This window comes from Azospirillum lipoferum, assembly GCF_024170005.1.
Classification (GTDB): domain Bacteria; phylum Pseudomonadota; class Alphaproteobacteria; order Azospirillales; family Azospirillaceae; genus Azospirillum; species Azospirillum lipoferum.
The window spans coordinates 1-115,343 of record NZ_JALJXJ010000012.1 but is presented as its reverse complement, the minus strand read 5'-3'; the positions used below and the strand labels follow the sequence as shown (position 1 = coordinate 115,343).

Annotated in this window: 93 protein-coding genes and 1 pseudogene (1 of these 94 running past the window's edge); 50 read left to right on the top strand and 44 right to left on the bottom strand. The window is 67.9% G+C overall.

The genetic code is table 11. The features are described from left to right. From J2848_RS25405 to J2848_RS25370, 8 genes are all read right to left on the bottom strand, one after another. Window positions 1-666 carry the 5' end (the start) of a TAT-variant-translocated molybdopterin oxidoreductase gene (locus J2848_RS25405; RefSeq protein ID WP_149235173.1) on the bottom strand. The gene continues 2,304 nt to the left of window position 1, outside the view, so 666 of the gene's 2,970 nt are visible here — the first part of the coding sequence; the start codon lies at window positions 664-666; the stop codon falls past the left edge of the window. Beyond that, window positions 663-1,316, bottom strand: a complete 654-nt coding sequence (locus tag J2848_RS25400) for a cytochrome c3 family protein (RefSeq protein ID WP_149235174.1) — start codon at window positions 1,314-1,316, stop codon at window positions 663-665. Before J2848_RS25400 ends, J2848_RS25405 begins: the two co-directional genes overlap by 4 nt. A gap of 230 nt (window positions 1,317-1,546) precedes the next feature. Next, window positions 1,547-2,467: a UbiA family prenyltransferase gene (locus tag J2848_RS25395; protein ID WP_149235175.1), complete on the bottom strand. Its 921-nt coding sequence runs from the start codon at window positions 2,465-2,467 to the stop codon at window positions 1,547-1,549. After that, window positions 2,443-3,624, bottom strand: coding sequence for a metabolite traffic protein EboE (gene eboE / locus J2848_RS25390; protein ID WP_149235176.1), 1,182 nt, complete (start codon window positions 3,622-3,624; stop codon window positions 2,443-2,445). Before eboE ends, J2848_RS25395 begins: the two co-directional genes overlap by 25 nt. After that, window positions 3,624-4,817: a 3-dehydroquinate synthase gene (locus tag J2848_RS25385; protein WP_149235177.1), complete on the bottom strand. Its 1,194-nt coding sequence runs from the start codon at window positions 4,815-4,817 to the stop codon at window positions 3,624-3,626. Before J2848_RS25385 ends, eboE begins: the two co-directional genes overlap by 1 nt. Then, entirely contained in the window at window positions 4,814-6,196 is a 1,383-nt protein-coding gene (locus J2848_RS25380; protein WP_149235178.1) for an alkaline phosphatase family protein, read from the bottom strand. The genes J2848_RS25385 and J2848_RS25380 overlap by 4 nt, the downstream gene beginning before the upstream one ends. Window positions 6,197-6,201: 5 nt before the next feature. Then, window positions 6,202-7,137, bottom strand: a complete 936-nt coding sequence (locus J2848_RS25375) for a TatD family hydrolase (RefSeq protein ID WP_149235179.1) — start codon at window positions 7,135-7,137, stop codon at window positions 6,202-6,204. Between the two features lie 4 nt (window positions 7,138-7,141). Beyond that, window positions 7,142-7,828, bottom strand: coding sequence for an EboA domain-containing protein (locus J2848_RS25370; protein ID WP_149235180.1), 687 nt, complete (start codon window positions 7,826-7,828; stop codon window positions 7,142-7,144). A 254-nt stretch (window positions 7,829-8,082) separates the two neighbouring features. Here J2848_RS25370 and tcuA point away from each other — a divergent pair, with 254 nt between their 5' ends. Both tcuA and tcuB read left to right on the top strand, forming a co-directional pair. Next, on the top strand, window positions 8,083-9,441 hold the full coding sequence (gene tcuA / locus J2848_RS25365; RefSeq protein WP_149235181.1) for an FAD-dependent tricarballylate dehydrogenase TcuA: 1,359 nt from the start codon (window positions 8,083-8,085) through the stop codon (window positions 9,439-9,441). Further along, complete coding sequence (gene tcuB, locus J2848_RS25360; RefSeq protein WP_149235182.1) at window positions 9,428-10,564, top strand: tricarballylate utilization 4Fe-4S protein TcuB; 1,137 nt, start codon at window positions 9,428-9,430, stop codon at window positions 10,562-10,564. Before tcuA ends, tcuB begins: the two co-directional genes overlap by 14 nt. Before the next feature lie 22 nt (window positions 10,565-10,586). Here the strand turns inward: tcuB and J2848_RS25355 are convergent, their stop codons facing one another. Then, window positions 10,587-12,167 (bottom strand): aldehyde dehydrogenase (NADP(+)), encoded by a 1,581-nt coding sequence (locus tag J2848_RS25355; RefSeq protein WP_253568740.1) that lies wholly within the window; start codon window positions 12,165-12,167, stop codon window positions 10,587-10,589. A 262-nt stretch (window positions 12,168-12,429) separates the two neighbouring features. Between J2848_RS25355 and J2848_RS25350 the strand changes: the two genes are divergently transcribed. From J2848_RS25350 to J2848_RS25320, 7 genes are all read left to right on the top strand, one after another. Next, window positions 12,430-13,161 carry a FadR/GntR family transcriptional regulator gene (locus J2848_RS25350; RefSeq protein WP_170307258.1) on the top strand — a complete coding sequence of 244 codons (732 nt, stop codon included), beginning with the start codon at window positions 12,430-12,432 and terminating at the stop codon, window positions 13,159-13,161. 308 nt (window positions 13,162-13,469) lie between these two features. Beyond that, window positions 13,470-14,381, top strand: coding sequence for a 5-dehydro-4-deoxyglucarate dehydratase (kdgD, locus tag J2848_RS25345; RefSeq protein ID WP_149234953.1), 912 nt, complete (start codon window positions 13,470-13,472; stop codon window positions 14,379-14,381). A 160-nt stretch (window positions 14,382-14,541) separates the two neighbouring features. Next, window positions 14,542-15,927 carry an MFS transporter gene (locus tag J2848_RS25340; protein WP_149234952.1) on the top strand — a complete coding sequence of 462 codons (1,386 nt, stop codon included), beginning with the start codon at window positions 14,542-14,544 and terminating at the stop codon, window positions 15,925-15,927. Window positions 15,928-16,006: 79 nt separating this feature from the next. Then, the gene (locus J2848_RS25335; RefSeq protein WP_149234951.1) at window positions 16,007-17,095 is read left to right on the top strand and encodes a mannonate dehydratase; all 1,089 of its coding nucleotides are present in this window, start codon (window positions 16,007-16,009) and stop codon (window positions 17,093-17,095) included. Between the two features lie 40 nt (window positions 17,096-17,135). Then, window positions 17,136-18,473 carry a glucarate dehydratase gene (gene gudD, locus J2848_RS25330; protein ID WP_149234950.1) on the top strand — a complete coding sequence of 446 codons (1,338 nt, stop codon included), beginning with the start codon at window positions 17,136-17,138 and terminating at the stop codon, window positions 18,471-18,473. An 84-nt stretch (window positions 18,474-18,557) separates the two neighbouring features. Continuing rightward, window positions 18,558-20,081, top strand: a complete 1,524-nt coding sequence (garD, locus tag J2848_RS25325; protein ID WP_149234949.1) for a galactarate dehydratase — start codon at window positions 18,558-18,560, stop codon at window positions 20,079-20,081. A 95-nt stretch (window positions 20,082-20,176) separates the two neighbouring features. Beyond that, window positions 20,177-21,277 (top strand): lactonase family protein, encoded by a 1,101-nt coding sequence (locus J2848_RS25320; RefSeq protein WP_149234948.1) that lies wholly within the window; start codon window positions 20,177-20,179, stop codon window positions 21,275-21,277. Window positions 21,278-21,293: 16 nt separating this feature from the next. On the opposite strand, the gene J2848_RS25315 is transcribed toward J2848_RS25320, so the two are convergent. The 4 genes from J2848_RS25315 to J2848_RS25300 form a co-directional block, all read right to left on the bottom strand. Further along, complete coding sequence (locus tag J2848_RS25315; RefSeq protein WP_149234947.1) at window positions 21,294-24,893, bottom strand: molybdopterin cofactor-binding domain-containing protein; 3,600 nt, start codon at window positions 24,891-24,893, stop codon at window positions 21,294-21,296. Next, window positions 24,802-25,374, bottom strand: a complete 573-nt coding sequence (locus tag J2848_RS25310) for a (2Fe-2S)-binding protein (protein WP_149234946.1) — start codon at window positions 25,372-25,374, stop codon at window positions 24,802-24,804. The genes J2848_RS25315 and J2848_RS25310 overlap by 92 nt, the downstream gene beginning before the upstream one ends. Window positions 25,375-25,456: 82 nt before the next feature. Next, window positions 25,457-25,939: a MarR family winged helix-turn-helix transcriptional regulator gene (locus J2848_RS25305; protein WP_246194388.1), complete on the bottom strand. Its 483-nt coding sequence runs from the start codon at window positions 25,937-25,939 to the stop codon at window positions 25,457-25,459. A gap of 107 nt (window positions 25,940-26,046) precedes the next feature. Next, on the bottom strand, window positions 26,047-27,096 hold the full coding sequence (locus J2848_RS25300) for a 2,5-dihydroxypyridine 5,6-dioxygenase (RefSeq protein WP_149234944.1): 1,050 nt from the start codon (window positions 27,094-27,096) through the stop codon (window positions 26,047-26,049). A gap of 468 nt (window positions 27,097-27,564) precedes the next feature. Here J2848_RS25300 and J2848_RS25295 point away from each other — a divergent pair, with 468 nt between their 5' ends. The 6 genes from J2848_RS25295 to J2848_RS25270 all read left to right on the top strand — a co-directional run bounded on the left by J2848_RS25295 (window position 27,565) and on the right by J2848_RS25270 (window position 34,291). Continuing rightward, on the top strand, window positions 27,565-28,713 hold the full coding sequence (locus tag J2848_RS25295) for an FAD-dependent monooxygenase (RefSeq protein WP_149234943.1): 1,149 nt from the start codon (window positions 27,565-27,567) through the stop codon (window positions 28,711-28,713). Continuing rightward, complete coding sequence (locus J2848_RS25290; RefSeq protein WP_149234942.1) at window positions 28,710-29,537, top strand: alpha/beta fold hydrolase; 828 nt, start codon at window positions 28,710-28,712, stop codon at window positions 29,535-29,537. The genes J2848_RS25295 and J2848_RS25290 overlap by 4 nt, the downstream gene beginning before the upstream one ends. Before the next feature lie 18 nt (window positions 29,538-29,555). Then, window positions 29,556-30,308: a maleate cis-trans isomerase family protein gene (locus J2848_RS25285; protein WP_149234941.1), complete on the top strand. Its 753-nt coding sequence runs from the start codon at window positions 29,556-29,558 to the stop codon at window positions 30,306-30,308. A gap of 11 nt (window positions 30,309-30,319) precedes the next feature. Next, a complete protein-coding gene (locus tag J2848_RS25280; protein ID WP_149234940.1) occupies window positions 30,320-30,961 on the top strand; it encodes an N-carbamoylsarcosine amidohydrolase in 642 nt (213 codons plus the stop codon). A gap of 134 nt (window positions 30,962-31,095) precedes the next feature. Beyond that, window positions 31,096-32,433 carry an MFS transporter gene (locus J2848_RS25275; protein WP_149234939.1) on the top strand — a complete coding sequence of 446 codons (1,338 nt, stop codon included), beginning with the start codon at window positions 31,096-31,098 and terminating at the stop codon, window positions 32,431-32,433. Between the two features lie 175 nt (window positions 32,434-32,608). Further along, the gene (locus tag J2848_RS25270) at window positions 32,609-34,291 is read left to right on the top strand and encodes a methyl-accepting chemotaxis protein (protein ID WP_149234938.1); all 1,683 of its coding nucleotides are present in this window, start codon (window positions 32,609-32,611) and stop codon (window positions 34,289-34,291) included. 23 nt (window positions 34,292-34,314) lie between these two features. On the opposite strand, the gene J2848_RS25265 is transcribed toward J2848_RS25270, so the two are convergent. After that, window positions 34,315-36,009 carry a methyl-accepting chemotaxis protein gene (locus tag J2848_RS25265; protein ID WP_149234937.1) on the bottom strand — a complete coding sequence of 565 codons (1,695 nt, stop codon included), beginning with the start codon at window positions 36,007-36,009 and terminating at the stop codon, window positions 34,315-34,317. Window positions 36,010-36,139: 130 nt separating this feature from the next. Further along, a complete protein-coding gene (locus tag J2848_RS25260; protein WP_149234936.1) occupies window positions 36,140-37,072 on the bottom strand; it encodes a LysR family transcriptional regulator in 933 nt (310 codons plus the stop codon). 322 nt (window positions 37,073-37,394) lie between these two features. Between J2848_RS25260 and J2848_RS25255 the strand changes: the two genes are divergently transcribed. From J2848_RS25255 to J2848_RS25245, 3 genes are read left to right on the top strand one after another with little or no spacing between them, the layout of a single operon-like run. After that, a complete protein-coding gene (locus J2848_RS25255) occupies window positions 37,395-38,747 on the top strand; it encodes a CitMHS family transporter (RefSeq protein WP_149234935.1) in 1,353 nt (450 codons plus the stop codon). Window positions 38,748-38,783: 36 nt separating this feature from the next. Then, window positions 38,784-40,127, top strand: a complete 1,344-nt coding sequence (locus tag J2848_RS25250; RefSeq protein ID WP_149234934.1) for an acyclic terpene utilization AtuA family protein — start codon at window positions 38,784-38,786, stop codon at window positions 40,125-40,127. Window position 40,128: 1 nt separating this feature from the next. After that, window positions 40,129-40,470 carry an AtuA-related protein gene (locus tag J2848_RS25245; RefSeq protein WP_149234933.1) on the top strand — a complete coding sequence of 114 codons (342 nt, stop codon included), beginning with the start codon at window positions 40,129-40,131 and terminating at the stop codon, window positions 40,468-40,470. An 11-nt stretch (window positions 40,471-40,481) separates the two neighbouring features. Here the strand turns inward: J2848_RS25245 and J2848_RS25240 are convergent, their stop codons facing one another. Beyond that, a complete protein-coding gene (locus tag J2848_RS25240; RefSeq protein WP_211103323.1) occupies window positions 40,482-41,372 on the bottom strand; it encodes an EamA family transporter in 891 nt (296 codons plus the stop codon). Window positions 41,373-41,481: 109 nt separating this feature from the next. Between J2848_RS25240 and J2848_RS25235 the strand changes: the two genes are divergently transcribed. Then, entirely contained in the window at window positions 41,482-41,967 is a 486-nt protein-coding gene (locus tag J2848_RS25235; protein ID WP_149234932.1) for an Lrp/AsnC family transcriptional regulator, read from the top strand. A 13-nt stretch (window positions 41,968-41,980) separates the two neighbouring features. Here J2848_RS25235 and J2848_RS25230 read toward each other — a convergent pair whose 3' ends face one another. After that, a complete protein-coding gene (locus J2848_RS25230) occupies window positions 41,981-43,009 on the bottom strand; it encodes a hypothetical protein (RefSeq protein WP_149234931.1) in 1,029 nt (342 codons plus the stop codon). A 245-nt stretch (window positions 43,010-43,254) separates the two neighbouring features. Here J2848_RS25230 and J2848_RS25225 point away from each other — a divergent pair, with 245 nt between their 5' ends. Beyond that, on the top strand, window positions 43,255-44,241 hold the full coding sequence (locus tag J2848_RS25225) for an aldo/keto reductase (RefSeq protein ID WP_149234930.1): 987 nt from the start codon (window positions 43,255-43,257) through the stop codon (window positions 44,239-44,241). A gap of 17 nt (window positions 44,242-44,258) precedes the next feature. Here J2848_RS25225 and J2848_RS25220 read toward each other — a convergent pair whose 3' ends face one another. Beyond that, on the bottom strand, window positions 44,259-45,233 hold the full coding sequence (locus J2848_RS25220; RefSeq protein ID WP_149234929.1) for an MBL fold metallo-hydrolase: 975 nt from the start codon (window positions 45,231-45,233) through the stop codon (window positions 44,259-44,261). Between the two features lie 129 nt (window positions 45,234-45,362). Between J2848_RS25220 and J2848_RS25215 the strand changes: the two genes are divergently transcribed. The 5 genes from J2848_RS25215 (at window position 45,363) to J2848_RS25195 (ending at window position 50,248) form a co-directional block, all read left to right on the top strand. Further along, the gene (locus J2848_RS25215) at window positions 45,363-46,565 is read left to right on the top strand and encodes an ATP-dependent DNA helicase (RefSeq protein WP_149234928.1); all 1,203 of its coding nucleotides are present in this window, start codon (window positions 45,363-45,365) and stop codon (window positions 46,563-46,565) included. Window positions 46,566-46,691: 126 nt separating this feature from the next. Continuing rightward, window positions 46,692-47,792 carry a YeiH family protein gene (locus tag J2848_RS25210; protein WP_149234927.1) on the top strand — a complete coding sequence of 367 codons (1,101 nt, stop codon included), beginning with the start codon at window positions 46,692-46,694 and terminating at the stop codon, window positions 47,790-47,792. A gap of 213 nt (window positions 47,793-48,005) precedes the next feature. Beyond that, entirely contained in the window at window positions 48,006-48,368 is a 363-nt protein-coding gene (locus J2848_RS25205) for an HPF/RaiA family ribosome-associated protein (RefSeq protein ID WP_149234926.1), read from the top strand. Between the two features lie 261 nt (window positions 48,369-48,629). Then, window positions 48,630-49,250, top strand: coding sequence for a helix-turn-helix domain-containing protein (locus J2848_RS25200; RefSeq protein WP_149234925.1), 621 nt, complete (start codon window positions 48,630-48,632; stop codon window positions 49,248-49,250). 17 nt (window positions 49,251-49,267) lie between these two features. Then, window positions 49,268-50,248 carry an alpha/beta hydrolase gene (locus tag J2848_RS25195; protein ID WP_149234924.1) on the top strand — a complete coding sequence of 327 codons (981 nt, stop codon included), beginning with the start codon at window positions 49,268-49,270 and terminating at the stop codon, window positions 50,246-50,248. A gap of 14 nt (window positions 50,249-50,262) precedes the next feature. On the opposite strand, the gene J2848_RS25190 is transcribed toward J2848_RS25195, so the two are convergent. The 3 genes from J2848_RS25190 to J2848_RS25180 all read right to left on the bottom strand — a co-directional run bounded on the left by J2848_RS25190 (window position 50,263) and on the right by J2848_RS25180 (window position 54,382). Then, window positions 50,263-51,471 carry an MFS transporter gene (locus tag J2848_RS25190; protein WP_149234923.1) on the bottom strand — a complete coding sequence of 403 codons (1,209 nt, stop codon included), beginning with the start codon at window positions 51,469-51,471 and terminating at the stop codon, window positions 50,263-50,265. Window positions 51,472-51,641: 170 nt separating this feature from the next. Further along, a complete protein-coding gene (locus J2848_RS25185) occupies window positions 51,642-53,921 on the bottom strand; it encodes a xanthine dehydrogenase family protein molybdopterin-binding subunit (RefSeq protein ID WP_149234922.1) in 2,280 nt (759 codons plus the stop codon). 14 nt (window positions 53,922-53,935) lie between these two features. Continuing rightward, the gene (locus J2848_RS25180; RefSeq protein WP_149234921.1) at window positions 53,936-54,382 is read right to left on the bottom strand and encodes a (2Fe-2S)-binding protein; all 447 of its coding nucleotides are present in this window, start codon (window positions 54,380-54,382) and stop codon (window positions 53,936-53,938) included. A gap of 239 nt (window positions 54,383-54,621) precedes the next feature. On the opposite strand from J2848_RS25180, the gene J2848_RS25175 reads away from it, so the two are divergent. Continuing rightward, window positions 54,622-55,830, top strand: a complete 1,209-nt coding sequence (locus tag J2848_RS25175; RefSeq protein WP_149234920.1) for a sensor histidine kinase — start codon at window positions 54,622-54,624, stop codon at window positions 55,828-55,830. On the opposite strand, the gene J2848_RS25170 is transcribed toward J2848_RS25175, so the two are convergent. From J2848_RS25170 to J2848_RS25160, 3 genes are all read right to left on the bottom strand, one after another. Further along, window positions 55,812-56,477 (bottom strand): response regulator transcription factor, encoded by a 666-nt coding sequence (locus tag J2848_RS25170; RefSeq protein WP_149234919.1) that lies wholly within the window; start codon window positions 56,475-56,477, stop codon window positions 55,812-55,814. The two genes, J2848_RS25175 and J2848_RS25170, sit on opposite strands and share 19 nt — an antisense overlap. A gap of 134 nt (window positions 56,478-56,611) precedes the next feature. Continuing rightward, window positions 56,612-56,995 (bottom strand): response regulator transcription factor, encoded by a 384-nt coding sequence (locus J2848_RS25165; protein WP_149234918.1) that lies wholly within the window; start codon window positions 56,993-56,995, stop codon window positions 56,612-56,614. 147 nt (window positions 56,996-57,142) lie between these two features. Beyond that, window positions 57,143-58,177: an alpha/beta fold hydrolase gene (locus J2848_RS25160; RefSeq protein WP_425458716.1), complete on the bottom strand. Its 1,035-nt coding sequence runs from the start codon at window positions 58,175-58,177 to the stop codon at window positions 57,143-57,145. A gap of 330 nt (window positions 58,178-58,507) precedes the next feature. Between J2848_RS25160 and J2848_RS25155 the strand changes: the two genes are divergently transcribed. Beyond that, complete coding sequence (locus J2848_RS25155) at window positions 58,508-59,824, top strand: MFS transporter (protein WP_149234917.1); 1,317 nt, start codon at window positions 58,508-58,510, stop codon at window positions 59,822-59,824. 365 nt (window positions 59,825-60,189) lie between these two features. After that, entirely contained in the window at window positions 60,190-61,086 is an 897-nt protein-coding gene (locus tag J2848_RS25150; protein WP_149234916.1) for a LysR substrate-binding domain-containing protein, read from the top strand. 15 nt (window positions 61,087-61,101) lie between these two features. On the opposite strand, the gene J2848_RS25145 is transcribed toward J2848_RS25150, so the two are convergent. Further along, window positions 61,102-62,427 carry an NAD(P)/FAD-dependent oxidoreductase gene (locus J2848_RS25145; RefSeq protein WP_149234915.1) on the bottom strand — a complete coding sequence of 442 codons (1,326 nt, stop codon included), beginning with the start codon at window positions 62,425-62,427 and terminating at the stop codon, window positions 61,102-61,104. 246 nt (window positions 62,428-62,673) lie between these two features. Between J2848_RS25145 and J2848_RS25140 the strand changes: the two genes are divergently transcribed. Next, on the top strand, window positions 62,674-63,150 hold the full coding sequence (locus J2848_RS25140) for an Lrp/AsnC family transcriptional regulator (RefSeq protein ID WP_098734844.1): 477 nt from the start codon (window positions 62,674-62,676) through the stop codon (window positions 63,148-63,150). 46 nt (window positions 63,151-63,196) lie between these two features. Here the strand turns inward: J2848_RS25140 and J2848_RS25135 are convergent, their stop codons facing one another. The 7 genes from J2848_RS25135 to J2848_RS25105 all read right to left on the bottom strand — a co-directional run bounded on the left by J2848_RS25135 (window position 63,197) and on the right by J2848_RS25105 (window position 71,666). After that, on the bottom strand, window positions 63,197-64,846 hold the full coding sequence (locus J2848_RS25135; protein WP_149234914.1) for an ABC transporter ATP-binding protein: 1,650 nt from the start codon (window positions 64,844-64,846) through the stop codon (window positions 63,197-63,199). After that, window positions 64,846-65,700 (bottom strand): ABC transporter permease, encoded by an 855-nt coding sequence (locus J2848_RS25130; RefSeq protein ID WP_149234913.1) that lies wholly within the window; start codon window positions 65,698-65,700, stop codon window positions 64,846-64,848. The genes J2848_RS25135 and J2848_RS25130 overlap by 1 nt, the downstream gene beginning before the upstream one ends. Beyond that, a complete protein-coding gene (locus J2848_RS25125) occupies window positions 65,697-66,647 on the bottom strand; it encodes an ABC transporter permease (protein WP_149234912.1) in 951 nt (316 codons plus the stop codon). The genes J2848_RS25130 and J2848_RS25125 overlap by 4 nt, the downstream gene beginning before the upstream one ends. Before the next feature lie 106 nt (window positions 66,648-66,753). Continuing rightward, window positions 66,754-68,361, bottom strand: coding sequence for an ABC transporter substrate-binding protein (locus tag J2848_RS25120; protein WP_149234911.1), 1,608 nt, complete (start codon window positions 68,359-68,361; stop codon window positions 66,754-66,756). 64 nt (window positions 68,362-68,425) lie between these two features. Next, complete coding sequence (locus J2848_RS25115; protein WP_149234910.1) at window positions 68,426-69,157, bottom strand: HAD-IA family hydrolase; 732 nt, start codon at window positions 69,155-69,157, stop codon at window positions 68,426-68,428. A 234-nt stretch (window positions 69,158-69,391) separates the two neighbouring features. Continuing rightward, window positions 69,392-70,768, bottom strand: coding sequence for an aspartate aminotransferase family protein (locus tag J2848_RS25110; RefSeq protein ID WP_149234909.1), 1,377 nt, complete (start codon window positions 70,766-70,768; stop codon window positions 69,392-69,394). Between the two features lie 13 nt (window positions 70,769-70,781). Then, the gene (locus J2848_RS25105; protein ID WP_149234908.1) at window positions 70,782-71,666 is read right to left on the bottom strand and encodes a GNAT family N-acetyltransferase; all 885 of its coding nucleotides are present in this window, start codon (window positions 71,664-71,666) and stop codon (window positions 70,782-70,784) included. A gap of 352 nt (window positions 71,667-72,018) precedes the next feature. Between J2848_RS25105 and J2848_RS25100 the strand changes: the two genes are divergently transcribed. Continuing rightward, a complete protein-coding gene (locus J2848_RS25100; protein WP_149234907.1) occupies window positions 72,019-72,687 on the top strand; it encodes a haloacid dehalogenase type II in 669 nt (222 codons plus the stop codon). A 45-nt stretch (window positions 72,688-72,732) separates the two neighbouring features. Further along, on the top strand, window positions 72,733-74,007 hold the full coding sequence (locus tag J2848_RS25095) for an NAD(P)/FAD-dependent oxidoreductase (protein WP_149234906.1): 1,275 nt from the start codon (window positions 72,733-72,735) through the stop codon (window positions 74,005-74,007). A 20-nt stretch (window positions 74,008-74,027) separates the two neighbouring features. On the opposite strand, the pseudogene J2848_RS25090 reads toward J2848_RS25095, so the two are convergent. Then, window positions 74,028-74,752: pseudogene (locus tag J2848_RS25090) on the bottom strand (hypothetical protein). Between the two features lie 238 nt (window positions 74,753-74,990). Here J2848_RS25090 and J2848_RS25085 point away from each other — a divergent pair. The 13 genes from J2848_RS25085 to J2848_RS25025 all read left to right on the top strand — a co-directional run bounded on the left by J2848_RS25085 (window position 74,991) and on the right by J2848_RS25025 (window position 93,434). Next, window positions 74,991-76,790 carry a thiamine pyrophosphate-requiring protein gene (locus J2848_RS25085; RefSeq protein WP_149234905.1) on the top strand — a complete coding sequence of 600 codons (1,800 nt, stop codon included), beginning with the start codon at window positions 74,991-74,993 and terminating at the stop codon, window positions 76,788-76,790. 511 nt (window positions 76,791-77,301) lie between these two features. Then, on the top strand, window positions 77,302-77,688 hold the full coding sequence (locus J2848_RS25080; protein WP_149234904.1) for a response regulator: 387 nt from the start codon (window positions 77,302-77,304) through the stop codon (window positions 77,686-77,688). Window positions 77,689-77,781: 93 nt separating this feature from the next. Further along, entirely contained in the window at window positions 77,782-78,723 is a 942-nt protein-coding gene (locus J2848_RS25075) for an NAD-dependent epimerase/dehydratase family protein (protein WP_149234903.1), read from the top strand. A gap of 59 nt (window positions 78,724-78,782) precedes the next feature. Next, complete coding sequence (locus J2848_RS25070) at window positions 78,783-79,679, top strand: glycoside hydrolase family 191 protein (protein ID WP_149234902.1); 897 nt, start codon at window positions 78,783-78,785, stop codon at window positions 79,677-79,679. Window positions 79,680-79,849: 170 nt separating this feature from the next. Continuing rightward, complete coding sequence (locus tag J2848_RS25065) at window positions 79,850-82,108, top strand: polysaccharide deacetylase family protein (protein ID WP_149234901.1); 2,259 nt, start codon at window positions 79,850-79,852, stop codon at window positions 82,106-82,108. A gap of 7 nt (window positions 82,109-82,115) precedes the next feature. Further along, a complete protein-coding gene (locus J2848_RS25060) occupies window positions 82,116-85,121 on the top strand; it encodes a tetratricopeptide repeat protein (protein ID WP_149234900.1) in 3,006 nt (1,001 codons plus the stop codon). Continuing rightward, window positions 85,102-86,733, top strand: coding sequence for a tetratricopeptide repeat protein (locus J2848_RS25055; protein WP_246194384.1), 1,632 nt, complete (start codon window positions 85,102-85,104; stop codon window positions 86,731-86,733). The genes J2848_RS25060 and J2848_RS25055 overlap by 20 nt, the downstream gene beginning before the upstream one ends. A gap of 86 nt (window positions 86,734-86,819) precedes the next feature. Then, entirely contained in the window at window positions 86,820-87,479 is a 660-nt protein-coding gene (locus J2848_RS25050) for a hypothetical protein (protein ID WP_211103322.1), read from the top strand. Beyond that, window positions 87,476-88,897: a GAF domain-containing protein gene (locus tag J2848_RS25045; RefSeq protein WP_149234899.1), complete on the top strand. Its 1,422-nt coding sequence runs from the start codon at window positions 87,476-87,478 to the stop codon at window positions 88,895-88,897. Before J2848_RS25050 ends, J2848_RS25045 begins: the two co-directional genes overlap by 4 nt. After that, complete coding sequence (locus J2848_RS25040) at window positions 88,894-90,033, top strand: hypothetical protein (RefSeq protein ID WP_149234898.1); 1,140 nt, start codon at window positions 88,894-88,896, stop codon at window positions 90,031-90,033. Before J2848_RS25045 ends, J2848_RS25040 begins: the two co-directional genes overlap by 4 nt. After that, complete coding sequence (gene pelF / locus J2848_RS25035; protein WP_149234897.1) at window positions 90,030-91,598, top strand: GT4 family glycosyltransferase PelF; 1,569 nt, start codon at window positions 90,030-90,032, stop codon at window positions 91,596-91,598. The genes J2848_RS25040 and pelF overlap by 4 nt, the downstream gene beginning before the upstream one ends. A 1-nt stretch (window position 91,599) precedes the next feature. Continuing rightward, entirely contained in the window at window positions 91,600-92,979 is a 1,380-nt protein-coding gene (gene pelG / locus J2848_RS25030) for an exopolysaccharide Pel transporter PelG (RefSeq protein WP_149234896.1), read from the top strand. Next, window positions 92,976-93,434, top strand: a complete 459-nt coding sequence (locus J2848_RS25025) for a hypothetical protein (RefSeq protein WP_149234895.1) — start codon at window positions 92,976-92,978, stop codon at window positions 93,432-93,434. The genes pelG and J2848_RS25025 overlap by 4 nt, the downstream gene beginning before the upstream one ends. Before the next feature lie 69 nt (window positions 93,435-93,503). Here J2848_RS25025 and J2848_RS25020 read toward each other — a convergent pair whose 3' ends face one another. Next, window positions 93,504-94,619 carry a hypothetical protein gene (locus tag J2848_RS25020; RefSeq protein ID WP_149234894.1) on the bottom strand — a complete coding sequence of 372 codons (1,116 nt, stop codon included), beginning with the start codon at window positions 94,617-94,619 and terminating at the stop codon, window positions 93,504-93,506. A 530-nt stretch (window positions 94,620-95,149) separates the two neighbouring features. Here J2848_RS25020 and J2848_RS25015 point away from each other — a divergent pair. Both J2848_RS25015 and J2848_RS25010 read left to right on the top strand, forming a co-directional pair. Continuing rightward, a complete protein-coding gene (locus J2848_RS25015) occupies window positions 95,150-96,532 on the top strand; it encodes a YcjX family GTP-binding protein (RefSeq protein WP_149234893.1) in 1,383 nt (460 codons plus the stop codon). Then, window positions 96,529-97,545 (top strand): TIGR01620 family protein, encoded by a 1,017-nt coding sequence (locus tag J2848_RS25010; protein WP_149234892.1) that lies wholly within the window; start codon window positions 96,529-96,531, stop codon window positions 97,543-97,545. The genes J2848_RS25015 and J2848_RS25010 overlap by 4 nt, the downstream gene beginning before the upstream one ends. A 7-nt stretch (window positions 97,546-97,552) precedes the next feature. On the opposite strand, the gene J2848_RS25005 is transcribed toward J2848_RS25010, so the two are convergent. The 8 genes from J2848_RS25005 to J2848_RS24970 all read right to left on the bottom strand — a co-directional run bounded on the left by J2848_RS25005 (window position 97,553) and on the right by J2848_RS24970 (window position 107,929). After that, entirely contained in the window at window positions 97,553-98,083 is a 531-nt protein-coding gene (locus J2848_RS25005) for an arsenate reductase ArsC (protein ID WP_149234891.1), read from the bottom strand. 129 nt (window positions 98,084-98,212) lie between these two features. Further along, on the bottom strand, window positions 98,213-98,911 hold the full coding sequence (locus tag J2848_RS25000; RefSeq protein WP_149234890.1) for a pirin family protein: 699 nt from the start codon (window positions 98,909-98,911) through the stop codon (window positions 98,213-98,215). A 117-nt stretch (window positions 98,912-99,028) separates the two neighbouring features. Next, the gene (locus J2848_RS24995; protein WP_149234889.1) at window positions 99,029-100,477 is read right to left on the bottom strand and encodes an ATP-binding protein; all 1,449 of its coding nucleotides are present in this window, start codon (window positions 100,475-100,477) and stop codon (window positions 99,029-99,031) included. Between the two features lie 93 nt (window positions 100,478-100,570). Beyond that, window positions 100,571-101,251: an RluA family pseudouridine synthase gene (locus J2848_RS24990; RefSeq protein WP_149234888.1), complete on the bottom strand. Its 681-nt coding sequence runs from the start codon at window positions 101,249-101,251 to the stop codon at window positions 100,571-100,573. A 7-nt stretch (window positions 101,252-101,258) separates the two neighbouring features. After that, window positions 101,259-101,576, bottom strand: coding sequence for a CcdB family protein (locus J2848_RS24985; RefSeq protein WP_149234887.1), 318 nt, complete (start codon window positions 101,574-101,576; stop codon window positions 101,259-101,261). Beyond that, entirely contained in the window at window positions 101,576-101,815 is a 240-nt protein-coding gene (locus J2848_RS24980; RefSeq protein WP_149234886.1) for a type II toxin-antitoxin system CcdA family antitoxin, read from the bottom strand. The genes J2848_RS24985 and J2848_RS24980 overlap by 1 nt, the downstream gene beginning before the upstream one ends. A gap of 127 nt (window positions 101,816-101,942) precedes the next feature. Next, window positions 101,943-103,568: a fumarate hydratase gene (locus J2848_RS24975; RefSeq protein WP_149234885.1), complete on the bottom strand. Its 1,626-nt coding sequence runs from the start codon at window positions 103,566-103,568 to the stop codon at window positions 101,943-101,945. 254 nt (window positions 103,569-103,822) lie between these two features. Beyond that, window positions 103,823-107,929 (bottom strand): Pls/PosA family non-ribosomal peptide synthetase, encoded by a 4,107-nt coding sequence (locus J2848_RS24970; protein WP_149234884.1) that lies wholly within the window; start codon window positions 107,927-107,929, stop codon window positions 103,823-103,825. A gap of 721 nt (window positions 107,930-108,650) precedes the next feature. Here J2848_RS24970 and J2848_RS24965 point away from each other — a divergent pair. Both J2848_RS24965 and J2848_RS24960 read left to right on the top strand, forming a co-directional pair. After that, window positions 108,651-109,430, top strand: coding sequence for an SDR family NAD(P)-dependent oxidoreductase (locus J2848_RS24965; protein ID WP_246194382.1), 780 nt, complete (start codon window positions 108,651-108,653; stop codon window positions 109,428-109,430). A 39-nt stretch (window positions 109,431-109,469) separates the two neighbouring features. Then, window positions 109,470-110,747, top strand: coding sequence for an MFS transporter (locus tag J2848_RS24960; RefSeq protein WP_149234883.1), 1,278 nt, complete (start codon window positions 109,470-109,472; stop codon window positions 110,745-110,747). A gap of 7 nt (window positions 110,748-110,754) precedes the next feature. On the opposite strand, the gene J2848_RS24955 is transcribed toward J2848_RS24960, so the two are convergent. Continuing rightward, window positions 110,755-111,237, bottom strand: a complete 483-nt coding sequence (locus J2848_RS24955) for an Lrp/AsnC family transcriptional regulator (protein WP_149234882.1) — start codon at window positions 111,235-111,237, stop codon at window positions 110,755-110,757. A 134-nt stretch (window positions 111,238-111,371) separates the two neighbouring features. Here J2848_RS24955 and J2848_RS24950 point away from each other — a divergent pair, with 134 nt between their 5' ends. Together J2848_RS24950 and J2848_RS24945 are read left to right on the top strand one after the other, a co-directional pair. After that, window positions 111,372-113,783 (top strand): thiamine pyrophosphate-binding protein, encoded by a 2,412-nt coding sequence (locus J2848_RS24950; protein ID WP_149234881.1) that lies wholly within the window; start codon window positions 111,372-111,374, stop codon window positions 113,781-113,783. 280 nt (window positions 113,784-114,063) lie between these two features. After that, a complete protein-coding gene (locus J2848_RS24945; protein WP_149234880.1) occupies window positions 114,064-114,336 on the top strand; it encodes a hypothetical protein in 273 nt (90 codons plus the stop codon). A 14-nt stretch (window positions 114,337-114,350) separates the two neighbouring features. Here J2848_RS24945 and J2848_RS24940 read toward each other — a convergent pair whose 3' ends face one another. Further along, window positions 114,351-115,115 (bottom strand): FadR/GntR family transcriptional regulator, encoded by a 765-nt coding sequence (locus tag J2848_RS24940; RefSeq protein ID WP_149234879.1) that lies wholly within the window; start codon window positions 115,113-115,115, stop codon window positions 114,351-114,353. Window positions 115,116-115,343: the final 228 nt, after the last annotated feature.

Below are 115,343 nucleotides of genomic sequence, written 5' to 3'. Positions count from 1 at the left end.
ACGGTGCCACTGCATCGCCGGAAAGTGCTGCTTCAGCGCGGCGATCTGCCGGGCCAGAGTGGGGGAGGTGACGGTCCCGGTCAGCAGCCGCAGCCCGTCGCCACCGCGCGCGGCCAGGGCGGGCAGGCGGTCGACCAGCGCCTTGACCATCCCGTTGGTGCTCGACGCCCGGCCGGCGTGCAGCACGGTGCGCGAGCGGTCGGGGTCGTAGAGGTCGAGGATGCTGGCCTGGATGATCGGGTCGAGCGCGCCCAGGCTGGCGGGATGGTCGGGATTGCCCTCCAGCTGCACCGGGCGTCCCATCTGGTGGATCGCCAGCACGCCGTCGGCATAGCCGCCGCGGGTGACGGCGGTGGCGAAATGGCGGGCGACGCCGGGGACCAGTCCGGACGGCATGGTGACATAGGGAATGGCTTTGTCCACCTCCTCTCCCGGACCGCAGCCCGACAACCCGGCCAGTGCGAAGGAGGCGCCCATCAGTTCCAGCAGCCGGCGGCGGCCGACACGCGCGTCTGCGAGGTCCGGCATGCCGGGAAACTCGGCGCGCAGTATCTCCAGCACGGCCGGCTCGCGCGACAGTTCATCCAGGCTGCGCCACAGCGCCCGGCCGCTCTGGCCGGCCAATCCGCCCTGGATCCGCCACCCCAACTCCTCCGGCCCCGTCATCGGTGACACACCGAGCAGTCGGACAGGGTTCCGGGATGGATGTGATAGCTGGCCATCAGTTGTTCGCCGGAGGGCGTCGTCGCGGTCCGTTTCCAGCCGGTGTCGAAGACCGCCTCTTTCGGGCGCAGGTTCGGGGCGGGATCGCGATGACAGTCCAGGCACCAGCTCATCCGCAGGCTCGCTCCCTTCCAGGTCAGGGGCATGCTGTCCACCGGCCCATGGCAGGTGGTGCAGCCGACGCCCTTGGCGACATGGATGCTGTGATTGAAGAAGACATAGTCGGGCAGCGTGTTGACCCGGTTCCAGCGGATCGGCGTTCCGGTGGCGAGGCTCTGGCGCACCGGGGCCAGCAACTCCGCATTGGTCCAGATCTGCGAATGGCAGGTCATGCAGGTGTGGGTCGGTGGCAGGCCGGCATTGGCCGACACCTCCACCGACGTGTGGCAATAGCGGCAGTCCAGCCCCAGCCCGCCGACATGGTGTTCGTGGCTGAAGGGAACCGGCTGCGGCTGTGCGACGCCGACCCGGGTCGCGTAGGTGGTGTTGGGAAAGAACCACGCGCCGCCGGCCAGCGTGATCAGTCCCGCCAGCAGCGTGTAGAGCACCAGTTTGGTCAGAATGTTGGCGATGGGGCTGAAAACACCCGGCACGGCTCTGGATCCCCGTCGCGCCGCCGGGGCGGCCGTTTGGTGGGGTCGGCGTCTGCACGCGACCTCACCGCTTCAAGCCCCCATTCGCCGTCAGGTTCCCTGCCGTGGTCGGGCTAGCCCGACTGCCCCGGCCCCGCTGCGCCAATCGGACAGCGTCCCGAATCGCCATGGACAGTGCGGGATGACGTCACTTTGGTACAGAGAGGATGGGGCTTGGCCGCCGGACCGGATCAGGTTCCCGGAATGACCCTCTGGAGCGCCAGGGTCAGCGGGAAGCACAGCGCGGCGGCAAGGGTGAGCGGGGCTGCGGCTCCCGATCCTGCGGCGGCGATCAACACCGCGTCGTACAGCGCGATCGCGGCGATCAGCACCGCCACCGCGCGCGGAACGTCACCGGGCGCCCGGCGGAACAGCCGCTGCACGGCCCAGCCCGTCGCCGCCGCCAGGGCGGCCCACAGCCCGAACGCCAGCGGACTGCCGAGCGAGACCCACAACGCCCCGGTCAGCGGAACCGCCAGGACGCCGAGCGGCCAGGCGTTGTCCAGCCGGTCGTAGGCCTCCTGCCGGGCGGCGAAGGTCAGCCCGACGACATGGCAGAACAGCCCGCCGGCGCCCAGCAGCATCCAGGGCGCCAGCGCCCCCCCACCGGCCTCTCCACCGACGGCTGCCGCTGCGGTGGCATAGGACAGCAGCCGGCACAGCCCCATGATCGCCGGGGCCGCCGCCGTGCGCTTGTGCAGAATGTCATAGAGCAGGATCGCCCCGGCCAGCAGGCCGCCGCACAGACCGGCCTCCAGTCCCGACACTGCCGCCAGGGCAAGACCCAGTCCGATCAGGGCGAAGCCGGCGGCGAACACCGTGCCGCGGGTGGCGTCGCCCCGGGGGATGGGGCGGGCCGGTCGCTCCCGCGCGTCGATCTCCGCATCGAAGGCGTCGTTCAGGTACATGCCGCCGACATAGAACAGCGCCAGCACGATGGCCGCGCGGGCGACTCCACCGACAAGCTCCCCACCGGCCATGCCGTCCAGCGCCCCGGCACCAGCCAGCGCAATGCCGGCCATGGCGTTGCTCAGCACCGTCGGCAGGTTCGAAACACGACCAAGGATCAGGGCCGCGCGCGGGCGGATCAGGACAGCCGTTCCAACACCCATCGCAATTCCCTTTCAATTCCGTCGACGACGCTGATGCCCCCCGCCCCGCAGGCTTCGGCGGGCAGGACGTCCCAGGTGTAGGTTTCGACCTCCAGATGCGGCGCTATTGGCCGGTCGCGGTGGATCGCCAGCAGCCGTTCCAGTGCGCCGCGGGTGGAGTCGAGCGGCGGTTCCGGCTGGGCGAAGACCGGTACGTGAAAATGGACCCGCCATTCCTCATCCTGGCCGCCGTCACTTTCCAGCGCCTGCGGCAGATCGACGAGGCGCCGTACCGTTCCGTCCGCCGCGCGGGCGACGGTCTGGTGGAGATAGACGGCATCGCGGAAGGCGGCGATGCGCTCCCGCGCCGCGTCATCCACCCGCGCGATCCGGAGGGCTGCGCTGAGCTGCACCTTGTGGATCGGAATGCCGGCGGCGGCCAGGGCGGTCAGCGACTCCGCCGGTTCCTCGAAATTGACCGCCATGTGACAGACGTCCAGGCAGAGGCCGAGATGGCGGGGCAGTGCCACTGCCGCCTCGTCGGCCGTCAGTCCGGCGAGGACGCCGAGCCGCCTTGCCGCCGCCTCGCTGAACAGGTATCCGCCAAAGAAGGCGACGGCATCGGCGGTGCTTTCCAGCAGGCACCAGGGTTCCGGCTCCAGTGCCAGCGCGACGGTGCGGCCGGTCGCCCGCTCCAACCGGACCAGCCCGGCGACGGCCTGCAACAACCTGTCGGCCACCACCGCTTCGCGCCCGATCACGCGCGGGGCGTAGCCACCAGGCACCGTGCTGATGGTTGCGAAGCCACCCGGCGGGACCAGGGCTGCCATGGTCCCGGCCAGGGAGAGGCTGTAGGCGACCCGCTCCTTCGTCGTCCAGTCCGGCTCGTAGACGGCCTCCTTGACCGGCGCCCCGTGGAAGCGGCCATAGGGGAAGCCGTTCATGGTGAAGGGCTCGAACCCCTCGCCTTCGAAGATCGCCGCAAGCTCCGCCGCCACTCCCACTTCCGCTGCGGCCTCTGCCGACAGGCGCAGCCCGACGCCGAAGGGGCGGTCGGGGCAAAGCCGGCGCCTGATCTCCCGCACCGGTCCCAGCAGGGCCGTCCGCACCTCGGCGAAGCTTTGCGTCGGGTGGACGTTCAGGCAGTAGCCGAGCGTGCCGCCGCCGGGCAGGCGCATCAGGCGGCCTCCCGTGCCGACAGCCAGCCGATGGCGCTTTCGACCAGTCCGGCGTCCATCGCGTTGACCTCGATCCCCCGGCCGATCCCGGCCAGCAGGGTGATGGTCAGCCGGCCGCCGAGATGTTCGCGGAATTCCTCCAGCCCGGCCAGCACCAGCGGCCGGCCGGCGGCATCGACGCGGGCCAGCGCCGGGTGCCACAGGCGGAAGCCCAGATGCTCCAGCAGGACGGCGACGCGCAGGTCCTCGCCCTCCGGCAGCAGGCCGGCCAGCACCGAATAGCGGGTGTCGAGGGCGATGCCGACGGCCACCGCCTCGCCATGGCGCAGGTGGTTGCGGCTCAAGGTTTCCAGCTTGTGCGCCGCCCAGTGGCCGAAATCGAGCGGACGGGCGCTGCCCTGCTCGAACGGATCGCCGCCCCCGGTGATCTGGCGCATATGCAGCTCGGCGCAGCGGCGGATCAGGTGGGCGACGGCCTCGGGCTCGAACAGGGTCAGGGCATCGGCCGACCGTTCCAGCCATTCGAAGAAGGCGCCGTCGCGGATCAGGGCCACCTTCACCGCCTCCGCCATGCCGGCGATGCGGTCGCGCTGCGGCAGGCTGTCGAGGAAGGCGGCGTCGTTGACCACCGCCCAGGGCGGGGCGAAAGTGCCGATCTGGTTCTTGGCGCCGTTCAGGTTGATGGCGCTCTTCACCCCGACTCCGGAATCGTTCTGCGCCAGTACCGTGGTCGGCATGCGCACCAGCCGCACGCCGCGATGGGCGGTGGAGGCGGCAAGCCCGACCGCGTCCAGAAAGGCGCCGCCGCCGACCGCCAGCACATAGGAATGCCGGTCGATGCCGTGCCCGAGGATGGCGTCGTGCATCTGGCCGATCAGCGCCGGGTCGTTCTTCACCGCCTCCCCGCCCGGCAGCAGCCGCGGCGGGACCACCAGCGTGGGCAGGTCGTCGCGTGCGGCGAAGTGGGCGGCGATGGCCTCCGGCAATGCCGGATGCCCAGCCAGTACGCCCATGTCGACGAAGGCGAGGCAGCGCGGGCGTGGATCGGCCCCGGCTGTCCCCATGGCGTCGGCCAACGTGGAATTGGCCGGGTCGAAGGCGTCGCGGGTGAAGGCGACGGCATACTCGAAGGTGACGGCGAAGCGCTGGCGGATAATGGGGGAACGGATGTCCGGATGGAGCGTAGAGGTCATGAGCCGGTCACCTCATCGAAGACATGGGCGAGCAGGAGGGATTTGACCGCCTCTGCCGGCACCGGGCCGTCGGGCAGCAGTCCGGGTTCGGAGGAGATCAGCAGCGGTCCGGCCTCCACCCGGTCGGTCGGGCGCCCGTGGGATCCCTTCACCAGCGCGGCGTCGAGCGGGATCACGTCCATCAATGTCCGGAAGCCCAGCGCCTTCTTCGCCAGCCGCCAGGTGATGGATGCCTTGGGCCAGCGCAGGGCGGGGTCGAGGAACAGCTCTGCCGGGTCGTAGCCGGGCTTGCGGTGGATTTCCACGGTCCGGGCGAAGTCCGGCGCCCGGTCGTCGTCCAGCCAGTAGGGATAGCTGAACCAGCGGTCGGCGCAGGCGACCGCGACAAGCTCGCCGGCGCGTGGGTGGCGGATGCCGGCGGCGCGTTGCGTATCGGCGTCCAGTACCCGCTCGACCCCGTCCAACCGCAGAAGCAGATCGCGCACTGCCGTCACCTGTTCGGGCCGGCGGACATAGACATGGGCCAGCTGATGGTCGGCGACGGCGAAGGCGGCCGACGCGCCGGGGTCGAGCAGTTCGCCGCCCTGTTCCTCGCGCACCGCGATCAGCCCGGCCTGACGCAGGGCATGGTTGATGGCGACGGGGCCGGAGACGCCGGTGATGCCGTATTCCGACAGCACGAGGACCCGCGTGCCCTCGCGCTCCGCCGCCTCGATCAGCGGGGCAGCCAGGGAGTCGATGGCGGCGACCTGGGCGGGGATGCGTGGATCGTCGGGTCCGAGCCGTTGCAGGTCGTAGTCGAGATGCGGCAGATAGACCAGGGACAGGGTCGGGCGGAAGCGGTGCTCCACCTCCGCCGCGCAATCAGCGATCCAGCGGCTCGACACGATGTCTGCGCCGGGACCCCAGAAGCGGAAGAGCGGGAACGGCCCCAGCGCCTGCGCCAGTTCTCCGCGAAGGGTGTCGGGATGGGTGTAGATGTCCGGCAGCTTGCGGCCGTCGGCGGCATAGATCGGGCGCGGCGTGACGCTGATGTCCGCCCCGGAATACATGTTGTACCACCAGAACAGCTTCGCCCCGACAAAGGCCGGGTCGCGCCGTTTGGCCTCGTCCCACAGCGTCTCGCCGGTGACCAGCCGGTTGCTCTGCTTCCAGAACAGGATCTCCGACAGGTCGCGGTCGTACCAGCCGTTGGCGACGCAGCCATGGCCGGCGGGGGGGAGGCCCGTCAGCATGCTGGCCTGCATCGTACAGGTGACCGCCGGCAGCACGGGCACCAGCGGACGCATGCCGCGTGCCGCCAGCCGTGAAATGGCCGGGGCGTGGGGCAGGAGGTCGGCGGTCAGCCCGACAACGTTCAGGACCAGCGTGCGCCTCATCGCCGTCAGTCGTCCGCTTCCACAACCGCCCTCTCGACGGTCGGGGTCTCGACCGTCGGTGTCTCGACCATCGGTGTCTGGCCGCGCAGGACGGTGTTGCCTTCGAACAGCAGGCGCTGGTCGACCGGCAGCGGGATTTCCAGCTCGGCCGGATCGAGCCGTCCGCTCTGGGCGTAGAAGGCGATGGGGTTGCGCCAGACGATGGTTTCGATGGCCTCGTCCGTGATCCCGGCGTCACGCATCGCCTGCGCGGTCTTCGGCACCTTCAGCGGGTCGCTGATCCCCCAGTCGGCGGAGCTGTTGACCATGATCCGCTCCGGTCCGAAGGCCTGGACCAGCCCGACCATGCGCGGTTCGTCCATCTTGCTGCCGGGATAGATGGTGTGGCCGGCCCAGCAGCCGCTCTCCAGCACCATTTCCAGCGTCTGTTCGTTGTTGTGGTCGATCAGCACGAGGTGCGGCGGCATGCCGGCCTCGCGCAGCAGATCCAGCGTGCGGCGGGTGCCGGCCTTCTTGTCGCGGTGCGGCGTGTGGATCATCACCGGCAGGCCGTGGCTCTTCGCCATTTCGACCTGCCGGGCGAGGATATCGTCCTCCGCCCGGCTCATGTCGTCATAGCCGATCTCGCCCACCGCGACGACGCCTTCCTTCTCCAGATAGAGGTCCACCAGATCCAGCACGCCGCCGACGATGTCGGGGGTGTTGGCCTCCTTCGGATTCAGGCCCAGCGTGCAGAAATGGCGGATGCCGAACTGGCTGGCGCGGAAGCGCTCCCAGCCGATCAGCGACAGGAAGTAATCCTCGAAACTGCCGACGTGGGTGCGCGGCTGGCCGAGCCAGAAGGCAGGCTCGGTCACCGCGACGATGCCGGCCCGGCGCATGGCGGCATAATCGTCGGTGGTGCGCGACGTCATGTGGATGTGGGGATCGAACAATCTCATAGCGTCAGCTTCCCGGGTCGAGGAGGAAATCGAGGTCGGCCGGCACCGGACGGCCGGATGCCCGCCGTTCGTCGCGGAAATCGGCGGCCATGCGGCGAAGCCCGGCGCTGGCCCGCTCCGCCAGCCCGGCGACGCGGGCCAGCGGTGCGCCGGTGAACACCGCCTTCAGCACCATCTGGTTGAAGACCGGTTCGGCGAAATGGGTGGCGGGAAAGCGGTTGTCGCAGGCAATCGCCTCGAACACCGGCTGCACGCTGGACCGGCAGGCATCGGCGGCAAGATCGGCAAAGCGGGCAGGATCGGGCAGCAGCATCAAGGACTGGAGGATCGCCGCCCGTTCGGCATTGTCGGACCGGCGGAAGGCGGTGACCAGCCGGGCCGGCGCCTCCGCCCCCGCCGCACGGACCGATGTGGCGAGCAGGGCTGCGCGCGCAATTCGGGAGGGCGGCCAGCCTCGTGGCGCCGTGCCGCCCAGCTTGCGGCCGGCAATGGCGAACAGGCGCATGAACTCCGGTGTGCCGGGCAGGGGCGGGGCGGCGACCGCCGTGGTGAGCCAGACCGCGGCCTCGGGGTCAATCCCCGCGATCAGGGCGGCCAGGATGCTTGGCACCGCTTCGGGGCTGACCGCCGGCAGCATCGTCGGATCGCAGCCCTCTTCGCCTGCCGCTGCTCCATACGCCACGACCACCATGGTTGCCGGCTCCTGTATTGCGACGTTGCGTCGACTCGATGCGCAAGCGCAGGTGCGAACGCTGCCTCAGCACAACCCTTATGGGATGCAAGAAACAACAGTATGTCAACCGGTGATGCATACTGCGACGGGCGCTGCGCTGTGTCGCAGGTACCGGCTCTTCCCTGACCATGCCGTCTGGCGCTAAAGCCATGGCTTTCCAGGCTTCGTCCGGCAGACCGGGGGGACGGACCGTCTTCCGCTGCGACAGATCGATGACCCGTGTTTCCTGCGACTGCGACGTCTTGGTGGTGGGTGGCGGCAATGCCGCACTCTGCGCTGCCATTGCGGCCCGAAGGGCGGGGGCATCCGTTCTGCTGCTGGAGGCCGCAACCAAGGCGCTGCGCGGCGGGAACGCCCGCCACTCCCGCAACATGCGGGTCATGCATGACGCACCGACTCCGTGGATACGGGGGCGCTATCCGGCTGACGATTACCGTTCGGACCTGCGGCGCGTGGCCGGGGCCGCCGATGACGGGCTGACGGCCCTGTTCGTCGATGCCAGCGCCGACATCGTCGATTGGCTGGCCGGCAACGGTGTACGGTTCCACAGCGGCACCGACGAGGTTCTGCCCCATTCCCGCAAGACGGCCTTCTTCCTGGGCGGGGGAAAAGCGCTGGTGAATGCGCTCTACGACACCGCCGGGCGGTTGGGCGTCATCATCCGCTATGACAGCACCGTCCGTGCCCTGCATCTGCGGGACGGGGCGCCAGCCGTCACCGTCGGCGAGCCGAACCTCACGATCCGGACGCGGGCGCTCGTCGTCGCCTCGGGCGGATTCCAGGCCAATCCCGGCTGGATGCGGCAGCAGTGGGGCGGGGGCGCCGACGGCTTCACGATCCGTGGCACCCCACACGCGACCGGCATCCCGCTGAAGGCGCTGCTTGGGGACGGGGCGGAGCCGGTGGGTGCCGCCAACCGCTGCCATATGGTTGCGGTCGACGGACGGGCGCCTCAGTTTGACGGCGGCATCGTCACCCGGCTGGACGGCATCGTCCAGGGCATCGTCGTGGACCGCGTCGGCCGGCGTTTCGCCGACGAAGGGGCGGTAGTCGGCTCCAAGCGTTACACGGCCTGGGGAGAACTGGTCGCCCGCTGTCCCGGCGCCATCGCCTTTTCGATCTTCGATGCGGTGATCGGGGAGCGGTTCCGGCCCTCCATCTTCCCGGCGATCCGGGCGGATGGCGTCGGCGAACTGGCATCGGTGTTGGGCATCGCTTCGCCGGCATTGGAGGCCACGGTGACCGCCTTCAATGCCGCGATCACCGGCGGGGATGCGACGGCGGGGATCCATCCGCCGAAGACGCAACTCGCCGTGCCGATCGCGGTTCCGCCCTTCGGCGCCTATCCGGTTCGGGTCGGCGTCACCTCCACCTGCCTGGGGGTGCGGATCGATGGACGGGCGCGGGTGCTGCGGCGGGACGGCAGTGCCTTCGATGGGGTCTATGCCGCGGGAGTCGTCATGGCGCCCAACATCCTGGGTTCGGGCTATCTGGCCGGTAGTGCGATGGCCATCGGCGCGGTGTTCGGACGCATCGCCGGCCTGGAGGCGGCGGCCCATGCCCTGCACTGACGATACACAGCAGAGCGCAGCGGACGCGCGCCGGGCGCTGGACATCTGCAATGCCTGCCAGTTCTGCGACGGCTATTGCACGGTTTTCCGGGCGCTGAAGATGCGACGGCTGATTTCGGTGGCGGATCTCACCTTCCTGTCCAATCTCTGCCACAACTGCCGGTCCTGCTACCATGCGTGCCAGTATGCACCGCCGCACGCTTTCGACCTGAACCTGCCGAAAAGCCTCAGTCTGGTCAGGCAGCAGACCTACCGCGACCATGTCTGGCCGCCGCCGTTCAGGGGACGATTGCCTTATGCCGGGTGGCCTGCGGTTGCCGTCGTGGCTGCCGTCGCCCTGTCGGCGGTAATGCTCGTGGGAATGCCGGCCCTGATCTGGATCCCGCCGGATGTGCTGTTCGGACGGCATTCGGGGCCGGGTGCGTTCTACCGGCTGGTGCCGTGGGGGGCCATCGCCGGGGTGGCCGGCGCCGTGATGCTGTGGTCGCTGCTCGCCGTCGGCTTCAGCGTCGCATCCTTCTGGCGTGGCATGGGACCGGTGCCGGCCGGCGTGGCCTTCCTGCCGGCTCTGCGCGATGCCCTGTGCGACGCCGCCACCCTGCGCAATCTCGGCGGGGGAGGAGCCGGCTGCAACGACCGGGACGAACGCTTCTCCCAGGCGCGACGTCGCTTCCACCACGCCCTGTTCTATGGGGTGGTGCTCTGCTTCGCCTCTACCGGCGCGGCGACCATCTACCACCACCGGCTTGGCTGGCAGGCGCCCTATCCGCTGCTGAGCCTGCCGGTCCTGCTCGGTGGCATAGGGGGAGCCGGAATGCTGATAGGCGCCGCCGGGCTGGCCCTGCTGAAGCTGCGCGCTGATCCCGGACCGGTGGCACGGAGCCTGACCGGTGCCGATTGCTCTTTGCTGGCGCTGCTCTTCCTGGTGGCGGCCAGCGGTCTGGGGCTGCTGGCCCTGCGCGAGACGGCGGCGATGGGACCACTGCTTCTGGTCCATCTTGGCCTCGTCCTCGGCTGGTTCGCGACGCTGCCCTACAGCAAGTTCCTGCATGCGCCCTTCCGCTTCGCCGCCCTGCTGCGGGCGGCGATGGAACGGCAGTGCAAGGAGTGGGGCAGGGGCTGAGGCTCCCCGCCCCACCAATGGATCAGCTGCGCCCCAGCTCCCCATCGACCCGGCGCCACAGCCCGAGCGGGTTGCCGTCGCGCAGGGCTTCCGGCAGCAGCTCGGCAGGCAGATCCTGATAGCAGACCGGGCGTAGGAAGCGGCGGATCGCCAGCGTGCCGACCGAGGTGCTGCGCGGGTCCGACGTCGCCGGGAACGGGCCGCCATGCACCATCGCGTGGCAGACCTCCACCCCCGTCGGCCAGCCGTTCGCCAGGATGCGGCCGGCCTTGCGCTCCAGCGTCGGGATCAGACCCGCCACCGCCTCCTTGTCCGCCGCATCCATCTGCAAGGTCGCCGTCAGCTGCCCTTCCAGACGCTCGGCCACCGCCACCATCGCCGCCACGTCCGGGCAGCGGATCAGCAGCGAGGCGGCGCCGAACACCTCCTCCTGCAACTCCGTATCGGCCAGGAAGGCCTCCGCCGTCGCGGTGAAGAAGGCCGCCTGCGCCTGGTTCGGCCCGCTGCAGGCCAGACCGCGCGCCAGCGTCGTCACCGCGCCGCTGCCGGCCAGCTTGGCGACACCGGAATCGTAGGCAGCATGGATGCCCGAGGTCAGCATGGTCGAGGCCGCGCTGCCGCCGAGTGCCTCCACCGCCGCCGCGACGAAGCGGTCGAGGTCCGGGCTATCCACCGCCAGCAGGATGCCGGGATTGGTGCAGAACTGCCCGGCGCCCATGGTCAGCGACGCGACGAAGCCCTTGCCCAGCGCCTCGGCCCGCGAGGCGAGCGCCGCCGGCATCAGGAAGACCGGGTTGATGCTGCTCATCTCGGCATAGACCGGGATCGGCTCCGGCCGCTTGGCCGCCACCCCCATCAGCGCCAGACCGCCGCCACGCGAGCCGGTGAAGCCGACCGCCTTGATCCGCGGGTCGGCGACCAGAGCGGTACCGATTTCGTTACCGGTGCCGAACAGCAGGGAGAAGACGCCCTCCGGCAACCCGCAGGAGGCGACCGCCGCCTGGACGGCGCGGCCGACCAGCTCCGAAGTGCCGGGATGGGCGCCATGGCCCTTCACCACCACCGGACAGCCGGCGGCGAAGGCCGACGCGGTGTCGCCGCCGGCCACCGAGAAGGCGAGCGGGAAGTTGGAGGCGCCGAACACCGCGACCGGCCCCAGCGGGATATGGCGCTGGCGCAGGTCGGCACGCGGCAGCGGCGTGCGTGCGGGCATGGCCGGGTCGATGCGGGCCTCGATCCAGCTTCCCTCGCGTACGACCTGGGCGAACAGGCGGAGCTGGCCGACGGTGCGGCCGCGCTCGCCCTCCAGCCGGGCGCGCGGCAGGCCGGTTTCAGCCATGGCACGGGTGATCAGGTCGTCGCCGATGTCGAGGATGTTCTGGGCGACCGTCTCCAGGAAGGCGGCGCGCTGCTCCAGGCCGGTTTCGCGGAAAGCGTCGAAGGCGGCCCAGGCCAGCGCGCAGGCGCGCTCGACCTCGGCGGCACCGCCGCCGCCGAAGACGGGCTCCAGCGCCTCGCCGGTGGCGGGGTCGAAGGCGCGGAACTCGCCCTGGCTGCCGCGGTGGGCGGTCGCACCGATCAGCATCTCGCCGGTGATGGTCATCTTGGAATCTCCTTCAAGAGCGGGGCACCGGGGGAGGGGCGCCCGCCGACAAGAGCGGCCGGTCCATTGTTGGAGAGGGGATCTATCATGACATCAGTCATCATACAAGTGAACCGGTGCAGTGCGGCCCCCCAATGCATCGTCTCTCCACGGGCTGGCAAGCCGGCTTGTCTATTGTCGTATAGGTTTTGGGGGTGTTAACTCTGGACATGGAGTGGTGACGGGCGGTCCGTCCCGGAGCCGGGTTTGGGTGAGGATGGTGATGACAGCGCGCAGGCGCCGGGATCCGCTGGCGAAGCAACTGGTGGATGCCCTGGCCGAACGGATTTCCGGCGGGCAGTACAAGAGTGGCGACCGGCTGCCCAGTGAACAAGACCTGATCGACGAATTCGGCGTCAGCCGCACCGTGGTACGCGAGGCGATCGCCAATCTGAAGGCGGTCGGCATGGTCTCCACCCGGCAGGGGCTGGGGGCCTTCGTCCTGCGCGATGCCGCGATCCTGCCCTTCCGCATCGAGGAATCGACGCTGGAGGCGGTGAATGAGGCGATTTCCGTGCTGGAAGTCCGCATCAGCCTGGAATCGGAAGCCGCCTATCTCGCCGCCATCCGCCGCGACGACAGCCATCTGGCCCGCATGCGCGAGGCGCTGGACACGATGACCGCCGCCATTGAGGCGGGCGAGGATTCCATCGACGCCGATCTGGCTTTTCACAGCGCCATTGCCGCGGCGACCGGAAACAAGCATTTCCTGGCCCTGTTCTCCTATCTGGGATCGTTGCTGATCCCGCGCGCCCGCGTGCGCTACGGCCATCTGGAAGGCGATTCGCGCCGCCAATATCTGCGGCGCATCAATGACGAGCACCAGACCATCTATTCCGCCATCGAGCGCCAGGATCCGGAAAACGCCCGCGCCGCTCTCCGCCTGCATCTGAACGGCAGCCGCGACCGACTGCGCGCCGGCGGCGACTTCAAGGCGACCGCCGCAACGGGCTGACCCTTCACGCCAATCCTGCCCCACGCTGCAAAGGGACGTCGCCGCACCGCCGGCCGCGTCCCTTTTGTTTTGCCGGGCCGGCTTTCGCCGCCTCCTGATTGGTGGGATGACGGATTGCCTCCACGCGCATCAAACCACTTGTATGATGACTGATATGATGGTAGTCGTTCTGTCATCGGACGCGGCCGGTGTCGAACGGATCGCCGTAAGACCGGCCCGTACCAGCGCCCCAAGCCGCCATTTGCCCGCAGTGCCCCCTCTGCGAGCCTCCACAGAATCGTCTCCACCGTTTTCCGAGGATGCCCCCGATGGAACCGCAAGCCCTGAAGGCCATCGTCAGCGAAGGTCTTCTGTCGTTCCCGCTGACCGATTTCACCGCCGACGGCACCTTCGAGCCGGGCGGCTATGCCCGCCGCCTGGAATGGCTGAAGCCCTATGGCGCGTCGGCCCTGTTCGCCGCCGGCGGCACCGGCGAGCTTTTCTCGCTGACGCCCGATGAGCACAAGAGCATCGTCTCGCTGGCTGTCGAGGTCTGCGGCAAGGAGGTGCCGATCATCGCCGGCGTCGGCTATTCCACCCGCATCGCGGTGGAAATGGCGCGGGCCGCCGAGAAGGCCGGAGCCGCCGGCATCCTGGTGCTGCCGCACTACCTGACCGAAGCCGATCAGGACGGCGTCGCCGCCCATGTCGAGGCGATCTGCAAGTCGGTCGGCATCGGCGTCATCATCTACAACCGCGCCACCTGCAAGCTGGGCGCCGACCGTCTGGCCCGCCTCGCGGAGCGCTGCCCCAACCTGATCGGCTTCAAGGATGGGCTGGGCGACATCGAGCTGATGACGACCATCCGCCGCAAGCTGGGCGACCGCTTCAGCTATCTGGGCGGCCTGCCGACCGCCGAGGTCTATGCCGCCGCCTACCGCGCCATCGGCGTTCCGGTCTATTCGTCGGCCGTCTTCAACTTCATCCCGCGCACGGCGATGGAGTTCTACCAGGCGGTCGCGTCGGGCGACACCGCCACCACCGACCGGCTGCTCGATCAGTTCTTCCTGCCCTATCTGGCGATCCGCAACCGCAAGGCCGGCTATGCCGTCAGCATCGTCAAGGCGGGCGCCGCCGTCGTCGGCCGCCCCGCCGGCCCGGTGCGCGCGCCGCTGGTCGACTGCACGCCGGCCGAGGTCGAGGAGCTGCGCGCCCTGATTGAAGCCCTGGGTCCGCAGTAACCCATAGCCTACGGCAACAATTCATCGCCGGACGGGCAGGCGCCGGGCTTCAGTTCCCGACGCCGGACACAAGGTGCAGCCAAGACGCCGGATCCGTCGAACGGGTCCGGGAAGGGACTGCCGCGCCTGCCCGCCCTCATGCCTTGAGGGAGGAAATCTCATGACAATCGAGAGCACCGCCGCCAACGCCGAGCGCGCTGCCTATTCCACCGCCGCTGCCGCCGCCCAGCCCGCCGCCAAGCAGACAAAAGTCCGCTATCTCATCCTGGCGATGCTGTTCCTGGTCACGGTCATCAATTACGCCGACCGGGCGACCCTGTCGATCACCGGCCCCGTGATCTCGAAGGAGCTGGGGATCAGCGCCGCCGAGATGGGCTTCATCTTCTCCGCCTTCGGCTGGGCCTATGTGCTGGGGCAACTGCCGGGCGGCTGGCTGCTCGACCGCTATGGGTCGAAGATCGTCTATGGGCTGAGCATCTTCACCTGGTCGGTCTTTACCCTGATGCAGGGCTCCATCGGCTTCCTCGCCGGTGGTGCTGCGGTCATGATGCTGTTCGCCCTGCGCTTTGCCGTGGGCTTCGCCGAAGCGCCGTCCTTTCCCGGCAACAGCCGCGTCGTCGCGGCCTGGTTCCCCGGACAGGAGCGGGCGACCGCGTCGGCCATCTTCAACTCCGCCCAGTATTTCGCCACCGTGATCTTCGCGCCGCTGATGGGGTGGCTGACCCATTCCTTCGGCTGGCACTGGGTGTTCGGCGTCATGGGCGGGCTGGGCATCATCATGGCCGGCGTGTGGATGAAGACCGTCTACGCTCCCAAGGACCATCCGCGCATCAATCAGGCCGAACTGGACTACATCGCGGCCGGCGGCGGTCTGATCAACATGGACGACGGCCGGAAGGCGGCGGCTTCCGCGCAGGGCGGTGCGAAGTGGGATTACATCCGCCAGCTCTTCGCCAGCCGCATGATGGTCGGCATCTTCCTCGGCCAGTTCTGCATCAACGCCATCACCTATTTCTTCATCACCTGGTTCCCGGTCTATCTGGTCCAGGCCCGCGGCATGTCGATCCTCAATGCCGGCTTCATCGCCTCGATCCCGGCGATCTGTGGCTTCGTCGGCGGCATCCTGGGCGGCGTGATGTCGGACGCCATGCTGCGCCGGGGCTATTCCCTGACTGCGGCGCGCAAGACGCCGATCGTGCTGGGCATGCTGATGTCGATGGCGATGATCGCCTGCAACTACACCGATCTTCAGTGGGTCGTGGTGTCGCTGATGGCGCTGGCCTTCTTCGGCAAGGGCATCGGCGCGCTGGGCTGGGCCGTCATGTCGGACTGCGCGCCGAAGGAGATCACCGGCCTCAGCGGCGGCGTGTTCAACATGTGCGGCAACATCTCGTCGATCACCACGCCGATCGTCATCGGCTACATCATCCAGACCACCGGCTCCTTCAACGGCGCCCTGGTCTTCGTCGGCGCCAACGCCCTGATCGCGGCGGTCAGCTATCTCGTCGTCGTCGGCGAGATCAAGCGGATGGAACTGAAGAAGTAACGGCAGGCCGGGGCGGTGGGCGAAGGCTTCCCGCCCCTTGTCCGGTCCGCGTCGACCAGTCTGGCAAAGGGTTTCCCCAATGTATATCGGCGAGCAGCTCATCAACCCCACCGACAAGCGCCTGCGGCTGTCCGCCCAGCTGGGCGCCAGGGGCATCGTCATCGACAGCCGGCCGAACGCGCCGGTGATGGCCGGCGACGATGTCGAGGCCGGCCTGTGGGACGGCCGCAAGGTCGCCGACCAGCGCAGGTGGGTGGAGAGCCATGGTCTGACACTCGACTGTCTGGCGCTGGATGTCGGCTCCATCCTGCTCGACAGCCTGCGGGCACCGGAAAAGGCGGCGGCGACGGCGGAGCGGTTGCGCCACAACATCCGCGCCGCGGCGGACGGCGGTGTCGACACGGTGAAATACACGGTCGCCATGGTCGGCATCACCCGCACCGGCGTGGTCGACGGCCGCGGCGGCATGAAATGCAGCACCTTCCGCGCCGACGAGTACAAGGCGGAGAACGACGCCCGCTTCTCCTACTGGGGCACCGTCCTGCCGGAGGACGAGACCGGCACCAAGCCTTCCCCTGTGGCGGCACGTGGCGCGCCGGAGACTTGTGGTCAGGTGATGGCGAGTGAGGCCGGGGGCGTCAGCGAAGCCGACGGCTGGCGTGCCATCGAGTATCTGGTCGAGGCAATTCTGCCGACCGCCGAGAAGGCCGGTGTGAAACTGGCGTGCCACCCGCACGACCCGGCCTATCCGCCGGGCGGCCTGAACGGCGTGCACCATGTGCTGGGCTCGCTGGAGGGCCTGCGCCGCTTCGTCTCTCTGGCGCCGGAAAGCAAGTCGCTCGGCTTCAACTTCTGCCAGGGCACCATCGCCGAGATGTCGCGCACTCCGACGGAGACGGTGCTGGAGGCGATCCGCGAGTTCGGCCCGCAGAACCGCATCTTCATGGTCCATTTCCGCAACATCAAGGGCGGTTACCTCGACTTCCGCGAGGCGATGCCGGACGAGGGGTCGGTCGACATGGCGGCCTGCATCCGGGCCTATCGCGAGGTCGGATACAAGGGGATCCTCTGCCCCGACCATGTGCCCTTCTCCGAGGTCGATCCGGATCGCGAACGCTTCTTCGCCTTCGCTCTCGGCTATACCCAGGCGCTGCTGCAAGCCGCCTGATCCGCTTTTCCCCGCATTCCCGTTTTCGAGACCCCGCATCATGGCCATTCAGATGTCGTCGCCCAAAGTCACTGAAATGCTGGTCGTGCCGGTCGCCGGCCAGGACAGCATGCTGCTGAACCTGTCGGGCGCCCATGCGCCCTATTTCACCCGCAACGTGGTGATCCTGAAGGACAGCGCCGGCCACACCGGCGTCGGCGAGGTGCCCGGCGGCGAGAAGATCCGCCAGACGCTGGAGGACGCCCGCGCCCTGGTGGTCGGCCAGTCGGTCGGCGCCTGGAACAACATCCTCAACAGCGTGCGCCGCGGCTTCGCCGATCGCGATTCCGGCGGGCGCGGCCTGCAGACCTTCGACCTGCGCATCACCATCCATGCGGTGACGGCGCTGGAGGCGGCGCTGCTCGACCTGCTGGGCCAGTTCCTGGAGGTGCCGGTGGCGGCCCTGCTGGGCGAGGGACAGCAGCGCGATGCGGTGGAGATGCTGGGCTACCTGTTCTATGTCGGCGACCGCGGCAAGACCGACCTGCCGTACCGCGCCGAGCCGAATGCCGGGAACGACTGGTTCCGCCTGCGCAACGAGGTGGCGCTGACCCCCGACGCGGTGGTTCGGCTGGCCGAGGCTGCGCATGACCGCTACGGTTTCAACGACTTCAAGCTGAAGGGCGGCGTGCTGCGCGGCGAGGAGGAGATCGAGGCGGTGACGGCGCTGGCGAAGCGCTTCCCCAACGCCCGCGTTACGCTCGACCCGAACGGCGCATGGTCGCTGGAGGAGGCGATCCGGCTTTGCAAGGGGAAGGACGACGTGCTGGCCTATGCCGAGGATCCCTGCGGCGCCGAACAGGGCTTCTCCGGCCGCGAGGCGATGGCGGAGTTCCGCCGCGCCACCGGCCTGCCGACCGCCACCAACATGATTGCCACCGACTGGCGCCAGATGGGCCATGCCATCCAGCTGCAGTCGGTCGACATCCCGCTGGCCGACCCGCATTTCTGGACCATGCAGGGCAGCGTCCGCGTCGCCCAGATGTGCCACGAGTGGGGGTTGACCTGGGGGTCGCACTCCAACAACCATTTCGACATCTCGCTGGCGATGTTCACGCATGTCGCTGCCGCCGCTCCCGGCCGCATCACCGCCATCGACACCCACTGGATCTGGCAGGACGGCCAGCGCCTGACCAGGGAACCGTTCCGGATCGAGGGCGGGCTGGTCGCCGTGCCGCAGAAGCCGGGGCTGGGCGTGGAGATCGACATGGACGAGCTGGCGAAGGCCAACGACCTCTACAAGCGGCACGGGCTGGGGGCTCGCGACGACGCCACGGCGATGCAGTATCTGATCCCCGGCTGGAAATTCGACAACAAGCGGCCGTGCCTGGTGCGGTGAGGGCTTAGTGACGCGCAACATTGGGGAGATTCCCCTCTCCCCGGGGGAGAGGGGAATCTCCGACGATACAAGTCAGGGCAAGCCATGACCCAGAAGCCTCTCTACATCCTGGTCCATCCCGAGGACAACGTCGCCATCGTGGTGAATTCCGGCGGGCTGCCGCCGGGGACGGAGTTCGAGTGCGGGCTGGTCCTGACCGATTTCGTGCCGCAGGGGCACAAGGTGGCGCTGGCCGACCTGGAGGAAGGGGCATCGATCGTCCGCTACGGGCAGGTGATCGGCACCGCCGCCCGGCCGATCCGCCGCGGCGCCTGGATCGAGGAGTCTCTGGTCCGCCTGCCGGACGCGCCGGAACTGGACACGCTGCCGCTGGCGACCGCCGTGCCGCCCGACGCCCCGGCGCTGGACGGCTATACGTTCGAGGGCTACCGCAATCCGGACGGGACGGTCGGCACCAAGAATGTGCTGGGCATCAGCATCAGCGTGCAGTGCGTCGCCGGGGTGATGGATTTCGCCATCGAGCGAATCAAGAAGGAGCTGCTGCCCAAATACCCCAATGTCGATGACGTGGTGGCGCTGAACCACACCTACGGCTGCGGCGTGGCGATCAATGCGCCGGGGGCGGCGGTGCCGATCCGCACGCTGCAGAACCTCGCCCGCAACCCCAACCTGGGCGGGGCGGTGATGGTGGTCGGGCTGGGCTGCGAAAAGCTCCAGCCGGAACGGCTGTTGCCGGCCGGGGTGGAGCCCAGCATCGTCACGCTGCAGGACGAGCGCCACCAGGGTTTCGGCGACATGGTCGCCTCCATCCTGGAGATGGCCGACCGCCGGCTGGCGCAGTTGAACGAGCGGCGGCGCGAGACCTGCCCGGCGTCGGACCTCGTCGTCGGGCTGCAATGCGGCGGCAGCGATGCCTTTTCCGGGGTGACCGCCAACCCGGCGGTCGGTTATGCCGCCGACCTGCTGGTGCGGGCCGGGGCGACGGTCATGTTCTCCGAAGTGACGGAGGTGCGCGACGCCATCCATCTGCTGACCCCGCGCGCCGTCGACGAGGAGACCGGCCGCGCACTGATCCGCGAGATGCGCTGGTACGACGATTATCTCCAGGTCGGGTCGGCCGACCGCAGCGCCAACCCGACCCCCGGCAACAAGAAGGGCGGCCTCGCCAATGTGGTGGAGAAGGCGCTGGGCTCCATCGCCAAGTCGGGCACCAGCCCCATCGCCGGCGTTCTGGCGCCGGGCGAGCGGGCGACGCGCAAGGGGCTGCTCTATGCCGCCACGCCGGCCAGCGACTTCATCTGCGGCACGCTGCAGCTGGCGTCGGGCTGCAACATCGAGGTGTTCACCACCGGCCGCGGCACGCCCTATGGCCTTGCCATGGCGCCCGTGATCAAGGTGGCGACGCGGACCGAGCTGGCCTCGCGCTGGCACGACCTGATCGACGTCGATGCCGGCCGCATCGCCACCGGCGAAGCCAGCATCGAGGATGTCGGCTGGGAGCTGTTCCACCTGATCCTGGAGGTGGCGAGCGGCCACAAGCAGACCTGGGCCGACCATTGGGGGCTGCGCAACGCGCTGACCCTGTTCAACCCGGCGCCGGTGACCTGATCTGACCGGGCACTGGATCCGAAGCCCCTCGCCGCGGAGATGACCGGAGCAACCGGCGCCCGCGGCGGGCGGACATCCGCACAAGGGAGGAAAACATGGGACGCCGTTACGGCATCGCGCTGGCGATGCTGCTGTCTTCCGCTGCCTTCATCGCAGCGGTACCCGTGCAGGCGGACAGCTTCGCCTATGTGTCCAACGCCGCCAGCAACGACATCAGCGTCTTCCGGCTGGATGGCGCCACCGGGGCGATGACCCCGATGGGGACGGTGCCCTTCATCGGGGTGGACAAGCCCGGCTCCTCCACTCCGATGGCGGTCAGTCCCGACCGGCGCTTCCTCTATGCCGGGGTGCGGTCGCAGCCCTATCAGGTGCAGGTCTTCGCCATCGATGCGGCGACCGGCAAGCTGAGCCATCTCGGCAGCGGTCCGCTGGCCGACAGCATGGCGAACATCGTCACCGACCGCAGCGGCAGATACCTGTTCAGCGCGTCTTACGGCGGCGACAAGGTGGCGGTGAACCCGATCGGGCCGGACGGCAAGGTGGGACCGCCGCAGCAGGTGATGGCGACCGGCAAGAACGCCCATTCGATCCAGCTGTCGCCCGACAACCGTTTCGCCTTCGCCACCAACCTGGGATCCGACCGGCTGGTGCAGTTTCGTTTCGATCCGGCCACCGGAAACCTGAGCGATAACGATCCGCCGTCGGTGTCGCTGCCGCCGAAATCCGGTCCGCGCCACATCGTCTTCCATCCCGACGCTCGCCACCTCTATCTGGTGGACGAGCTGGACGCGGCCGTCGCGGTGTTCGTGTACGATCCCAAAACCGGCACGCTGGAGGAAAAGCAGCGCCTGCCGTCCCTGCCGGCGGATTTCAAGGGTGAACCCTGGGCCGCCGACATCCATTCGACGCCGGACGGCCGCTTCCTCTATATCTCCGAACGGCGGAGCAGCACCATCCGCTCCTTCCGGATCGACCCGGAAAGCGGCCTGCTGACCCCGCTCGGCAGCGTGGCGACGGAGGAGCAGCCGCGCGGCTTCAACATCGATCCGACCGGCTGTTTCCTGGCGGCGGTGGGCGAGAAGTCGGACAGCATGACGGTCTACCGCATCGATGGCGGCAGCGGCGCGCTGACCACGCTCGCCCGCTATCCGGCCGGTAAGCAGCCGAACTGGGTGGAGTTCGTCAGCGCGCCGTAAGGCGCTGAAGTCCCCGTTAGTGCGTCCCCGGATTGGCTCGTGCCTTCGCCACCGTAGGGGCAATGTCGGTCCAGGCCGCCTTGTCCGGCGCAAAACGGCCGCGCAGATAGGCCATCAGGTCGGCCACCTGCCTGTCGGACAGGCTGTCGCGGAAGGCTGGCATGTAGCCGAGGTCGCGGGTCGCCGGGTTCTGGATGCCGTGCAGGATGACGCGGGCAAGGTTGTCGGGGCTGTCGCTGTGGACGTTGCTGTTCACCGCCATCGATGGGCTGACGCCGAACAGCGTCGGCCCTTCGCCGTCGCTGTGGCAGGCCTTGCAGGCGCCGTTGAAGAGGCGCTCGCCATTGGCCGAACTGACGGGAGCCCGGGTAACGGCGGAGGCTTCCACCATATCACCACCGAGCGAGGCGAGATAGACCGCCATTGCCCGCACATCCGCTTCCGGCACGGTGGACAGCTCATGCACGACCGCGGCCATCGGGCCGGCGGCGACGCCATGGCGCTGGGAGAAGCCGGTACGCAGATAGGTGAACAGATCGTCCTCCGTCCAGGGCTTCGGCGCCTTGGACAGGCCGGTCAGGGCCGGCGCCTCCCACCCATCGACGGTGCCGCCGGCCAGGAACGCTTCCCCCAGCTTCTCCGCCCCCAGCGCGTTGCGCGGGCTGTGGCAGGCGGCGCAATGGCCGAGCCCGTTGACCAGATAATTGCCGCGGTTCCATTCGGCGCTCCGCTGCGGATCCGGTGTGTAGGTCTCGCGGTTGAGGAACAGCGTGTTCCACCCCGCCATCATCGGGCGCAGGTTGAAGGGAAAGCGCATGGTGTTGGCCGGCATCCCGCCGCGCACCGCCGGTTGCGTCATCAGGTGGGCGTAGAGCGCCTGCATGTCGTCGTCGGTCATGTTGCGGAAGGCGGTGTAGGGGAAGGCCGGGTAGAGGTGCCGGCCGTCGCGGCCGATCCCCTCGCGCATCGCCCGGTCGAAGGCGGCGAAGGACCAGCGCCCGATTCCGCTGTCCGGGTCCGGCGTGATGTTGGTGCTGTGGACGGTGCCGAACGGCGTCTCGAAGGGCCGGCCGCCGGCATTGGTGGCGCCGTTCTCCGCCGTGTGGCAGACCGCGCAGTCGCCGAGTGCCGCCAGCTGCCGCCCCCGTTCGATGGTGGCCGGCGACCACAGCCCGGCGGACGGCGGCGAGACCGGGGCGATCTCGGCGCGGAAGGGCAGGGCGCTGCTCGCCATGCCGATCATCACGCCGCATAAGCCGGTCAGCGAGGCGCCGAGCCACGCCTTCCAGCCGCGCCTGCGCGGCTTGGCGGCTTCGGGCGGGGCGGGCGGCGCCGGCTCGGACGGACCGTTCAGCGCTTCGCGTACCCGCTCCGCGGTGATCGGCAGTTCGCGGAAGCGGATGCCGGTGGCGTCGAAGATGGCGTTGGCGATGGCCGCGGCACTGGGGACCGAGGCGGACTCGCCCGATCCCAGCGGCGGCTCGGTCTCGCGCGGCATCATCAGCACGTCGATGTCCGGCACCTCGGGGAAGGTCATGATCGGGTAGCCGCCCCATTCCCTGGCAGCGACGACCGAGTCCTCGAACTCCACCTGCTCCTTCAGCACCCGGCTGGCCGACTGGATGACGTTGCCGTGGATCTGGTGGCGCACGCCGTCGGGGTTGATCATCTGCCCGGCGTCATGGCCGACCACCACGCGGGTCACCGCGATCTCGCCGGTCCTGCGGTCCACCGCCACGTCGGCCACCCAGGCGGCCCAGGCGGCGCCGAAGCCGGGGAACTTGCTGTGGATGTAGCGGGCATAGGCGAAGCCGCGGCCGCGCAGGACATCGCCCTCCGGCGGGGTCTGCTGCGGGGCGGTGCGCGGCTGCCAGCCGGCGCGGCCGGCGACGGCGCGGATCAGGTCGGCGGCGCGCTCGTCGTCCCGCAGGTGGCGCAGGCGGAACTCCACCGGATCGACCCCGGCGGCGAAGGCCAGCTCGTCGATGTAGCTGTCATGGGCGAAGCTGTTGGGCATCGCCGACACGCCGCGCATCCAGGAGGCGCGGACGATGGGCGCCATGTCGTTGATGACCACCCGCATGTTCTCGTAGTCGTAGGGCGGGATGGAGGTGCGGTCGCCCATCTCGAAGACGGCGGCCACCGGATCGACCCGCCCGGTCAGCAGCAGCGCCAGCGTCGGCGCGCCGTTCGACGGGTAGCTGGTGGCGAAGTCGTAGGCGACGATGCCGCCGTCGGCGTCAATGCCGCCATCGACCTCCATCAGCTGGGCGGTGCCCTTCGGCTCCCACAGATGCTCCTGCTCGCGGGTCAGCTGGACGCGCACCGGACGGCCGACCGCCTGCGACAGCAGCAGCGCGTCCGCCGCCACGTCGTCGGCGCAGTTGCGGCCGTAGCAGCCGGCGGCTTCCATCCGCACCACGTCGATCCGCTCCTCCGGCCAGTCCAGCAGCCAGGCGAGGTCGGCGCGCAGCAGATGCGGGTTCTGGGTGCCGGACCAGACCGTCGCGTGCTCCTCCCTGCAATCGGCCACCGCGCAGGACGGTCCGATGGAGCCGTGCATCTGGTAGGGCCAGACATAGGTGCGCGTCATCCGCTGGTCGGCGGCGGCGAGTGCTGCATCGACGTTGCCCTTGTCCAGCACCTTGCGCGGCGTGCTGGGATTGTCGCGCAGGGCCTGGGCGAGGTTCGACAGGTCGGGCAGCTTGCGGGTCCAGGGCTTCCAGGCGACCTTCAGCTCGCGCGCCGCCTTGATCGCCTGCTCCTCCCGCTCCGCCACCACGCCGACGAAGTCGCGCAATACCACCACTCCGACGATGCCGGAGATGTGGGCGATGGAGCCCTCGTCGACGCTCTCCAGGCTGTTGCCGACGAACTCGCCGCTGTCGATGCCGGCATAGGGCGGGCGGACCACCCGGCCATGCAGCATCCCCGGCAGCCGCAGGTCGTGGACGTAAGCGAACTCGCCGGTCGCCTTGGCCGGGATGTCGACGCGCGGCGCCCCCTTGCCGACCAGCCTGTACTGCTCGCGCGCTTTCAGCGGGGCGTTGCCGCTGATGCGCAGCTCCACCCGCTCGCCCCGCACCAGCTCGCCGTAGGAGATGCGGCGGTTGCCGGTTCCACTCTTGTCCGGCGCGATCACCACCCCCTCTTCGACGCGCAACTCGCCCGCCGGCACGCCGAACAGGGTTGCGGCGCGCTCCAGCAGGTGGCGGCGCGCCTCCGCCGCGGCGTTGCGCAGGGGAACGGCGGAGATCTGGATGGTGGCGCTGGCGATGGTGGCGCCCTGGTTGGGGCTGCTGCCGGTGTCGCCCAGCACCATGCGCAGCTGGTCCATGCGCAGGTCCAGCTCCTCGGCGACGATCTGGGTCAGCGCCGTCCGGATGCCGGTGCCGAGATCGACATGGCCGTTGAAGGCGAAGACCTGCCCGTCGTCGCGCACCGCCAGGAACAGCGCGGTTTCCGGCGGCTTCGGCGTCGCGGTCGCCCCCTTGGCGACCGGGCCGGAGGGTGGAAGGATCTCGTCAACGATCAGCAGGACGCCGGTCGCCGCCATCAGCTCCGCACGGGTCGGCGTCGGCTGGGAGTGCGGATCGGGCGTCTGGATGGTCGTCATGATGTGCTCCGGGGGAGGAGAGAAGCCGCGCAGCCCGCATGACGGCGCGCAGGATTTCGACATGGGTGCCGCAGCGGCACAAATTGCCGGACAGGGCGCGGCGCACCTCGTCCATGGTCGGAGTCGGGTTGTGGTCGAGCAGGGCCTTGGCGGTCATGATCATGCCGTTCATGCAATAGCCGCACTGGGCGGCCTGCTCGTCGATGAAGGCCTGCTGGACCGGATGCGGGGCGCTGCTGCTGCCCAGCCCTTCCAGCGTCACCACCTCGCGCCCTTCCGCACCCGCCAGCGGGATCACGCAGGAGCGCGCGGCGACACCGTCGAGGATGACCGTGCAGGCCCCGCATTCGCCGAGCCCGCAGCCATATTTCGGCCCGTTCAGGGCCAGATCGTTGCGCAGGATGTAGAGCAGCGGCGTGTCGGCCATCGCCGTCACCGAAACGGCGCGGCCATTCACCCGCAGCGCGATGGTCTTTTCCATAAGGCGTCCGTCCGGTGCGATAGGTCCCGCATCCCCGCGGCATCCGCGGGGTGAACTGGTCTGAGAGCCATCCGGCGGGAGGTTATTCCTCCCCGTCCTGCGCGATCATCTTCCGCAGGACATGGGTGACCGCCAGCCGCTCCGCCGGGTTGAGCTGCCCCATGGTCAGCTCGCTGATCCGCTTGGCGCAGGGAACCATGTCCTCCAGCATCTTCCGGCCCTCGTCGGTCAGGCAGTTGATGACCTTGCGGCGGTCCTGCGGGTCGGAGGTCTGATTGATCAGCCCGCGCGCCTTCAGCCGGTCGACGATGCCGCGGATCGTCGCCTGGTCGATGGCGGTGGACTTCACCAGCTCGATCAGCGAACTCGGCCCGTTGTCGCGGATGGCGCAGAGCGTGACGAACTGCACCGAGGTCAGCTGCGGGTCGCAGGCGTTGCGCTGGAAGATGGCGAGGTGCCGCTGATAGGCCCGCCGCAGCAGATGGCCGATCTGGTCGGAAAAGACGTACTCCGCTTCTCCGGGGCCGGCGTCGGCGCCGTCTTCGGGCAGCAGGTCTTGGGACATCGGGAACAACATGCGGTGGACCGGGGACGTGGCGAACGATAGCAGCGGCGGCGGGGGCAGGGAAGGGCGGCGGGGAACCGCCCCAAGATGCCCCGTCATGCCCCAACTCATGCCCTCGACGCCTCCGGCGCCACCACGTCGCCGGCCAGCACCACCGGTTCGCCGTCCAGCAGGATGTCGCAGCCGCGAAGCGGGATGTCCATGTGGCAGGGCGTCTTGCGGCTGCCGCCGACCTCGGTGTTCGGACCGGTGGAGAACAGGAAGTTGCCGTAGAAGGCGCGGGCGTCCATGCACATGCCGTCATTCTTGTCGTGCAGGCCCATCGCCGTCCATTGCGCCCGCGGCTGCAGGCCCCAGCCGATGTGGGAGATGCCGTAGACCTCCGGATCCTTGAAATAGGCCATGTAGTCGCGCAGGTACTCCGCCTCGAACCCGCCATGGATGCGGCGGATGAAGCCCTCCTCGATCTCCAGCGTCACCTTCTCCCGCACATAGGTCTTGAAGGGTAGCAGGATGTCGCCGACGTCGAGCACCAGCGTGCCTTCGGCGCTGCTCTCGTCCGGCCAGGAGAACAGGAAGCCGCTCGGCCAATGGTCCCAGCGGCCGGGCTCGTCGGCGAAGCCGTATTCCGTCACCGTCGGATACTGGCCGAGCGTCGCGCGGAAATCGCTGCCGGCCTTCGACGTCACGGCGATGGAGCGGGCGCGCTTCAGCCGTTCCGCCGCGGCGTTGACACGCAGCTTGTCCTCCTCCGTCGGCAGGATGCGGGCCAGAACCTCCGGCGGCTCCACCGCCAGCAGGATGCGGGTGCCGGTCTTCAGGATCTGCTCCTGCTCCGGCGAATGCAGCAGCATCATGGTGTCGACGATCAGGTCGGCCGCCTCCAGCGCGCGCTGGGCGGCGAGGTTGCCGGTCAGGGGCGTGTCGCCGCAATAGGCGGTCATGTCCATGCCCATGGCACGCGGGTGGTTGAAGGCCGGCAGTTCGACCCCATACACGCTGGCGCCCAGACGCTGGGCCGCGTCCATCGCGGCGCGCACGATGCGCGGGTTGGAATAGTCGCTCTTTAGCACAGCGACGCTCTGGGTCTTGTCCACCTTGGACAGGGTCAGAACCCGTTCGAACATCTGCGTCAGTTCGCGATCGCTGACCGGCATCTCATCTCTCCCAACCTTGGTGGCCGTGGCCGCATAAAGCACGATCCAGGCCGGATTTCCGGGTGGTCATCCGCCGCCGACTGCGGCGGCCTGATCAACATATATAGAGCGTATAAGCTTAATTCGGTTCAGGACAGTATGGGAGCAAGCCCTTGGTTGGTACTGTGCCGAAATGAACGATAAACAGGCAAAAGCGACTTAAAATCAGGCACAACATGGCTATTTCACGGTCAAACTCCGCTGTGGAGCCTCGTGGGGTCGCCACAAAGCCCGAGTAGCGTTGTATGGCGAATTGTGTTGCGTGGCAAGTCAAAAGAGCGTACACACTTCATATCGAGTTCAGCGCAACGGTCGACGGCCGGAGCCGGGGCGAGAAGTCGCCGGCCCCCTTTCCGCACCCTTGCACCCGGCCGTGCGCGCCATGGAGCCGCCGGCCGAATACCCCCACGTCAGCAAAGGGCCATACCCATGGGAAAGACTCAGAGAATCGCGATTGTCGGGGCCGGGCTGGGTGGTGCCGCCGCCGCCGGGCTTCTGCAGCAGGCGGGCTTCCAGGTCGATGTCTACGAACAGGCGCCTGAATTCTCCCGGCTGGGCGCCGGCATCCATGTCGGTCCCAACGTGATGAAAGTGTTCCGCCGGCTGGGCATCGAAAAGCCGCTGGAGGAGATGGGCTCCAAGCCGGACTTCTGGTTCAGCCGCGACGGCTTCACCGGCGATTACCTGTCGCGCATTCCGTTGGGCGACTTCGCCAAGCGGGAGTACGGCGCCGCCTACGTCACCGTCCATCGCGGCGACATGCACCTGTTGCAGATGGACACGCTGGCGCCGGGTTCCGTCCATTTCGACAAGCGGCTGGAGACGATCACCGACAGCGGCGACGACGTCCGCCTGACCTTTGCCGACGGGACGGAGGCGCGCGCCGACATCGTCATTGGCGCCGACGGCATCAACTCCCGCATCCGCGAGGCCCTGCTGGGGGCCGAGGCGCCGAACTACAGCGGCTGGGTCGCCCACCGGGCGCTGATCCGCGGCGACCAGCTGGCCAAATATGACCTGACCTTCGAAGACTGCATCAAGTGGTGGACCGAGGACCGCCACATGATGGTCTATTTCACCACCGAGAAGCGCGACGAGTATTACTACGTCACCGGCGTGCCGCACCCGGCGTGGGACTTTCAGGAGGCCTTCGTCGACAGCAGCCGCGAGGAGATGTTCGAGGCCTTCCAGGGTTATCACCCGACCGTCCAGGCGTTGATCGAATGCACGGAGGAGGTCACCAAATGGCCGCTGCGCAACCGCAACCCGCTGCCGCTGTGGAGCCGTGGCCGGCTGGTCCTGCTGGGTGACGCCTGCCACCCGATGAAGCCGCATATGGCCCAGGGCGCCGGCATGGCGATCGAGGATGCGGCGATGCTGACCCGCTGCCTGTCCGAGACCGGCCTGACCGACTACCGCACCGCCTTCGCGCTCTACGAGGCCAACCGCAAGGACCGCGCGACGCGGGTGCAGGCGGTGTCCAACGCCAACACCTTCCTGCGCACGCAGGAGGATCCGGCCTGGGTCTTCGGCTACGACGTCTATGAGCAGCCGCTGCGCGAAGGCATCGCGGCATGACCGCCTCGACCTTCCTCTACGGCGCCAACGTCCAGGCCAACGGCATCCGCCAGCATTACCTCCGTTATGGCGGGGAGCGGCATGCCGGGCGTCCGGCCATCGTGCTGATCCCCGGCATCACCAGCCCGGCCGTCACCTGGGGCTTCGTCGCCGAACGCTTCGGGCGGCAGTTCGACACCTATGTGCTGGACGTGCGCGGGCGCGGGCTGTCGGAAAGCGGGCCTCATCTGGATTACGGCATCGACGCCTGCGCCGACGACGTGAACGCCTTCGTTGCCGCGCTCGGCCTGACCGGTTGCATCCTGGTCGGCCATTCCATGGGCGCCCGCTTCGCCATCCGCGCCTCGGTGCGCGGTGAAGGGAAGGGCCTGCGCCAGCTGGTGCTGATCGATCCGCCGGTCTCCGGCCCCGGGCGCCGGCCCTATCCCAGCGGGCTGCCCTGGTACGTCGATTCGATCCGCCAGTCGCTCAAGGGCATGGACGCCGACGCCATGCGCGCTTTCTGTCCGACCTGGACGGAGGAGCAGCTGCGCCTGCGCGCCGAATGGCTGCACACCTGCTACGAGCCGGCCATCGTCCAGACCTATGAAGGCTTCCACCAGGACGACATCCATGCCGACCTGCCGAAGCTGCCGGTCCCGGCCCTGCTGATCGTCGCCGGCCGCGGCGGCGTGATCCTGCCGGAGGACGAGGCGGAGATCACCCGCCTCCAGCCCGCCATCCGCATCGCCCGCGTCGCCAACGCCGGGCACATGATCCCGTGGGATGACCTTGAGGGCTTCTTCGCCGCCTTCGGCGACAGCCTCGGCCACCCGCTTGCCTGATCCATAGGAACGACACCCATGTCTTCGCTGTACCGCATCGGCCAGATCGTCCCCAGCTCCAACGTCACCATGGAAACGGAAATCCCGGCCATGCTGACCGCGCGTCAGGCGATCCGCCCGGAACGCTTCACCTTCCATTCCGCCCGCATGCGGATGAAGACGGTCAGGAAGGACGAACTGGCGGCGATGGACGCCGAATCCGACCGTTGCGCCGTCGAGCTGTCGGACGCCCGCGTCGATGTGCTGGGCTATGCCTGCCTCGTCGCCATCATGTCGATGGGGCTCGGCTACCACCGCGATTCCGAGGCGCGGCTCGCCCGCAAGACGCTGGAAAACGAGGCTCCCGCCCCGGTGGTCACCAGCGCCGGCGCCCTGGTCGACGGGCTGAAGGTGATGGGAGCCAAACGCATCGCCATCGTCGCCCCCTACATGCGCCCGCTGACCGAACTGGTGGTGGACTACATCCGCGCCGAGGGCTTCGAGGTGCAGGACTGGCGCGCGCTGGAGATTCCCGACAACCTCGACGTCGCCCGCCATGATCCCAACAACCTGCCGGACATCGTGCGCGGCATGAACCTGGAGGGCGTGGACGTGGTCGTCCTTTCCGCCTGCGTGCAGATGCCGTCGCTGCCGGTGGTGCCGCGGGTGGAGGCGGAGACCGGCAAGCCGGTGCTGACCGCCGCCATCGCCACGACCTACGCCATGCTGAAGGCGCTGAAGCTGGAGCCCATCGTGCCCGGTGCCGGCGCCCTGCTGTCCGGCGCCTATTGAGGAACGAGCACATGACCGACGGGCAGAGCGCATCCGACAATTACAAGGGCGTCTGGGGCAACCGGATCGGCTTCGGCGAGCGGCCGGCCCTGCTGGTGATCGACTTCATGCAGGGCTACACCAGCGAAGGCGCGCCGCTCTACGCCCCCGGCGTGGTGAGTGCGGTGGCGGAGACGGCGGAACTGCTGGACGCTGCCCGCAAAGCCGGCATCCCGGTCGTCCACACCAACATCCGCTATCATCCCGGCCATTTCGCCGATGGCGGCATGTGGGTGCGCAAGGCCCCGGTGATGAAGGACATGGTGGAGGGCAACCCGCTCGCCGCCTTCTGTCCGGAGGTCGTTCCGCTACCCGACGAGGTGGTGATTTCCAAGCAATATGCCAGCGCCTTCTTCGGCACCAGCCTCGCGTCCATGCTGCATGCCATGGGGATCGACACGGTGGTGCTGGCCGGCTGTTCGACCAGCGGCTGCATCCGTGCCAGCGCCGTCGACGCGGTCCAGCACGGCTTCCGCACCATCGTGGTGCGCGACTGCGTCGGTGACCGCCATGACGGCCCGCACGAGGCCAACCTGTTCGACATCGACAGCAAATACGGCGACGTCGTCGGCAAGCAGGAGGCGCTCGCCCAGTTCGGCAAAAAGACCGCCTGAAAGGCGGCTTTCGGTATCAGGACCAACGAAAAACAAAACTGGGGCCAACACCCGGCGCCGTGCCCGAGACAGGCGGCGCCGGCATGAGAAACGGGACGGGTTCACAACGCGATCAGCGTAAGGAGACAGACGACATGTCCTATGCCCAGACGACAACAGCGGATGCGGCGTCCAATGCCGCACTTGGCGCGGCACAGTCCGTCGATGCGGACCAGCTCTACAAGAAGGTCACCTGGCGCCTCATTCCCTTCCTCTGCTTCTGCTATCTGGCGGCCTATCTCGACCGCATCAACATCGGCTTCGCCAAGCTGCAGATGATGGGCGACCTCCAGTTCAGCGAGGCGGCCTATGGTCTGGGCGCCGGCCTGTTCTTCGTCGGCTACATCCTGTTCGAGGTGCCGAGCAACCTCGTGCTGACCAAGGTCGGCGCGCGGCTGTGGATCGCCCGCATCATGATCACCTGGGGCCTGTTGTCGGCCGCCACCATGCTGGTCTCCACCCCGACCCAGTTCTACATCGTCCGCTTCCTGCTGGGCGCCGCCGAGGCCGGCTTCCTGCCGGGCGTGCTCTATTACCTGACGCTGTGGTTCCCGACCTACCGCCGTGGCCGCATCATGGCGCTGTTCGTCATTGGCCTGCCGCTGTCCAGCGTGATCGGCGGTCCGCTGTCGGGCTGGATCATGAGCCATTTCGACCATGTCCAGGGTCTGCGCGGCTGGCAGTGGTTGTTCCTGCTGGAGGCGATCCCCAGCGTGCTGCTCGGCTTCCTGACCTTCGTCGCCCTGCCGAATTCCTTCCGTGATGCCAAATGGCTATCCGAGGACGAGAAGGCGCGGATTGCTGCCGACCTGCATGGCGACGATGCGGAGGCCAGGCATGTCGGCCACAGCTTCAAGGAAGGGCTGCTGAACCTGAAGGTCTGGATGCTGGGCGGCATCGATTTCGCCATCCTGCTGACCGCCTACGCCATCGGCTTCTGGCTGCCCACCTTCATCCGCAAGACCGGCGTGGTCGATCCGTTCCACATCGGCCTGCTGACGATGATTCCCAACATCGTCGCCGTGATCGGCATCCTGCTGATCGGCGCCAGTTCCGACCGGACGCGCGAGCGGCGCTGGCACATCATCGTGCCCTTCCTGGCCGCCTCGGCCGCCATGGCGACCAGCACCTTCTTCGCCGACAACCTCGTCGCCACCGTGGCGCTGTTCACCGTCGCGTCGGTCGGCGTGCTGGGGCCGCTCCCCGCCTATTTCAGCCTGCCGGCCACCTTCCTGAAGGGCACGGCGGCGGCCACCGGCTTCGCCATGGCGATCTCGCTCGCCAGCATCGCCGGTCTGGTCAGCAACTCGCTGATCGGCATCGTCATCGACCTGACCGGCAGCAGCAGTGCCGCCTTGTGGTTCTTCTCCGGCTGCCTGCTCATCGGTGCGCTGCTGGTCTACGCCCTGCCGCCGAAGGTGGTGAATCGCTGACCTCTATGCTGCGGTGCATAAAGGATCCGTGAAAGATCACGCGATAGAAGTGTGTAGCCGGCCGTGCCGGCGCCGTACCGACGGGTGCGGCGCCGGTTTGGCCGTTCCGGCGGGACCGGCCATGGCGCGGCCGAGATACCCGCCGCAAAGCCAGGCGCCAGGGGACGACAGAGACATGATTTCCGCATTTCGTGGCATCCGGGGGCGCCTGCTGCTGCTTCCCCTGATCACCGTCCTGGCGCTGGTCGGCGCCGGGGTCCTGACCGCAAGGTCGCTCGGCACCGTGATGATGGAGGAGCGGCAGGCCCGGGCCCGCGTCGCGGTGGAGATGGTGACCTCCATCATCGAACGGTTCGAGCAGCGCGCGGCCTCCGGCGAGCTGCCGGTCGCCGATGCGCAGAAGCTGGCGCTCGACATCGCGCGGACGGCCCGCTACGACGGGTCGGAATATGCGCTGATCCTCGACCGCAAGGGCAACATCCTGGCCCACCTGAACCCGCAGGTCGAAGGCAAGGCGATGTGGGACAGCACCGACAAGACCGGACGGCTGTTCGTGCGCGACGAGGTCGCGGCGGCCGAAGCCGGCGGCGGCTATTCCTCCTTCTTCTTTCCCAAGCCGGGATCCAGCGATCCGGTGGAGAAGTCCGCCTATTCCAAGCTGACCAAGGGCTGGGGCTGGGTCGTCAGTTCCGGCGTCTATCTCGACACCGTCGCCGCCGCGCGGGCGCGGACCATGCTGCACATCGCCATCGCCGTCTCGGTGCTGGCGGTGGTCAGCCTCGGGCTTGCCCTGTGGATCGGCCGGCGCATCACCGCGCCGATCCTGCAATTGACCCAGGCCACCAACCGCATCTCCACCGGCGACCTGTCGGTCGCGATCAACCACCAGGACCGCAGCGACGAGGTCGGCACACTGGCCCGCGCGCTGGAGGACTTCAAGCGTAACGGTCTGGAGGTGCGCCGCCTCCAGGCCGAGGCGGAAGCGCAGAAGGACCGCACCGAGGCCGAACGCCGCGCCGCCCTGCTCGACATGGCGGCCCAGTTCGAGGCGCGCGTGATGGGGATGGTCGCCGCCGTCGTCGCCGCGGCGCACGAGATGGAAAGCAACGCGTCCGGCATGGCCGCCGCCGCCGACCGTTCCGGCAGCCAGGCCCATGCGGTGTCGCAGGCCTCCGAACAGGCCAGCAGCAACGTCAACACGGTGGCCGCCGCGACGGAGGAGCTGTTAGCCTCGATCGCCGAAATCGGCCGTCAGGTGACCATGTCCACCAGCGTCGCCGGCCGTGCGGTGGACGAGGCGGCGAAGATCGACGGCATGATCCAGAGCCTTGCCTCGGCCGCCCAGGAGATCGGGCAGGTGGTGGAACTGATCAACGCCATCGCCGGACAGACCAACCTGCTGGCGCTGAACGCCACCATCGAGGCGGCGCGGGCCGGCGAACATGGCAAGGGCTTCGCCGTCGTCGCGTCGGAGGTGAAGGCGCTGGCCAACCAGACCGCCAAGGCCACCGACGACATCCAGGCCAAGGTGCTGGAAATCCAGCAATTCACCGGCAGCACGGTGACGGCGGTGCAGGGCATCGGCAGCACCATCACCTCGGTCAGCGACATCGCCACCGCCATCGCCTCGGCGGTGGAGCAGCAGAGCGCCGCCACCAAGGATATCGGCGCCAACATCCAGCAGGCCGCCCGCCACACGGCGGAGGTCAACAGCAACATCGCCGGCGTCGCCCAGACCGTCGGCCAGACCGGCAGCGCCGCGTCCGTCGTGCTGGCCGCCTCCAGCGGCCTCGTCCGCGAGACGGTCAGGCTGCGCAGCGAGGTGGAGGACTTCCTGTCGACGGTCCGCGCCGCCTGACGGCGGGAGAAGGAGCGGGCCGGTCAGCCGGCCCGCACCTGTGCCAGGAAGCGGCCGACCTCTTCGCGCAGGCTGTCGGTCCGCATCGACAGCTCCCGCACATTCTCCAGCACCTCATAGGCGACCTTGCCGTTCCGCCCGGCGGCGTCGTTCACACCGACGATGCTGGACGAGACCTCGTGGCTTCCCTGGGCGGCCTGCTGGATGTTGCGGCTGATCTCACGGGTCGCGGCCCCCTGCTGCTCGACCGCCGATGCGATGGAGGTCGCGACGTCGTTGACCCGGCCGATGACCTGCGCCACGCCCTTGATCTCGTGCACCGCCTGGGTGGTTTCGCTCTGGATGCCGGCGACCTGGGCGGCGATCTCTTCGGTGGCTTTGGCGGTCTGGTTGGCGAGCGCCTTCACCTCCTGAGCCACCACGGCGAAGCCCTTGCCGGCCTCACCCGCGCGGGCCGCCTCGATGGTGGCATTGAGCGCCAGCAGGTTGGTCTGGCTGGCGATGGAGTTGATCAACCCGACCACCGCGCCAATCCGCTCGACCGCGCCGGCTAGCCCCTCGACCTTGCCGTTGGCCCGTTCGGTGCTTTCCACCGCCTCGCGGGCGATCTCAGCCGACTCGCCGACCTGCCGGCTGATCTCGCTGATCGAGCTGGTCAGTTCCTCGGTCGCCGCGGCGACGGTCTGGACATTGGCCGAGGTCTGCTCGGTCGCCGTGGTGACGGCGCCGGCCAGCCTGCCGGTCTCGTCGGCGGCGCGGGTCATGTCCTGGGCGCGCCGTTCGATGGCGTCCGCCTCGCCGGCGACGTCGTGGATCAGGTTGCCGACGGTCTGCTCGAAATGGCTGGCGAGCGTCGTCATCGCTTCGCGCTTCTCGGCCGCGGCGCGCTCCGCCTGCTCGGCCTGGCTGGCTTCCAGGCTGGCCTTGGCCTGGGCGTTCTCCTTGAACACCTGAAGCGCCTGCGCCATGCCGCCGATCTCGTTGCGGCGGGTCGCCTCCGGGAAGGTGACGCCCAGGTCGCCGGCGGCGAGTGCGGTCATCTTATCGCGCAGCCGGTGCAGCGAGCGCACGATATCGCGGTTGACCAGGAAGGCGATCAGCACCAGCGCGGCGATCAGGGCGGCGGTGGCGGCGCCCGTCCTGATCAGGAATTCGTGATAGGCGGCGTCGATGTCGTCGGTGTAGACGCCGGAGCCGACGATCAGGCCCAGCGGCTGGTAGCGCTGCACATAGTTGGTCTTCAGCAGCGGGACGTCCGATCCCAGCTTCGGCCAGACATAATGGATGATGGCGCTGTCCTGCCGGCGCAGTGTTTCGACGATCTCGCGGACGAAATATTTGCCGGCCTTGTCCTGAAGCCCCATGCGGTCGGTGCCGACCGCCTTGTGGTTGGAGGGGTTGGCGACGGCGATGCCGTTGAGATCGTAGGCGAACAGATAGTCGGCGCCGTCATGGTAGGACATGGCATGCACCGCGTTGCGGAAGCGCACGAGCGCCTGCTCGCGCGCCAGGGTTCCCGCCTCGACCTCGGCATTCAACCCCTTCGCCATGCCGACCGCCAGTTCCACCGCCGAGCGGATGGTGTCGATGCGGTCATCGACCATGCGCTGGTGGGTGAAGCCGCTGCTGATGGCGATCACGACGGCCGGAGCCAGGACGGACAAGGCGACCAGTGCGGCCAGCTTCGCCCGGATCGTCAGATTTTCCAGGAGTCTCATGGGTGCCTTCATGTCGCGCGCCTCAGGGGCGGCAACTGATATACTACGGAAGACCGGGGTGGTTGAAATCGGATAGGCTGATTTCAGTAATAAAATAACGCTATCGGGTTAAAAAATTCTTCCGGTTACGTCACCGTTTCGCGGCGCTCTCCATGCTGGAGAAGTGGGCGAGCGTCGGGCCGGCGACCTCGCGCAGCAGGGCGGCGAAGCGTTCCGCCGCTGGTGAGAGAGAGCGGCCGGCCTTGCGGATGAAGCCGATCCGGCGGACCAGCCCGGCGGTGCGGATCGGTTCGACGACGATCCCCTCGCAGGAGGCGGCGTCGACGGCGGATTCCGGCAGGACTGAGACGCCCAGTCCGGCCCGCACCATGCCGACCGCCGTCGACATGTAGTTCGCCTCGCAGGACAGGCTGATCTCCAGCCCTTCCTTTTCCAGCGCCCGCTCGACCAGCGACCGAACGCTGGTGCCGCGCGCGGTCAGGATCAGCGGGAAGGCGACGATGTCCTTCAGAACCAGCGGGCGCCGGCCGTTCAGCGGGTGGTCGGCGGGGAAGAAGGCGCACATCCGGTCGCAGAGGAAGTCGATCACCTCGACGTCACGGTCGGGCCCGACCCGGCTGCCGATCCCGAAATCGACCTCCTCGGCCTTGACCAGCTGGATGATCCGTTCTGCGACGACATCGCTGACCCTGACGTCGATGTTCGGATGGTCGGCGGCGAAGCGGCGGATGGCGATGGGCAGCAGTCCGGCGGCGACCGATGGCAGGGTGGCGACCGACACCGCGCCGCGCCGCAGCCCGGCCAGATCGTGGCTGACGCTCATCACCGCATCCAACTCGGCCAGCACCCGCTGCAGGGCGGGCAGCAGATCGCGGCCGGCCTGGGTCAGCACCACCTGACGCTTGTTGCGGTCGAACAGGCGGACGCCGAGGCTTTCCTCGAGTTGGCGGATCTGCACGGTCAGCGCCGGCTGCGACAGGTTGACCTCCGCCGCCGCCCTGGTGAAGCTGCCGAGACGGGCCACCGCGACGAAGGCCTTGATATGTCTCACTCCCTGGAGCATGGCGCGCCTCTTATAGAAAATTCAAATTACCGTGATACAACAAATTCATTTCTCTAATCTGATTGTGGGTTCGTACAGTGTCAATCGCGGACACCGCTTCGGCATGGTGCGGCAAAATGGCTGATCTATAAAAAGACCCACTGCCGGTCCCCCTGCCTTCCGGCTTCGCAAAAGACGAAGTTCTATCGAAATCCGCTCTTGCGGCGTTACTCGGGGATCGAAGCCGGTTGCCCGCGGTGCTCCGCCGTGTTTCTTCGACTGACGTGAAGAGATCGCGCAGCGGACGGAAAACAACAATAACAACGGCCATAGAGGAGGTCACATGCTCGCGTTACTCGGCCTGGCCACCATCGTCGTTCTGCTGGCGGCGATCATGACCAACAGGATGTCGCCGCTGGTCGCGCTGATCGCCGTGCCGATCATCGCCGCGCTGGCGGGCGGCTTCGGTCTCGAAACCAGCAAGTTCATCATTTCCGGCATCCGCTCGATCGCGCCGACCGCCGGCATGTTCGTCTTCGCCATCATCTTCTTCGGCGTCGTCACCGATGCCGGCATGATGGACCCGATCATCGACCGCATTCTGCGGGTGGTCGGCACCAAGCCGGCGCGCATCACCGTCGGCACCACCCTGCTGGCCTTGCTGATCCATCTCGACGGGTCGGGCGCCGTCTGCTTCCTCATCACCATTCCGGCGATGCTGCCGCTCTACGACCGGCTGGGCATGGACAAGCGCATTCTGGCGCTGTGCGTGTCGATGGCGGCGGGCGTCAATTTCCTGCCCTGGACCGGGCCGATGATCCGCTCCGCCGCCGCGCTGAAGGTGCCGGTGACCGACATCTTCAATCCGCTGATCGCGGTGCAGGGCGTCGGGCTGCTGTTCATCTTCACCATCGCCTTCCTGCTCGGCAAGCGCGAGGAGCGGCGTCTCGGCCTGTCCTCCCGGCCGCTCACGGCGGGAGAGGCGCGGTCGGTCGGTGCCATGGGGACTCCCGAGGCTGCAGCCCCGGTCGGGCCGGCGCCGCGCGTGCTGACGCCGGAGCAGATCAAAATCCGCCGGCCGAAGCTGTTCTGGGTCAACCTGATCCTCACCGCGGTGATCATGGCCGTGATGATCGAGGGGGCGGTCGATCCGGTGGTGATGTTCATGGTCGGCACCGTGCTGGCGCTGATGATCAACTATCCCGACGTGAAGATGCAGAAGGACCGTGTCGACGCCCACGCAAAGGCGGCGCTGATGATGGCGAGCATCCTGCTGGCGGCCGGCGTCTTCACCGGCATCATGACCGGCACCAAGATGCTGAGCGCCATGGCGCAGTCCGCCGTCGCCTTTGTTCCGCCGGAGATGGCGCAGCATGTCCCCTTCGCGCTGGGCATCCTGTCGATGCCGCTCAGTCTGCTGTTCGATCCGGACTCCTTCTATTTCGGCATGATGCCGGTGATCGCCGAGGTCTATAAGACGCTGGGCGGCGACCCCATCCAGATCGCCCAGGCCTCCGTGCTCGGCCAGATGACCGTCGGCTTCCCGGTCAGCCCGCTCACCCCCGCCACCTTCCTGGTCGTCGGGCTGTGCGGCATCGGGCTGGGCGAGCACCAGAAGTTCTCGATCCCCTACCTGTTCGCCGCGTCGGTGGTCATGACCATCGCCGCAGCCGTCCTCGGGGTCATCCCCTTCTGACGCGGCCCAAGGATGGCCGCACACAGGAGTACCATCATGAAAACCATCCGCATCGGATCGGGCGCCGGCTATTCGGGCGACCGCATCGAGCCGGCCGTTGAACTGGCCGAGAAGGGTGACATCCAGTATCTCGTCTTTGAATGCCTGGCGGAGCGCACCATCGCCATCGCCCAGGGCGCCAAGCTGAAGGATCCGGCCCAGGGCTACGACCCGCTGCTGGCGGAGCGCATGCTGGCGGTTCTGCGGCCGTGCCATGAGAAGGGCATCCGCATCATCACCAACATGGGAGCGGCCAACCCGGCCGCCGCCGCCGCGAAGACGCGGGACATCGCCCGGTCGCTCGGCCTGGAGGGCCTGAAGATCGCCGCGGTGTCCGGCGACGACGTGCTGGAGACGCTGAAGTCCGGCGACCACCGGATCGAGGAAACCGGCGAGCCGGTGTCGGCGATGGCCGGCCGGCTGGTCTCGGCCAACGCCTATCTCGGCGCCGCCCCCATCGTCGAGGCGCTGAAGGCCGGGGCCGACATTGTCATCACCGGCCGCGTCGCCGATCCGGCCCTGTTCCTCGCCCCGCAGATCTTCGAGTTCGGCTGGTCGATGGAGGATTGGGACCGGCTCGGCAAGGGGACGGTGGTCGGGCATCTGCTGGAATGCGCCGGCCAGATCACCGGCGGCTATTTCGCCGATCCCGGCGTGAAGGACGTCGCCGCCCTGGCCCGGCTCGGCTTCCCGATCGCCGAGGTGCAGGAGGACGGCAGCGCCATCATCACCAAGGTGTCCGGATCCGGCGGTGCCGTGACCACCGCCACCTGCAAGGAGCAGTTGCTCTACGAGATCCACGACCCCGCCGCCTATCTCACGCCGGACGTGGTGGCTGACTTCTCGCAGGTGCGATTCACCCAGGAAGGGCCGGACCGGGTGCGGGTGGTCGGTGCCACGGGGCGCCCGCGTCCCGCCACGCTGAAGGTCTCGGTCGGCTATCTCGACAGCTTCATCGGCGAGGGGCAGATCTCCTACGCCGGTCCCGGCGCCCTGGCACGCGGCCGGCTGGCGTTGGAGATCGTGCGCGAGCGTCTGGCGCTGACCGGCGTCGAGGCGACCGAGCTGCGCTTCGACCTGATCGGCGTCGATTCCATCCATGGCGGCGCGCTGTCCACCGCGGGCGGGCGGGAGCCCTACGAGGTTCGCGTTCGCGTGGCCGGCCGGACCGGCAGCCTGAAGGAGGCGCAACGCATCGGCAACGAGGTCGAAACTCTCTACACCAACGGCCCTGCCAGCGGGGGCGGCGCCACCAAATCGGCCAAGGATGTGGTCGCGATGCTGTCGGCGCTGCTGCCCCGCGATCTGGCGAAACCCGCCATCGAGTTTATGGAGGCCTGACATGAAACTCCGCGACATCGCCCATTCACGCACCGGCGACAAGGGCGACATCTCCAACATCTCCGTCATTGCCTTCGACGAGGCGGACTATCCGCTGATCGAGGCCCATGTCACCGCCGAGCGCGTAAAGGCGCTGTTCCACGAGGTCGTCCATGGCGAGGTGGTGCGCTACGCCATCCCCAGCATCGGTGCCCTGAACTTCGTGATGCGGCAGGCGCTTGGCGGCGGCGTGACCCGGTCGCTGGCGCTCGACGCCCATGGCAAGTGTCTGGCGTCGGCGCTGCTCGATCTCGATATTGACCTGGATGTTCCGGCGCCCGGCCGTTCCGGCCGGCTGGACTGACCGGGGAATGTTCAGGCCGCTTCTCGCCGGCCCTTGCCCAGCGCGCTGCCGGCCGAGGCGAACATGATGCAGGCGATGGCGGCCCATTGCAGCGCGCTCAGCCGTTCGCCCAGCATCAGGAAGCCGATCAGCGCCGCCACGGCGGGGGAGGCGCTGACGGCGAGGCCGAAGACATGGCTCGGCAGGCGGCGCAGCGCCATCATCTCCAGCAGATAGGGCACCATGCTCGACAGCACGGCCACCGCCAGACCGATCAGCAGCACGGCCGGGACCAGCAGGCCGGCGCCCGCATGGGCAATCCCCAGCGGAACGGTGAAGCTGGCGGCGACCAGCATGCCCCAGGCCACCGCCTGCCCGCCCGGCAGGGACGAGGCGCGCTTGCCGAACACGATGTAGAGCGCCCAGCAGAAGGCCGCCGCCGCCGCATAGGCGACGCCGACCGGGTTCAGTGTGCTCGATGCCTCCTGCAGGGGCAGCAGCAGGGAGAGGCCCACCGCGGCACAGGCGATCCACAGGAAATCCTTCAGCCGGCGGGAACCCAGCAGCGCCACCGCCAGCGGGCCGGTCACCTCGATGGCGATGGCGATGCCGATGGGGATCAGCTCCATCGCGCGGTAGATCGACAGGTTCATGGCACCCAGCGTGGCGCCGTAGATCAGTAGGTTGCGCAGGTCCGCCCGTCCCGGCAGGCTGCGCCACGGCCGCAGGATCGCCATCAGCATCAGCGCCGACAACCCGACGCGCAGGCCGGTCACCCCCTCCGCCCCGACCAGCGGGAACAGCGACTTCGCCGAGGCCGCCCCGACATATTGCGACAGCAGGGACGCCAGCAGGATCAGCAGCGGCAGCGCCGCCGGTTCGGGGCGGGCGAGGGAGGTGGATTCGATGGATGCGTTCGCCATGTGCCCGGCTCCCGGCAGAAGAAGGTCAGGCGAAAAGATACTGTGACGCGGGGGAGTCAGGCGTTTAAGTTTCGGCCATCCGACGCACCGTTCTTTCGCAAAAGCCGCCATGCGCTCAACAATCGCCCGCCCACCGGATCAGCTCGACGACCAGGACCGCGCGATCCTGCGCATCCTGCAACGCGACAACAAGACCTCCCAGCGCGAGATCGGCGAGGCGGTCCATCTCTCCGCCCCCGCTGTGCAGCGCCGTATCGCCCGGATGGAGGCGGCCGGCGTCATCCGCCGCAACGTGGCGGTCGTCGATCCGGCCGCGGTCGGGCAGGGGGTGACGGTGGTGGTGGAGGTCCAGACGGTCAACGACCGTTCCCCCGTCATCGCCGCCGCCAAGCGCCTGTTCCGCGAAGCGCCGGAGGTACAGCAGTGTTACTTCGTAACGGGCAAGGCCAGCTTCGTCCTGATCCTGCTGGTCCCGGACATGGCGAGCTACGAGCTGCTGTCGCGCCGCCTGTTCGCCGACAATGAGCTGGTGCAGTCCTTTCAGACGATGGTGGTGCTCGACCCGGTGAAGGTGACGCTGGAGGTGGATTTGTAGGCTGGCTAAGCCTTCAGTCCGGCCAGTCCTCGTAGCCCCAATCCTCGGTATCGGGGTCGGCGGTTCCCAGCGGCGCCACCGTGGCGCCGGCGTCGAGCGCCGCCGCCAGCCAGGGTTCGACGCTGGTGACGGGCGACAGGCGGCACCAGCGCCGCCGCCGGCCATCCCACCGGCAATGGCCCTGCCGTTTCATCTCTTCCCGCAATTCCCAGGATGGGATGGTGGGAAAGCGCAGTTCCAGGCCGCGGTCGTTCTGGGCGATCTCCACATGCTCCCCGGCGGCGGTGGTGTGGGTCAGGCCGTCTTCCAGGATTTTGCGCAGGGTTGCGGCGCGCTCCTCGCGGATGCGCGCTTCCGCCTCGCGCTGGCGGCGCCGTTCGGCCATGGCGTCGGCGATCCAGTCCGGTAGCTCTTCGAGCACACGGTAACCGGCACCGCCGCGCGGACCGGGCGCCTCTTCCAGCAGGCCATCGCGCAGAAGGTCCGCGAGCAGCGCCTTCAGCCGGTCGCGGTCGGCCGGGATGCCGGGCAGGCGGTTGGCGGCGGCGTCGGCGACGGTGAAGCGTTCGCCGGCACCCCAGCCCTCATAGAGGGCGGCAGCCAGGGCATGCAGTTCGGCGATGCGGGCGCGCTGGCCGCTCAGGTGGCCGGCGATGATGGGGTTGGGCGGCAGATCGACCCGTCCGCTCAGACCGCAGGTCCGGCACTGCCAGCCGCCGGGATCGGACAGCAGCAGCTGGGGGGCGCAGCGGCGCTTGCGGCAATGCTCCTCGCTGCCCGGTTCCGGCAGGCCGCGCCCGCTGTCCAGCAGGACGCGGATGGCGTCGAGGGGCGTTCCGGCGACGCTCCGCAGCCGGTCTAGTACATCGGCCGGCAGCCAGATCTCGGCGCCACCGGTCTCGTCGGCGACGACGAAGCGGCTTTTCAAGGCGTGGCGCCGGGCGGGCGTCAGCAGGGCGAGCACCCGTTCGGCGGTGTAACTCTCGTCGAAAATGTCGGCGAGCAGTGCCGCCAGATCGTCGAGTGTTGCCGGCGGAGCCAACGCGCTTTCATCCCCGGTGGCAAGGATTCGGCGTGCCTCTGCGAGAATTTCCGTGCATTCGTCCGCTCCCGTCGCCATCTGCGCCCTGATCCCCATCTATTCCGCGTAGCAAGCTGGTCATCGCCGGAATGCCAATCAAGCGCCGGCTGGACAGTCGGTAGAAGCCGGATGAAGCAGGAACGGCCCGCCGAACCGCGGTGTTGACCGGGTGCATCGACTGGTGCCAGAGATGGAAAGGCTTTCCCATGTCAGACAGCACGCATTTCGCCCCGCCCGGCCCGCTCGGCTTCGGCGGTGCGCCCCTGGGCAACATGTTCGAGGAGGTGACGGACGAAATGGCCGAAGCCACCCTTGACGCCGCCTGGGACGCCGGTATCCGCTATTTCGATACTGCGCCCGAATATGGCCCCGGCATTTCGGAGCACCGCTTCGGCCATGTCCTGCGCAGCCGCCCGCGCGACGAGTTCGTTCTGTCGACCAAGGTTGGCCGGTTGCTGCGCGCCGACGCCAGCAAGGGCGGCCAGCATGGTCCCTTCGTGAAGGGGCTGCCGTTCCGCGTTGATTACGACTACACCGCCGACGGGGTGCGGCGCTCCATCGAGGACAGCTTGCAACGGCTGGGCATGGCGCGCATCGACATCGCCTATATCCACGATTGCGCCGAGGACGCGCATGGCGAGCGCTGGCTGGAGGTGTTCGACACCGCCATGAAAGGCGCCGCCGTGGCGCTGACCCGACTGCGCGAGGAGGGGGTGATCCGCGCCTGGGGCCTCGGCGTCAACCGGGTGGAGCCCTGCGTGATGGCGCTGGAGCGGGCGGATCCGGACGTCTTCCTGCTGGCCGGACGCTACAGCCTGCTGAACCAGCCGGCGCTGGACGAGCTTTTCCCGCGCTGCGCCGGGCGTGGCGTGCATGTGGTGGTCGGTGGCCCCTACAATTCCGGCCTCATCGCCGGGGGAAAGACCTTCGAGTATCAGGAGGCGTCCGCCGACAAGGTGGCGGCGCGCGACCGGCTGGCGGAGATCGCCAGGCGCCACGGCGTCGACCTGCGTGCGGCGGCCCTGCAATTCTGCGCCGCGCATCCGGTCGTCGCCTCGGTCATTCCCGGTACCAAGAATCCGGCGCGGGTGCATGAGAATGTGGACCTGATGGGTCAGCCGATTCCCGCCGATTTCTGGCGGGAGCTGAAGTCCTCCGGCGTCCTGCCGGAACAGGCGCCGACGCCGACGTAAGAAGCCGGGTGGCTGCGTCAGCCGTCCACCACCGTTCCGGGATGGCCCACTGCGAAACGGGCGGGGGCGATGCCGTGGGTGGTCAGTGCGGTGCGCAGCAACCGCGGTGGCTCGTCGCGTGGCTCGTCGGTCAGGGCGAAGGTGCCCCAATGGATGCCGACGGCCTTCTTCGCCCCGATGTCCAGCATGATCCGCACCGCCTCGTCCGGGTCGCAATGCTGGGCGGACATGAACCAGCGCGGCTCATAGGCGCCGATGGGGATCAGCGCCAGATCGCAGGTCCCCAGGCGCTCGCCGATGTCCCGGAAGGCCGCTCCGCTGCCATAGCCGGTGTCACCGGCGAAATAGACCGATCCGGCCGGCGTGCGCAGGACGAAGCCGCCCCACAGCGCCATGCGGCGGTCGCGCCCGGTGCGCGACGACCAGTGGTTGGCCGGCACGATGTGGACCTCCGCCCCCGGTGCCAGTTCGAACCGGCTCCACCAGTCGCCCACCGCGGTCCGCACCCCCGGGATATGCTTGCGCAGGATGGTGTCGTTGCCGAGCGGGGTGACCACCAGCGGCCTGTCGCGGTCGTGCAGGCGCTTCAGGGTCGCCACATCCAGATGGTCGTAATGGTTGTGCGACACCAACACCGCGTCGATCTTCGGCAAATCGTGGAAGCGGATGCCCGGCGCGGTGACCCGCTTCGGCCCGGCGAAGCGGACCGGGCTGGCGCGGTCGGACCACACCGGATCGGTCAGGATGTTCAGCCCGGCGGCCTGGACCAGGGTCGTGACATGCCCCACCACCGTGACGCGAAGGCCGGCGACGCTTCGCGCCGGCATCACCGGCGTGACCGCCACCTGCCGGGGCCATTTGGCCGCCTTCCGGCCCAACTGCCAGCGAAGCAGCTCGCGCAGGCTGCGGTCGGTTTCCGGTTCGCCCGGATTGAAGAAGCGCAGCCCGTCGAAATTCGACGTGACGGGGCCCTGCCAATAGGGATTACGCATGCGTACCGGATCCTCTGAAACCGTGGTCTCGGAGGAGATGGTATCGCTGCGCTGAAGTTCTATGGACCGGGAGCAAGTGATCGGGCTACTGTGCCGCCTTCATTCATGGTTTGATCCTGGTTCGATCCAATGCAGTCCGACAGCCCGACCGACGAGCAGCATCGCGCCATCCAGGCGATCGACGCTTGGTACAAGGACGACGGCGCCCAGCAGGTCTTCTGGCTGGCCGGAGAGGCCGGGACCGGCAAGACCAAGACCACCGCCTTCGCGCTGGAGCATCTGCTGGAGCGGCGCCGGCTGACCGACTATGTGGTGGGCGCCCCCACCGGCAAAGCGGCCCAGGTCCTGCGCCAGAAGGGGATCGAGGGAGCGGCGACGCTGCATTCGCTGCTCTACGCCCCGCGCAAGGATGGCGACAGCGGCGAGCTGTTCTTCGCCCGCCGCAGCGACGGGCCGGTGGCCGATGCCGATCTGATCGTCTGCGACGAGGGGTCGATGATCGGCGACGATCTGGCGCGCGACCTGATGCGGACCGGCAAGAAGATCCTCGTCATCGCCGACGATTACCAGTTGCCACCGGTCTCCGGGCAGGGGCTGTTCACCAGCGGCGAGCCCGATTTCCGCCTGACCGAGCCGCACCGCACCGCCCGCGAAAGCCCGGTGATCCGGCTGGCCCACCTGCTGCGCCGGCAGGAGATGCCGCGGCGTTTCGGCTCGGTCGGCAAGGTCCATGTCCTGCCGCTGGAGCACCGCACCCAGTCATTGGTGATGCGGCCGTCGTCGCAGGCGATCTGCGGCACCCACCGCGTCCGGACCACCTATACCAAGCGGATGCGCAAGCTGCTCGGGCACGACTCGACGATGCCGCAGGCGGGAGAGCGCGTCATCTGCCGGCGCAACCAGAAGGACGAGGGGCTCTATAACGGCATGATCGGCGCGCTGACCCGCCCGGCCGCCGAGGCGCAGGGCCGCGATGCCGGCCTGTGGTCGCTCGGTGTGCAGATGGAGGACGAGGTGCGGTCGCGCAGCAAGCTGATCGTCCATCCCTGGATGTTCCAGGCCCATTACACCGAGGGGATGGTCCAGCCGCGGGTGGGCAAGGACATCCAGCTTTACGACTGGGCGTGGCTGATCACCTGCCATGCCTCGCAGGGATCGGAGTTCCCGTCGGTCACCGTGGTCGACGATTCCGCTGCCTTCCGGGAGCATCGCTGGCGCTGGCTCTACACCGCCGTCACCCGCTCGCGCGAGGAGCTGGTGCTTCTGCTGCGCAATGCCGATCTCGGCGGGCCGTGGCAGGTGCCCGAATTCAACGATGGACTGTTGGCCTAATCCATAAACTCAGTTTATCGAATGCATCACGTCTTTGCGTTGGATGTGATCGGATGCGGCCTCCATAATTTCACGTATCGGAACGGTGTTATTGGCCGTTCCCGATCGTTCATGGAGACCCGTTCGATGACACCCGACACTGCGGCACCGGAAAAGGCGGTGCCGGGAAAGCCTGCGCTCGCCCATCCGGCGCTTGCCCATATCCGCAGACTTCTGCCCGGCTTGGCATTGTGCGTCACCGTCACCGCACTTGCCTTTGCCGCGGCATCGGCGGAGGTGGCGCTGTTCGGCGAGGTGTGGATCGAGGCACTGGTGCTGGCGATCCTGATCGGCACCACGCTCCGCTCCCTCTGGACGCCGTCGGCGCGCTGGCAATCGGGCATCGCCTTCTCCGCAAAGATCCTGCTGGAGGTGGCGGTTGTCCTTCTCGGCGCGTCGGTCAGCGCCGCCACCATCCTGTCGGCCGGGCCGAGCCTTCTCCTGGGTATTGCGGGGGTGGTGGCGCTGGCGCTGCTGGCCGGGTTCGGGATCGGGCGGCTGCTCGGCCTGCCGGTGCGCATGGCGGTGCTGGTGGCCTGCGGCAACGCGATCTGCGGCAACTCGGCCATTGCCGCGGTGGCGCCGGTGATCGACGCGCACAGCGACGATGTCGCCGCCTCCATTGCCTTCACCGCCGTGCTGGGCGTCGCCGTCGTGCTCGGCCTGCCGCTGCTGGGTATGGGGCTGCGGCTGAGCGGGGTGCAGTATGGCGCGCTGGCGGGGCTGACCGTCTATGCCGTGCCGCAGGTCATCGCCGCCGCCACGCCGCTGGGCGCCACCGCCGTGCAGGTCGGCACGCTGGTGAAACTGGTCCGGGTGCTGATGCTGGGGCCGGTCTGCCTTCTGCTGTCGCTGCTGGCGCCCCGGCTGGGTGGAGAGGCCGCCGCCAGTGCCGAACGTCCGCGTCCGGCCCGTCCGCCGGTTCATCATCTCGTGCCTTGGTTCATCCAGGGCTTCCTGGCGATGATCGCCCTGCGCTCGTTCGACCTCATCCCACAGGCCGCCCTGCCGGCGATGGAACACGCGGCGACCCTGCTGACGGTGGTGTCGATGGCAGCACTCGGGCTGGGGGTCGATGTGCGGACGGTGGCGCGGGCCGGTGGGCGGGTTACCGCGGCGGTGGTCCTCTCGCTGCTGGCGCTGGGCACCATCAGCCTAACCCTGATCCATCTGATCGGCCTTACTTGAAACTTGGGTTGGCCTGAAAAACGGGCGGGAGTCTACATCCGGCAACCAAGGGCCGCATTGATGCAGATTAATGCGCGAATCCACCGCTGTGCGATCCTGAGATCACCAAGCCCCTCTCGCCGGTCCCTCACCGATCGGCCGGCGGAGGAGGCGGGCCCCGCGGGGAAGGCGGCCCAGGCGCCGCACCCCGCGCGCAGAACAAGGAGTATGGTCATGCGTCAGCCGTTGCAGATCGCCTTCCGCAACATCGACTCCTCTCCCGCCCTGGAGCATCTGATCCGCGAGCATGCCGACAGGCTCGATCGCTTCTTCGGGCGCATCATAGCCAAGCGCGTGGTCTTCGAGGTGCCGCACCGCCACCAGCATCAGGGCAAGCACTACACCGTCCAGGTTGCCCTGACCGTTCCCGGAGACGAACTGGTCGTGCACAGCGATAAACCCGGCAGCCATGGCCACGAGAGCGCCGATGCGGCCATCCGTGACGCCTTCGACGCTGCCCGCCGCGCGCTGGAGCGTTTCGCCGAACGTCACCGTCACGAGGTGAAGTCGCATGCGGCGGATGCCGCCCTGTCTTAAACGGCCCGGTCTTTCCGTTCCGATCCAACCAGCGCCACGCCCGTCCAATCGTCCCGGACGGGCGTGGCGTTTCTGCTTTTCCGTCAGATATGCCTATTTCAACATAATATTTATGTACTAAATGAAAGTCAGCGGAATAATTCACACACAAAAATATATTTGCCTACTTGATAAGTAGTCATTCGTGGTGTTCAATCCTGCCGATAGGCGTTGGGGCGAGCCGTGTCGCTCCGGCTGGTCCTGCCGCAGGAGAATGGAGCCATGACGATCGATACCGCCCCATCCGCCGGCCAATCTTCCGCCCCGCCGTCCGCCCCGTCGTCCCTCGATCAGCTTGTCGGGGTGATCGGCGACAATCTGCGCGGCTTCCGCCGGCGCCAGGGGCTGTCGGTCGACGGGCTGGCGCAGCTGTCCGGCAGTGACCCACATATTCTGATGGCGATCGAGGAGGGGCGGCACCGCCCCGACATCGGCACGCTGTGGACAGTCGCCAAGGCGCTGGATCTGTCCTTCTCCAGTCTGCTCAGCACCGGCGGCGAAGCCGGTACCACGGTGATCCGGCGGGTGGAGCAGCGCAGCCTGACTTCCCGCGATGGCCTTTTCACCTCGCGTGCCCTGTTCCCACTGAAGGGCGAGCGGCAGGTCGAGTTCTACGAACTGCGCCTGTCGCCCGGCGCCGATGAGGCCTCCGACGGCCATTCCCCTGGCACCATCGAGAACATCCTGGTCGGCCGCGGTCGGGTCGAAATCGCCACCGCCGACGGAGAGCACCGGCTGGAGGAGGGCGACTCGATCCTGTTCGAGGCCGACGCTCCCCACCGTTACCGTAATTCCGGCGATGGCGAGGCAGTGCTGTACCTCGTCATGTCCTACATCCTGTGACCCTAGGGAGAGCGTCGATGCCGGACACCGTTCTGCCGTTTCAGCGTGAGTTGCTCGATCCGGAGGTCGTCGAACTGGGCGCTCTGGCCGCCCGCGCCGGCTTGGTTCCCGCCGACCCGTTGCGCCAGCCGCTTGCCGAGGCACGCGATGCGGCAGAGCGTTATCACACCTTCCTGAACGGCCCGGCGTTGCCCGCCGACGTGAGGGAGGTCGTGACGGACGGTCCCGCCGGCCCTTTGCGTCTGCGCCTGATCCGGCCATCGGAAACGTCGGGGGATGGCCATCCCCTGCCGGTGCTGATCTATTTCCACGGCGGTGGCTTCGTGGTGAATTCCATCGACACCCATGACCGGCTGCTGCGACTGCTGGCCCGACACAGCGGAGCAGTGGTCTGCGCCGTCGCCTATAGCTTGGCGCCAGAACGGCGCTTCCCCCACCAGCGGGGAGAAGCGCTGGCCGCCCTGCGCTGGGTGGTCCGCCATGGGGCCGGCCATGGGCTGGATCCGGAGCGGATCGCCGTCGGCGGCGATTCGGCGGGGGCCAATCTGGCGCTCGGCCTCGCGCTCGACGCGCGGGACGAGGCTGGGCCGCCGCTGTCCTTCGCCATGCTGCTCTATGGCATGTTCGCCCATGACTTCGATACCGAGTCGCACCGGCTGTTCGGCGACGGACGCTTCGGCCTGACCACCGAGCGGATGCGCTGGTATTGGCGGCAGTATCTCGGCCATGGCGGCATCACCCGCGACCCCGCGGCGGCTCCGCTGCTTGCCGATCTGCGCGGGTTGCCGCCGCTGCATGTGGCGGCGGCCGGGCTGGACTGCCTGCGCGACGACAGCCTGCGCCTCGCCCGGCGGCTGGAGCAGGCAGGCATCCCGCACCGGCTGGTGCTGCACGACGGTCTTCCCCATTCCTTCGCCAGCATGACCCGCCATGTCCGCAAGGCGGAGGAAGCGGTGATCCTGGCCGCCGACACGGTTCGCCGGACCTTGTTCCGCTGAACCTGACTCCCGGTTCATTCCGCCGCGGCAGGGGCCATCCGCGGCGCCTTGGCCGGGGCGAACTCTATCAGGCAGGCCAGCGCGACGCAGAGTGCGCCGGCCCATCCCAATTCCCGCACGCTGCCGACGCCCAGCACCAGCGAGCCCAGCCCTGCCCCCACCGAGAAACCTAAATAGTGGAAGGAGGCGTTGACCGACAGGATGACCGGCGCGTGCTTCGGTCCGACGATGCCGATCAGGCGGGCCTGCTGGCCGGGATAGAAGGCCCAGGCGGAAAAGCCCCAGAGCATGATGCCAATGAAGACGGGGGTCAGCGCCAAGGTGGGAGGCAGCAGTTCCGCCGTCAGCGACAGGCTGGCCAGCGCCAGCACGACCAGCGGCAGGGTCAGCGCCACGATGCGGGCGCCGCCCAGCCGGTCGGTCAGCCGTCCACCTACCGCCAGCCCGATGAAGGCCGACAGCCCCCAGGCGAACAGGGCGATGCCGACCGCAGCACCCTCCAGCCCGGTTACCCGTTGCAGGTAGGAGGCGATGTAGGGATAGACGGTGAAGGGACCCATCGCCCACAGGGTGGTGACCGCCAGCGGCCGGCGCACCGCCGGATTCGCCAGGGCTCCCAGCCGTTCGCGCAGTCCGACCACCGGGGCGGCAGAGCCGATGGCCCGCGGCAGTCCGATCAGCAGCCCGGCGGCGGCGGCGACAGACAGAACGGCGACGCCGCCGAAAGTCATGCGCCAGCCCAGCGTGTGGCCGACGACGGCGCCCAGCGGCACGCCGAACACGATGGCGAGGCTGAGGCCGCTGGTGACGATGGACAGGGCGCGGCCACGCTCAGACGGTGGCACCAGCACGCCGGCCAGCGCATTGGCGTTCGGTACGAAAAGCCCCGCCGCCATGGCGAGCAGGACGCGCGCCGCCATCAGCCCGCCATAGCTTCCGGCGACCGCCGCCACGACATTGGCGGCGACGAAGGCCAGCATGGTGGTGATCAGCAGAAGACGGCGGCTGACGGCTCCGGTCAGGACGGTCAGCAATGGCGAACTGGCGGCATAGGTCAGCGCGAAGACGGATACCAGTTGGCCCGCCGCCCGTTCGCTGACCGACAGGTCGGCGGCAATGTCCGGCAGGATCGCCGCGATCATGAAGCTCTCGGTTCCGACGGCGAAGGACCCGAGCGCCAGCCAATAGAGCGGCGCCCTGGACTGAACGGCGGTGGTGGCCATGGGGAATTCCTGTGCGGGGCCATTCCGGGCCGCGCCGGCCATGGGGCGCTAGCGCCCCGTCGGTAGACAGGCGGCGGAAATTGGCGGATGCCCGAAGTTTAGGACGCAGACCCGACGGCGTGAATGTCATGGAAACGACGTTTCCGGACATTCACGCGCTGTGACGGGGCTCAAACGCCGATCTTGTTCTTCGCCAGCGGCAGGCTGCGGATGCGCTGGCCGGTCAGCGCCGCCACCGCATTGACCACCGCCGGCGGAACGCCGGGCAGGCCCGGTTCGCCGACGCCGCCCATCGGGGCGCCGCTCTCCACGATCTCCACATGTACCGCCGGCATGGAGCGGCGTGACAGGATCGGGTACTCGTCGAAATTGTGCGACTGGCGCACGCCGTCCTTGTAGACCAGTTCCTCGAACAGCGTAGCCGACAGCCCGAGCGCCACGGCGGATTCCACCTGCGACTTCACGATGGCGGGATTGACGATGCTGCCGGGATCGAAGGCGACCCAGACAGTGTGGACCTGCGTCTCGCCGCCCTGGACCGACACCTCGGCGATCGTCGCCGTCTCCGACCCGAAGGGGGAGGCCATGGAGACGCCGCGGGCGCGGCGGGTGCCGTCGACCTCGTAGGGGCCGCGCTTCCAGCCGCCGGACATCGCCGCGACGGTCTCCAGCAGCTTGCGGTGACGCGGCTTGTCCTTCAGCAGATCCATCCGCAGCACGAAGGGATCCTGGCCGCCGGCATCGGCGATCTCGTCCAGGAAGCCTTCATAGAAGAAGTCGTTCATCGAATGGCCGACGGAGCGCCAGAAGGCGATGGTCACCGGATGCGGGAACTTGACATACTCCATCCGCCGGTTGGGGATGGCGTAGGGCTTCTCCGTGATGCCTTCCACCGCCGAGCTGTCGACGGGATCCTTGAACACCGCGCCGAACCAGCGGCCGAGCGGTCCTTCGCCCACCGTGCGCGCCTGGATCGCGGTGGGGCGACCGTCCTTGCCGATGGCGGCACGGAAGCGGCTGAAGCTGAGCGGGCGGAGGGCATCCATGCGGAACTCCTCCTCGCGCGACCACAGCACCTTCACCGGCCGGCCGGTGGCTTTCGCCAGCTGGATCGCCTGGAGGAAGGGGTTGGCGCTGCCATAGAGGAAGTGGCGGCCGAAGAAGCCGCCCAGCATCGGCGAATGCAGGATGACCTTGTCCGGTGCCAGCCCGGCGGTCTGGGCCGCCACCGACTGGAACAGCTCCGGCATCTGGTTGGGCGCCCACAGCTCCAGCGTGCCGTCGGGGTTGAAACGCGCCATGGACGACGGCGGCTCCAACTGGCCGTGGACCAGATAGGGGGCGTCGTACTCCGCTTCGATCACCTTGGCGGCAGTGGCGAAGGCGGTGGTGGCGTCGCCCTCCGTTTCCGCCGGAAGTCCGGCTTCCTTGGAGGATTTCAGTGCTGCCAGAAGACCATCCGACGCATAGTCGGCAGCCACCGTGTCCAGACCCGAGGGGGCCGGGGCCGACCAGCTCACCGACAGCGCCTCAACCGCCTTGCGGGCGCGCCACCAGCTGTCGGCGGCGACCGCCACCGCACCCGGCAGCTTGTGGACGGAATGGACGCCGGGCATCGCCGCCACCGCGGCCTCATTGGCGATGGACTGGACGGTCGTGCCCTGGTTCGGCGCATGCTGGACCGCGGCGTAGAGCATGCCCTCCAGCTTCTGGTCGATGGCGTAGACGGCCTTGCCGGTCGATTTCGCCCGCACGTCCAGCCGTGCCACCGGCTGGCGGATGTAGCGGAAGCTGGCCGGGTCGCGCAGGGCCACGTCGTCGCGTGGCGGCAGGGCGAGGGCGACGGGAGCCAGCTCGCCATAGGACAGCCGCTTGCCGCTCGCCCCATGGATGACGAAACCGTCCTCCGTCTTCAGAGTTTCCGGCTTGGCCTTCAGCTTCGTGGCGGCGGCGCGGATCATCATGTCGCGGGCGGTGGCGCCCAGCCGGCGCATCAGCGGGTAGCTGGACCGGGTGGAGAAGCTCCCGCCGGTCATCCGCAGCCCGTTGATGACGGCGTAATCCGGTCCTGGCGGGGCGCATTCCACGGTGAAGCGGCTGGGGTTGACGTCCAGCTCCTCGCCGACGATCTGGGCGAGGCCGGTGTTGATCCCCTGGCCACCCTCCACGAAGGGGCTGAGCAGGGTGACGGCATTGTCCTTGCCGATGACCAGGAAGGCCGGGATGCGGGTGCCCGGCTTGACCGCGGCGGCAGCGGTCTGCGCCCGCACCGGCATCGACGGCAACAGGGCGCCCAGCACCAGCGCGCTGGCACCGAAGCCGAGGAAGGCCCGGCGCGACAGGTTGGAGACGCCCTCCGGTTTCATCAGCAGAACGGCGGACTGTGCCTCGATCTGGAGTTCGAGCGGGTCTTTGAGCTTGATCGGGTCGACGGTGAGCAGGCGGTCCATGATGCGTGCTCCTCTCAGCCGGCGGCTTGGCGGATGGCGGCGGCAATGCGGTTGTAGGTTCCGCAGCGGCACAGGTTGGTCATCGCATCGGCGATGTCGCCGTCGCTGGGGTGGGGCGTCTGCTTCAGCAGGGCGGTCGCCGCCATCACCTGTCCCGACTGGCAGTAGCCGCATTGCGGCACCTGGGCGGCCACCCAGGCCTCCACCACCTTGCGGCCGACGGGGTCTTCCTCGATGGCGTCGATGGTGCGGATGTCGGCAGTGCCGACGCTGTCCACCGGCACCTGGCAGGACCGGGTGGCGGTGCCGTCGATCATCACGGTGCAGGCGCCGCACTGCGCGATGCCGCAGCCGTATTTCGTTCCGGTCAGCCCCAGCGTGTCGCGAAGGACCCAGAGCAGCGGCGTGTCGTCCTCGACCGCCACCTGATAGGCGCGGCCATTGACATGAAGGGTGGTCATGGCGGTCTCCGTGCGGGAGGTCATTTTGGGGGGATCTGCTGGCGCCCATTCTTGCCCGCTGCCCGCCGGTCTCGTATCCATCTCTAGGTATTAAGGACGGCGAATTGGTCGGACACTGAATGACCGGAAACTGTGCGAGACCGCCAATCGGGACAAATTTGCAGTCCTTCCAGGAGTTTCCTATAGATGAGGAAGGGCAGGCGATTTGCGTGTACGGTAGTGGGGAAGGGTTGCGACCGATGGACCTTCGGCATGCGGATTTGTTCGAGATTTCTCCCATCTCGATCCTGTGCGAAGACTGGTCGGGGGTGAAGCGGGCCATCGATGCGGTAATCGCCGGCGGGGTGGAGGATTTCGACCGCTTTCTGGACGACAATCCGCAATTCTTCTTCGACGTTCGGCGGTTCCACCGGATCCTCGACGCCAACCGTTCGGCGCTCGACCTGCTGGGATTCCGGGACAAGGAGACCTTCCTGGAGGAATCGCGCCTTCGCCTGCCGGCCAATCCCGCCAGCAACGCCCAGGTCTTCAAGGCCATGGTGCGTGGCGATACGGTTTGCCAGGGCGAACGCGTGCTGCACACCAAGGACGGCCGTGTCGTGCCGATCCTGTGGCGGGCGAGCCTGCCGGCCGGGCCTGCCGATCCCGACGCCTACAGCCGCCTCTACTTCTTCGCCGTCGACGTGAGCGAACTGAAGCGGGTGCAGGACGCGCTGATGGCGGCACAGGCCAATCTCAGCCATGCCGGGCGGCTGTCGCTGGTGGGGGAACTGGCGGCGTCGCTGACGCATGAGGTGTCGCAGCCGCTGGTCTCCATCGCCAGCCATGCCGCGGCGGCAACGCGCTGGCTGTCCCGCCAGCCGCCGAACCTGGACGAGGTGGCGACCAGCCTGAACCGCATCACAGTCAGCACCCAGCATGCGGTGCGCATCGTCGGCAAGATGCGCTCCTTTGCCCGCCGGGGAGAACTGGTCACCGAACCGATGACGCCGCAAGACTGCATCGCCGACGCGGTGACGCTGGTGGAGCACGAGGCCTATCGCCAGAAAACCAGGATCGCCGTCGATGTCCCACCGCATCTTCCGACCATCGTCGGCGACCGCACGCAAATCCAGCAGGTGATCGTCAACATCGCCTACAACGCCATCCAGGCGATGCAGGCGGCGAAATCGCCCGAGCGCCGCATCGCCATCGACGCATCGGCGGATGACGGGGAGGCGGTGACCTTCACCGTCGCCGACACCGGCCCCGGCATTCCGGACGAACTGCTGGCACGCGTCTTCCAGCCCTTCTTCTCAACCAAGGAGGAGGGCATGGGGCTGGGCCTGTCGATCTGCAAGACCATCGTCGAGGAACATGGCGGCAAGCTGTGGGCGGCCAACGGCCCGCAGGGTGCCATCCTGTCCTTCTCGCTGCCGGTGGCTTCCGCTCAGCCCGCCACGCTGTAGCGGGTGACGGTGCGTTCGCGCACGCCCAGGATTTCGGCCATCCGCACGAGGTCGGCCAGCGACTGGGCGCGCATCTTGCGCATCAGGTTGCCGCGGTGGATCTTCACCGTCACCTCGCTCAGCTCCAGCTTCGCCGCCACCTGCTTGTTCATCAACCCGGCGGTGACCAAGGCCATCACGTCGCGTTCGCGGGGCGTCAGCTTGGCATAGAGGCCGCGCACCGCGTCATCCTCGCCGCGTTCGGAGCGGCGGCGGCCGTCCAGCGCCACCGCTTCGCCAACCGCGTGCAGGACCTCGTCCTCGGTGAAGGGCTTGGTCAGGAAGTCGACCGCGCCGGCCTTCATGCCGCGCACGGTCATCGGGATATCGCCCTGGCCGGTCATCAGCACCACCGGCACGAAGATGGAGCGGTCATGCAGAGCCTGCTGCACTTCCAGCCCGTCGGCGCCGTCCAGATAGACGTCCAGCAGCAGGCACGCGGCGTCGGCGGTCTCCGCGCAGGCCAGGAACTCCTCCGGCGACGGGAAAGCCAGCACCCGGTAATCGGTGGAGCGCAGCAGGCTTTCGATCGCGCAACGCACCTCCGCATCGTCATCGACGATGCAGACCAGGGCAGGACCGCCACCCGCCATGGAGATTTCCGCCATGGTTCCCTCCGTCTCATCCCCATGCCGCCGATACGGTCGACCCGCCAAGCCATGGTAGCCGGGCTGTTCCCCGGCGGCAAAGCCGGCGAGGTCGTACCTCCCGATGGGTGTGCCGCTGCGCTGGGCCGGGCCTGTCATTGTTCGCGGTTCCCTTGGTTTTTCTTGAGGGCGTCTTCGATGAGGAGAAGCAGGTTTTCCGGGTCGAGCGGCTTGGTGACGAAGGCGACAGCACCCTGGGCGAGCGAGCGGCTGCGGGCTGCGGGCGTGGCGAAGGCGGTCATCACGATCACCGGATATCGGCGCCCCAATTGCAGCAGAACCATCTGCAGGCTGAAGCCGTCCATACCGGTCAGGTTCAGGTCGGTGATCAGGCAGCCGACTTCCCCCTCATAGGCGATGAACTCCTCCGCCGAGGAGAAGGTGCGGGCCCGCATGCCGACGGACCGCAGGAAGTTGTCGAGGCTTTCCCGGATGCCTTCATCGTCGTCGACGACACAGATGGTGGGAACACTCAGCACAACGTCACTCTCCAACCCCGGCCCTGCCCGTCGACCGCTTCGGTCGCAAGCGATCCATTTCCAATGACCGGAGCAGGATGCGCCATTCACACCTGCGTATAGGTTGACCCCCGCGGAGCCGGTGGCGGCCCTGCGGGGGATGCGGAGTCAGGACTTGAAGAAGGCCAGCAGGTCGGCGTTGATCGTCTCCGCATGGGTGGTCGCCATGCCGTGCGGGAAGCCCTTGTAGACTTTCAGGCTGCCTTTCGGCAGCAGCTTGGACGACAGCAGTGCGGAGTCGGCGATGGGCACGATCTGGTCGTCGTCGCCATGCATCACCAGGGTCGGAATGTCGATCTTCTTCAGATCCTCGGTGAAGTCGGTCTCTGAGAAGGCCTTTATGCAGTCGTAATGGGCCTTGGTCCCGCCCATCATGCCCTGCCGCCACCAGTTGTCGATGACGCCCTGCGAGACCTTGGCGCCGTCCCGGTTGAAGCCGTAGAAGGGGCCGGCGGGGATGTCGCGGAAGAACTGGGCGCGATTGGCGGCGAGCGCGGCGCGGAAGCCGTCGAACACCTCCAGCGGCAGGCCGCCGGGGTTGGCCTCCGTCTTGACCATGATCGGCGGAACGGCGCCCAGCAGCGCCGCCTTGCCGGCCCGCGAGGTGCCGTGGCGGCCCAGATAGCGCGCCACCTCGCCGCCGCCGGTCGAATGGCCGACATGGAAGACGTTCTTCAGGCCCAGCCCGGCGACGACGGCCAGCACGTCGTCGGCATAGGTGTTCATCTCGTTGCCGTTGGCGGTCTGGGTCGAGCGGCCATGGCCGCGCCGGTCATGGGCGACGACGCGGTAGCCGTGGTGCAGGAAGAACAGCATCTGGGCGTCCCAATCGTCGGCGCTCAGCGGCCAGCCATGGTGGAACATGACGGTCTGGGCGTCGCGCGGCCCCCAATCCTTGTAGTAGATCGAGGCGCCGTCCTTGGCGGTGACGAACCCGTCTTCGGTCTTGCCGCTGGTCATCGTCCGTTTCCCTTCGCTTTTGTGGGTTGTCGTGTCTCCGGAATGGCGGCGTTCGGCCGCGTCGGCATCGGTGGGGCCGATAACGGTGGCCGTGGCGACGGCAGCAGTGGCGCCGGCAACGGCCGCGCCGACGATCAGGCTGCGGCGGGTGGCGCCCGGCGCCGGGATGTCTTCGGATGGCATCGTGATGCTCCCTGTCAATGCGTCGGCGATCGGCCGACCGGTTCAAGTTCGATTGGCGCCGCGGACTGCCGGTGACTGCATTGGGACTGGAATTGGGTGCTTTTCAAAGCTATCCCTAGGTATTAAAAGTCTTTCAAGGGAAACATTCGGCCCTTGGCTAGCGGGGATTGAGATCGTTCACGTCTTCTTTTGCGGAAATTCTGCAAATCAGGACATGCCCCTCCCCCGTCCGATGGCTCGAATGGGCGGGTTCTTTCGCTTGGCGAAGACTAATTGACCGAATCCGTATAGACGCCTTCGGGCGGGTCGGATGGAGGAAGGAGAACGCCCATGGCATCGCCGAACGTCGCGGGTGATCCTTCGCAACCGTCACGGTCTTCCACCATTCTGGCGCTGTCGATCGGCAACGCGGTCGAGCTTTACGACTTCACCCTCTACAGCTTCTTCGCGCTGACCATCGGGAAGCTGTTCTTTCCGGTCCAGTCGGCTTTCGGCCCGCTGATGCTGGCGCTGCTGACCTTCGGCATCGGCTTCGTCGTGCGGCCGCTGGGCGGCATCGTCATCGGCAGCTATGCCGACCGGGTCGGGCGCAAGCCGGCGCTGGTGCTGACCATCGCTCTGATGGCGCTGGGTACCCTGCTGATCGGCCTTTGCCCAACCTATGCGCAGATCGGCGTCGCGGCGCCGGTCCTCATCGTCGTCGGCCGTATGTTGCAGGGCTTTTCTGCCGGCGGTGAAATCGGCGTGGCGACAACCCTGCTGATGGAATTGGGGCATCCTGCCGGACGTGGCCTGCGTGTCGGCTGGCAGATGGCGAGCCAGGGGGCGGCGGCGCTGACGGGTGCGCTCAGCGGCTATCTGCTGTCGGTCTATCTGCCGGCGGACGCGCTGGAGGCCTGGGGATGGCGCATTCCCTTCCTGGCCGGGCTGCTGATCGTTCCGGTCGGCTTGTATCTGCGCCGTCTGCTGCCGGAAACCGTGCGGCCCGACCCCGGCGGCAGGGCTGCGCTGGCGGAACTGCTGTCGGCCCATCGGACGAAGCTGCTGCTCGGCGTGCTGATGATCATGGGCGGCACCGCCTCCACCTACGTCAACATTTTCTACATGCCGACATACCTGATCAAGGTGGTGGGATTGCCGGCCGACACGGCTTTCCTGACGGGCTGCGCCGCCGGGGCGACCATGCTGGTGGTGGCGCCGCTTGCCGGTCTGCTGTCGGACCGGCTGGGCCGCCGCCGTCCCTTCGTCGTCGTGACCGCGCTGGCAAGCGCGCTGCTGACCTATCCCGCTTTCTGGATGCTGTCCCACATCGCCAGCGTTCCGGCGACGCTCGCCGTGGTGGGGCTGCTGATCGCCTTCAATGGCTTCGGGGCGGGGTCCTGCCTGCTTCTGTTGATGGAGAGCTTGCCGTCCCGTGTCCGGGCGACGGGCCTGTCGATCGTCTACAGCGTCGGGGTGTCCGTCTTCGGTGGCTTCGCCCAGTTCGTCGTCACCTGGCTGATCAGCATCACCGGCGATCCGATGTCACCCGCCTGGTATGTCTCGGCCTGTGCGCTCGCCACCCTGTTGGGTGTGTCGCGGCTGCCGGAAACACGGCCGCCTCAGACATCCGGCGTGCTGGCGGAACCGGAGCTTTCGGTGGGCTGATCCTGTCCCGCGCCGGCCGGAACGACTGCGCCTATTGCCTCGCTGCCCATACTCTGCTCGGACAGAAGGCCGGAGCCGGCGGCGCTCGATGCCGCCGCCGTCGCGGCCCTGCGTGAGGCCGGCTTCGACGACGAGGCGATCGTCGAGATCCTGGTCCATGTCGCACTGAACCTTTTCACCAGCTACGTGAACGTCGCCTTCGACATGCCGGTCGACATTCCCGGCGTGAAGCTGTCGCATAGCGCCTGACTGTTGTGGCGCGGCCGGAACCATTGCGGTCCGGCTGTGTCCGCGAAAGGCTCGACCCTTTGGCGCATGGGTCGCTATAGTCGTGGCCCTCCCGTTGCCCGCGCCCAGGATCCTGAATGCAAGCCCGTCAGTTGGAAGTCTTCTGCATGCTGATGCGCTGCGGAACGGTGACCGGGGCGGCGGCGATGCTGAACATCTCGCAGCCGGCCTTGAGCCAGATCCTGCTGCATGCCGAAGATCAGCTGGGTTTCAAGCTGTTCGACCGGGTGCGCGGCCGTCTGGTGCCGACGCAGGAGGCCAACGAACTGTATCCGGAGGCGGAGCGCATCTTTGCCGAGCTTGGTGCGCTCCGCCGGCGCACCATCGACATGCGCCATGGCCGCACCGGCCTGGTCCGTCTCGCCGCCTCGGCCCCGCCGTCGATGTCCATCGTTCCCAAGGCGTTGACCGCCTTCCGCGAGGCGCATCCGGACATCGTCGTGCGGTCACTGGTCGCGCCGATCGCCAACATTCTGGACATGCTGCGCAGTGGCGACGTGCTGCTGGGGGTGGCGATGAACGATATGCCCCATCACGACATCGACGTCGAAACGGTCGGGCATGCCGAACTGGTCTGCCTGTTGCCGGAGAGGCATCGGTTGGCCGAACAGGACGAGCTGGGTTTTGCCGATCTGGCGGAGGAGACGCTGATTTCCTACCGGGTGGACACGCTGCCCGGCCGGCTGCTGGCCGGGGCGCTGGAGGCCGAGGGGGGCATCTACGCCCCGGCGGTGGAGATCGACCTGTCGATCACCGCGCTGCCCTTCGTGCGGGAGGGGATCGGCGTGGCGGTGGTCGACGGACTTCTGCCGTGGAGCCAGTTTTCCGGCATCGTCCAGCGGCCCTTCCGCCCGAGCATCCGTGTGCCCATCGCCATCCTGACCAGCAAGGAGCGCCCGTTGTCCGGCAGCCACGCCCTGATGCGCGATTGTCTGCGCCGTGCCGCCCATGCCCTTGAGCCGGGCGGTTCCTGACGGACGTGCCCGCGGTCAGAAATCGGCGACCTTTCCGGCGGAAAAGCCGGCGAAGCGATCCGGGTGGTAGGGCTTGGGATCGACGATCGGCGTCTGGGCGGTGATCAGGTCGGCGATCAGATGGCCGGCGCCGGGGCCGATGCCGAAGCCATGGCCGCTGAAGCCGGCGGCCAGGATCATGCCGGGCAGGCTGCCGACCTCGCCGATGGCCGGAACGCCGTCGGGCGTGCTGTCGATGTAGCCGCCCCAGGCGGCGGTGATCGGCGCGCCCTTCAGGCCGGGCAGCAGCGCCGTGGCCCGCTCGTGGGTCAGGCGGATGGTGCCGCGGTCCGGCGTGGGGTCCAGCACCCGCACCCGCTCCATCGGTGTCGGGCGGTCGAGGCGCCAGCGCCGCAGAGTCTCGTGCCCGGAACGAAGGCCCTCCATCCCGCCGGGCATCAGGTTGCGCCAGCGCCGGGCGAACATCGGCATGAATTGCGGTGCGAAGCGGAACTGCTGAGGCGTCGGATCGACGCGCGCCCGCCCGCTGATGGCCAGCGTATGCCCGCCGTCGCCGCGCCGGGTGATCGACACGGCAGAGGTGTGCAAGGCGTCGGGTAAACCGGACGGGCTGGGACCGACCGACAGGATCGACGAGCGGATCGAGGCCAGCGGCAAACGCACGCCCATCTGATGGCAGAAGGAGGAGGTCCAGGCCCCGCCCGACATGACCACGATTTTGGTGCGGATCGTGCCCTTCTCGGTGACGACGCCGCTGACCCGTCCGCCAGCGGTTTCCAGCCCGCGCGCGGCGCAGCCCTGATGCACCGTGCCCCCCAGCTTCATGATCGCCCGCGCCACCGCGGGGGCTGCGCGGGAGGGGTCGGCGATGCCGTCGGACGGCGAGAAGACGCCGCCCTTCCAGGGCCGGCCGGTCGCCCGGCCGCGCTCGGCGGCCTCTTCGCTGGACAACATATGGGTGGTGACGCCGACCGTCCGTGCGAAATCGCGCCAGCGCGCCCAGCCCGCCAATTCCTGGTCGTCATTGCTGAGATAGAGCAGGCCGCAGCGGCTGAAGCCGGTGTCCTCGCCGCTTTCGGCGGCAAAGCGTTCCCACAAATCCAGGCTCTTGGTCGCCATCGGCAATTCGCGCGCGTCACGATTCTGCTGGCGGCACCAGCCCCAGTTGCGGCTCGACTGCTCTGCCCCGACCTGCCCCTTTTCCACCAGGGCCACCGACAGGCCGCGCTTTGCCAGGAAATAGGCCGCCCAGACGCCGACGATGCCGCCGCCGATCACGACGACATCCGCCTGATCCGGGAGCTGTGGCGAGGACGGGATGGTTTGCAAAGGGGCGGGCATGGGGCGGATCTCCGATTTCGGCGTTGACTCATCTAGCCACGGCGCGCGGATGGGCGGGCGCTGCTTTGGGAGATTGAACGGCATTATCTTCTGTCGATGCACGAAAGCCCGACGCTTTGTTCTGCGGGAGGAAAGCCACTCGGTCATCGACAGGGCGGCTGCGCGTGCTAAGCTTCGATGGTCGAAACGGCAGAATTTTCTGCTGCCGTTTTCCGCTCCCCCGCCCTCGAACCGGATGGGTTCCCCATGAAGCTGGACCGCATCGACATCAAGATTCTGCATCAGCTCCAGAAGAACGGCCGGATCACCAACGTGGAGTTGGCCGAGCTGGTGAATCTGTCGCCCAGCCCCTGCCTGATGCGGGTCAAGAAGCTCCAGGCGGAGGGCTACATCGAAGGCTACACGGCCCAGATCAACGTCAGCAAACTCGGTCAGACCCTGACCGTCTTCACCGAAGTGACGTTGAAGAACCACCGGCAGGTCGATTTCGCCCGCTTCCTGGCCGCCGTCAAGAAGATCGAACAGCTGCTGGAATGCCATCTGGTGTCCGGCGGCTACGACTACATGCTGAAGTTCGTCACGTCCGGCATCGGCGAGTATCAGGAGATCATGGAGAAGCTGACCGACATGGACATCGGCATCGACAAGTATTTCAGCTACGTCGTGCTGAAGTCGCCGATCGTCCGCGCCCACATGCCGTTGACCACGCTGTTCCAGATGTGAGGGGTGTCGCCTCCCGCGCGGCGATGACCGCGCGGGAGCAGTCCCGTTACGCCACCCGCATGCGGTCGGCATCGATGTTCAGCGTGTCGAGCCAGGTCGGGTCCAGCTTCGGCACAGAGGAGAACAGCAGCTTCGAATAAGGGTGCTGCGGCTGCTGGCGGGCGGCGGGAATGATGGTCTCCACCGTCTGTCCGCGATACATCACGATGATCTCGTCGCAGATCGCCTCGATCACCGACAGGTCGTGGCTGATGAAGACATAGGACAGGCCAAGCTCGCGCTGAAGTTCCTTCAGCAGATCGATGATCGCCGCGGCGACGACGGTGTCGAGGGCCGAGGTGATCTCGTCGCACAGGATCAGCTTCGGTTCGGCGGCGAGCGCGCGGGCGAAATTGACCCGCTGCTTCTGGCCGCCCGACAGTTCGGCCGGGCGCCGGTGGCGCAGGGCGCGGGGCAGGCGGACCATGTCGAGCAGGGCATCGACGCGCACGTCGCGGGCCTTGCCGCGCAGGCCGTGATAGAAGGTCAGCGGACGGCCCAGAATGTCCTCGATCGACTTGGCCGGGTTGAGGGCGGTGTCGGCATGCTGGAAGACGATCTGCAAATCGCGCAGCTGGTCGTGGCTGCGCTGCCGGGCACTGTGCCACAGCTCCTTGCCGTTGAACTGGATGTCGCCCTTGCAGGCCGGCAGGATTCCGGCGATGGAGCGCGCCAGTGTGGATTTGCCGCAGCCGGACTCGCCGATGATGCCGAGATTGGTGCCGCGCCTCACCTGAAGGCTCACCCCCTTGACCGCGAGGACCAGCGGCTGTCCGTTCGACTGCGGCGGGCCGTAACCGGCGCTCAGCGTATTGATTTCCAGCAGCGGGGCGGTGTCGTCGGTGACGGGCAGCGCCGCCCGCCCGCCGGTGTCGGGGTGGAAGGCGTGCAGCAGCTCCTTGGTGTAGGGGTGCGTCGGGCGTGTCAGGATGTCGTGGACGCTGCCCGTTTCCTGCACCGCGCCGTTGCGCAGCACCATGATGCGGTCGGCGATCTGGGCGACCACGGCCAGATCGTGGGAGACATAGACGCAGGCGATCCGGCGCTGGGCGGTCACCGCCTTGAAGGCGCGCAGCACCTCGACCTGGGTGGTGACGTCCAGCGCCGTGGTCGGTTCGTCGAAGATCACCACCTTGGGATCGCCGATCAGGGCCATCGCCGCCGCCAGCCTTTGCAGCTGACCGCCCGACACCTGATGCGGGTAACGGTCGCCGATGCCGTCGGGATCGGGCAGGGACAGGGCGCGGAACAGGGCGACCGCCCGGCGGCGGGCCTCGTCCGGCGGCATCAGCCGGTGGATCCGCGTCACCTCGATGACCTGATCCATGATCGTCGCCGCCGGGTTGAAGGCAGCGGCCGCACTCTGCGGCACATAGGCCACGGTGGTCCCGCGCAGGGCGGCCCGTTCCTTTTCCGACAGGGTCACCATGTCATGGCCGTCGACCTTCACCGTGCCGCCGGAAATCCGGCAGCCCGGACGGGCGTAGCCCAGCAGCGTCATGGCGGCGGTGGTCTTGCCGGAACCGCTTTCGCCGATGAAGGCGACGGTCTCGCCGGCGGCGATGTCCAGGTCGATGCCCTTCAGGATCTGGATCCAGCGACCGGAATCGGTGGTGGCCTCGACGGTCAGGCCACGGATTTCGACGAGGTTCGTCATCAGGAGGCACTCCGGTCCCGGATCTTCTGCGGAAGATTGTCGATCAGCAGGTTGACGCTGATGGTCAGGGTGGCGATCGCCAGCGAGGGCACGATCACCGCCGGTGCGGCGAAGGGCAGGCCGCCGATGTTCTCGCGCACCAGCGCGCCCCAGTCGGCATAGGGCGGCTGGACGCCCAACCCCAGGAAGGACAGGCCAGACAGCAGAAGGACGATGAAGACGAAGCGCAGGCCCAGGTCGGCCAGCACTGGGCCGAGGATGTTGGGCAGGATCTCCGACCCGATCAGATAGGGCAGTTTCTCCCCGCGGATGCGGGCGACCATGACGAAGTCCATCGTGTCGATGTTGACCGCCAGCGCCCGGCTGAAGCGGTAGGCGCCGGGGACGTAGATGACCGACAGGGTCAGGATCAGCACGGGGATGGACGAGCCGACCGCCGCCACCACCATCAGGCCGAACAGTTTGCTGGGAATGGAATTGAGCGCGTCGAGCAGGCGGCTGACCACCATGTCCACCGGTCCGCGCAGCACGGCCGAGGTCATGCCCAGCACCACGCCGGTGAAGCAGGCGATGGACACCGCGGCCAGCGAGATGCCGACGGTGTAGCGCGCGCCGAAGATGACGCGGGAGAGCATGTCGCGCCCGAGATAATCCGACCCGAGCCACAGGCCGGGCCGCATCGGGCCGAAATAATCCAGGTCGACCATCTCCCCAACCGAATGGGGGGCGATGTAGGGAGCGAACAGGGCGACCAGTGCCCAGAACAGGACCACGAAGAAGCTGACCAGGCCGACCAGATTGATCCGGTAGCCCGACCGTGCCGCGAGGATGCCGGTGGGGGAGTATGTCTTCATCGGAGCCTCGGGTTCGACAGGATGGCGACGATGTCGGCGGTGGTGATCAGAAGCAGATACCCGAAGCAGAAGATCATCGCGCAGGACTGGATCAGCGGCAGGTCGCGGGTGGACACCCCGTCCACCATCAGCTTGGCGATGCCCGGATAATTGAAGATCGTCTCGACGATGATGACGCCGCCCACCAGATAGGACAGCGACAGCGCCACCGCATTGGCGATCGGACCGAGCGCGTTGGGCAGGGCGTGGCGCAGCACCATCCGGGGCCGCGACGCCCCTTTCAGCAGCGCCATCTCGACATAGGGCGTGTTCAGCGTCTCGATCACCGCGGCCCGGCTCATGCGGATCATCTGCGCCGAGACCACGAAGGTCAGGGTGATGACCGGCATGGCATAGACCCGCAGCAGGCCGGAGAAGCTGTCGACCTGATAGGTGAAGGACAGGGCCGGCAGCCATTTCAGATAGACGGCGAACACCAGGACGGCCAAGGTCGCCAACACGAATTCCGGGACGGATATCACGCCGATGGTGGCGATGGTGACGATGCGGTCATACAGCGTGCCCCGCCACATGGCCGCAGTGATGCCGAGCGTCAGCGCCAGGGGAACCGTCACGAGCGTGGTCAGCCCCGCCAGCTTGAGCGTGTTGGCCAGCCGGTCGGCGATCAGCGTGGTCACCGGCATCTGGTTCGCATAGGAGGTGCCGAGATCACCCTGGAACAGCCCGCCGATCCAGTAGAGGAAGCGCAGCAGGGCCGGTTCGTCGAGATGCATGGCCGCGCGCAGGCCGGCGACCGCTTCCGGCGTCGCCGACTGCCCCAGCAGGATCATCGCCGTGTCACCGGGCAGCATGGTGGTGGCGAAGAACACGGCGAAGGACACGATCGTCAGCGTGACCAGTGCGATGAGCAGCCGACCGAGGATGAGGGAGGGAACGCGAGATTTCATGCCTGGCCTCTAAGAGGTGAGGCGCCCCCGGAGGGGTTGCCCGGATGGGCGACGAGAGGCCGGGGTGGCCGGACCGGTGTCCGGCCTGCCCCGGCCATCCACTGTATCAGGCGGTCAGCCAGACATACTCGGCGAAAGCGTAGCCCATCATGCCGCCCAGCGGGTTCGGGGCAAGGCCCTTCAGCTTGTTGGTGATGGCGTCCACGTTGGAGATGTAGGCGGGGATGATGGTGCCGGCTTCCTCGGCGATCATCACCTGCATCTGGTCGTAGAGTTCCTTGCGCTTTTCCCAGGCGAGCGTGGCGCGCGCTTCCAGCATCATCTTGTCGAACTTCTCGGACTTGTATCGGCTCTCGTTCCACGGCGCTTCGGAGGCGTAGAGCAGGGAGAAGAGGATGTCCGGCGTCGGACGCGGGTTGATGTTGCCGAAATGGACCGGAGCCTTCAGCCAGTAATTGCTCCAATAGCCGTCGGACGGCACGCGCTGGACGTCGAGCTTCATGCCGATCTCGGCGCCGGCAGCCTGGACCACCATGGCCATGTCGATGGCGGACGAAGCGGCATCCGACGTGATCACCGGGATGGATTGTCCCAGCAGGCCCGCCTTCTTGAAAAGGGATTTCGCCTTTTCCGGATCGAAGGGCTTGGGCTTCAGCGCGGCATTGTGGAACGGGCTGGCCGGGGACACCGGCTGATCGTTGCCGACCTCGCCGAAGCCGCGCAGGGCGGATTTGACGATCTGCTCGCGGTTGACGAGATATTTCATCCCGTCCACGAAATCCTTGCGAGTGCCCGGCTCCATGTCCAGGCGGATGTTCAGGTTGGTGTAGTTGCCCGACGTCGTCTTGGACAGGGAGAAGCCCTGTTGCCCGTCCACCAGCCGCGTGGAGCGCGGGTTGATTGCCGCGGCCAGATGGATGTCGCCGGACAGCAGCGCGTTGACGCGAGCGTTATCGTCGCTGATCGCGAAGAACTCGAAGGAGTCGACATGCGGACCGCCCTTCCAGTAGTTCGGGTTGCGTACGCCGATGGACCGCACGCCCGGCTCGAAGCTCTTGCAGATGAAGGCTCCGGTGCCGTTGCCCTTGGAGAAGTCGGTGGTGCCGTCGGCCACGATCATGAAGTGATGCATGGACAGGATGGTCGGCAGGTCGGCGTTCGCGCCGGCCAGCGTGATCACGACGGTGCTCTTGTCCGCCGCCTTGATGTCGGTCATCTGGGCGGCGATCTTCGCGACCTTGGACCCGACGGCCGGATCGAGGTGTCGCTTCAGCGAGAACACCACGTCATCGGCCGTCAGCGACTTGCCGTCATGGAAGGTCACGCCGGTGCGAAGCTTGATCGTCCAGGTCTTGGCGTCGTCGGTGTCGATCGACTTGGCCAGCTCCATCTTGGGAATGCCGGCCTTGTCGAGGAAGGTCAGGCGGTTGTAGAAGGCGCAGCAGCGCACATAGTCGGTGGAGAGCGACGCCTTCGCCGGATCGAGCGTGTCGGCGGTCGAGGACGACCAGCCGGCGGCCTTGAGCGCGCCGCCCTTCACCGGTTCGTCCGAAACCGCGGCGTTGGCGCGGCCCAGAACGAGGTCGATGGCCGGCAGGGACATCCCGCCCGCCAACAGCATCTTCAGCAGGTCGCGGCGGTTGGCCCCGCGACGGATGGCGTTTTCGACCATGCTGTCGTCGGTGCGGGTCCAGCTATCAGGCGTCTTTGTCATGCTAGCCTCACTCTGTTCGGGGTGTTTATTCGTTTCTTTCGGTGCGCTCCGGATTTTTTCCCGGTTACGCGGAGACCGTCTCCGGCTTTGCGGCGGCGTCGACGGCATCGGCCAGTTCCACCATGGAGCGGAAATGGAAATCCGGCTGGGTGAACTTGTCGGGTTCGATGGAGCCGCCATAGCCCTTCTGGGCATGCCGCCGCTGGATCCAGCAGTTGGTCATGCCGAGGCTACGCGAAACCCCGATGTCGTGATACTGGCTCTGCGCGACGTGCAGGATGTCGTCCTTGCTGCCGCCGTCGCGCTCGACGAAGTCGAACACCTGATGGAAGAAGGCGGGGTTGGGCTTCTCGACGCCGGTGTCGTCGGTGGTGAAGCCGGCAAAGAACGGATCACCCAGTTCGCGGGAGAAATGGGTGAAGGCCCAGCGCCGCGCGTTGGTCATCGCGATCAGCTTGTAGCGCTTGGACAGGCGGGCCAAGGCGTCCCGGCTGTCGGGGAAGCCGCTCCAGGACGCCGCCGAATCCCGCAGGCGCTCGCCGTACTGCGTGCCGGCGGGCAGCCCCAGCTTCGGCGCGATGATCGCATAGACGCGGACCATGTCGTCGGGGAACAGGCCGGCGTCGGGGGATGTGCGGGCCTCGCGGTAGAGGGCCAGCGCCGCCTCACCGTCGACCGTGGTTCCGGCCTCGGCCGCGATCCCGGCGAGGCAGTCCTTCATGCCGGCTTCGAAGTCGATCAGGGTGCCGACGACGTCGAAGGTCAGATATTTGAAGTTCAGGAGACTCTTGGTCAACGCACCAACTCCTCATCAAGGACCGCGTGGGGACCGTTCCGGTCCGGCGGAGCGTTTCAGGTCCGGCAGGGTCGCCTGCCGGGGGCTCTGGAGGTGGTCTGGAGATCCGCACGTCTTCCCATCCAGTGTGGTCGATGGGTTGGAGGCCGGTCTCCGAATCTTCACTGTTGGACAGCAGAAAATGCTGGATACGGCGGTATTCGCGGATTCTTCAGCGGATACCCCCTATTCCGTCTATCGCATCGCCCGGCGGACCTCGGGGTCCTCCAGGGTCTGGTCGAGGGTCTGGGCCGTACGTTCCAGGATTGCGTCGATGTCCGCGTCGGTGCAGCAGAGCGGCGGGGCGTAACCCAGCACGCCGTTCGCGAAGGCGCGGATCACCAGCCCGTTGTTCCAGGCGCGGTCGAAAATCCGGCGCGACGGTTCGGCGGCGGCGGGCAGCGGGGTCTTGCGCTCCTTGTCCACCACCAGTTCGATGGCGGCCAGCATGCCGCGCCCGCGTACGTCGCCGACCAGCGGATGGTCGCGCAACGCATGCAGTCCGGCCATCAGCCGCGCACCGGCCTTGACGCCGTTGGCGAGCAGGCTGTCCTCGTACAGACGCAATGCCGCAAGCCCTACCGCAGCGCTTACGGGATGTGCGGAGTAGGTGTAGCCATGCCCGACGGCGGTGCTGCCGGCGGCATCGGCAATGGTATCGTAAACCGCGTCGGACAGGAAGACCGCACCCATCGGCACATAACCGGAGGTCAGGCCCTTCGCCGTGGTCATCATGTCGGGGACCACGTCGTCGTCGGTGCAGGCGAACAGCGGACCGGTGCGGCCGAAGCCGGTGATGACCTCGTCGGCGACGAACAGGATGCCCAGGCTGCGGCAGCGGTCGCACATCGCCTTCATCCAGCCGTCGGGCGGCACCAGCACGCCCCCCGATCCCTGGATCGGCTCGGCATAGAAGGCGGCGACCCGCTCCGGCCCGCCGATCTCGGCGATCTTGGCGTCGAGTGCGGCAAGCGACGCGGCGATGATCGCCTCGGCATTGTCACCGACCGGGTTGCGGTAGGCGTAGTGCGACGGAATCTTGTGCTGCCAGTCGAACGGGACGCCGAAACCGGCATGGAAGGCGGGCAGGGCGGTCAGTCCGGATCCGACGGTGGAGGAGCCGTGATAGCCCTGCTCGATGGAAATGAACTGGTCGCGCTGCGGCTGGCCCTTGGCCTGCCAGTAATAGCGGATGAAGCGGATGGTGCTGTCCACAGCGTCGGATCCGCCCAGCGTGAAATAGACGTGGTTCAGGTCGCCCGGCGCGCGTTCGGCGAGCGCCGCCGCCAGCCGGATCGCCGGCTCGCTGCCAAGCCCGAAATAGCCGGTGGCGTAGGGCAGTTCCTGCATCTGGCGGGTGGCGGCGTCGACGAGGCTCTGCTGCCCATAGCCGGCATTGACGCACCACAGGCCGGCGAAACCGTCGACCAGCCGGCGGCCGGCGGCGTCGGTGACCGTCGCCCCGGCGCCGGAGGTGATCACCCGCACCCCCGCCTTCTCGTGGCCGCGGTAGGACGCGACGGGATGGACCAGATGGGCACGGTCGAGTTCGATCAGGGAATTGCTGAGCATGGTCCTCTCCGGATCAGCCGAGTGCCTGGCTGGCGAGCGCGAAAGTCGAAGCGCCTGCGGTTGCAACAGGGGCGGCCGACAGGGCAGCCGCCGTGGGGGCGGGGCGGCGCATGGCGATGCCGCCGCCGACATGGCGCAGGCCGCAATCGGCCAGCCACGGTCCCAGGCCGGTGTCGACCGTGGTGTCCACCCGCAGGAATTTTCCAGGATATGCCGCGATGATCGGAGCGATCAGGGCCTTGGCGCCATCCGCATCGGGGGCCACCACCGGGCCGATCACCTGTCCGCGGCCGAAGTCGCGCAAGGCGGCGAAGCCGACGGGCGCGCCGTTCCGGCGCAGCAGCGTGAAGGAGCCGATCTCGGCGAAGCGCTCCAGCAGCAGGCCGCGGTCGGCGCCGAAAGCCTGTCGGTCCAGTGCGGCGATGGCGGCGCGGTCGCCGTCGCCGGCCGGGGCGGCGTCTTCCGCCGCAACCGACGACATCGGACTGGCTTCCCCCTGGTGTTGAAGCACGGTGTTGACCTCGCGGAAGCCCAGCTTTTCGTAGAGCGGCAGGCCGTCGCGGGTCGCGACGAGACGCAGGGGGCGGTCGCCCGCCAGCGCCATCGCCTCGTCCATCAGGCGGCGGCCTAGGCCCTGCCCGCGCCAGCCTTCATCGACGATGACCATATTGATGGTGGCCGCATCCACGCCATAGGGCGTCATCAGCACCGTGCCGACCACCTGCGACGTCTCCGCGTCCAGGGCGACGAGCCCCTGGCTCAGCGAAAGGCTCAGTGACCAGTCTTCCAGGCGATGCGGCCATTGCTCCTGCCGCGACAGGGCGACCGCGTCCCTGAGATGCTTCGGCTCGAAGGCCGAACAGTGAACCGTTCTTTTGGAAACCGTGTTCTTGCTCATGGGCAGTCCTTTCACCCTCTGCCTCTAGAGTGGGCGCACCGCTTCCGGACGATTGTCTGAAGGCGATCCCCGCCGCGACATCTTTCACCTTTGCTTTAGCAGCCTGCCGCATCTTATGCCGTGGACGGTGCCGCCGGGCCCGCGGACGGCCCGTCCATACCCTGTCCGGAGCGCCCTGACACCGTTTGCCTCCCAACCAAATGCTGAGGGTCGAGACGGAAACGGAACTTTGTGCTTTCGCGCCGGCCAATTCGGTCAGGCCCGGTGCCGGGGCAGGGCTAGGATCGTGGGGCAGGGCCGGTCGGGCCCCATCCAATCCCCCTCTCCCCGCGTCCATCTTAAGGAAGCAGCCATGAGCCAGTTTCGGCCGAAATACGTCACCTTCGATTGCCACGGCACGCTGATCAACTTTCAGATGGCCGAAGCCGCGCGCGATCTGTACGGATCGATCCTCGACGAGGCGCGGATGACGGAGTTCATCAAGAACTTCGCCGCCTACCGCCTTGACGAGATCATGGGTGCGTGGAAACCCTACGCCGAGGTCGTGCACAATGCGCTGGAGCGCAGCTGCAAGCGCAACAACGTCGTCTTCCGCGACGAGGACGCACGCATGGTCTATGAGCGGGTTCCCACCTGGGGGCCGCATGCGGACGTCCCGGCCGGGCTGGCCAAGGTCGCCAGGGAAATCCCGCTGGTCATCCTGTCCAACGCCATGAACGACCAGATCCCGTCGAACGTGGCGAAGCTGGGTGCGCCTTTCCACGCCGTCTACACCGCCGAGCAGGCGCAGGCCTACAAGCCGCGCTTCCAGGCGTTCGAATACATGTTCGACATGCTGGGCTGCGGGCCGGAGGACATCCTGCACTGCTCCTCCTCCTTCCGCTACGACCTGATGTCGGCGCATGATCTGGGGATCCGCAACAAGGTGTGGGTCAACCGCGGCCACGAACCGGCCAACCCCTATTACGGCTATACCGAGATCCGCGACATCTCCGGCCTGCCCGGCGTGGTCGGGCTGTAAGGGACGGATTTCACGGTTCAGGCTGCAATAGGAAGGACCCAGGTCATGAAATTCGTCTCCTACTGGCACGACACCGCCCCTGCCTTCACGGGCGGGGCCGAGGGGGCCGTCGAGGGCCATTATGACGTCGCCGTTGTCGGAGGTGGGTTCACCGGCCTGGGTGCCGCCCGCCAGCTTGCCAAGGCCGGCGCGCGGGTGATCGTGCTGGAGGCCGGCCGCGTCGGCGGCGGCGCCTCCGGCCGCAACGGCGGCCACCTCAACAACGGTCTGTCCCACAGCTTCATCGCCGCCAAGGCTGCCTTGGGGACGGAGCGTGCCATCGCCCTCTACCGCGCCTTCGACCAGTCCATCGACACGCTGAAGGCGCTGATCGCCGAAGAGGGGATCGACTGCGATTTCCGCTACGCCGGCAAGCTGAAAATGGCCTCCAAGCCTGCGCATTTCGACACCATCGCCCGCAATTTCGAGGTTGTGCACCGCGAGGTCGATCCCGACACAGCGCTGCTGTCCGCCGCGGATCTGAAGGGGGAGGTCGGCTCGCCCTTCCATGGCGCCATGCTGTCGCGCAAGAGTGCCATGATGCATATGGGCCGCTTCGTCACCGGGCTGGCCGACGCTGCCAGGCGCCATGGCGCGGTTCTGGTCGAAAACGCACCGGTCGGCGCGATCACCCGTTCTGGCGACCGCCACACGCTGTCCACCCCGCGCGGTACGGTCACCGCCAAGGACGTTCTGGTCGCCACCGGCGCCTACACCACGCCGAACTTCAGCCATTTCCGCCGCCGCATCATCTCCGTCGGCAGCTTCATCATCGCCACCCGCCCGCTGAGCGACGCAGAGATCGCGTCGGTGGTGCCCGGCAACCGCACCTACGTCACGTCGATGAACATCGGCAACTACTTCCGCCTGTCGCCCGACCGGCGGCTGATCTTCGGCGGCCGTGCCCGCTTCTCGGCCACCTCCGACCAGCGCTCCGATGCCAAGAGCGGTGCGATCCTGCGCGCGAGCCTCGCAAAGATTTTCCCGCAGATCGCCAGCATCGACATCGACTATTGCTGGGGCGGGCTGGTCGACATGACCAGCGACCGCTACCCGCGCGCCGGCTACCAGGACGGCCTGTGGTACGCCATGGGCTATTCCGGCCATGGGGCGCAGCTGTCCACCCATCTCGGCATGACCATGGCCGACGCGATCCTGGGCCGCGAGGACCGCAATCCGCTGAAGGGTCTGTCCTGGCCCGCCGTGCCCGGCCATTTCGGCAAGCCCTGGTTTCTGCCGCTGGTGGGGCTGTACTACAAGGCGCTCGATCGCATTCAGTGATGGTTGGGAAGCGTAAAAAACTATGTCGGCAATCCCTGCCGACAGGCGCGGCGTTCGTGGTCGGCGGGACAGGTTTGCAGATTGCGCCGAAAGCGCATGCACGAGGCTCGGGCTTGGCGGCGGGTTTCCAAAGCCCTGCGGAGTTTGAGCCATCGCGTATGGTCGGTGGCGAGATCGCGGGCGGTAAAGGGAGCGATGCGGGTTGCCGTGGCAGCCACGATATGCACGGAGCCGCGCAGCACCAAGGACGGCGAGGCGACCCTTCGCCCGGTTGCCCGGCGTTCATGATGGCGATGGCTGCCGAACGGATGTTCGAGATCGTTGTTGGTGCGCGGCACGCCGGGCAGCGCCCCGGCCACCGCTCGCCGGATCGAATGCTGGCCATCGCTCACCACCCCGGCCCCTGGCACGGGCAGCGCCGCGATCACCTCCCGCAACAGCCCGGCGAGGTCGGCCTGGGTCGCCGAGAGCAGCGGGCGCGCCAGCAGGACCCGTCCCGACAGGCAATCGCGGATCACCCACAGCACCTTGCGATGCTCGCGATGGCGCAACGCCCCGATCAGGGCAATGACATCGAGCCCGAACTCATGATGCGACAGGGTAAGCTGCCGTTCCGCCTCTGGCCGATAAGCCCGGTGGCGGCGGGTGCACGCCGGGTTCTCGCATCGCTGGACCTTGAGACGAAGCCGCTCAAAAACCCGTTCAGCGTCAGCACCGTCCGCCGGTTCTCATAGCGGATGCGCATCCGCCTTCCGCACGCCGGGCAGTCCCGACGCTCCGGTACCGGAACCCGTTCCGAGCCTTGCCGAACCCGACAGACCTGCCGCGCCATCACATCCTCCAGCGCAATCCCCTCTCGCGGGATCAACAGGCAGCAACGCTTGCCGACCTAGAAAAAAAGCGTCCTCCGGCGAACCGAAGGGGCGGCGCGCAGTTGAAACAGGAACGGCGGTGACATCCGACCAGAAACAAGAGAGGCGACAATGGCTGCGAACGTCAGCGACTTCTTTTGGCAGCGGCTCTCCGAATGGGGAGTGAAGCGGATCTTCGGCTATCCCGGCGACGGCATCAACGGGCTGGTCGGCGCGCTCGCCCGCGCCGGCGACCGGTTCGAGTTCATCCAGCCCCGCCATGAGGAGCTGGCCGCCTTCATGGCGACGGCGCACGCCAAATACACCGGTGAGCTGGGAGTCTGCCTCGCCACCTCCGGCCCTGGCGCGATCCATCTGCTGAACGGCCTGTATGACGCGAAGCTGGACCACCAGCCGGTGCTCGCCATCGTCGGCCAGCAGGCGCTGACCGCACTCGGCGGCCACTACCAGCAGGAGGTCGACCTCGTCTCCCTCTTCAAGGATGTGGCCGGCGAATATGTGCAGATGGCCTCCACCCCGGCCCAGGTGCGGCACATCGTCGACCGTGCGGTGCGCATCGCCAAGGCCGAGCGCACGGTGACCTGCATCGTCATGCCCAACGATCTGCAGGAGATGGACGCGGTGGAGGCGCCGGCCCGCGCCCATGGCACCATCCATTCCGGCGCCGGCTATTCCGCACCCGTCGTGCGCCCGGCCGAGGCCGATCTGCGCCGCGCCGCCGACGTGCTGAATGCCGGGTCGAAGGTCGCGATCCTGGTCGGCGCCGGGGCGCTGAACGCCACCGACGAGGTGATCGAGATCGCCGACATCCTGGGGGCCGGCGTCGCCAAGGCGCTGCTCGGCAAGGCGGCGCTGCCCGACGATCTGCCCTTCGTCACCGGCTCCATCGGCCTGCTCGGCACCCGGCCGAGCTACGAAATGATGGTGAACTGCGACACGCTGCTGATGATCGGTTCCGGTTTCCCCTATTCGGAGTTCCTGCCCAAGGAGGGGCAGGCGCGCGGCGTGCAGATCGACATCGACCCGAAGATGCTCGGCATCCGCTATCCCATGGAGGTGAACCTCGTCGGCGACAGCGCCGGTACCCTGCGCGAGCTGATCCCGCTGCTCCAGCGCAAGCAGGACCGGTCCTGGCGTGAGCGGATCGAGGCCGGCGTTGCCGAGTGGTGGAAGGTGCTGGAAGCCCGCGCCATGAACGACGCCACGCCGCTGAACCCGCAGCGCGTCTTCTGGGAGCTGTCGCCGAGGCTGCCCGACGACGTGGTGATCGCCTGCGACACCGGATCGGGCACCAACTGGTATGCCCGCGACATCAAGCTCCGCCGCGGGATGAAGGCCACCCTGTGCGGCGGCCTCGCCACCATGGGGCCGGGCATGCCCTATGCCCTGGCCGCCAAGTTCGCCCATCCCGACCGTCCGGTGCTGGCCATCGTCGGCGACGGCGCCATGCAGATGAACGGCATGAACGCGCTGATCACCCTGTCCAAATACTGGAAGCGATGGAGCGACCCGCGCTTCGTCGTTCTGGTGCTGAACAACCGCGACCTCAACCAGGTGACCTGGGAGATGCGCGCCCAGAATGGCGATCCCAAGTTCGAGGCCTCGCAGGAGCTTCCCGATTTCCCCTATGCCCGCTATGCCGAGCTGCTCGGCTTCAAGGGCCTGTTCGTCGACAAGCCCGAAGATCTCGCCGCTGTCTGGGACGAGGCGATGGCGGTCCGCGGCCCGGTGGTGGTCGAGGCCTGCACCGACCCCAATGTCCCACCGCTGCCGCCGCACATCACCTTGAAGAACGCCGCCGCGATGATGGCGACGCTGGCCAAGGGTGATCCGGAGGCGTGGGACATGCTGAAGGACACCGCCAAGGATCTCGTCCAGAGCTACCTGCCGCATGGAGGGAAGAAGCGCTGATCCGCAACAGTCTCCACCTCCTCCGGCTGACTCTGTCGAGACAGCGTCAGCCGGAGGTATGGGGAGCTGTGGTGTCGGCCCTGAAAAATGCCAGCGTCACGGCCAGGAATGGAATGTCGAGCATGCTGTTGCGCCTCCTTGTTGCGCGTGCCCTTTCAATTGCGCAGACCGTCATGAGGGGGCGATGCAGATTTCCGAAGCCGGGATAAAGATTTCATAGAGAAGATCATCTTCCTCATTGTTCGTATAAGATTCTTTCTTCTCGATGAAAGCAGCTTGTCAGTCCAAGTGATATGCCGAGAAAGAGAAGCTCCGAGAGCAATTTCCATGAAACATCCCCCCGAGCGGAGTAGGGCAATGTCGTGGATGGCTTGACCGCAGACCCAAAAAGGGATAGAGAGCGAACCTTGCGTGAATAGTGGCATTGGCGTGCGGCGTAGGGTCGCGCCATGTCCGACACTGGCGTCCGACACCGGCGACGCCGCTCACGCCACTGGGTCTGGATGGCGAGATGTTGGACACGGTCGAAAAGACGCGAACGATCCTGGTGGTCGAAGACAATGTGTTGATGCGCAAGCTCTTCGTCCGTTGCCTGGAGGAAGGCGGCTTCACCGTGGTCGAGGCGTCCGACGCCACCTCGGTTCTTGGCCTGATGCGCGACATGGCGCCTGATCTGGTGGTGATGGACATCGTCATGCCCGGCTTGTCGGGGTTGGAACTGATCCGCCAGATCCGCGCCGATGCCGCCCTTGCCGCCACCCCGGTGCTGGCCGTCACCAACCTCGCCACCCCCGCCGACAAGCGCCGGCTGGCCGATGCCGGTTTCGACGGCCATGTGTCGAAGCCGATCAAGCCCAAGGAATTCCAGGCCGCCGTCGCCAGTTTCCTCCCGGCCTGAATTTTTTGCGTCCGATTTCAGATTACCCAGATCCGGCGCCTCTGACTTCGCGTATCACCCAAAACACACGCAAAAGCGGAGGGAGCCACAGCAATGGCGCGTTATCTGGTCACCGGCGGTTGCGGTTTCATCGGCTCGCATCTGATCGAACGGCTGCTGGCGGCCGGGGACGAGGTGCGGGTTCTGGATGACCTGTCGACCGGCAAGCACGAAAACCTGCCGGACGGCGTGCCGGTGATGGTCGGCGACGTGGCCGATGCCGACGCTGTCCGGGCCGCGATGTCCGGAGAGGACGGCAAGGGTGTGGACGGCTGTTTCCATCTGGCTGCCGTCGCCTCGGTCGACCGCTCGCGCGAGGCATGGCTGGAAACCCACCACGCCAACCTGTCCGGCACCATCGCCGTGTTCGACGCCGCCCGCCGCGCCAATCCGGCCGGCCCGATTCCGGTCATCTACGCCTCTTCCGCCGCCGTCTATGGCGACAACCCCGACATGCCGCTGAGCGAGGATGCGGCCACCCGTCCGCTGTCGGCCTATGGCGCCGACAAGCTGGGTTGCGAGCTGCATGCGCGGGTGGCGGACGGGGTGCATGGCGTGCCGACCGCCGGCTTCCGCTTCTTCAACGTCTATGGTCCGCGCCAGGATCCGAAATCCCCCTATTCCGGCGTCATCTCCATCTTCGCCGGCCGCATCGCCAGGGGAGAACCGATCACCGTCAATGGGGACGGAGAGCAGGTGCGGGATTTCATCTTTGTAAAGGATCTGGTGCGATACCTGACTGCTGCGATGGGGCATCCGCAGCCTGGCGCCCCGGTCTACAACGTCTGCACCGGCCGTCCGACCTCGGTCAACCGGCTGGCGGAGGTGCTGGCGGAACTGTCGGGCCGACCGCTCGACCGGCGTTACGGTCCGGCGCGGCCGGGCGACATCCGGGTGTCCATCGGCGATCCCACGCGTCTGGTCACCGCCTTCGGCATGAGCTGCGACACGCCGCTGGAGGATGGGCTGCGCCAGACGCTGGCGTGGCTTGGTTGAAGATCTGGGGCTGAAAAATCCGGCAAAGAAATTCGGCTGAACAATAGGGCAGGGGTGGCGTGATCGGTGGTTTGATCAGGCGGCGGGCGGTCGCCGGCGGGCTTTTGTCGGGTGCGGCGCTGCTGGCGCTGCCCAACAGAGCCTTGCGGGCCGCAAACTCCGGTCAAGCTTCGGGTCAAGCCACGGCTGGGTCCTGGGCGGTCTATTATGCCGACGCCGCTCCGCTGTCCGCCTTCCAGCCCTACCGTCTGCTGGTCCTCGACAGCCGCACCCACCCGCCGTTGCAACCGCTGGCCGACCGTGGCAAGACCCTGCTCGGCTATCTCAGCGTGGGGGAGGTGGAGACGCACCGCCCCTGGTTCGACCGGGTGAAAAGCTGGGGTATTCTGGACCAGGAAAATCCCAACTGGCCCGGCAGCTTCTATGTCGATGTGCGGGATCGCCGCTGGGTCAAGCTGGTGGTGGAGGAGCTGGTTCCCGCCATCCTGCGCGAGGGCTTCCACGGCGTCTTTCTCGACACGCTCGACAACCCGCCGCATCTGGAACGCACCGACGCCAAGCGCTGGCGCGGCATGACCGATGCGGCGGCGGCGCTGGTGCGGGCCATCCGCCGCAATTGGCCGGACATCGGCCTGATGCAGAACCGCGCCTATGAAATCCTGCCGCAGACCGCCCCGCTGCTGAGTCATGCGCTGGGCGAGAGCGTCTATGCCGGCTGGGATTTCGCCGCCAAGCGCCCGCATCGCCAGAGTACGGAGGATTACCGGTTCCAGGTCGACGCGCTGAAGGCCGCCGGCGCGCTGAACCCGCAACTCGGCCTCCACACGCTGGATTACTGGGACCCCGCCGACGGGGCGGGTGTGCGGGCGATCTACGATTTGCAACGGGCCAACGGCTTTTCCCCCTACGTGGCGACGGTCGAACTCGACCGCATCATCCCGGAGCCGCCGCGGTGAGGGGTATTTCGTCACGCATGAAGAGATCTCAGAGATCCCCTCTCCCCCCTGGGGAGAGGGTTAGGGCGAGGGGGTCGCGCGGCGAGGATTCTCGAGAATCCATCCTTGTGCATCCCCCTCACCCCGGCCCTCTCCCCGGGGGGGAGAGGGAGAGTCTCCCGGGCAGGAAGATGTGCGTATTCAAGGCGGCGGCCCTCGCCCTCGGCCTGCTATCGCCCGACATGGCCGTATCGGCCCAAGCCGCCGGTTCTCCAGCCGCGACGGCCCAGCAGACGGTGCCGCGCACCATCCTGGCGCTGGTCGATCTGCGCGAGGAAAGCACGATCCGCCTCAGCCGCATCCACACGATGGCGGAACTGCCGCTGAACCATCTCGGCCTGTCGGTGGTCTATTGGAACGTCGCCGACGGGCTGCCCGACCTGTCGCGCTATCCCGACCTGCGCGGCGTCGTCACCTGGTTCGCGGGGGAGCCCTTCGCCGATGTCGGCGCCTATGTCGGCTGGGCGGCCCGCGCCATGGACCGCGGCGTCCGCTTCGCCGTGCTGGGCCAGCCGGGGGTGCGGCTGGAGCGCGGCGGCAAGCCGGTGGCGCTGGCCCTCTCCAACCGCTTTTTCGCCCGTTTCGGGCTGCGCGACGACGACGGCTATTCCGACCTGACCTACAAATCCAAGCCGGTGCTGGCCGACGGGATGATCGGGTTCGAGCGGCCACTGTCAGGGGTGCTGCCCGGCTATCCGCTGTTCCGCAAGACCGACGAACGCTTCACCTCCCATCTGGTGATGCGGCGCGGCGACGATCCGGCCGGCGACAGCCATCTGGTGGTCACCGGCCCGGCCGGCGGTCTGGTGACGGAAGGGTACGGCCGCTATTTCGACGCCGAATACAACCGGCGCCAATGGATCGTCGACCCCTTCGCCTTCTTCCGCGACAGCTTCGCCACCGACGACCTGCCGAAGCCCGACGTCACCACCCTGTCGGGCCGCCGGCTCTATTTCAGCCACATCGACGGCGACGGCTGGCGCAACGTGACGGAGGTGGCGCCCTATGCCGCCCGCCGCGTCCTGTCCGCCGACATGGTGCGCACCGCCGCCATCGAACCCTTTCCCGACCTGCCGGTGTCGGTCGCCCCGATCGTCGGCGATCTCGACCCGACCTGGAAGGGCACGCCGGAATCGCTGGCGGCGGCCAAGGCGCTGTTCGCCCTGCCGCAGGTCGAGCCATCCAGCCACACCTGGACCCACCCCTTCCAGTGGGCCTTCTTCAAGGATTACAGCCGGCAGAACGAGGCGCCCTTCCTCGACCGCGAGGACAGCCGCAAGCCCGGCAAGGGCGACGACCATGCGGCGGAGGAGGCCGGCGAGGTGTCGGACATCGGCCGCTACGCCGTGCCGCGCGCCTATCTGCAACAGCCCTTCGACCTGGACCAGGAGATCGGCGGCGCGCTCGACTATTTCACCCGGCTGGCCCCCGCCGGCAAGCGGGCGGTGCTGGTGCAATGGTCGGGCGACACCTCCCCCTTCGAGGCGGCGCTGGCGGCGGTGCGCAAGGCCGGCGGGGTCAACATCAACGGCGGCGACGCCCGCTTCGACGCCGATTTTCCCTCCGTCACCGGCCTGCCGCCCATCGGCCTGCCGGTGGGGGCGGAACGCCAGATCTACGCCGCCGGCAGCAACGAGAACACCTATACCGAGCTGTGGACCAGCCGTTTCTACGGCTACCGCAATCTGGTGAACACCATGCGGCATGCCGGCAGCCCGCTGCGGCTGAAGCCCTTCAACGTCTATTATCACATGTACACCGGCCAGAAGCCGGCCAGCCTGAACGCGCTGGTCTCGGTCCTGACCGCCGCCCGCGGGCAGGAACTGGCGCCCGTCGCCGCCTCCACCTACGCCCGCATCGCCGGGGGCTTCTACACCACCCGCTTCGAGGCGCTGGACGGCACCCGGCGCTGGCGCGTGCGCGACCGCGGGGCGCTGAACACGCTGCGCTTCGACCATGCCAGCGCCGACACCATCGATTTCGCCCGCTCCAGTGGCGTGCTGGGCCAGCGCCACAGCCAGGGCAGCCTCTATGTCGCGCTCGACCCCGCGGTGGCGGAGCCGGTGGTGGCGCTGGCGGAGACCGGCCGCGCCGACCGCGATCCGCCCGCCGCTTTGCCCTATCTGGTCGAGGGCCGCTGGGCCTTCTCTGCCCTGACTGCGGAGAAGCAGGGTTTCCACGTCGCCGCCACCGGCTATGGCGGGGGCGGCATGGTCTGGCAGGTGCCGTACCCCGGCCGCTGGACCGTTACGGCGGAACGTGATGGAACCCGGCTGTGGTCCGGCAGCGCCGATGCGGATGCCGACGGCCGGCTGGCGCTGACCGTGCCGGTGTCGGCCGTAGCACCGCTGCTGCTGCGCTTCCGTCCGGCCGACGGTGCGGCGGGGTAGGGCGGCGATGCGTGCGAACCTCCTCGTCGTCCTGCTGATCCTGCTTGCCGGCATCGGCGCCAGCCTGCTGCTGATTCCGCACGGCGCCGAGCTTGCCCTGCAGAAATTCCGCGACCGTGATTACGACAGCGCCCGCGCCGCCTACGAGCAGCGCTATGCCGCCGGCGACCGCAGCGGCGCCACGGTGATGCCGCTGACCCGCCTGACCCTGGCCCAGGGCGACGTCGAGCGCGCCATCGACCTGACCGAAGCGTTCCTGGCCGCCGAGCCGTCCTCCGTCGAGGCGCGCGAACTGCTCGACCGCCTCTATCAGGATGCCCAGCGGCCGGGCGACCGCCTGGAGAACCTGAAGGCGCTGGCGGAGATGCGCAACAGCGCCGACCTGTTCCGCGAGCTGGCCTATGCGGCCGGCTTCCGCAACCGGATGGCGCTGAAGGCCGACGCGCTGGCCCGCTACTGCACCCTGCGGCCGGAGGATGTCGAGGCCCAGCAGGAGCTTGCCGCCCTGCTGGCCTCGCGCGGCGACCATGCCGGCGCCGTGGGCTGGCTGCTGCGCGCCGACGACCGCGCCAAGGGCAACATCGAACCCGACAGCCGCGAACTGCTGATGAGCCTGCTGATCGACCTCGACCGCGAGGACGAGGCCTATGAGCGCGCCCGCCGCTGGCTGGGCGAGCAGCCGGCCGTCGCAGACATGATCGGTCTGGCGAGCCAGCTCGCCGCGGCGGCGCGCCCCGATCTCGGCCTGCGGCTGATAGAACCGCAGGTGGCAGGGCCTCAGGTAAAGGGCCGAGCACATGATCTGGCGCTGGAGCTGACCTACATCGACCTGCTGATCGCCACCGATCGGCGGGAACAGGCGCGGACCCGGCTGTCGGCGTTGCCCGGCCCGGTGGAGGATGTCCAGTTCGGCCGGCTGCTGGCGCTGGAGGTGAATGCCGGCATGCTGCGCGCGGCGCTGGAAGCGTCCAAGGGGCGCGACCTGCATCTGGTGCCCGACTGGGTGCTGGCCGGGCTGGCGGAGACCGCGTTGCGCGACGGCGACCGCGCCTTCCCCGACCGGCTCTATCGCGAACTGGGGGAAGAGTTCCTCGACGATTACCCGCTGCTGGCCGCCAACATCGCGCTCGGCCGCGGTGACCCGGCGGCTGCGGCGGCGTGGGCGGAGCGCGGGCTTGCCGGCGACGGGCTGGCGACCGGCGACCGGCTGGGCGCCATCCGCATCCTCGACCGTGCCGGCCGCCATGCCGCCGCGGTCGCCGCCTTCGACCGGCTGCCGCTGACGGGCAATGTCCCGGAGGAACTGCTGGAGGAGCTTGCCGCCCTGTTCATCGACCTCGACCGCGCCCCGGCCGGACTCGCCTGGTTCACGGCGCGGCAGCAGGCCATGCCGTCTGCCGCGGCCGGTCAGGGCTGGGCAAGGCTGGCCGCCAAGGCCGGCGATCCCGCCGCCGTCGCCGACTGGTTGGCCGGTCAGCCCAGGCTGCCGCTCGCCCTGTTGCAGGACATCGCCGGCAGTGCCGCCGAACGCGCCGCTGCCGATCCGCGGGACAGCCGCCCCGCCGCCGCACTGGCGCTGGCCGCCTCGCAGCGCGCCTTCGCGCTCGATCCCTCGCCCCGCAGCCGTCTGGCGCTCGCCACCGCCCTGACCGCCACCGGCAGGCCGGCCGACGCGCTGCCGCTGCTGGCCCCCCTGCTGGATGCCGGCGGCGCGGAGGTTGAAGCCGCCTATGTCGCAGCACTGGACGGCGCCGGCCGGTCGGAGGAGCTGACCCGCCACCTGACCGCCAAGCTGGCGAAGGGCAACCTGTCCGACGCCGATCAGCAGGCGATCGTCACCATGCTGCTCGACCACAAGGCCTACCGCGCCGCGCTGCCGCTGCTGCGCAGCTGGGCGGAGCGGCAAGGGGGCGATTGGCTGAGTGTCTATGCCGACGCGGCGGCCAAGGCGAACGCGCTGCCCGACCTCGCCGCCCTGCTGCAAAGCCGGGCCGCCGCCGCACCACTGGCCGAGGCCGAGGATTCGCTCTACCGCGACACGCTGACCAGACTGGGTCGCAAGGCCGATCTGCGCCGCTATCTGCTGGCCCGCGCCACCGACGACCGGCTGCCGGCCGACAAACGGCGGGAGCCGGCATCGTCCCTGCTGGCGCTCGGCGACAAGGCGGGGGCCGAGCAGGCGCTGCAACGGCTGGCGGCGGGGCAGGGACCGCAGGGCGAGGATTTCAAGCAGCTCGCCTATCTATGGGGGCCGCGCCCGCCGGCCGCCGGCCTGGACTGGATCGAGGCGCGGGCCAAGGCGGCGGTCAGCCCGGCGGAGCAGGCGGCATGGTACGACCGCCTCGCCGACTATGGCGGAGGCCGCCGCGTCATTGCCGGGCTTGGGGGGCAGGGGGCCGCACCCGCCCAACCGGCCCTGAAAACCCCCTACATCGAAGCGCTGGCCGCGGCCGGCAAGGGCAAGGAGCTGGCCGACGCCGTGCGTGCCGCCTTGGCCGAGGAAACCGCTCCCGACCGCCTGCGCCGCTACGCCCGCCTTGCCGAGCAGGCTGGCCAGCGCGCCGCCGCGTCCCAGGCCTGGACGGCGCTGCTGGCGCGCAAGCCGGACGACGCCGACGCGCTGCGCCAGCTGGGCATGCTGGCCTATGACGAGAACCGCCTCGCCGACGCCGAACGCCTGCTGCGCCGCTACGTCGCACCCGGTCCCAACGATTACGAGGCGCATTATTTCCTGGGCGAGGCGCTGACCGCGCTGAAGCGCCCGGCTGCGGCAATTCCCTTCTACCGCACCGCCCTGTCGCAGCTGCGCGCCCGCGCCGGCCGTGGCGACGCGGCGATCCAGACGGAGGCGAATTTGCTGAACCGGCTGGGCAAGGTCGACGACGCCGTTGCGCTGTTCGAGACCTTGCGCAAGCGCCGCCCGGCCGACCGCCAGCTGAAGGCCGACTACGCATCGATGCTGATCGAAAACGGACGACTCCCGGAGGCCCGCCGTGTCCTGGCCCTTCCGTGATCGCTCCCCAATTTCCCCCCTTTCCACCCCCTCTCCCCGGGGGGAGAGGGGACTTCTACCGTTCCTCCTTCTCACCCTCCTCCTCGCCACGCCGGCCCATGCCCAGCCGGTGCGGCTGGAGGCCGTGCGCGAGGACCGCACCGCCCGCTTCGCCCTGCATTGGCCGGGCTCCGTCGCCACCGAAACCCAGCGCGAGGGCCGCGAACTCGTCCTCCGCTTCAACCGTCCGCTTGGCGACGTCCCGCTCGACCGCGTGCCGGAGCGGCTGGAATCCTGGGTCGACAACATCCTCTACGGCTACGACAGCGTCGTTCTGGTGCTTGGCCCCGGAGTCGAGGCGACGGTCGCCACCGACCCCGCCGGCCTCAACGTCGCGCTGACCCGCGCTCCAGCGCCACCGCCCACCCGCGAGGCCCAGGCCGCCGACCGCGCCGCCCGCCGCCGTCTCGACTATTTCCGCGCCCTGGCGCTGATGGAGGGCGGCGACGTCCGCCCGGCGCGCAGCCTGCTGCGCGACCTGCTGGCGCAGGACCCGAAGGACGCCCAGTCCACCGCCCTGCTGGCCCAGGCGGAGGAACGGCTCGGCCGTTGGCGCGACGCCATCATGGCTTATGACACGGCGCTGGAGCTGACACCCGACGAACCGTCCCTGGTCCAGGCCAAGGCGCTGCTCCTGCACGAGAATTCCGACCGCAGCCGTCTTGATCTCGACTGGCAGAAGGTGCGCAACGCCGACATGCAGCGCATCGCCCGCTTCAGCGGCGTGCAGGAACTCGGCCGCTCCACCGCCTTCACCTGGAGCCTTGAGCGCCGCGAGGTCGATGTCGACAGCGCCCGCCGCGCCGACGGCCGGCTGGAGCCCTTCCATGGCGCCCGTTCCCGCCTGGAGGCGGCGCTGGTCCATGACTGGCCGGAGCTGGAACGCTCGACCCTGGCGCTCCATGCCGCGCCGCGGACGCTGGGCGCCGGCTACAGCCACCTCTGGCGTGGCGACCAGTCGGAAACCCGTGCCGGCTTCGCCTGGAGCGAGCCGAGCTTCGCCTTTCTGGAGGGGATCGTCGACGGCGGCCGGCGCGACCGCCTGTTCGTCCAGCATGAGGACCGGCTGTCCGACCGCTGGTCGCTGTCGCTCGGCGCCGGTTACAACCGCTATGGGCTGGCCGGCGCCGGCGATCTGGCGCGCAGCGCCACGGTGGAGGGATCGCTGCGCTACACGCTGAACCAAGCGGGCCCGCTGGCCAGCGTCGCCTATGTGCTGGACGCCGAATATGTCGCCCATCGCGAGGAGAAGCGGAGCAGGGACCGGCAGGACGCCGACGGAAATACCATAGAGGGCCAGCCCTACGTCCCGCTGCCCGCCGCGACCCGCGAGGTCCATGCGCTTCAGCTGAATGTCGAGGATTACCTGACCGACTATGTCCGCTACGCCGTGCAGGTCGGCTACGCCTATGACCGGCGGGGCCGCAGCGGGCCGCAGGGAGCCCTCTCGCTGGGGTGGGAGCCGGCGGACAATCTGGAGTTGGGATTCCGCGCCAGCCATGCCCGCTCCACCGCGCGCGGTACGGCCAGCGCGGTGAACAGCGCCGGCGTCACGCTGGTCTGGCGCTATTGACGGTGTGTCAACTCTTTATGGTTAAAAAAGGTGGACGAGAGATGCGGCAGACGGGTGCGGGGATGATGGGCAAGGACTTTCGGTGCTTGGCAACGCTGCTGGCGGCGGGCCTGCTGCTGGCGGGGTGCAGCTTCGGCCGGATCAACAGCCGCGACTTCGCCCAGCAGGGTGCTGCGCTGCCGGCCGGCTCGACCGTCGCCGTCCTGCCGTTCGAGAACCTGACCAACCACCCCAACGCCGGCCAGATCGCCGCCGACATCGTCTCCACCGAGCTGTACGGCGTCGAGGGCATCCGCACGGTGGAGGTCGGCCGCGTCCGCAGCCGCCTGTCCGCCGCCAAACCCGCGCCTGACAGCGTTACCGCGACCGATGGGCAGCCCGACGCCGCCCCGCTGGACGCGCAGGCCGCCGGCCGGGCGCTGGGGGTGGATGCGGTGCTGGCCGGCAGTGTGTCGGAATACGGCTACCAGCATGGGCTGCGCGAGGAGCCGGTGGTCGGGCTGAACGCCCGGCTGGTCCGCACCTCCGACGGCGCTGTGCTGTGGACTTCCAGCCAGTCGGAGGCCGGCCGCGGCTATTTCAGCCGCGACAGCGTCAACAACGTCGCCCAGCGCGTGGTGACCCGCATGATCGACAGCCTGCGCCCGGTGGTCGCCGCCGCTCCCATTCCGGCCGCGGCCTCCGGGGGCGCCCCGGCCGAACGCGCGCCCGACAGCGACTATCCCAACGATTCGCACCGCGAATGAGCACGCTCGAGTCCAGCCCCGCTCCGGCCCCCGCTCCGGCCCCCGCTCCGGCATCGCCGCGCCGCTGGTTCGGCCTGCGGCCGGTCGCCCTGCTGGAGCTGCTGCTGTTCTTCGGCATAGCACTGGGGCTGGACGGCTGGCTTGGCGCCGGGCTGCGCTTCGAGGGGGTGCAGCCGCATCCCTTCTGGATCCCGGTCCTGCTGCTGGCGATCCAGTACGGCACCAACGAGGGCGTGCTGGCGGCGCTGGCGGCCTCGGCGGCGCTGCGGTTCGGCAACATGCCCGATGCCGGGATCGGCCAGGACCTCTACGACCATCTTTTCACCCTGACGCGCGAGCCGATCCTGTGGCTGGTCGCCGCCGTGCTGTTCGGCGAACTGCGCATGCGCCAACTGCGCGAGCGCGAGGAGCTGCGTGCCGGCCTCGCCACCGCCCGGCAGGAGGCGGAGGCGATCGCCCGTTCCTACCGCGCGCTGAAAACGGTGAAGGAAAGCCTGGAAACCCGCGTCGCCGGCCAGCTGCGCACCGTCTTCACCCTCTATCAGGCCGCCAAATCCATCGACCATCTCGACGAGGGCGAGGTGATGCTGGGCATCGCCGACCTCGTCCGCACCGTCATGAAGCCGGAGAAATTCTCGCTGTTCCTGCTGAACAACGACGTTCTGGAATCGGTGACGAACGAGGGCTGGGACGACGAGACCGACAGCTACGCCCGCTGGTTCGACAGCGGCACCGGCCTGTTCGAGACCGTCATCGCCCGCCAGCGCCAGCTCTGCGTCAACCGGGCCGACGACGAGCGCATCCTGGCCGGCGAAGGCGTGATCGCCGGCCCGCTGATCAGCAGCGACACCGGCGAGGTGGTCGGCATGGTGAAGATCGAAAGCCTCGGCTTCACCGACCTCAGCGTCAACACGGTCGAGAATTTCCGCATCCTGTGCGAATGGATCGGCACCGCGCTGGCCAAGGCGCGCCAGTACCGCACCGCCAACGAACAGCGCGTCTTCACCGACGAGGCGCTCTACTCCTCCAGCTACATCGGCCGGCAGGCGGAGTTCCTGGCGCTGCTTGGCCGCCGCATGGGGTTCGAGACCACCGCCATCACCATCCGCCCCACCGGCCTGTCGCGTCTGTCGGTCGCCCAGCGCGCCGATCTTGCCGCCGCCATCGGCGAGGCGGTGCGCGGCAGCCTGCGCGACACCGACCTCGCCTGCGATTTCGGTCATCAGGGCACGTCCTTCGGCGTGGTCCTGGCCGGCACGCCGCTGGAGGGCGCCAAACAGGTGGAGGCGAAGCTGGAACGCGCGGTGCGCGAGGCGCTGCCCGCCGGCCTGACCAACATCCCCATCGGCTTCGTCACCCGCCGCATCGACCCGCCGGCCCCGGTTTCCGGACAAAAGGCGGAAGAGGGGGCGGGATGAGCGGGTCAACGCCAAATCTTCCCGATGCCGATAGCCTGCTGGCCGGCGACCGTCCGGCCGCCGGCACGGCCGAACTGGTGGTGGTGACGCTGGCCGCCGGTCTGCTCGACGGCGGAGCGCTGGCGCTCGGCCTGCCGGCAACTCCCTTCGCCGTTTCCTTCGCGGTTCCGCTTGCCGCGGCGCTGCATCTGCTGCTCTGCACCCTGGTCGGGCTGTGGCTGCGCAGCCGGGCGCGGCGTGGGCGCGACCTGCGGCTGGCCGGGCTGCTGCTGGTCACGCTGGTGCCGCTGGGTCCGCTGGGCGCCGCCTGCACGCTGGTGACCACGGCGCTGCTGGCGCTGTTCAGCCGCTATGCCACCGGCTTCCAGGACTGGTACCTCTCCCTCTTCCCCGAAAGCGAGACCGGCCCGGCGCAGGAGTTGTACGAGCTGATCGTGACCGGCCGCGAGAACGCCCATCTGGTGGCCGGCGAATCCTTCACCGACGTGATGTCGGTCGGCTCGCCGCAGCAGAAGCAGGCGGTGATCGCCCTGGTCGCCCGCCATTTCCGCCCCGCCTTCACCCCCGCCCTGAAGGCCGGGCTGGCCGATACCGACCCGTCCGTCCGCGTCCAGGCCGCCACCGCCACCGCGCGGGTGGAGCATGAGTTCAACGAACGCTGGCTGACGCTCGACCGTGCCGCCCGCGCCCATCCCGACCATGCGGATTCCCTCGCCGCGCTGGCCCGCCATCTCGACGATTACGCCTTCTGCGGCCTGCTGGACTCCAACCGGGAGGCCGAGATCCGCGACAAGGCGCTGGACGGCTACCGCCGCAGCCTGGACCTCGCCCCCGAGGACGACGGCATCCGCCATGACCTGGGCCGGCTGCTCCTGCGCTGCGGGTTGGCGGGCGAGGCGGCGGACCGGCTGGCGCCGATGATCGACCGTACGCCCGACCGTCGCATCCTGTTCTGGTATGCCGAGAGCCTGTTCCGGCTCGGCCGCTTTGCCGATCTGCGCGCATTGCCGCTGCGCCGGCCCGACCTGCTGGGCGGCGAAGCGGATCTGCCCGACACGTTGCGCGACGTGTTCGCCCTCTGGCGCGACGACATCGCCGCCGACGCGGACCATGCCAGGACGGAGCTGGCCGCATGAGCCCGTCCCTGCCCCCAAAACCTCTCCCCGAGGCTCCCCAGGCTCCGAGGGCCGATGTCTGCCTGCTGATGGAGGGCTCCTATCCCTATGTCGCCGGCGGCGTGTCGACCTGGACCCATGACCTGATCCGGTCCCACTCCGACCTGAGCTTCCACATCGTCGCCCTGGTCGCCGACCGTAGCGCGCGGAAGCTCGCCTACGAATTGCCGCCCAACGTCACCGGCCTGACCCATGTCTATCTCCAGGACCCGCCCGCCGGCTGGCGCTGGCAGCCCGGCACCGGCCGGCTGCTGAGGGATCTGGAACAGCCGCTCGCCCGCTTGCAGCAGGGGGGAGGGCTGGCCGAGGTGGCGGAGGTTCTGCGGTTGCTGGCCCCACGCCGCGGCCGGATCGGCAAGCGGGCTCTGCTGAATTCCGAGGACGCCTTCCGGATGGTGGTGCGCATGTGCAGGGCCGCCCTGCCGGACGCCTCCTTCCTCGAATATTTCTGGGGCAGCCGCGCGCTGATGAGCGGGCTGTTCGCCACGCTGCTGGTGCCGATGCCGCAAGCGTCCGTCTACCATGCCATCTCCACCGGCTATGCCGGGCTGTTCGCCGCGCGGGCGCGGCTGGAAACCGGCCGGCCGGCCCTGCTGACCGAACACGGCATCTACACCAACGAACGGCGCATCGAGATCCTGATGGCCGAATGGCTGTTCGAGGGCGCCGACACCTCGCTGGCGCTCGACAAGAAGAAGCGCGACCTGCGCGATCTGTGGCTGGACACCTTCGCCAGCTATTCCAAGGCCTGTTACGACGCCTGCGACCGCATCATCACCTTGTACGGCGGAAACCAGGAGTTCCAGCGCCGCCAGGGCGCCGATCCGGCCAGGCTGATGATCGTGCCCAATGGCATCGACTATGCCGGCTATTCCCAGGTGCGGCGCGACCCGGCGCCGCGCCCGCCGACCATTGCCCTGATCGGCCGCGTCGTGCCGATCAAGGACGTGAAGACCTATATCCGCGCCGCCGGCATCCTGCGCGAGGACATCCCCGACCTGAAGGCGATGATCCTGGGACCGCTGGAGGAGGATCCCGGCTATGTCGAGGAATGCCGGACCATCGTGAAGCATCTGGGGCTGGAGCAGACGGTGATCTTCGCCGGCCGGGTCAGGCTGACCGACTGGCTGGGCAAGGTCGACGCCATCGCGCTGACCAGCGTCAGCGAGGCGCAGCCCCTGGTGATCCTGGAGGCCGGGGCATCCGGCGTGCCGACGGTGGCGACCGATGTCGGCTCCTGCTCCGAACTGCTGATGGGCCGCCCGGACGAGGTTCCGCCGCTGGGGCCGGGCGGGGCGGTGACGCCGCTGGCCAGCCCGCTCGACACCGCGCGGGAACTGCGCGCCCTGCTGCTCGACCGTGCGTGGCGCGAGCGCTGTGGCCAGGCCATCGCCCGGCGCGTCGCCCAGTCCTACGACAAGGTCGCCATCGACCGCATCTATCGCGCGATCTATGACGAGCACATCGCCATGCCGACCCGGCCGACGCATGATCAGCAGGACTTCCAACTGAGCGGGGCCGCCTGAGATGGCCGGCATCGGCTTCGCCCTTCGCCGGCTGGCACGGCGCGACGACCTGCTGGGCGTGTTGCAGGGCTATGCCCATTCCGCCTTCATCACGTCCGGACCCTGGATGTTCACCATCCTGGCGCTGGCCGGCATCACGCTGTTCGGACGCGATCTGGTGGGGGTGGAGGAGCTGACGCTGTTCCGCGTCGTGGTGATTTATAATTTCTGCTTCTCGGTCGTCTTCACCGGGCCGCTGGTGCTGGTCGCCACCCGCTATCTCGCCGACGCCATCTACGCCAAGGAGGTTGAGGCCGCACCCGGCATGCTGCTGGCGACGCTGGGGCTGGCCTATGCCATCGCCGGGTTGACCGCCGGCCCCTTCTATCCGCTGTTCAGTGGCCTGCCGCTGCCGGTGATGCTGGGCGGGCTGGTGAACTTCTTCCTGGTCTGCGGCATCTGGGTGGTGTCGATCTTCCTGTCGGCGTTGAAGGACTATCTGGCGGTCACCGTTGCCTTCGGCGTCGGCATGACCACCGGCATGGTCGGCGCCGTGCTGCTGGGCGACCGGTTTGGTGCGGCGGGGATGGTCTGGGGCTTCTCATCCGGGCTGGCGGCGATCCAGTTCGGGCTGATCGCGCGGGTGCTGGCCGAATATCCCTATCCGGTCGGCCGGATGTTCGCCTTCCTCGGGTATTTCCGCAAATATGCCGATCTGGCGCTGATCGGCCTGTTCGCCAACGCCGCCGTCTGGACCGACAAGTGGATCATGTGGTTCGCGCCGGAACGCGAGCTGGTCTCCGGCGCGATGGCGATCTACAGCGCCTATGACGGCGCCATGTTCATCGCCTATCTGACGACCCTGCCGGCGCTGACCCTGTTCACGGTGAACATCGAGACCCGTTTCTTCGAGCATTACCAGGGCTTCTACCGCGACATCCAGAAGCACGCGACCTATGACCAGATCGCCCGCAACCACCGCGCCATCATCGCCGCCCTGCTCGACAGCAGCCGCAACCTGATCATCCTGCAAGGGGCGGTCTGCGCCGTCAGCATCTTCCTGGCCCCGGCCATCGTCGGCGTCCTCGGCTTGCAGTACCAGCAGATCGGCATGTTCCGCTTCGGCGTGCTGGGCGCCTTCTTCCAGGTGCTGTTCCTGTTCTGCACGGTGATCCTGGCCTATTTCGACCTGCGGGCGCGGAACCTGACGGTGCAGCTGGTCTATCTGGTTGCCAACGGCGGCTTCACCCTGCTGTTCAGCCGCATGGGCTTCCCCTGGTACGGCTACGGCTATTTCCTCGCCTCGCTGCTGGCCTTCGCGGTGGCCTATCTGATGGTGGCGGACGCCGTGCGCCGGCTGCCCTATTTCGCCTTCGTCGCCAACAACCCGTCGGTGCGATGATCCGCCGCCTCGCCGCCCTGCTGTTGACCATCCTGATGGTTCCGGCCGCCGGGGCGCAGGAGGTTCTGCGCACCGACCGCACCGAACCCGGCCATCTGCGCCCGCCCTTCCGCGCCTACGAACCCCCGCCACCCGGCCACGAGCCGCGCCTGCGCCGTACCGAAAGCCGCGCGGTCTACAAGCTGCCGCAGGGTTTGAAGGGCTTCGCCACATTGGACCGCACCCTGTCGCACCTGTGCCAGCGCGGCGCCTTCCTGCAACAGATCGACGGCCTCTATTGGGCGGCGACGCCGGACTATCGCTACGGCGTCGCCTTCTCCGGCGGCGCCAACCTGATCGACCCGCAGAACCGCCGCCAGCCCGGCAAGACCTATTTCTTCCGCAACCAGGACAGCCGCTGCGAGGTCTGGATCGGCGATCAGGCGAAGCTGATGCCGCACTATATCGGTGGGTGATGACGGTTCAGGGGCTTTCGGCAATCGGCGGAACCCGGTGATCAAACCCCGGTGATCAAACCCCGGTAATCAAACCATGGTATCGGTCCGGCCGGTCCCGCTTTCCTGTCCCGCGACTTGGCCGCGGTCCTTCAGTGCTTTGGTCAAAGCCGCCAGAGTGGCATCGCTGCCGTTCGTGCCGAACTGCGACGACGTGCTCTGCACGCCAAGCATTCCCTGCCGATCCGGCGTCTTTTCGGCATTCGCCTTCAGCAATGCCAACATTGGGTCGTTTTCCGGCGATTTCTTGGCGGGGGCGGCCAGTGCTTCCAATTTCGTATCCGCCTGTGGTGCTGTAGTCCGGGAAGCACCCTGCACTTCTTTTGGTGATGTTGGCGAACTCGCGGTCGTACTTGCGGCCGTATTGCCGGAAGGTGTTTTTCGCACGCCGCTCAGATCAATGTCGCTGACGGCTGCTTTGGCGGCGTTCGCATAGACCGGCGAATCGAAACCGAGGTCAATCAGTTTGCTCAATGATGCGGTATCGGACTTGGAGAAAAAATCACCGTCTCCCTCATCAGAAAAGAGGGCTGAATTTTTTAAATCTCTTGCGGATCTGGCGATATAGCTTTGATCCTGCCCATAGTTTATAGGGCTGAAATCGCCATTCTCTTCCTTAAAATTATATTCATAACTCTGCAGGGAATCCATCATATATTTAGTTTCAGCCGCTGAGGCGGTAGTATCTTCTGCCCCGGCGGCGCCAAGATTCTTCATGAGTTTGGCCGCGCCATCCATAAACCGCATTTGCCTATTGTAATTATCCTCCCTCGCATCGATGGCCGACGCCTTGGTCCCGCCATCGTCTTCCCATAACTTGTTCATGTACCGATTTCGCACGGCTTCTTTCCCGATGGCCCGGAGGCCGCCGACAACGTCCTCAGCCGTCATGACCCCGGCCTTGACGTACCCTTCCAGCATGCCGCGCGCCTTGCTGTCCAATTTCTCGAAGACCTTGGCGGCAACACCGGTCAGGGCCTTGCCAAGCGGACTGACATCCACACTGTCCGTCCCTTGTGTCGACGGCGGCGAAAAGGCGGTCGTGACGAGACTTTTGCCTGCGCCGTCTGCTTTGTTCACCGGCTTCCATGGCCCGGCCTGGGTGGCGGATGCGGTCGAAAACAGGCTGTTCGCATGGAGAGACATGATGGTCTCCTGAGTTTAACGGTCAGGCAGGCGGAAAATGAGGGTGGACGGAATCCACAGCAAAATCGATGCAAGAATCACACATTAATTCTCTTTAATAAACTGTTAAACTCCCGCACTGCATCCAGAAAATGTTATTGCTTCGAAATCTATGCATCTATTGGTCAGGGCTTTGCTGCCTCTTCCTCCTCGGCGTGCTCAAGTGTCCTTGCGTGATTCCAAACCACTGCAGCGGCTTGACTTTGGTCCTGCCGGGGCAGTCGATGATGCGTGTATCCGGAATGCCTGGCGAGAGCGGAGGATTCATCCTGACGTTTTTCATCCCGCCGTTACCCGCTCCCCCCATCCATGATACGAATGACCGCTGGTCCCCACCCGCGGAGGTTCTTGCCGATGCCGCCCGGATTGAACAGTGAACACACACCCGGAAACTGTTTCACGCTGTTCCAGACGTCGCATCCGGCCCCCTCGCATCCCGCCCGGCCGACCCCATATAGGGCCGGTCATCGGCCAGACGTGAACGACCGCCCGTGCGCATTCCCGACCTGAACAGCCTGTACGATGCCGGCAGCCGGCTTCTTCTGGAATCGACGGTGCGCGTCGGCGTCACCGGGCTGCGGCGGGCGGGCAAGACCGTCTTCGTCACCGCCCTCGTCGACAACCTTCTGAAGGCCGGGCGGCTGCCCTTCATGGATGTCGTGTCCTCCGGCCGCTTCCAGGCGGCGCGGCTGCGGCCCCAGCCCGATCCCGATGTGCCGCGCTTCGATTTCGAAGGCCATCTCGCCGCCCTGACCGGCCCTGATCCCCATTGGCCGGAGCCGACGCGCGGCATCGGCCAGATGCGCGTTTCCCTGCGCTACCGCCCGGATTCGGCGCTGAAGCGCACGGTGCAGCCGCTGGCGACGCTCAATCTCGACCTCGTCGATTATCCCGGCGAATGGCTGCTCGACCTGCCGTTGCTGCGCCAGAGCTTCGCGGAATGGAGCACCCAGACCCTGGAACTCGCCGCCCGCCCGCCGCGCGACGCGCTGTCCGCCTCCTGGCGCGGCTGGCTCGCCACCGTCGACCCGTCCGCACCGGCGGAGGAGGAGACGGCCCGGCGGGGTGCGGCGCTCTACACCGACTATCTCCACGCCTGCCGCCGCGCCGACACGCTGCTCAGCCTGATCCAGCCCGGCCGCTTCGTCGAGCCCGGCGACATGAAGGACGCGCCGCTGCTGACCTTCTGTCCGCTGCACGGGAGCCAGCGTGCCCGCGGCAGCCTGTGGGCGCTGATGGAGGAGCGGTACGAGGCCTACAAGACCAATGTCGTCCGCCGTTTCTTCGCCGAGCATTTCTCCCGGCTCGACCGCCAGATCGTGCTGATCGACGTGCTGGGCGCGCTGAACGCCGGCCCGGCCGGGATGGCCGACATGAAGCGGGCGCTGGAACTGAGCCTGGAGCCCTTCCGCCACGGTGCGTCGGGCTGGTTCGACTGGCTGTTCGGCAGCAAGATCGACCGCGTGCTGTTCGCCGCCACCAAGGCCGACCACATCGCCGCCCACCAGCATGCCCAGCTGCGGGCATTGCTCGACCGGCTGGTCGGCGACGCCCGCAACGCCATCCGCTTCGAAGGCGCCCAGGTCGAGACCATGGCCATCGCCGCGCTGAAATGCACCGAAAGCGTGGTGACCGAGCATGAAGGCCGCCAGCTGCGCTGTGTGCGCGGCGTCCCCGTCGGGCGCGACCGTCCGACCGTGCTGTTCCCCGGCGAGATCCCGGAGGATGCGGAGGCCTTCCCTCCCGGCCGCGACCGTCCCTACAATTTCCTGGCCTTCCGTCCGCCCGACGACCTCGGCCGCGATCCGCGCGGCCTGCCGCACATCCGCGTCGATCAGGCCCTGCAATTCCTTCTCGGGGATTACCTGACGTGACGGAGCACGACACCCGCAAAGCTCCGAAGGGCTGGGTCCCGCCGATGGAGCTGGACCTCGACCGCGCCGCCCCGGTGCCGGCGGAGGAGGAATCCGCCCTGCTGACCGGCTCCGGCGATCCCGCCGATCTGCTGCCGGCCCCCGCTACCCCGGTGCGGACAACGCGCAGGCTCGGGCGCTGGCTGTTCGGGGCGCTGGCGGCGCTGGTCCTGGTGGCGCTGGGCTTCGACACCGCCGATCTGCTGGCCCGCGCCTTCGCCACCAGCCTCGCGCTGGGCGTGCTGGTCGCCTTGCTGGCCGCCACCGCCGGTATCGCAGCCCTGGCGATGCTGGTGACCGAACTGCTGTCGCTTCGCCGCCTGCGCCGGATCGAGGAACTGCGCGCCGAGGCCGGCCGGCTGGAGGTGGAGGCGCCCGGTGGCCGGGCCGACCGCTTCGCCGGATCGCTGGTGGCGCTCTATGCCGACCGGCGGGAGCTGGCACCGGCGCTGGCCCGCGTGCGCGACCATGTCACCGACGCCCATGACGAGCATGAGGTGGTCCGGCTTCTCGACCGCGAGGTGCTGAGCCCGCTCGACCGCGCCGCCTATCAGCGGGTTCTGCGCGCCTCGCGCGACACTGCCATCGCCACGGCCCTGAGCCCGGCGGCTCTGCTGGATTTCGCGGTGGTCCTTTGGCGCAACCTGAAGCTGGTGCGCGAGATCGCCGCCCTCTATGGCGCCCGGCCCGGCTATGTCGGCTCGCTCCGGCTCTTGCGCCGGATGCTTGCCAACATCGCCGTCGCCGGGGTGGCGGAGAGCGCCCACCATGTGGCGGTGGAGGCGCTGGGCGGGTCGCTCGCCGCGGCCATTTCCACGCGGATGGGGCAGGGGGTGATCAACGGCCTGCTGACCGCGCGGGTCGGGCTGACCGCCATGCACCTGTGCCGTCCCATCGCCTTCGGCCCCGAAAACCGCCCCAGCCTCAACCGCATCAGGAAGGAACTGCTGTCGTTGCCAAAACAAGTCCTGTGACGTGACCTCAGGCGTCGGCCATCACGTCCGTTTCCGATCCACGGACGGTGCCGATGGCATGCAGCGAGCTTTGCAGGGTCAGCCGGTCCAGCTGTTCCACCCGCAGGCTGGCGAAGATCTTGATGCGGCTTTCCAATTCCACATAGGCGCGGCGGAAGGCCATGCGGATGCGGTCCTCCGTCCCGGTGGCGGCGGACGGATCCTCGACACCCCAATGGGCGACCAGCGGCGCACCGTTCCACACCGGGCACATCTCCCCCGCCGCCTGGTCGCAGACTGTGAAGACGAAATCCAGCGCCGGGGCGTCGGGCCGGGAGAACTCGTCCCAGCTCTTGGAGCGCAGACCGTCGGTCGGCAGGTTGAAGGCCTTCAGCGTCGCCAGGGTATGCGGGTTGATCTGGCCGGCCGGGTGGCTGCCGGCGGACCACGCGTTGAAGCGGCCGGCGCCCCACCGGCGCATCAGGCATTCCGCCATGATGCTGCGCGCCGAATTGTGGGTGCAGAGAAACAGGGCGTTGTAGGTTTTCTGCTCGGTCATCGCCAACCCCAGGGTTCGGCCCGCCGGCAGGGAGTCGGCGGGAACGGGACGGCGGCACTCTGCCGTCTGCCCCGCTCCCGGTTCAAATCAAGCTTTTATGTCAAGCCTGACACCTCAGGCCCAACTGTATCAGGCGAGGTCGAAGACCAGCACTTCGGCCTCGTCCGCGCGGTCCAGAGTCACCGCCTCCTCATCCGTCAGCGCGGCGCCATCGCCGGCCTTCAGCATCGTGCCGTTCAGATGGACCCGGCCGCGGGCGACCTGGACCCAGGCATGGCGGCCGGGGCGAAGCGGCAGCGTGGCGCTTTCCTCGCCGTCCAGCAGGGCGGCATACAGGTCGACATCCTGGTGGATGGTGACGCTGCCATCGCGCCCATCACGCGACCCGACCAGCTTCAGCGTGCCGCGCTTCTGCTCGGCCGGGAAATCCGCCTGCTGGTAGCCGGGCGCCAGGTTGTTGGCTTCCGGCAGGATCCAGATCTGGAGGAAATGTACCGGCTCGGTGTCCGACGCATTGTACTCGCTGTGGCGGATGCCGCGGCCGGCGCTCATCACCTGAACCTCGCCCGGACGGATCACCGACCCGGTGCCGATGGAGTCCTTATGCTCCAGCGCGCCGTTCAGCACGTAGGAGACGATCTCCATATTGGCGTGCCCATGGGTGGGGAAGCCGGCGCCGGGGATCACCCGGTCCTCGTTGATGACGCGCAGGGCGCGGAAGCCCATGTAGCCGGGATTGAAATAATGGCCGAACGAGAAGCTGTGGTTGCTGTTCAGCCAACCCATGTTGGCGACCCCACGCTCGTCGCGATGGCGAATGGTGATCATGATGGAACCCTCCGTGCCGTTGGGCTGTGTCGTTGTCTGGAGGGGAATTTGGCACCGGACGGCATTTCGAACAATCCAGCAGGATCACATCAGATCGTTGCTTTCAGGGCGACAATCTCAGCCCACCAACGGCACTCCCACTGCGAACACGGTCCCGCGCCCTTCCGCCGAACGCACCGTCACCGGATGGCCCAGCAGCCGGGCGAGACGCTCGACGATGGCGAGGCCCAGCCCGATGCCCTCGCTGCGGTCGCGGTCGGGACGGTCGAGCTGGACGAACTCCTTGAAGATGCGCTGGCGGTCGGGCTCGGCGATGCCGCGGCCGGTGTCGTAGACCTCGATCCACAGCGTATCGCCGCGGGTCCGGCAGCCGACCAGGACGCCGCCGGTCTCGGTATAGCGGATGGCGTTGGCGATCAGGTTGCGGACGATGCGCTCCAGCAGGGCGGGATCGCTGCGCACCACCGCGTTGGTCGGGATGGCGCGCAGCCGCAGCCCCTTCGCCTCCGCCTGTCCGGCGAACTCCGCCTCCAACTGGCCGAACAGGGGGGAGAGCGGCAGGTCCGCCGGCTTCGGCGTCACCACCCCCGATTCCAGCTTGGAGATGTCGAGGATGGCGTTCAGCAGGTCGCGCATCGACCGCTGCGCCGCCTTCAGGTCGGTCAGCAGGGCCGCCGCCTTCGTGCTCTGCGGCTGGCGCTCCAGCATGCCGGTGAACATGCCGATGGCCTGGAGGGGTTGTTGCAGATCGTGACTGGCATGGGCGAGGAAACGGGACTTGGCGCGGTGGGCCTGCTCCGCCGCGGTCTTGGCGGCGTGCAGTTCGGCCGTCCGTTCACGCACCTGCTGTTCCAGCGTGGCATTTGCCCGCTCGATGGTTTCGGCCATGCGCAGGATCTCGGTGAATTGGCGGCGCACCTGCCGGGTCATCGGCCGGAAGATGGCCAGCGCCTCCACCGCCAGGATCAGCAGGGTTGCCAGCAGTACCGCCAGCCCCAGCCGGTGCAGGGTCAGAAAGCCCGCCTCGCCCTCCTCCTGGTAAAGGGCGACCATTTCCTCCAGCCGATCCAGCAGTGGGCCGAGCGCCTGTGCGGTGATGCGGCCGGCCTCGGCAGGGTCCGGTGGCTGGCCGGCCGCTGCGGCCGCGATGACGCGGCGCAGGGCGGCGATATGCTCGGTCACCACCGGGTCCAGCGGATCGGGGCCGCTGTGGAACAGGTCCTGCGGTGGTGGCCCCAGCGGCGGGCCCTCCTCCGGCCCGGCCCGGCCGCTCAGGCGCCGGTGAGCCGCTTCGAACATGTTGGTGGCGTCATCCAGCCGCCGGGCGAGGTCGACGCGCACTGCCGGGTCGGTCGCACTCCTCAGCTGCTCCATCAGCAGCGCCGTCCGCTGCGACAGCATGCGTTGCCGGCCGGAGACGTTGACGACCTCCAGCATGCGCTCGTGCTGGCCGATCACCCGCTCGGTCATGACGAAGCCGGCCAGCGTGCCCAGCGCGATCAGCGTCAGCGCCAGGGCATAGCGTACGGTCATCCAGCGGGCCGTCGTCGTGCCGATCGGTATCATGCGCTCGCCCTCCCGGTCGTGACCGCCCCATCGCCGACACCGATCATGGGGCAGCCTACTGCATTGCAGCAAGGTCCGAGCTTAGGAGTAAAGCTATGAAGCCTCGGTAAAGCCACAAGCCTCCAGCGCCGCCCGCATGTGTTGCGGGACGGGAGCCACGGCACCGACCGGATCGCGCTTGGGATAGAGCGGCAGTGAAATGGCGCGGGAATGCAGGTGCAGCGGCTTGCCGTCCGGCCCGCCATATTGCGGGTCGCCGACCAGCGGGCAGCCGATGGACGCGCAATGCACGCGGATCTGGTGGGTGCGGCCGGTATGCGGCGTCAGCTCCAGCCAGGTCAGCCCGCCCGCTTGCCCGCGCACGACATAGTCGGTGACCGCCGCCTGCCCGTCCGGCGAGCCGACGATGCGCCAGCCGCCGGTCTTGTTGGACACCTTGGCGAGCGGCAGCTCGATCCGTCCGGACTCCTGCGGCGGCGTGCCGGCCACCACCGCCCAATAGGTCTTATCGACCTTGCCGTTCTGGAACAGGATGCCGATCTTGCGCAGCGCTTTGGCGTGACGGCCGAGGATCAGGCAGCCCGACGTGTCCCGGTCGAGCCGGTGGGCCAGCGCTGGCGGCTTGGGGAAGCCGAAACGAAGCGCGTCGAAATGCCGCTCCAGGTTCGGTCCGCCGGCGGGACCGGCATGGACCGGCAGCCCGGCGGGCTTGTCGAGAATCAGCATCAGCCCGTCGCGGTACAGGATGCGATCTTGGATTTGGGCGGGTGTCACGGGCTACTCATCCCCAGGCGCGGGAAATCAGGAGGTCGATGGCGGCGATGATGCGGTCGCTGTTGTCGGCGAGCGAAGAGACTTTCTCGCCCAGCTGGTCCGTCTGAACGGAGGCGAGCTGAAGCGGGTTCAAAACGACGTCATGGCCTTCGATCACGAAACTCGGGGTCAAGGAGGGTTCCGTACTCTGAAGCTTGTCAGCCAGCAGCAGCGGTGCGACCACCCTGCGTGCCGATGCGTCGAAACGTTGTGACTGGACGATCACCAGATACGGAATGCCCGAGCGCGTCGCGGTTCGGTTCCGATGCACATCGAATTGAGCCATCACAGATGATCGAGGTGTTCGTCGGCGAAAGAGCCATATCTGGCGTCGAAGTCGTTCAGCGCCGCAATCGTGGCATCCAGGCGACGTTCACGGTCGGCTTTCGCCACCTCGTCGGCCAGCAGCTTCTCGACGCGCTCGGACAGGTCGCCGGGAAGGGACTGCGCGCGCTGAAGGATGTCCTCGTCCAGCGACAAGGTGACGTCCCGCTTCGGCGCGCGCCGGTCATAGACACCGTCCATTGGAAGCCCTCCACCGATCCCGATGCACTGAAGATAGGCGCCCCCGGTGCTGTCCGGCAAGCAGGCAGGAAAAAGGAGCGCGGCCCCCGCAAGGCGCCGCGCCCCCTTCACAGCCGGTTCGCCAGGATCAGGCGAGCTTCAACTCCTTGAAGAAGTCGTTGCCCTTGTCGTCGACGATGATGAAGGCCGGGAAGTCCTCCACCTCGATGCGCCAGATCGCTTCCATGCCGAGTTCGGGATACTCGACGCATTCCACCTTCTTGATGCAGTCCTGGGCCAGACGGGCGGCGGCGCCGCCGATCGAGCCGAGATAGAAGCCGCCATGCTGCTTGCAGGCCGCCGTCACTTCCGCGCTGCGGTTGCCCTTGGCCAGCATGACCATGGAACCGCCCGCCGCCTGGAACTGGTCGACGAAGCTGTCCATGCGGCCCGCCGTGGTCGGCCCGAAGGAGCCCGAGGCGTAGCCTTCCGGCGTCTTGGCCGGGCCGGCATAGTAGATCGGATGGTTCTTGAAATAGTCGGGCAGCGGCTCGCCGGCGTCCAGGCGGGCGCGCAGCTTGGCGTGGGCCAGATCGCGGGCGACGATCAGCGGGCCGGTCAGCGACAGGCGGGTGCGGATCGGGTATTGCGACAGCGTGGCGCGGATCTGCTCCATCGGCTGGTTCAGGTCGATCTTCACGACCTCGCCCGACAGGTGCTCGTCGCCGATCTCCGGCAGATACTGGGCCGGATCGGTCTCCAGCTGCTCCAGGAAGATGCCGTCCTTGGTGATCTTGCCCACCGCCTGACGGTCGGCCGAGCAGGACACGCCGATGCCGATCGGCATGGAGGCGCCGTGGCGCGGCAGTCGGATGACGCGGACGTCGTGGCAGAAATACTTGCCGCCGAACTGGGCGCCGATGCCCATGTTCTGGGTCAGCTTGTGGACCTCGGCCTCCATCGCGAGATCGCGGAAGGCGTGCGCGTCCTCGCCGCCTTCGGTCGGCAGGTTGTCGAGGTAGCGGGCCGAGGCCAGCTTCACCGTCTTCAGGTTCTGCTCCGCCGACAGGCCGCCGATGACGATGGCGAGATGGTAGGGCGGGCAGGCCGAGGTGCCGAGGTAGCGGATCTTGTCTTCCAGGAACTTCAGCAACCGGTCGGGCGCCAGCACCGACGGCGTGGCCTGATGCAGGAAGGTCTTGTTGGCCGACCCGCCGCCCTTGGCCATGAACAGGAACTTGTAATAGTCCTCGCCCTCGGAATAGATGTCGATCTGCGCCGGCAGGTTGTTCCGGGTGTTCTTCTCCTCATACATGGAGATCGGCGCCAGCTGGCTGTAGCGCAGGTTGCGCTTCAGGTAGGCGTCGCGGGCACCTTCCGACAGGGCGGTCTCGTCGCCGCCCTTGGTCCAGACGCGGCGGCCCTTCTTGCCCATGATGATGGCGGTGCCGGTGTCCTGGCACATCGGCAGGGTGCCGGCGGCGGCGATGTTGGCGTTCTTCAGCAGGTCGAGCGCCACGAAGCGGTCGTTGGCCGACGCCTCCGGATCGTCCAGGATCTTGGCGAGCTGGGCCAGATGGCCCGGACGCAGCAGATGGTTGATGTCGGAGAAGGCAGCCTCGGCCAGCAGGCGCAGACCTTCCGGCTCGACCTTCAGGATCTGCTCGCCGTCGAACTCGACGACCGAAACATGGTCCGAGGTCAGCTTGCGGTAGGTCGTGTCGTCCTTTGCGAGCGGAAACAGGCCGCGGGCTGAGGCGATGTCGTCGGGCATTGGGGCGTTCCTTTGACGAACCTGGCGTGACGATCCAACGGCCGCCATTCGCCTCCGCGGTACGCGCCCGGCCGGGCGCGCGAAGGGGGCAGGCCGCGCTCGGCCCCCTTATACACCGCTGCGGGGCGGAGACAACCACCGGCGGGAGTAACAGTGCGCGACGGTTTGTCTTCGGCCGAAGACGGGCAAAAGAAAAGGCCGGCACACCGCAATGGTAATACCAGCCTTTTCTTCTCGTCCCTGACGCCGGCTGCTTACGCCGCGGCCTTCACCCGGCCGGTCACTGCGGCGTGGGCAGGAGCGGCCGGCTCTGCCGGGGCGCCGACCCAGTCGCCATGGGCGGGGATTTCCTCGCCCTTCATCACCAGGGTTAGCGGGCCCAGGCGGGCGAAATCGCCGACATGGGTGTCATAGAGCACCGTGGCGCCGGCCCCGACGGTGACGCCGGTCCCGACCGACACCCGTCCGACCTTCATCACGCGGTCCTCGTAAAGGTGCGTTTGCAGGGCCGACAGGGCGTTGATGGCGCAGTAGTCGCCGACCGACACGCAGTCGAACTCCGTGATGTCGGTCGTATCCATGTAGACGCCCTGGCCGAACTTGGTACCGAACAGGCGCAGCACCCAGGGCAGCATCGGCGTGCCGCGCAGGTGGTCGAGCAGGACCTTGCCGGCCAGACCCCAGTACAGCACGGCCACCGCCTCGGTCCGCATGGCCCACCAGGACCACATCGGCTTCATGGTCGGGGCATAGCGGCCCATCAGCAGCCACTTCACCAGCGCCACCACCAGCACCATCGCCGTGGGAATGGCGACGCTGACCGCCAGGAACTGCCAGGCGAAGGCGCCCCAGCGCTGGTCGAGGATGGCGGGGGCGAAGAACTCCACCGCGAAGGTGCCGAAGGTGATGAACAGCATCGACGGCATCGACAGGCTGAAGGCCTCGAACACGGCGCGTCCCAGACGGCGGGCGCGCGACGGCTCGAAGGTCCAGTTGGCCGACACGTTGTCGAACTTCTGGCGCACCGGCAGCTTGATCGGCGGGCTGCCGAACCAGGTGTCGCCGGCCTGCATCTCGGCATTCGCCGGTGGCTTGGACTTGATGCCGATCAGCGTGCCGGTGGGGATGCAGGCGCCCGGCGGGACCACGGCGTCGTTGCCGACGAACACGCGGGCCTCGGTCTTCACCGGTTGCAGATGCATCCAGCCGCGGCGGATGTCCTCGTCGCCCAGCACCACCTCGTCGGCGATGAAGCACTTCTCGCCGATCTCCACCAGATCGTAGCGGCCGGCGAGGTTGGTCGAGATCTCCGCGTCGCGGCCGATCTTCGCGCCCATCAGGCGGTACCAGGCCCGCATGTAGACGGTGGCGTAGAGCGAGCTGAGGGTTTCCAGCATCACCTCGGTCGCCAGTGCCACGACCCATTTGCGGACATAGAACCAGCTGTGGACCGAGTAGGAGCCGGCCTCCACCTTCGGCAGGACGATCCAGCGCATGGCGGCGATCAGCAGGACGGTGAAGGCCACCAGGAACATGGCGGTCGGCCACGCGATGGCGGGCACATAGTAGAGGTAGTTGACCTTGAACACCCCGCCCATCCAGCTGTCGAGCCTGTCGAACAGGTAGAAGGCCGGGAAGATCGGGATCAGCGCCACCGGCGGCAGGCCGACCAGGGCGACCAGATAGATCAGCGACTGGGAGGCGCGCTTGACGATGCCGGCGCTCGGCTCCTGCGGCAGGGCGGCGCGGTCGACCGTGCCGACCTTGCGCGCGGGCGAACCGTCCCAGGACTCATAGTCGCCGGTGTGCGTGCCGGCGGCCAGCGCCGTCAGGTCGGCCAGCTCGGTGCCCTTGCCGATGACGGTGTCGTGGCCGATGACGCAGGAGGTGCCGATATAGGCGTCCTCGCCGATCTCGATGGTGCCGATTACCAGTTCGTTGCCGATCACCTCGGCATTGGCCATCTTGACCTTGCCGCCGGTCGAGGCGCCGCGGCCGATGCCGACCAGATCGATGGCACCGGATTCGAACTCACCGATCATCGCATCGGCGCCGACCTTGGCGCCGAGCGCGCGCAGGAACAGCCGCATCACCGGCGATCCCTGGAACCACTTCAGGTGGACCAGCGCGATGAAGCGCTGGGCCAGCCACCACCGGTAATAATAGACGCCCCACAGCGGGTAGCGGCCCGGCTTGGTCCGGCCGATGATCAGCCATTTCGCCGCGATGGCGATGGCGACGGTGGCGATGTTGATGACGACATAGACGCCGAACAGCGTCGTGATCTCGCCGAAGATCCCGGCGTCCTCGCCGGACAGCAGCATGTAGCTGACGAACACGCCCAGCCACTGCACCGTCATCAGCGCCAGGATGACCGGCAGCGCCGCGGCCTGGGCCAGACCGCACAGCAGGCGGCGGCGGAGCGGCGGCGGTTCGAAGGACAGGTCGGCCGGCTTGGCGCCATGCCCGGCCGGCGCCTTGGCGTCCAGCCGTTCGGCCATCGCGCGCAGCGTGCGGGCGCCATAGACGTCCTGAAGGGTCAGGCTGGCCAGCCCGGCGGTCTCGCGCACCGCCGAGACGAAGCGCGCCGCCAGCAGCGAATGGCCGCCGAGGTCGAGGAAGAAGTCGGCTTCCAGCGGGATCGACTGGCCGGGGAAGACGCGGCAGGCCGCGTCCAGCAGCGTGGCCTCGGTCGAAGTGCGCGGTTCCTCCTGCTCGCCGGCACCGGCAACCTCGCTCAGCGCCATGGCTTGCAGGGTCTTGCGGTCGGCCTTGCCGGAGGTCAGGCGCGGCAGCTCCGCCACCTGTTCATAATGCGCAGGCACCATGTAGGCGGGCAGCTGCGCCCGCAGCGCGTCGCGCAGCGCGGTCTTGTCGAGGGAGGCGCCGGGCTGCGCGACCAGGAAGGCGACCAGACGGTCCAGGCCGTTGTCGGTGCGCAGCACCACCGTGGCCTGGGCAACGCCCGGCAGATCGGTCAGCTTGGCCTCGATCTCGCCCAGCTCAAGCCGGAAGCCGCGGATCTTCACCTGATCGTCGATGCGGCCATGGAAGCGCAGATTGCCGTCGGCATCGACGCTGACCGCATCGCCCGAGCGGTAAAGCAGCGGGTCCTGCGTGCCGGTGCGGTACGGGTTGGCGATGAACTTCTCCGCCGTCAGTTCCGGCCGGCCGAGATAGCCCTGGGCCACGCCGGGGCCGCCGATCAGCAGCTCGCCCTGGGTGCCGGGAGCCACCGGATGCAGCGCCTCGTCCACCACATAACAGGTGTAGTTGGGGATCGGGCGGCCGATGGTGACGGGGGTGTCGGGATGGACCTCCGCCACCGTGGCGACGACGGTCGCCTCGGTCGGGCCATAGCTGTTGAACAGGCGCCGGCCCGGCCGGCACCAGCGCGAGGCGACGGCCGGCGGACAGGCTTCGCCGCCCAGGATGACGACGCGCAGCGACGGCACGTCCTTCGGCAGCATCGCCAGCAGGGTCGGCACGGTGTCCAGAACGGTGACGCCGGCCTCGGTCAGCACGTCGGCCAGCCGGTCGGCCTCGTCCAGCACCTGACGGCTGGCGACCCACAGGGTGGCGCCGGCCAGATAGGGGACGAAGATTTCCTCAAGCGACAGGTCGAAGGCCACCGAGGCGCCCTGGAACGCCACGTCGGCGGCGGTGATGCCGTAGACGCTGTTGGCGGCGCGCAGGTAATGGCAGATGTTGCGGTGGCTGATGACGATGCCCTTGGGCTTGCCGGTCGAGCCCGAGGTGTAGATCGCATAGGCCGGGCTGTCCGGCGTCACCCCGTCGGCGCGCAGGTCAAGCGGTCGCTCGTCGTCGCTCAGAACGTCGCCGATGCGCAGAACCTGAACGTCGGCACCGGCCGTGGCCAGCGTCGCCGCCTTGGTGCCGGTCACCAGATCGATCAGGATTGCCGGGGCGGCGCAGTCGGTCAGGCTGACCGCCACGCGCTCGGCGGGAGCGTCGGCGTCGAAGGGCAGATAGGCTGCACCGGCCTTCAGGATGCCCAGCAGCGCCACATGCAGGTCGAGCGACCGCGCCATCCACAGCCCGACGAAGCAGCCGGGACCGATCCCGCGCGCCCGCAGGCCGCGGGCGACCCGGTTGGCGCGCGCGTCCAGCTCGGCATAGGTGACGCGCCGGCCTTCATAGACGATGGCCGTGCGGTCCGGATGTGCCGCGGCGGTCGCCTGCGGAATGTCGGACAGCAGTTCGTCCTGCAGAAGGGAGGGGTCGATCGGGCCACTCAGGGTCGGAACCATTGGAGTGGCGGTCCACGGAGCGGAGATCGTCGATTGACCGGCCGGGGAAACGTCGGTCGGGCCGTTGGCCCGCGCAGTCAGCAGAGTCACGCTGTGTCAGCCTTCCAAAAGGAATCAGCGCGGTGGCGCCAAATGGACCCGATCGTTATGCGGTCCCGGCGGTCGGCTGAACGCGGCGATGGGCCGCTCTCAAGTTGTGGCGCTTTATGGTTAACGAATGCTTGCCGTTGGGCGTGTCGGCACCCGTACCGATGGGAGATGACAAGTCTTGGGCTGCCCAAGCGCTGCGAAAGCAACATTCGCCCAACCAAAAGAAAGTGGAAGACCCGACGGCACCGGATACATGCAGTTACATGAACGCGCATGGTCGCGCCTTCATGATCCGTTGCGCGGCGACGGTCAAGCTTATCCTTATGGAACTGAATCGAAGGGCAGAGCCCTGTGTCGGGGCCATCACATGCCCCGTCACATCGTCCGCTGATCGGTGACTTCCGCCAGGGCGGACGCCATGCGCAGTTCCGGTTGCCGGTGTACGGCTGCGGCGCAACCAAAGCCAGAACAAGCCTCCCAAATGGGTGGGCATTCACGGGCTGGGGCCGCCGGTTTGCCGGATTCCCGTCCGTTCCGCGCACATGTGGTGTCGCCTGCTGCATCGCGCCATTCGGGCTGCGCATGGCTGAGGTTCCCGGATTCCGGGCTCACCCGGTTTTTCATGATGGACATCATCAAAAATCGAAATGATGATGACCATCATGAATAGCGCTCGGCATTGGCTGGGGCGCATCAACCGGATGAAGGACAGGAGAGGATCATGAGCATTGCGGTCAACCCGACCGGGGCGGACATGACAGGGCGGGTCGCCCTGGTCACCGGCGGCACGTCAGGTATCGGCCGGACGACGGCGCTTGCCTTTGCCGGTGCGGGGGCGGTTGTGATCGTCACCGGCCGGCGCGAGGCGGAGGGGCTGGAGACGGTCGAGTTGATCGGCCGCGCCGGCGGCACCGGCCACTTCGTCGCCGCCGACGTGGCCGATGGGGCGGAGGTCGCCGCCCTGTTCGAGCGGATCGAGCGCGACCACGGCCGGCTCGACGCCGCCTTCAACAATGCCGGCATCCATCAGGCCGCTCCGCTGACCGAGATGGAGGAGGAGATTTTCGACCGGGTGCTGACCGTCAACGTCAAGGGCGTCTGGCTCTGCCTGAAGCATGAACTGGCGATCATGCGGGGCCAGGGCCGCGGTGCGGTCGTCAACACCGGGTCGGTGCTGGGCCAGATCGGGATGGCCGGCAATGCCGCCTATTCCGCCAGCAAGGCGGCGGTGGAGGGACTGACCCGCACCGCGGCCATCGAAGTGGCGGCCTTCGGCGTGCGCGTCAACGCCGTCTGCCCGGCGATCATCCAGACGCCGATGAGTCAGGCCTCCTTCGGCGGCGCCGATCAGGTGGAGGCCGCGCTGGGGCCGCTTCATCCCGTCGGCCGCGTCGGCCGTCCGGAAGAGGTCGCCGCTGCGGTTCTCTGGCTCTGCTCAGACGCTGCCGGCTTCGTCACCGGCCAGTCGATCAACATCGACGGCGGCGTGACCGCTCGATAGCCGCTTCATTAGCAGGCAAGCCACCGGAGATCCCTGCCGATGCTGTCCACCCCTCTCGCTGCCGCCCTGGCTCGGCGCGACATCCACTATGCCTGGGTCGTCGTCGCCGTCACCTTCCTGTCCATGCTGGTGTCCGCCGGGGCGGTCGGGGCACCCGGCGTCCTGCTGCTGCCGCTCCAGCGGGAGTTCGGTTGGGACACCGCCGATATTTCCACCGCCATGGCGATCCGCCTGCTGCTGTTCGGGCTGATGGGGCCCTTCGCCGCCGCGATGATCAACCGCTTCGGTGTCCGCCGCATGGTGCTGTCCTCTCTGACGCTGGTCGGCGGCGGGCTGCTGGCCTCGCTGGCGATGCGGGAGGTCTGGCAGTTGATCCTGCTGTGGGGCTTTGTCGTCGGTTTCGGCACCGGGCTGACCGCCATGGTGCTGGGCGCCACCATCGCCACCCGCTGGTTCGTCGCCCGCCGCGGTCTGGTGATCGGGCTGCTGACCGCCAGCTCGGCCACCGGGCAGCTGGTCTTCATGCCGCTGCTGTCGATGCTGACCGAGGCCTATGGCTGGCGCAGCGCCATCGCCCTGCTGTGCGGCCTGATCGCTGTGGCCGCCCTGGCAATGCTGGCGCTGATGCGCGACCATCCGGCCAATCTCGGCCTGTCCGCCTTCGGTGAGGTCGAGGGTGCACCGCCTGCTGTTCCTGCCGGTGCCATCCTGGCGGCTGCGCTGGGTGCTTTGCGCAATGCGGCGGTGACGCGGACCTTCTGGGTGCTGTTCGCCACCTTCTTCATCTGCGGCGCCAGCACCAACGGCCTGATCCAGACGCACCTGATCCCGCTCTGCGTCGATTTCAGCGTGCCGGAGGTGCAGGCGGCCGGCCTGCTGGCGCTGATGGGCATCTTCGACTTCGTCGGTACCGTCGGGTCGGGCTGGCTGTCCGACCGCTACGACAACCGCTGGCTCCTGGTCTGGTATTATGGCCTGCGCGGCCTGTCGCTGCTCTATCTGCCCTATTCGGATTTCACGCTTTACGGCCTGTCGGTCTTCGCCGTCTTCTATGGGCTGGATTGGATCGCCACCGTGCCGCCGACCGTACGCCTGACCGCGGAGCGGTTCGGGCGGGAGCGTGCCAATCTCGTCTTCGGCTGGATCTTCGCCGGCCACCAGCTGGGTGCCGCCGCTGCGGCCTTCGGCGCCGGCCTGTCGCGCAGCACGTTGCAGACCTACCTGCCGGCCTTCGCCACCGCCGGGGCCCTCTGCCTGTTTGCAGCTGTCCTGGTGCCGATGATCGGCGGCCGTGCCAAACCAGTGGCGGCGGAGTGATGAGGTTTCATTCTCCCAGATGCTCCAGCGGCAGGGCGGTGCGGTAGCGCACCTGCTTCAAGGCGAAGCTGGAGCGGATGCTGGCGACGCCGGGGATGCGGGTCAGGTGTTCCTTCAGGAACCGTTCATAGCTGGCAAGGTCCGGCACCACCACCCGCAGCAGGTAATCGGCGTCACCGGTCATCAGATAGCATTCCAGCACCTCCGGCCGGGCCATTACCGCCGCCTCGAAGCCGTCGAGCCGCGCCTCCACCTGCCGTTCCAGGCTGACATTGACGAAGATGTTGACCGGCAGATCGACGGAGGCCGGATCGACCAGCGCCACATAGCGGGCGATCACTCCCGCCTCCTCCAGCGCCCTGACCCGGCGCAGGCAGGGGGAAGGCGACAGGCCGACCCGTTCCGCCAGTTCGTTGTTGGGCAGCCTGCCGTCCTGCTGAAGGGCGGCCAGGATCTTGCGGTCGATGCGGTCGAGAGGCTGTTTTGGCATCGGATGCTGTTTCCATTGTTATCCTGGCATCCGATGCTAAAGCGGAACCGCAGCCGGCGCCACTTCGCAAGCACCTGCCGGGTCGCGAATGATAGGCTCTTCCAACCATCAACCCCCCGTTCGGGAGCAGCCCCATGACCGCGACCCAGCCGACCTCCGCCGATCTCGCCTGCCTGGCCGAGCTGGAGCGCAAGGTACTCTGGCTCGCGTCCTGGACCATCCACAACGCCAACCATGTCCGCCCCAACCTGGACGGGCTGAAGATCGGCGGCCATCAGGCCTCCAGCGCCTCGATGTCCACCATCCTGACGGCACTCTATTTCTCGGCCCTGCGGCCGGAGGACCGGGTGGCGGTGAAGCCCCATGCCAGCCCCATCTTCCACGCCATCCAGTATCTGCTGGGCAACCAGACGCGGGAGAAGCTGGAGAATTTCCGCGGCTACAAGGGCGCCCAGTCCTACCCGTCCCGCACCAAGGACGTGGACGACGTCGATTTCTCCACCGGCTCGGTCGGGCTGGGAGTGGCGCAGACCCTCTTCGCCTCGCTGGTGCAGGATTACCTGAAGGCCAAGGGCTGGGCCGCCGGCCTGCCGGAAGGCCGCATGGTCTCGCTGGTCGGCGATGCCGAGATGGACGAGGGCAACATCTTCGAAGCCCTGCAGGAGGGCTGGAAGCATGGCGTGCGCAACACCTGGTGGATCGTCGACTACAACCGCCAGAGCCTGGATGCGGTGATCCGCGAGGGGCTGTGGGAGCGGCTGGAGAACATCTTCCGCGCCTTCGGCTGGGACGTGGTGATCCTGAAATACGGCACCCTGATGCAGGAGGCCTTCCAGGAGCCGGGCGGCGAGCGCCTGCGCCACTGGATCGACACCTGCCCGAACCAGCTCTATTCGGCCCTGACCTATCAGGGCGGAGCCGCATGGCGCCGCCGCCTGATGGACGATCTGGGCGACCAGGGCGACGTCACCCGCCTGATCGAGCGCCGCAACGACGAGGAGCTGGCCCGGCTGATGGGCAACCTCGGCGGCCATGACCTGCCCTCGCTGCTGGAGGCCTTCGCCCGGGCCCGTACCCACGACCGGCCGGTCTGCTTCATCGCCTACACCGTCAAGGGCTTCGGCCTGCCGCTGGCCGGCCACAAGGACAACCATTCCGGTCTGCTGACGCGGGAGCAGATGGATGGTTTCCGCGCCGCCAACAAGGTCCGTCCCGGCCATGAATGGGACCGGTTCGAGGGCCTCTCCCTGCCGGATTCCGCCCTGGAGGACTTCCTGCGCCGCGTTCCCTTTGCCCGGAAGGGCCGCCGCCGCTACGAGGCGCCGGTGGTCACCGTGCCGGCCGCGCTGGCGGTGCCGACGCAGAAGAGCCTGTCGACCCAGGCCGCCTTCGGCCTGATCCTGAACGAGATCGGGCGGGAGCGCTCGGCACTGGCCGAACGCATCGTCACCACGGCACCCGACGTCACCGTCTCCACCAACCTGGGCGCCTGGGTGAACCGCCGCGGCCTGTTCGCCAGGAACGAACTGGCCGACCTGTTCAAGAAGGAACGCATCCCCTCCACCTACAGCTGGGAATTCTCGCCGAAGGGCCAGCATCTGGAGTTGGGCATCGCGGAGTCCAACCTGTTCATCCTGCTGTCGGCGCTCGGCCTCTCGCACAGCCTGTTCGGGGAGCGGCTGCTGCCGATCGGCACCGTCTATGATCCCTTCATCATGCGCGGTGCCGACCAGCTCAATTATGCCTGCTACCAGGATGCCCGCTTCATGCTGGTGGCGACTCCGTCCGGCATCACGCTGGCGCCGGAGGGCGGGGCGCACCAGTCCATCGCCACCCCGCTGGTCGGGATGGCCCAGGACGGACTGGCCTATTTCGAGCCGGCCTTCGCCGACGAACTGGCCGTGGTGATGCGCTGGGCCTTCGATTACATGCAGCGGGACGGGGAGGGCACCCCCAGCGAGCGCAACTGGCTGCGCGACGAGACCGGCGGTTCCGTCTATCTGCGCCTGTCCTCCCGCGCGCTGGAACAGCCGACCCGGACGATGGACGAGGATCTCGCCCACGACATCGTCGACGGTGCCTATTGGCTGCGCAAGCCTGGGCCGAACGCCCAGGTGGTGATCGCCTACACCGGTGCCGTGGCGCCGGAGGCCATCGCCGCCGTCGGCATGCTGGGAGAGGACCGGCGCGATGTCGGGTTGCTGGCGGTGACCTCCGCCGACCGGCTGCATGCGGGCTGGAGTGCGGCCCAGCGGGCGCGCGAACGTGGTCTCGGGCATGCCCGCGGCCATATCGAGCGGCTGCTCGACGGGCTGCCGCCCCATTGCGCCCTGGTCACGGTGGTGGACGGCCATCCGACAACGCTGGGATGGCTCGGCTCCGTTGCCGGCCACCGCACGCGGGCGCTGGGTGTGGAGCATTTCGGTCAGACCGGCACCATTACCGATCTCTATCGCCACTACGGCATCGACGCCAGCGGCATCGTCGCCGCGGCGGAGGCGGCGTCTCCCGGCCGGCCGGTCCGTCACTTGCGTGCGATCGGCTGAGCCGTTCCCCGTCCGGCCGTCCGTCCATATAATTGGGTGGCCGGAAGCGCGGGCTGTGGCATGCTTGTCGGACGGATGTGGCGACAGGACATGACAGATGCCGTGGGGAGCCGAAGTCGCTGAAGGCCTGTTCAGGATGGGAAGCGATGGTCATTTCGATGCACGTCGGCGGTCGACCGGGGTTGTGCTGGCGGCTGTCGCCGTCTGCGCTATGGTCACCGGCGGCGCTTCGGTTGCCAGGGCCGATGTCCCTCCGCGGGCCTCTTCGGCACTGGAACCGATGACCGACACGGAAGCGGTGGGTATGGGCTGCATGCTGATGGCTGCCGGTGTCGGTGCCGCGACCATTGCCGCCGGCGGCGTCGCCCTGTTTGCGGCAGAGGCCGGAGTGGCCGCCACCGGCACCGCCGTGGCGGTTCCGGTCGTGGTGGCGACGATGGCCGGTGGCTGCACGGTTGGGGCCGTGGCCACTCCCGCCTTCCTGTGGCTGAAGCGGCAGGGTCACAGCATCGGAACCGGAGTCGCCGGGCTCCTGCCGGGCTCCGGGAAGTGATGCGGTCTTCGGCCTCAGTCCTTCGGGCCTGACCCGGCGCTCTTTGCCCGGCGGTCGAGGGCCTCCCGGTGGCGGTCGCGGGTATAGGCGACCAGATCACCGAGCGCTGCCGTCGCGGCCTCGGCATTCCGCAGTTCCAACGCCTGCAGCAATCGGGCGTGGAAACCGACGATGGCCTCGCGTTCGCGCACCCGGTAGATGATCATGTTGCTGACCGGCTGCAGCGCCTCGACCACCGCATGCATCAGATAGGACAGCAGGGCATTGTCCGCGGCATCCACCAGCGCACGGTGGAACCGGACGTCCGATGCGCAGAACTCCTCGTCCGACAAGGCGGCATCGCGCTGTCGTACCAACTCCTCCCGCATCGTCGCCAGGGAGGTGGCCAGATCCGCATCGTCCCGCGCGGCAGCCAGTCGGCAACAGACACCCTCCAGCTCCAGTCGCGCCGTCGCCATGTCGGCCAGGCCAATGTCGCCGACCGCGACCATCAGTGTGGTGGTGTTGGCCAGCGATCGCGCCGCATCCTCCGGCGCCGGGCTGGCGACGAAGTTGCCGCCGGTCGGCCCGCGGCGGGAACGGATCAGATGCTGGGCTGCCAGACGTTTCAAGGCTTCGCGCACCGTCGGGCGGGACACCTTGAAGCGATGAGCCAATTCCTCTTCCGTAGGCAGCCGCTCATCCACCTTCAGCCGGCCGTCCATGATGGCGGCACGCAGGCTGTCGGCGATCTGCTTGGCCGCGCTGACGGTGACGACGCTTTCAAACTCGACGGGCATGGCCGCTCACTATGGGATCTGAGCAATCCTATGGTCAAAAGGTCAAACCTTTCAATGATTGCGGCCGGCGCCCGGCTTGGAATAGCGCCGGTCAAAAAATCGTCATGAGGGACGAAAAAAGCTCTTGCGCGTCTTGGGGGAGGGCGCCTATAACCCGCTCCACCGACGGCGGGGCGCTGAACGACAGTGCGGCGCCGGCGGAGAAACGGAAGAGAAAACAGCAGCTTA

Bases quoted from the DNA above. Each gene is read 5' to 3' on its own strand.
- J2848_RS24955 (WP_149234882.1), bottom strand. From the start codon at position 111,237: ATGCCAAAACAGCCTCTCGACCGCATCGACCGCAAGATCCTGGCCGCC.
- J2848_RS25250 (WP_149234934.1), top strand. From the start codon at position 38,784: ATGAAAACCATCCGCATCGGATCGGGCGCCGGCTATTCGGGCGACCGC.
- J2848_RS25225 (WP_149234930.1), top strand. From the start codon at position 43,255: ATGTCAGACAGCACGCATTTCGCCCCGCCCGGCCCGCTCGGCTTCGGC.
- garD (WP_149234949.1), top strand. From the start codon at position 18,558: ATGACCCAGAAGCCTCTCTACATCCTGGTCCATCCCGAGGACAACGTC.
- J2848_RS25175 (WP_149234920.1), top strand. From the start codon at position 54,622: ATGGACCTTCGGCATGCGGATTTGTTCGAGATTTCTCCCATCTCGATC.
- J2848_RS25210 (WP_149234927.1), top strand. From the start codon at position 46,692: ATGACACCCGACACTGCGGCACCGGAAAAGGCGGTGCCGGGAAAGCCT.
- J2848_RS25260 (WP_149234936.1), bottom strand. From the start codon at position 37,072: ATGCTCCAGGGAGTGAGACATATCAAGGCCTTCGTCGCGGTGGCCCGT.
- J2848_RS25340 (WP_149234952.1), top strand. From the start codon at position 14,542: ATGACAATCGAGAGCACCGCCGCCAACGCCGAGCGCGCTGCCTATTCC.
- J2848_RS25375 (WP_149235179.1), bottom strand. From the start codon at position 7,137: ATGAGATTGTTCGATCCCCACATCCACATGACGTCGCGCACCACCGAC.
- J2848_RS25005 (WP_149234891.1), bottom strand. From the start codon at position 98,083: ATGACCGAGCAGAAAACCTACAACGCCCTGTTTCTCTGCACCCACAAT.
- J2848_RS25245 (WP_149234933.1), top strand. From the start codon at position 40,129: ATGAAACTCCGCGACATCGCCCATTCACGCACCGGCGACAAGGGCGAC.
- J2848_RS25130 (WP_149234913.1), bottom strand. From the start codon at position 65,700: ATGAAGACATACTCCCCCACCGGCATCCTCGCGGCACGGTCGGGCTAC.
- J2848_RS25085 (WP_149234905.1), top strand. From the start codon at position 74,991: ATGGCTGCGAACGTCAGCGACTTCTTTTGGCAGCGGCTCTCCGAATGG.
- J2848_RS25095 (WP_149234906.1), top strand. From the start codon at position 72,733: ATGAAATTCGTCTCCTACTGGCACGACACCGCCCCTGCCTTCACGGGC.
- J2848_RS25025 (WP_149234895.1), top strand. From the start codon at position 92,976: ATGATCCGCCGCCTCGCCGCCCTGCTGTTGACCATCCTGATGGTTCCG.
- J2848_RS25350 (WP_170307258.1), top strand. From the start codon at position 12,430: ATGACAGCGCGCAGGCGCCGGGATCCGCTGGCGAAGCAACTGGTGGAT.
- J2848_RS25255 (WP_149234935.1), top strand. From the start codon at position 37,395: ATGCTCGCGTTACTCGGCCTGGCCACCATCGTCGTTCTGCTGGCGGCG.
- gudD (WP_149234950.1), top strand. From the start codon at position 17,136: ATGGCCATTCAGATGTCGTCGCCCAAAGTCACTGAAATGCTGGTCGTG.
- pelF (WP_149234897.1), top strand. From the start codon at position 90,030: ATGAGCCCGTCCCTGCCCCCAAAACCTCTCCCCGAGGCTCCCCAGGCT.
- J2848_RS25205 (WP_149234926.1), top strand. From the start codon at position 48,006: ATGCGTCAGCCGTTGCAGATCGCCTTCCGCAACATCGACTCCTCTCCC.
- J2848_RS25200 (WP_149234925.1), top strand. From the start codon at position 48,630: ATGACGATCGATACCGCCCCATCCGCCGGCCAATCTTCCGCCCCGCCG.
- J2848_RS25285 (WP_149234941.1), top strand. From the start codon at position 29,556: ATGTCTTCGCTGTACCGCATCGGCCAGATCGTCCCCAGCTCCAACGTC.
- J2848_RS25135 (WP_149234914.1), bottom strand. From the start codon at position 64,846: ATGACGAACCTCGTCGAAATCCGTGGCCTGACCGTCGAGGCCACCACC.
- J2848_RS25370 (WP_149235180.1), bottom strand. From the start codon at position 7,828: ATGGTGGTCGTGGCGTATGGAGCAGCGGCAGGCGAAGAGGGCTGCGAT.
- J2848_RS25040 (WP_149234898.1), top strand. From the start codon at position 88,894: ATGAGCGGGTCAACGCCAAATCTTCCCGATGCCGATAGCCTGCTGGCC.
- J2848_RS25185 (WP_149234922.1), bottom strand. From the start codon at position 53,921: ATGGACCGCCTGCTCACCGTCGACCCGATCAAGCTCAAAGACCCGCTC.
- J2848_RS25160 (WP_425458716.1), bottom strand. From the start codon at position 58,177: ATGCCATCCGAAGACATCCCGGCGCCGGGCGCCACCCGCCGCAGCCTG.
- J2848_RS25155 (WP_149234917.1), top strand. From the start codon at position 58,508: ATGGCATCGCCGAACGTCGCGGGTGATCCTTCGCAACCGTCACGGTCT.
- J2848_RS25310 (WP_149234946.1), bottom strand. From the start codon at position 25,374: ATGGAAAAGACCATCGCGCTGCGGGTGAATGGCCGCGCCGTTTCGGTG.
- J2848_RS25000 (WP_149234890.1), bottom strand. From the start codon at position 98,911: ATGATCACCATTCGCCATCGCGACGAGCGTGGGGTCGCCAACATGGGT.
- J2848_RS25315 (WP_149234947.1), bottom strand. From the start codon at position 24,893: ATGACGACCATCCAGACGCCCGATCCGCACTCCCAGCCGACGCCGACC.
- J2848_RS25045 (WP_149234899.1), top strand. From the start codon at position 87,476: ATGAGCACGCTCGAGTCCAGCCCCGCTCCGGCCCCCGCTCCGGCCCCC.
- J2848_RS25195 (WP_149234924.1), top strand. From the start codon at position 49,268: ATGCCGGACACCGTTCTGCCGTTTCAGCGTGAGTTGCTCGATCCGGAG.
- J2848_RS25335 (WP_149234951.1), top strand. From the start codon at position 16,007: ATGTATATCGGCGAGCAGCTCATCAACCCCACCGACAAGCGCCTGCGG.
- J2848_RS25020 (WP_149234894.1), bottom strand. From the start codon at position 94,619: ATGTCTCTCCATGCGAACAGCCTGTTTTCGACCGCATCCGCCACCCAG.
- J2848_RS25060 (WP_149234900.1), top strand. From the start codon at position 82,116: ATGCGTGCGAACCTCCTCGTCGTCCTGCTGATCCTGCTTGCCGGCATC.
- J2848_RS24980 (WP_149234886.1), bottom strand. From the start codon at position 101,815: ATGGACGGTGTCTATGACCGGCGCGCGCCGAAGCGGGACGTCACCTTG.
- J2848_RS25280 (WP_149234940.1), top strand. From the start codon at position 30,320: ATGACCGACGGGCAGAGCGCATCCGACAATTACAAGGGCGTCTGGGGC.
- J2848_RS25215 (WP_149234928.1), top strand. From the start codon at position 45,363: ATGCAGTCCGACAGCCCGACCGACGAGCAGCATCGCGCCATCCAGGCG.
- J2848_RS24950 (WP_149234881.1), top strand. From the start codon at position 111,372: ATGACCGCGACCCAGCCGACCTCCGCCGATCTCGCCTGCCTGGCCGAG.
- tcuA (WP_149235181.1), top strand. From the start codon at position 8,083: ATGACCCGTGTTTCCTGCGACTGCGACGTCTTGGTGGTGGGTGGCGGC.
- J2848_RS25190 (WP_149234923.1), bottom strand. From the start codon at position 51,471: ATGGCCACCACCGCCGTTCAGTCCAGGGCGCCGCTCTATTGGCTGGCG.
- J2848_RS25110 (WP_149234909.1), bottom strand. From the start codon at position 70,768: ATGCTCAGCAATTCCCTGATCGAACTCGACCGTGCCCATCTGGTCCAT.
- J2848_RS24960 (WP_149234883.1), top strand. From the start codon at position 109,470: ATGCTGTCCACCCCTCTCGCTGCCGCCCTGGCTCGGCGCGACATCCAC.
- J2848_RS25380 (WP_149235178.1), bottom strand. From the start codon at position 6,196: ATGAGGCGCACGCTGGTCCTGAACGTTGTCGGGCTGACCGCCGACCTC.
- J2848_RS25220 (WP_149234929.1), bottom strand. From the start codon at position 45,233: ATGCGTAATCCCTATTGGCAGGGCCCCGTCACGTCGAATTTCGACGGG.
- J2848_RS25300 (WP_149234944.1), bottom strand. From the start codon at position 27,096: ATGCCGGTCAGCGATCGCGAACTGACGCAGATGTTCGAACGGGTTCTG.
- J2848_RS24940 (WP_149234879.1), bottom strand. From the start codon at position 115,115: ATGCCCGTCGAGTTTGAAAGCGTCGTCACCGTCAGCGCGGCCAAGCAG.
- J2848_RS25100 (WP_149234907.1), top strand. From the start codon at position 72,019: ATGAGCCAGTTTCGGCCGAAATACGTCACCTTCGATTGCCACGGCACG.
- eboE (WP_149235176.1), bottom strand. From the start codon at position 3,624: ATGCGCCTGCCCGGCGGCGGCACGCTCGGCTACTGCCTGAACGTCCAC.
- J2848_RS25180 (WP_149234921.1), bottom strand. From the start codon at position 54,382: ATGACCACCCTTCATGTCAATGGCCGCGCCTATCAGGTGGCGGTCGAG.
- J2848_RS25080 (WP_149234904.1), top strand. From the start codon at position 77,302: ATGTTGGACACGGTCGAAAAGACGCGAACGATCCTGGTGGTCGAAGAC.
- J2848_RS25145 (WP_149234915.1), bottom strand. From the start codon at position 62,427: ATGCCCGCCCCTTTGCAAACCATCCCGTCCTCGCCACAGCTCCCGGAT.
- J2848_RS24975 (WP_149234885.1), bottom strand. From the start codon at position 103,568: ATGCCCGACGACATCGCCTCAGCCCGCGGCCTGTTTCCGCTCGCAAAG.
- J2848_RS25125 (WP_149234912.1), bottom strand. From the start codon at position 66,647: ATGAAATCTCGCGTTCCCTCCCTCATCCTCGGTCGGCTGCTCATCGCA.
- J2848_RS25395 (WP_149235175.1), bottom strand. From the start codon at position 2,467: ATGGGTGTTGGAACGGCTGTCCTGATCCGCCCGCGCGCGGCCCTGATC.
- pelG (WP_149234896.1), top strand. From the start codon at position 91,600: ATGGCCGGCATCGGCTTCGCCCTTCGCCGGCTGGCACGGCGCGACGAC.
- J2848_RS25065 (WP_149234901.1), top strand. From the start codon at position 79,850: ATGTGCGTATTCAAGGCGGCGGCCCTCGCCCTCGGCCTGCTATCGCCC.
- J2848_RS25355 (WP_253568740.1), bottom strand. From the start codon at position 12,167: ATGACCATCACCGGCGAGATGCTGATCGGTGCGACCGCCCACCGCGGC.
- J2848_RS25075 (WP_149234903.1), top strand. From the start codon at position 77,782: ATGGCGCGTTATCTGGTCACCGGCGGTTGCGGTTTCATCGGCTCGCAT.
- J2848_RS24945 (WP_149234880.1), top strand. From the start codon at position 114,064: ATGACCGACACGGAAGCGGTGGGTATGGGCTGCATGCTGATGGCTGCC.
- J2848_RS25305 (WP_246194388.1), bottom strand. From the start codon at position 25,939: ATGTCCCAAGACCTGCTGCCCGAAGACGGCGCCGACGCCGGCCCCGGA.
- kdgD (WP_149234953.1), top strand. From the start codon at position 13,470: ATGGAACCGCAAGCCCTGAAGGCCATCGTCAGCGAAGGTCTTCTGTCG.
- J2848_RS25385 (WP_149235177.1), bottom strand. From the start codon at position 4,817: ATGACCTCTACGCTCCATCCGGACATCCGTTCCCCCATTATCCGCCAG.
- J2848_RS25290 (WP_149234942.1), top strand. From the start codon at position 28,710: ATGACCGCCTCGACCTTCCTCTACGGCGCCAACGTCCAGGCCAACGGC.
- J2848_RS25120 (WP_149234911.1), bottom strand. From the start codon at position 68,361: ATGACAAAGACGCCTGATAGCTGGACCCGCACCGACGACAGCATGGTC.
- J2848_RS25270 (WP_149234938.1), top strand. From the start codon at position 32,609: ATGATTTCCGCATTTCGTGGCATCCGGGGGCGCCTGCTGCTGCTTCCC.
- J2848_RS24985 (WP_149234887.1), bottom strand. From the start codon at position 101,576: ATGGCTCAATTCGATGTGCATCGGAACCGAACCGCGACGCGCTCGGGC.
- J2848_RS25235 (WP_149234932.1), top strand. From the start codon at position 41,482: ATGCGCTCAACAATCGCCCGCCCACCGGATCAGCTCGACGACCAGGAC.
- J2848_RS25240 (WP_211103323.1), bottom strand. From the start codon at position 41,372: ATGGCGAACGCATCCATCGAATCCACCTCCCTCGCCCGCCCCGAACCG.
- tcuB (WP_149235182.1), top strand. From the start codon at position 9,428: ATGCCCTGCACTGACGATACACAGCAGAGCGCAGCGGACGCGCGCCGG.
- J2848_RS25275 (WP_149234939.1), top strand. From the start codon at position 31,096: ATGTCCTATGCCCAGACGACAACAGCGGATGCGGCGTCCAATGCCGCA.
- J2848_RS25140 (WP_098734844.1), top strand. From the start codon at position 62,674: ATGAAGCTGGACCGCATCGACATCAAGATTCTGCATCAGCTCCAGAAG.
- J2848_RS25295 (WP_149234943.1), top strand. From the start codon at position 27,565: ATGGGAAAGACTCAGAGAATCGCGATTGTCGGGGCCGGGCTGGGTGGT.
- J2848_RS25265 (WP_149234937.1), bottom strand. From the start codon at position 36,009: ATGAGACTCCTGGAAAATCTGACGATCCGGGCGAAGCTGGCCGCACTG.
- J2848_RS25105 (WP_149234908.1), bottom strand. From the start codon at position 71,666: ATGAGCAAGAACACGGTTTCCAAAAGAACGGTTCACTGTTCGGCCTTC.
- J2848_RS25170 (WP_149234919.1), bottom strand. From the start codon at position 56,477: ATGGCGGAAATCTCCATGGCGGGTGGCGGTCCTGCCCTGGTCTGCATC.
- J2848_RS24965 (WP_246194382.1), top strand. From the start codon at position 108,651: ATGAGCATTGCGGTCAACCCGACCGGGGCGGACATGACAGGGCGGGTC.
- J2848_RS25150 (WP_149234916.1), top strand. From the start codon at position 60,190: ATGCAAGCCCGTCAGTTGGAAGTCTTCTGCATGCTGATGCGCTGCGGA.
- J2848_RS25320 (WP_149234948.1), top strand. From the start codon at position 20,177: ATGGGACGCCGTTACGGCATCGCGCTGGCGATGCTGCTGTCTTCCGCT.
- J2848_RS24995 (WP_149234889.1), bottom strand. From the start codon at position 100,477: ATGATACCGATCGGCACGACGACGGCCCGCTGGATGACCGTACGCTAT.